The sequence below is a fragment of the Roseomonas nitratireducens genome (assembly GCF_017813355.1).
Classification (GTDB): Bacteria; Pseudomonadota; Alphaproteobacteria; order Acetobacterales; family Acetobacteraceae; genus Neoroseomonas; species Neoroseomonas nitratireducens.
Window position 1 is genome coordinate 54513 of the sequence record NZ_JAGIYZ010000007.1, and the last position, 108500, is coordinate 163012.

The window sequence follows — 108500 nt, forward strand, 5'->3', positions numbered from 1 at the left end:
GCTCGAGCTCGGCGCGCATGGTCCGCGGCGGCTGCACATCCTGCTGGTGGACGACGACCCGGCGGCGCTGCCGCCTGCATGACCCGCCGCCGCCCGCGGGGCCTGACGGAAGCCGATCGCGCGCTGTGGCGCGCCTATGCGGCCGAGGTGGCGCCGCTGCCCGGGCGCGAATTGCCGCCCGAGCCGCCTGCGCCGCCCGCCGTGCCCGTGATTGCCGCGCCCGCGCCGCCGCCGCCCGTCGCCGCGCCGCCGATGCGCTGGGCGCCGCCCGACATCGTGGTGAACGCGCCACCGGCGGGGCTCGACGATCGCCGCTGGAAGGAGTTGCGGCGCGGCCGCATCCGGCCCGAGCGCACCATCGACCTGCATGGTCGCCGCGCGCAGGAAGCGCATGGCGCGGTGCGCAGCTTCCTCGCCGATGCCTATGCCGATGGCGTGCGCTGCGTCGCGGTCATCACGGGGCGGGGGTCCTCGGCCGAAGGCGGGGTGCTGCGGCGCGAATTGCCGCATTGGCTGAACGCGCCGGACCTGCGGCGGATCCTGCTGGGGGCGGCGCATCCGCACAGCGCGAATACCGGCGCGGTGCATCTGCTGTTGCGGCGCCGGCGATGACGGCCCGTGTGCCAGGATGCGGCCGCGCGCGACGCCGCGCGGCCGGACGGATGGAAGGGGTGCGACGATGAGGATTCCCGCGCTGTGTCTTGCCGCGCTGCTGCTGCTTTCCGGCTGCAGCGCGCCCGACTACACGGCCGCCCGCGACTGGGCGCGGACGGCGAGCATCGCGGTCGACCATCCTTCCGCCGCGGCGCAGGCGACGTCGCGCGACGGCGCCGAGGCGATGCGCGACGCGCTGAGCCTGACGCTGGCCGCGATCGCGCGCATGGCCGATGACGGCGTGCTGCCCTACCCCGAGGATCCCTTCGTCGCGCTCGCCGCCCGCGCCACCGCGGCGGATGCGCGGGGCGGGGAGGCGGTCGCGTCGCTCGGCCGCACCTTGCGGCGCGCCACGCGGTCCAACTGGCGCGCGCCGCAGGTCCGCTACGCCATCCGCACCATGGACCCGGATGTGCAGGCGCTGGCCGCCGCGCTGGTCCGCGTGGCCGGCGAGGAGACCGCCTATGCCGCCCTGGTGCGGCGCATTGCGACGGACCACGCGACGATGGCCGCGCGCGCGGGCGACCTGACCGAGGATGAGATGGGGCGCAGCCTGCGCGCCGCCGAGGATTCCCTGCGGCGCGGCGTGGCCGCGATGCCGCGGGGCTGACGCGTCTTCGAGCCGGGCGGAATCGCTCGGCGATACGGAAGGCGCGTCTAGGGCAGCAGCGTCGCGCCGCGCGGCCGTGCGGCGACCATCGGGTCCGGCGGCAGGCGCAGCATGATGCGGCGCAGCCCGTCCTCGGCCTGCCGCAGGTCCCGTGCGAGGTCTTCCTGGCGCAAATGCCGCGCGCGCGCGGCGAGCATCCCATGCGTCGCGCCGATCGCGGCCAGCGCGCGGCGGTATTCCTCGCGTTCCCCGCCGGCCATGTCGGCCGACAGCGCGGCGATGAGCGCCTGCACATGCGGATCGGCGGCGCGGATGGCGACGGGCAGGCGGCGCTGTTCGTCCTGCGCGTCGGCGCCGACCGCCGGTCCGCGATTCGGCGGCGTGGCGGCGGCGGTGCGCAGCACGCCGGCGAGCGCGGTCGAGGCCGGATCGGTCGGGGCGCTGCCCTGCGCCGGGCCGAAGGCGGGCATCCCTTCCTCCTCCGCCAGGATGGCCAGCGCCTGGAGCCAGCCTGCGAGCGCGGCCTGCCGCGCCAGCACGTCCCCGGCCGCGGCGGGCGCGAGGGATGGGCGGTCGACGGCGATGCCCGCGGTGCGCGCCCAGTCGCGCAGCGCATGGTTGGGCGGCAGGCCGCAGGCGGCGACCGTCAGGCAGGCGAGCAGCGCGAAGCGGCGAAGCAATCCTCTCTCCCGAAGCAGCAGGCGCGTCAGAAGAGCATGTCGGGCAGCCAGGTGGCCAGCACCGGGAAGGCCATGACGAGGGCGAGCCCGATCACCTGCAGGATCACGAAGGGCGTGACACCGCGATAGACGTCGCCCGACCCCACGCCCTGCGGCAGCACGCCCTGGATGTAGAAGAGAGTCGGGCCGAGCGGCGGCGTCAGGAAGCTGGTCTGCAGGTTCATGGCGATCAGCACGCCGAGCCAGATCGGGTCGATGTCCATCTGCAGCAGCACCGGGCCCACGATCGGCACGACGATGATGACGATCTCCACGAAGTCGAGCGGGAAGCCGAGGATGAAGATCACGATCATCACGACCGCCAGCGCGCCCCATTTCCCGCCGGGCACCTGTTCGAGGAAGGCGCGGATCATCTCGTCCCCGCCCAGGCCGCGGAACACCAGGCTGAACAGCGTGGCGCCGATCAGCGTCGCGAAGATCATCGCCGTGACCGTCATGGTCGAATGCGACACCGCGCCGAGCATCCCGCCGCCGAAGGCGCGGCGCAGCGAGACGACGATGCCCCAGGCGAGGCCGAGCCCGAGCACCGTGGCGGACCAGGCCGCGGCGCGGTCGCCGAACGGCGCTTCCTGCCGCCCGATGCGCAGGTCGAACAGGCTGCCGAGCACCACCATGCCAAGCGCCGAGAGCGCTGCGACATAGATCGGCCAGGGGTTCTCCGGGCGGATCCGCAGCCCGGCGAGCAGCGTCGCGCCGACCGCGCCGACCGAGGCCGCCTCCGTCGGCGTCGCGACGCCCGCGAGGATCGAGCCGAGCACCGCGACAATCAGCGTGATGGGGGGGATCAGCGCGCGGGCCAGATCAGCCGCGGTTACCCCCGCGCGTTCCGCGGCCGGCATGGCGGGGCCGAGTTCCGGCCGCAGGCGGCAGATCACGACCTGATAGAGGATGTAGATGCCGGCGAGCATGAGCCCCGGGATCATCGAGCCGGCGAAGAGCTGCCCGACCGAGATCGTCTCGACCGAGAACTTCCCCTGGGCGAGCTGCGCCTGCTGGTAGGCGGCGGCCAGCACCTCCCCCAGGATGACCATGACGGTCGAGGGCGGGATGATCTGGCCGAGCGTGCCGGCCGCGCAGATGGTGCCCGTGGCGAAGGCCGGGTCGTAGCGGTGGCGCATCATGGCCGGCAGGGCGATGAGGCCCATGGTCACCACGGTCGCGCCGACGATGCCGGTGGAGGCGGCGAGCAGCGCGCCCACCAGCGTGACCGAGACGGCGAGCCCGCCGCGCAGCGTGCCGAAGAGTCGTCCCATCGCCTCCAGCAGGTCGGGGGCAATCTTCGACTTCTCGAGCATCATGCCCATGTAGACGAAGAGTGGGATGGCGATCAGCACCTCGCTCGTCATGGTGCCGAAGACGCGCTGCGCGAGCGCGCCGAACATGAAGGGATCGAAGGCGCCGAGCAGGATGCCGAGCCCGCCGAAGACGATGGCGCAGCCGGTCAGGATGAACACCACCGGCACGCCCACCATGATGAGCGTGCACAGCGCGAACAGCATGAGCAGGTCGAGCATCGGCCCGACATCGGCGAGCGCGCTCATCCTTCCGAGACCTGCTGGCGCGCCGGGAAGACGGTATCCGCCGCGCCCAGGATGACGGCGACGGCGCGCACCGCGACCGAAAGCGCCTGGATCGCGAGCAGCCCGGCCATGGCGAGGATGAGACCCTTGAGATAGGGCTGCAGCGGCAGGCCGCCGACCTGCATCGGCCCCTCGCCCATCATGAAGGACCGCGCGACGTAGCCCCAGCTGGCCCAGACCAGCAGCCAGCAGAACGGCAGCACCGCGACGAGGATGCCCGCGAGTTCCACCCAGGCGCGCGTACGTTCCGACCAGGCGGCGGAGAAGAAGTCCACGCGGACATGCGCATCGAGCAGGTAGGCGTAGCCGATCGCCAGCATGAACAGGAAGGCGTGCAGGTAGATTACGCCTTCCTGCATCCAGACGAAGGAACTGCCATAGGCGTAGCGCAGCACCACGACGGCGAACTGCACCAGCACCAGCGCGACGGCGAGCCAGCGGGCCGAGAGCCCGATTGCGCGGTTGACCGCGTCGGCGCCCTCGGCAAGGCGGAGGAGGAAGCGCAACTCAGCCCCAGTTGATCGGCAACTGCCGCGCCAGGAAGTTCGCCCCGTAGGACTGCATCATGTAGGCCGCGCTGCGGTTACGGAATTCCGCGTAGCTGTCGGCGATGCGCTTCACCAGCGGGTCCTGGTGCGCGCGGAACTCCCGCATCATGTCGCCGGCGGAGGTGCCGAGCGCGATGAGCAGGTCGCGCGGCGCTTCCCGCACGATCACGCCATGGCGGGCGACCAGGTCCGCCAGCACGCGCGGATGGTTCGAATCGTATTCGGTCGTCGTTTCCTCGTGCAGCGACATGGCGCAGTAGCGGACGATGCGCTTCAGGTCGTCCGGCAGGGCGTTCCAGCGCGCCATGTTGATGCCGATCTCCTCGGCCGAGGACGGTTCCTGCACGCCGGGGAAGTAGAAATTCTTGGCGACCTGGTGCAGGCCGAGCGGCGCGTCGCTGAAGGGGCCTAGGAACTCCGCCGCGTCGATCGTGCCCGATTGCAGCGCGGAGAAGATCTCGCCCGCCGGCAGGGTGACGACGGAGGCGCCGGCGCGGCGGAACATCTCCCCGCCCAGGCCAGCGGTGCGAAGGCGCAGGCCGCGGAAATCCTCGATCGAGCGCAGTTCCCGGCGGAACCAGCCGAGCCATTGCGGCCCGGAATCGCCAACGATGAAAGGCTTGATGCCGAAGCGGGCGTAGATCTCGTCATACATGGCGGTGCCGCCGCCGTGCATCATCCAGGCTTGGCGCTCATAGGCCGTCATGCCGAAGGGGAAGGAGCCGAAGAAGCCGATGCCGGGCGACTTCGAGATCCAGAAGGACGGCACGCCGTGATAGAGGTCCGCCGTGCCGGCCGCGACCGCGTCGAAGGCGCCCGGCGCGGGCACCACCTCGCCCGCCGCGAACAGGCGCACCGTAAGCCGCCCGCCGGACAGCTGCCCGATACGGTCCGCGCAGCGCTGCGCCGCCACACCCGGCCCTGGCAGGTTGCGCGGCCAGATGGTGATCATGCGCCATTCGATGCGGCCCTGGCTCAGCGCCGGGGTGGCGAGCGTCGCGGCCGTCGCCGCCGCCGCGCTGCCGAGGATGATGCGTCGCTGCATGCCGTCTCTCCGTTCCTGTCCTGCCTGCCTGTCGTCGTTCGCGTCGCGCGTCAGAGGATGCGCGGGAAATCCGGCCCGTCGAGCGGCGCGCCATCCGCCAGCCGGATGTGGCGCAGCGGCGGCGATCCCTTCCCGCCGCGGTCGCGGAACACGGCATCGTCGCCGACCCAGCGCGCGGAGAAGACCCGACGGCGCCGCTCGGGCGAGGTGTTCGCCGGCGCGCCATGCACCGTGCGGTAGTGGAAGGCGACGGCGTCGCCCGGCGCCATCTCCCACCCCAGAATGGTGAAGCGGTCGCGCGCGGCGTCGATGTCGGGCATTTCCTCCCGCGTGTCGCCGGCATAGAGGTCCGTGCCGTCGAAGCGCTTCGGCTTCATCAGGCGGCCCCATTGGTGGCTACCCGCGACGCATTCCAGCGTCACGTCGCGCCCCACCGGGTCGAGCGGGATCCAGAAGGAGACGCAGCGTTCCGCTTCCACGCAGTAGTACGGCCCGTCCTGGTGCCAGGGCGTGACCATGCTCGTGCCAGGTTCCTTGACCAGCACATGGTCGTGGAAGAAGCGCGCCGTAGCACCACCCATCAGGTCGCGCGCGATCGCCGCGCCGGGCCCGTCCTGGACGAAGGCGCGGAATTCCGGGATGCGCTGCCAGTTGCACAGGTCCTGGAAGAAGCGCGCGCTCCCGTCCGCGGGCTGGTAGCTGCGCTCATAGGGGCCGGGATGGGCGATCAGCGTCTCGATGCCCGCGCGCAGCGGCTCGACCCATTCGGCGAAGGCGCCGCGCAGCACGACGGCGCCGTCGCGCGCGAAGGCCTCGGTATCGGTCGCAGTCACCACGCTCATCACGGCCTCTCCTGCAAGGCGGGCGGCGCATCCTGGGGGGAGCGCCGCGCCGGTGTAAAGCCACCGGAACGATACCCGGCCGGCGGCCGCCCATTCCTCTGCCCCCGCTGCGGGCAGCCTGCCGCGGCGAGTGTCAGCCACCGATGCCGAGCGAGGGCAGCTTCATCCCCATCCGCTTCGCATGGTCGATCGCGATATCGTAGCCGGCATCGGCGTGGCGCATGACGCCGGTGCCAGGGTCGTTCCAAAGCACCCGGGCGAGCCGTCGCGCCGCGGCGTCCGTCCCATCCGCCACGATCACCATGCCGGCATGCTGGGAAAAGCCGATGCCCACGCCGCCGCCATGGTGCAGCGAGACCCAGGTCGCGCCGGATGCCGTGTTCAGCAGCGCGTTCAGCAGCGGCCAGTCGGACACCGCATCGGACCCGTCGGCCATCGCCTCCGTCTCCCGGTTCGGGGAGGCGACGGAGCCCGAATCGAGATGGTCCCGCCCGATCACGATCGGCGCCTTGAGCTCGCCCTTCGCCACCATCTCGTTGAAGGCGAGGCCGAGCCGGTGCCGGTCGCCGAGCCCGACCCAGCAGATCCGCGCCGGCAGCCCCTGATAGGCGATGCGCCTGCCCGCCATGTCGAGCCAGTTGTGCAGATGCGGATCGTCCGGGATCAGCTCCCGCACCTTCGCATCGGTGCGCGCGATGTCCTCCGGGTCCCCCGACAGCGCCGCCCAGCGGAAGGGTCCGATGCCGCGGCAGAAGAGCGGGCGGATATAGGCCGGCACGAAGCCGGGAAAGGCGAAGGCGTCGGCGACGCCCATCTCCTGCGCCATCTGGCGGATGTTGTTGCCGTAGTCGAGCACGGGGATGCCGGCGCGCCAGAAGCCGAGCATCGCCTCCACCTGCACCGCCATGGACCGCTTGGCCGCGAGCGTCGTGCCTTCCGGGTCGCGCGTGCGCCGCTCCTCCCATTCCGCCAGCGTCCAGCCGGCGGGCAGGTAGCCGTTCAGCGGGTCGTGCGCGCTCGTCTGGTCCGTCACCGCATCTGGGCGGATGCCGCGGCGGAGCATCTCGGGGAAGACCTCCGCCGCATTGCCGAGCAGCCCGACGGAGACGGCGCGCCCCTCGCGCCTGGCCGCCTCGACGATGGCGAGCGCCTCCTCGATCGTCTCGGCCTTGGTGTCGAGGTATCGCGTGCGCAGCCGCATCTCGATGCGGGACGGCTGGCACTCCACGGCGATCATCGATGCGCCGGCCATGGTCGCGGCGAGCGGCTGCGCCCCGCCCATGCCGCCGAGCCCGCCCGTCAGGATCCATCGGCCCGCAAGCGAGCCGCCATAGTGCCGGCGCCCGACCTCCGCGAAGGTCTCGTAGGTGCCCTGCACGATCCCCTGGCTGCCGATGTAGATCCACGATCCGGCCGTCATCTGGCCGTACATCATCAGCCCCTTGCGATCGAGCTCGTGGAACTTCTCCCAGGTCGCCCAGTGCGGCACCAGGTTGGAGTTGGCGATCAGCACGCGCGGTGCGTCCTCCGTGGTGCGGAAGATGCCCACGGGCTTGCCGGACTGCACCAGCAGCGTCTCGTCCGGCGACAGCCCCTTGAGCGAGGACACGATGCGGTCGAAGGCATCCCAGTCCCGCGCGGCGCGGCCGATGCCGCCATAGACGACGAGCTCCTCCGGCTTCTCCGCCACCTCCGGGTCGAGGTTGTTCATCAGCATCCGCATCGCCGCTTCCGCCCCCCAGGAGCGGCAGACCGGGATGGGTCCGCGCGGGGCGGTGACGAGGCGGGCATTGGCGATGCGGCTCATCGGCCGGTCCTCCCTTCGGTCATGGCGTCAGGCCCGGCAGCGCGAGGCCGGCGGCGGCGGCGAGCGCGCCGTCCTCGACCAGCCGCGTCGCGGCCGCGATGTCGGGTGCGAGCAGCCGGTCCGCGAGCAGCGGCGCGACCTCGGCGCGGAGGGCGCCATGCGCCGCCTCGATGGCGGCGGAGGAGCGGAGCGGGCGGCGATGCTCCAGCGCCTCGGCCGCGGCCAGCGCCTCGATGCCGATGATGGCGGCGGCGTTGCCGGCCATCTCGATCAGCCGGTACGCCGCATGCGTCGCCATCGAGACATGATCCTCCTGGTTGGCGGAGGTGGGCAGGGAATCGATGCTGGCCGGCGCGGCGCGCTGCTTGTTCTCCGAAGCGAGCGCCGCGGCCGTGACCTGCGCGATCATCAGCCCTGAATTCAGCCCCGGGTCGCGGGCGAGGAAGGCGGGCAGGCCGCTCATCACCGGATCGACCAGCAGCGCGATCCGGCGTTCGGCCAGGCTGCCGATCTCGGCCAGGGCGATGGCGACCTGGTCGGCCGCGAAGGCGACGGGCTCGGCATGGAAATTCCCGCCGGAGACGATGGCGCCATCCTCCATCACCAGGGGGTTGTCGGTCACCGCATTCGCCTCGGTCTCCAGCGTGCGCGCGGCGAAGCGCAGCAGGTCGAGCAAAGCGCCCATCACCTGCGGCTGGCAGCGCAGCGAATAGGGGTCCTGCACGCGCGGGTCGTCGGTGCGGTGGCTTTCGCGGATCTCGCTGCCGGCGAGCAGGCCGCGCAGCGCGGCCGCGACATCCGCCTGCCCGGCATGGCCGCGCAGCGCGTGGATGCGCGCATCGAAGGGGGTGTCCGATCCGCGCAGCGCATCGACGGTCATCGCCCCGGCGAGGAGGGCCGCGCGGAACACGCGCTCCGCCGCGAAAAGCCCCGCCAGCGCGAGCGCGGTCGAGACCTGCGTGCCGTTGATCAGCCCGAGCCCTTCCTTGGGCCCGAGCGTGACGGGCGCGAGGCCCGCGGCGCGCAGCGCATCGGCCGCCGGGATGCCTGGCAGCGCCTCCCCTTCGCCCAGCATCGCCGCCGTCATGTGCGCGAGCGGCGCGAGGTCGCCCGAGGCACCGACCGAGCCCTTGGCCGGGATCAGCGGCAGCACGCCTTGGGCGCGCATCGCCTCGATCAGCGCCACCACCTCCCACCGCACGCCGGAGGCGCCGCGGCCGAGGCTCGCCGCCTTCATCGCCAGGATCAGCCGCACGATGCCCGCCGGCAGCGCCGGGCCGACGCCGCAGGCATGCGACAGGATCAGGTTGCGCTGGAGCGCGGCGAGGTCGCCATCGCCGATGCGCACCGAGGCCAGCTTGCCGAAGCCGGTGTTCACGCCATAGGCGGTCTCGCCCGCCGCGATCACGCGCGCCACCGCCGCCGCGCCGCGATCGATCCCCGCACGCGCGCCCGGGTCGAGCGGGATCGCCGCGCCTTCGAGGATGGCGGCCCAGCCGGCGAGCGGCACCTCGCCCGGCACGAGAGTCCTGATCATGCGCGCACCCCCTGGTGGAAACGGGCGAAGACCGGCGAGGCCGGCATCCGCCGGACACCCTTCGAAACCACTGGCCGGATGAGGCCAAACGCTATATTGTATATACAATATGGTGCGACGAAGGGCGCCGATACGCAAGATGAATCTCACCGAACGGGGCCCGCATCCGCGGCGCGCGGCGGCCGAACGGCACATCGGCGCCGCGCCGGCACGGATCCTGGCCGCGTGAGCGACTTCGTTCTCGACGGCGAGGGCCCGCTGCACGCGCAGATCCGCCGCGCCGTCGCGCAGGCCATCCTCACCGGCCGGATTCCGCCCGGCGGGCGCATCCCGCCCGAAAGCGAGCTGATGCTGCGCTTCGATGCCTCCCGCATGACGGTGCATCGCGCGCTCGCCGCCCTTGCCGCCGAAGGCCTGGTGCGCCGCAACCGCCGCGCCGGCACCGTGGCGAGCCCCGAGGCGCGCGGCCGCGCCGTCTTCGAGATCTGGGACATCGGCGCCGAGATCCGCGCCGCCGGGCAGGCGCATCGCTTCGAGGTGCTGGAGCGCGCCGAACGCCCCGCCAAGGGCGATGCGCTCGCGGTGCAGGACGGCACGCCGCTGCTCGCACTCACCACCCGGCACATGGCCGACGAGACGCCGATTCAGGTGGAGGAACGGCTGATCAACCTGCGTGCCGCGCGCGCCGCGGCGCAAGAACCCTTCGCGGCCACGCCGCCCGGCCGCTGGCTGCTCGACCACGTCCCCTGGACCGAGGCGGAGCACGCCATCCACGCCGCCCGCGCGCCGGCGCGGATCGCGCGGCTGCTCGGCATCAAGGCCGGCGACGCCGCGCTGGTCGTCGAACGCCGCACCTGGAACGGCCGCGTGCCGGTGACCTTCGCGCGGCTGTGGCATGCCGGCGAACGGCACCGGTTGGTCGGGCGCTTTTCGGCCGGCGGGTGATCAGCGCGTCAGGCGCGCGGCCAGCATCGCCAGGCGATCCTCGGCCGCGAGGTCGGCCGCCGCTTCGATGGCGCGGTAGTCGGCAACCAGGCTGCGCCCGGCCTCTGTCAGGCTGGCACCGCCGCCGCGCGCGCCGCCGGGGCTCGCCACCACCACGGGCGTCCCGGCGATGCGGTTCAGCGCATCCACCAGGTCCCAGGCGCGGCGGTAGCTCATGCCGAGCGCGCGCCCCGCGGCGGAGATCGAGCCTTCCCGCGCGATCGCCTCGAGCAGCGCGATCTTGCCCGGCCCGATCCGCCCCTGCGGCAGGTCGATCCGCAGGCTGAGCAGCGGGCGCGTCACGCCGGCGGCCCGCCGCGATGGTCGATCGTCACGGCCTTCACCAGCGCCCACAGCGGCATGCCCTCGCGCAGCGCCAGCCGCTGCGCGCTCTCCCGCGTCACGCGCGCGAGCAGCAGGGACGGCCCGGCGGCGAGCCGCAGGAAGGCCTCGGCCGGTTCCGGCGCATCGAGGATGGCGGCGAGCGTCACGGGCAGGATGTTGCTGGTGGACAGGCCGCGCGGCTCCTCGGTCGCGACCGCGACGTCGCGCGCGCGCAGCCGCATGCGCAGCCGCGTCCCCGGCGGGCCGACATGGGCGGCGGTTCGCAGCGTGCCGCCGGCGAAGCCCAGCACCGCCACGCCCTCGGTCACGTGCTCGACCGTGCAGGGCAGCAGCACGCCGGCATCGCGCCGCGCGCTGAGCAGCGGCAGGTCGGTGCGCGCGGAGATCTCCTCCACCGCGCCATGCGCAACGACGCGCCCGGCCTCCATCAGCACGAGATGATCGGCGAGCGCGTCCACCTCATCCAGCGCGTGCGTCACGTACAGGATCGGCAGGCGCGCGGCGCCGCAGAGCCGCGCGAGGAAGGGCAGCACCTCCGCCCGGCGCGGCGCGTCCAGCGCGGCGAGCGGTTCGTCCATCAGCAGCAGCCGCGGCCGCGCGAGCAATGCGCGGCCCAATGCGACGCGCTGCCGTTCCCCGCCCGACAGCGCGCCCGGCCGTCGGTCCAGCAGCGGTGCCAGGCCGAGCAGCTCCACCACCTCCCCGAAGCCGGGCCCCTGTTCCCCAGTCGGCGCGCGGCGCAGCCCGTAGCGCAGGTTGGTCGCGACGCTCATATGCGGGAACAGCCGGGCATCCTGGAACACCACGCCGCAGCGCCGCGCCTCGGGTGGCAGGCAGATGCGCGACGCGGTGTCGAGCAGCAGCCGTTCCCCGATCGCGACGCGCCCTTCCCGCGGCCGCAGCAGGCCGGCGATGGCGGCGATGACGGTGCTCTTGCCGCAGCCCGAGGCGCCGAACAGCGCCGTGACGCCTGTCGCCGGTACGGAGAAGGCGGCGTTCAGCGCGAAGCCGCCGGTGCCGAAGCGGTGGCGGAGCGCGACCTCGATCATCCGGCGCGGCCGAGCAGCAGATGCATCCGGCGCGCGATCACCTCCGCCAGCAGCAGGCCGGCGACCGCGAGGGCGAAGGAGATCAGCGCGAGCCGCGCCGCCATCGCCTCCCCCCCCGGCGTCTGCGTCGCGGCGTAGATCGCCAGCGGCAGCGTCTGCGTCTCCCCGGGGATGTTGGAGGCGAAGGTGATGACGGCGCCGAACTCGCCGAGCCCCGCGGCGAAGGCGGTGACCGCGCCGGCCAGGATGCCGGGCGACATCAGCGGCAGCGTCACCGTCGCGAAGCGGTCCAGCGGGCCGGCGCCGAGGGTCCGCGCGGCGGCCTCGAGCCCCGGATCGACATTCTCGAGCCCCAGCCGCACCGCGCGCACGATCAACGGAAACGACATGACCGCGGTGGCGAGGGCCGCGCCTTCGGTCGTGAACACCAGCCGGATGCCGAACCATGCGTCGAGCGGCGCGCCGATCGGCCCGCGCACGCCGAACAGCATCAGCAGCGCCCAGCCCACCACCACCGGCGGGACGACGAGCGGCAGGTGCACCAGCGCGTCGAGCAGCATCCGCCCCGGGAAGCGCCCGCGCGCGAGCAGCCAGGCGACGGCGACCGCCGGCACGAGCGAGATGGCGACCGAGCGCGTTGCGACCGCGAGCGACAGGCGGATCGCATCCCACTCCTCCGGCGTCAGCATGGATGGCCGTTCAGCGTGCCAGGCCGAAGCCGAAGCGCTGCCATTCCGGCTGTGCCTCCGGCCCCGCGAGGAAGGCGAGCAGCGCGCGCGCCTGCGCGTCGCCGGCCGCGCGCCGCGTCAGCGCGAAGGGGTAGGTGACGGCAGGGTGGCTTTCCGGCGGGAAGGTGCCGAGCACCGCGACGCCGCGGCTGGCCGCCGCGTCGGTGGCGTAGACGATGCCGAGCGGTGCCTCGCCGCGCTCCACCAGCAGCAGCGCGGCGCGGACATTCTCCGCGCGGGCGAGGCGCGGGGCGATCGACTCCCACTGCCCCATCCAGCGCAGGGCGGCCTCAGCATAGCGGCCCACCGGCACATGCGCGGGATCCCCGGTTGCGAGCCGCCCGGACGGGCCGAGCAGCGCGGCGAGGTCGGTCCCGCGCGCCAGGGTCAGGGCGGCCGCGGTGCGCGCCGGGGCGACCAGCACCAGCGCATTGCCGACCGCGCTGACGCGCGTGTCCTGCACGATCAGGCCGCGCTGCTGCACGTAGTCCATCCAGGGCTCGTCGGCCGAGAGGAACAGGTCCGCCGGCGCGCCCTGCTCGATCTGCCGCGCGAGGGCGGAGGAGGCCGCGAAGGCGAAACGCGGCGGCGGATTGCCGCGCGCCTGCCACGCCTGGCCCAGGGCGCGCAGCGCGTCGGTCAGGCTCGCCGCGGCGAAGACCATCGGCCCCTGCTGCGCCTGCGCGAGGGCGGGCAGCGGCAGCGCGGCGATCGTGGCGGCAAGGCGAAGCAGTGGGCGGCGGTGCATGCGGGGCGAAGCGCTATGTTTCATGATATATAGCCCATGCGACCAAGACCGGTAAAGCGCGCCACGCCCCTGGCCAAGGGCGCGGCGCTGCGCCAAAGGGCCGGCATGTCGACCACCCCCCTGCGCCTGACCGCGCCCGATGCCGCGCTCGCCGCGCTGCTGGCGCATGTCGGCGCACCGGTTCCCGCGCGCCACCTGCTGGTGGCCGCCGCGCTGGGCCACGTGCTGGCGGAACCGCTGCGCGCCGCCGGCCCGGTACCGGCGGCGCCGGTGGCGCTGCGCGATGGCTGGGCCGTGGTCGCGGCCGAGACCGAGGGCGCCGGCCCCTATGCGCCCTTGCCGCTCATGACCACCCCCCGGCGTGTCGCGGCGGGCGATCCGCTGCCGACGCCCGCCAATGCCGTGCTGCCGCCCTTCGACCTGGTGTTGGAAGGCCCCTTCGCCCAGGCGCTTCAGGCGATCGCCCCCGGCGAGGGCGTGCGCGGCGTGGGGGAGGAGATGGGCGCCGGCCATGTGCTGCGCCACGCCGGGGAGAGGCTTGCCGCGCGCGACCTGCCGGCGCTCGCGATGCTCGGCGTCGCCGGGGTCGCGGTGCGCGCGCCGCGCTGCGCCTGGATCGCGACGGGGGATGAGATCGTCGCCGATCCCACCCGCGACACGCTCGCGCCGGTCTTCGCCGCCCTGCTCGGCGCGCTCGGCGCCGAGCTGCGCGTCCGGCCGCCGGTGCCCGACGACCCGGCCGCCATCGCCGCGGCGCTGCACGCCGCCGTGGCGGACCATGACGTGCTGCTGCTCGTCGGCGGCACGGGGGAGGGCGCGGGCGATCGCAGCGCCGCGGGGCTGGCGGATGCCGGCACGCTGGACGTGCATGGCATCGGCGCGCGCCCGGGCATGACCGCCGGCGGAGGTGCCGTCGCCTGCCGGCCCGTGCTGCTGCTGCCCGGCCGCGCCGAGGATGCGCTCGCGGCCTGGGTGCTGCTGCTGCGGCCGCTGCTGCTGGACCTGATGGGCGTCGCCGCGCCGACGCCGGCCACGGCGCGGCTGGCCCGCAGCGTCGCCTCCACCGTCGGACTCGCGGAGCTGGTGCCGCTGCGCCTCGGGCCGGACGGGGCCGAGCCGCTCGCGCTGGGCGCCCTGCCGGCCGGGGCGCTCGCGGCGGCGGACGGCATTCTCGTGGTGCCGGCCGCCTCCGAGGGCTACGAGGCGGGCGCCACGATCCCCATCTGTCCGCTGTGATCCGCATGCCCGACGCCCCGCCGCCCCGGCCCGATCCCGCCAAGCTGCTCGACCGCGTGCGCCGCGCCGCGCGGCAGGAGCAGTTCCTCGATGTGGTGAGCGCCGAGGAGGCGACGCGGCGCTTCCACGCCGCGCTCGACCTGCGGCCGCTGGCGGCGGAGGAGGTGCCGCTCGCGGCCTCCCTCGGCCGCGTCGTCGCGCGCACCGTGACGGCGGCCTGCGACGCGCCGCCCTTCGACCGGTCCTCCGTCGACGGCTTCGCCCTGCGCGCGGCGGATGCGGCGGGCGCGAGCGAGGCCGCGCCCCGCCGGCTGCGGCTGAACGCGGAGGTGCTCGCCTGTGGCGTCGCCCCGGCGGTCGAACTGCTGCCCGGCACAGCGACCGCCATCGCCACGGGCGGTATGTTGCCGCGCGGCGCCGATGCCGTCGCCATGATCGAGTGGACGGCGCTGGAGGAGGATTCCGAGGGACCGGTGCTGCTGCTGAAGCGCCCGCTCGCCCCCGGCCAGTTCATCGGCTTCGCCGGCAGCGACATCGCGCGCGGGGAAGCGCTGCTGCGCGCCGGCACGGTGGTGACGAGCCGGGAGATCGGCATGCTCGCAGCCGCCGGCCATGCGACGGTGCCCGTGGTGCGGCGGCCGCGCGTGGCGGTGATCTCGACCGGCGACGAGCTGGTGCCGCCCGGCGCGCCGCTGCCGCCCGGCGGCATAGCCGACAGCAATGCCGCGATCCTGTCTGCCGCGGTGGTGGAGAATGGCGGGGAACCCATCCCGCTCGGCATCTTCCGCGACGAGGAAGCCGCGCTGGCGGGCGCGCTGCGGGATGGCCTGGCGCGCGCCGACCTTGTCGTCATGTCTGGCGGCACGAGCAAGGGCGCGGGCGATGTCTCCCATCGCATCCTGTCGCGGCTCGAGCCGCCGGGGGTGCTGGTGCACGGTGTCGCGCTGAAGCCGGGCAAGCCGCTCTGCCTCGCGGTGTCCGGCCGCACGCCGGTGGTGGTGCTGCCCGGCTTCCCGACCAGCGCGGTCTTCACCTTCCACGAATTTGTCGTGCCCGTGCTGCGCGCCCTGGCGGGCCTGCCGGCGCGGGAGGAGACGACGGCGCCCGCGCGGCTGGCGGTGCGCACGCCGAGCGAGCTCGGCCGCACCGAATATGTGATGGTGTCGCTGGCCGAGACCGCGGATGGCCTCGCCGCCTTTCCGCTCGGCAAGGGGTCGGGGTCGGTCACCGCCTTCTCCCAGGCGGATGGGTTCTTCGCCATCCCCGCGCTGGATGCGGGGGCGGACGCCGACACGCCGGTCGGCGTGCGGCTGATCGGCGGCGCGGCGCGGCCACCCGACCTCGTGCTGATCGGCAGCCACTGCGTCGGACTCGACATCGTGCTGGATGCGCTCGCGGCCGACGGGCTGCGCGCGCGCACACTCGCCGTCGGCAGCCTCGGCGGCCTCGCCGCGGCGAAGCGCGGGGAGTGCGACCTCGCCCCGGCGCATCTGCTGGACCCGGCGTCGGGCGCCTACAACGAGACTTTCCTCGCGCCCGGGCTGCGTCTGGTGCGCGGCTGGCGCCGGCGCCAGGGCGTGGTGTTCCGCCCCGGCGATCCGCGCTTCGAGGGGCTGGAAGGCGCGGCGGCGGTGCGGCGCGCGGCGGGCGACTCATCCTGCCTGCTGGTGAACCGCAACGCCGGGTCGGGCACGCGCATCCTGCTCGACGGGCTGCTCGGCGGCGCGCGGCCGGCGGGCTATGCCAACCAGCCGAAGTCGCACAACGCGGTCGCCGCCGCTGTCGCGCAGGGGCGCGCGGATTGGGGCGTGGCGATCGAGACGGTGGCGCGTGACTACGGGCTTGGCTTCCTGGCGCTCGCCGACGAGCACTACGATTTCTTCCTCCCCGAGGCGCGGGCCGGGCGCGCGGCCGTCGAGGCGTTCCTGGCAGCGCTGGCGTCGGACACGGTGCGCGCGCGGCTCGCCGGCGCCGGCTTCGGGGCTTGATCCTTCAGCCGGCGAACATCGCGCGGCCCGGGATCGCGGCGATCAGGCTGCGCGTGTAGTCGCTGCGCGGGGCGGCGAAGACCTCGCCGATCGGGCCGGCTTCCTCGACCACGCCGTTGCGCATCACCGCGACCTCGTCGCTGAGTTGCGCGGCCACGCGCAAATCATGCGTGATGAACAGGATCGACAGGCCGAGGCGGTCCTGCAATTCCCGCAGCAGCGCGAGCACCTGCGCCTGCACGCTGACATCGAGCGCCGAGACGGGTTCGTCCGCCACCAGAACCGTGGGCTTCATGGCGAGCGCGCGGGCGATGCCGATGCGCTGGCGCTGGCCGCCGGAGAATTCGTGCGGGTAGCGGTTCACCGCCTCCGGATCGAGGCCGACCATCGCGAAGAGCTCGCGCGCATCGCGCTGGGCCTGGGCGCGCGGCGTGCCGGCGGCGATCGGCCCCTGCGCCACCTGCGCGCCGGCGCGGCGCCGCGGGTTGAGCGAGGCGTAGGGGTCCTGGAAAACCATCTGCACCAGCCGCGCCGCGTCGCGCCGCCGCGTCGGCAGGGGCGCGCCGTCGATGCGGATCTCCCCGCCTTCCGACCCCAGCAGCCCGACCACGCAGCGCGCCAGCGTGGACTTGCCCGAGCCGCTTTCGCCCACCACTGCGAGCGTCGCGCCGCGCCGGAGCGTGACCGAGACGGCATCGAGCGCGCGCACCGGCTTGCGGCGCCGGAACAGGCCGCGGGAGACGTAGGTCTTGGTCAGCCCCCGGATCTCCAGCACGGCGTCCGGGCTCAAGGCGCGCGGGACGGGCGGGGCGAGCGCTGGCACGGCGCGCAGCAGCGCGCGGGTGTATTCGTGCTGGGGCGCGGTCAGCACCTCCCGCGCCGTGCCTTCCTCCACCACGCGGCCGAGGCGCATGACGGCGACGCGGTCGGCGATTTCCGCCACCACGCCGAAATCATGGGTGATGAACATCACCGCCGTGCCGTGGCGCCGCTGCAGGTCCTTGATCAGCGCCAGCACCTGCGCCTGGGTGGTGACATCGAGCGCGGTGGTGGGCTCGTCGCAGATCAGCACCTCGGGTTCCAGCGCGAGCGCCATGGCGATCATCACGCGCTGGCGCTGGCCGCCGGAAAGTTCGTGCGGGAAGGCGCGCAGCGCGCCCTCCGGGTCGGGCAGGTTCACCTCCCGCAGCGCCGCGAGCGCGCGGCGCTCGGCTTCCCGTGCGCCGAGGCCGAGATGGACGCGCCACATCTCGCCGATCTGCCGGCCGACGGTCATGAGCGGGTTCAGCGCCGTCATGGGTTCCTGGAACACCATGGCGATGCGCCGGCCGCGGATGGCGCGCCAGGCCTCGGGCGACTTGGCGCGAAGGTCCTCGCCCGACAGCGCCATGCGGCCGCGCTCGATGGCAAGGCCCGGCGCGAGCAGACCCATGGCGGCGGAGGCGGTGACGGACTTGCCCGAGCCGCTCTCGCCGACGACGCAGAGGATCTCTCCGGCGGCGACGGAGAGCGTGACGTCCTCGATGGCGTAGGGACGGTCGGCGCCCCTGGGCAGGCGGATGGTCAGGCCCTCGACGGCCAGGCGTGTCATCGGCCGCTCGCCAGCCGCGGGTTCAGCGCGTCGTTCAGCCCCTGCCCGACCAGCGAGACGCCGAGGATGGTCAGCAGGATGGCGAGGCCGGGAATCGCCGAGACATACCATTCGGTGCGCAGCACGTTGCGCCCGAGCCCGATCAGGTTGCCCCAGGAGGGCACGTTGGGATCGGAGAGCTGGAGGAAGGCGAGCGCGCTTTCCAGCAGGATCGCCACCGCCATGACGACGGACGCATAGACGATCACGGGCGGCAGCGCGTTGGGCAGCACTTCCCGCAGGATCAGGTGCGCGTCGCCGAGCCCCTGCACGCGGCAGGCCTGCACGAAGTCGCGCGTGCGCAGCGTCATGAACTCGGCCCGCGTCAGACGTGCGACCGGCGGCCAGGAGACGATGCCGATCGCGATCGTCACCGTCTGGATCGTGCTGCCGAAGACGGCGACCAGGACGAGCAGCAGCAGGAAGTTGGGCAGCGTCTGGAAGGCTTCCGTGACGCGCATCAGCACCGTGTCCACCAGGCCGCCGTAGAAGCCCGAGAGCGAGCCGATGGCGATGCCGATGACGACGGCGATCGACGTCGCAACGAAGCCGATCAGCAGCGAGATGCGCGCACCATGGACGATCTGCGCCGCGATGTCCCGCCCCGAGGGATCCGTGCCGAGCGGGAAGCGCGGATTCTGCCCCGGCCATTGCAGCGGCCGGCCGGCGAGGCCGAGCGGGTCGCTTGGATAGAACCAAGCGGCGCCCAGGCCCATGACCAGCACCGCCAGCAGGATGACGCTGCCGATCAGCGCCGCGGGGCTGCGCAGATAGGCCTTCAGCGCGCGCATCAGGACTCCGCCGAGATGCGCGGGTCGAGCCGCGCATAGAGGATGTCCACGACGAAGTTGATGGCGATGACGAGCAGCGCCGAGACGAAGACGATGCCGAGCAGCGTGTTCAGGTCGCGCTGCACGACGCTTTCATAGGCGAGCCGCCCGAGCCCCGGCAGGGCGAAGACGCTTTCCACCACCACGGACCCACCGAGCATGGTGCCCGCCTGCAGACCGATCAGCGTGACCATCGGCAGCATGGCGTTGCGCAGCACGTGGCGCGCGACGACGCGGGTTTCCGTCAGCCCCTTGGCGCGCGCGGTCCGGACGAAGTCGAGCGACAGCACCTCCAGCATCGAGGCGCGCATGATGCGCAGGTAGATCGCCAGGAAGATCAGTCCCAGCGTCAGGGTGGGGAGCACCAGGTGCCGCGCGATGTCGAGCATGGCGGCGATGCCGGTGTAGCCCATGGTGATGTCGTAGAAGCCGCCCGCCGGCAGCCATTGCAGGTAGACGCTGAACAGCACGATCGCCATTAGCCCGAACCAGAAGGACGGCGTGGCGTAGAACACCAGCCCAAGCGTCGAGATCAGCGTGTCCGGCCAGCGGTTCACCCGCCGCGCCGCGAGCACGCCGAGCACGAGGCCGAAGAAGAAGGCGAAGGACAGCGCCGAGACCATCAGCAGGATGGTCGGCGGCAGCCGTTCCAGGATCACCGTCGCGACCGGCTTGCCGTAGATGGCCGAGAAGCCGAGGTCGAGCGTGACGAGCCGCGTGAGATACCGCCACAGCTGCGCGGCGATCCCGACATCGAGGCCGTAGAAGCGGCGCAGCTCCTCCGCCAGCGCCGCGTCGCCGCCGCCCATCTGCGCCATCAGCGCATCGACCGTATCCCCCGGGGCAAGCTGCAGCAGCAGGAACATGCCCATCAGGATCAACAGCAGGGTCGGCAGCGATGCGGCGAGCCGCCGCAGCGCAAGGCGCAGGATCCTCAAGCGGTCACGACGCCAGCCAGGTGTCGTGCCAGGTGGAGGACGCCCAGCGCGGGTTGTTGCCCGCATTGCGCAGGCGCCGGTTGAAGACCGAGACGAAGATCTGCTCGATCGGCATCCACAGCGGCAGTTCGGTCTGCACCGCGCGGACGAAGTCGGCGTACAGCGCCTTGCGCTTCACGGGATCGACCTCCGTCGCCGCGGCGTCGATGATCCCGTCGATGCGCGCATCGGTCCAGCCCCATTGGTTCGTCCAGGGTGCGCCGCGCGGGCTGCCCGAACGGTACCAGACGGTGGTGCTGACCGCGGGGTCGCTGCGGTACTGGTGCCAGCCCGAGGCCAGGTCGAAGGCGTGCTCGTTGTAGACGCTGCGCAGGAAGCCCGCGGCGTCGTTGCGCACCACCTCGACCCGGATGCCGACCTGCTGCAGCGATTGCTGGATGAAGGTGGCCCAGAGCGCGATGTCCTCCCCCCAGGGCGCGGGCAGCAGGCGGAGGGAGAAGCGCACGCCGCCGGCGCCGCGGCGATGTCCGGCCTCGTCCAGCAGGCGGTTCGCCAGGGCGGCGTCGAAGCCGTATTGCGGCATCGCCTCGGTCGGATAGTAGTCGGTCGAGACCGACGGGATCGGCCCCGTGCCCGGCTTCGCGAAGGGGCCGAGGAAGTTCTCGATGAAGAAGGGCACGTTCAGCGAGTGCGCGATGGCGCGCCGCACCCGGATATCGGCCAGGATCGGGTTGCGGAAGTTGAATTCCAGCGTGTTGGTGCGGACATTGCCCTCGTTGCCGCGCGTCGTCGCCTCGAAGCGCGGATCGCGCCCGAGGCGCTGGAGGTCGGCGATCGAGAGCGAGGAGTAGGGGCTGAACAGGATCTGCCCGGATTCCAGCTGCGCCGCTGCCGCCGCGCGATCGCCGACCACGCGCCAGACCACACGGTCGAGATAGGGCTGGTTGTTCCGCCAGTAGTTGGGGTTGCGCTCGGCGATGATGAACTGGCCGCGTTCGTACTGCACGAACTTGAACGGGCCGGTGCCGACCGGCGCGGTGTTGGCCGGGTTCTGGCGGATGTCCCCGGTCTCGAAGACATGCTTGGGGGAGATGTAGCCGAGGTCCGGCAGCGCGCGCAGCAGCAGCCCCTGCGGCATCGGGCGTTCGTATTTGAAGATCGCGGTGTGCGGGTCCGGCGTCTGCACTTCCGTCAGGAACTGCTGCAGCGTGGTCCCGTAGTTCAGGATCTTCTTCCACATCTCCATCGCCGTGAACTGCACGTCGGCGGAGGTGAAGGGCCGGCCATCATGCCAGGTGACGCCGCGGCGCAGGCGGAAGACATGCGTCAGCCCGTCTGGCGCGCTTTCCCAGGATTCGGCGAGCACGCCGACCGGATTGCCCTGCGCGTCGAGGTCGAGCAGCGCCTCCTGCATCTTGCCGCCGACGATGTAGACGCCGGTCGAGGCCTGCAGCGACGGGTTGAGGATGCGCTGCTCGGTCGCGAAATGCACCGTCAGCACGCCGCCGCGGCGCGGTGTCTCCTGAGCCTCGACCGCCGAGGCGGGGATCATGGCGGCGGCGCCGAGCAGGAAGGTCTCGCGGCGCGTGACTGCGGTCATGGTCTCTCTCCTGCGCGTAGGTTCATTCGGCTTCGAAGATCACGGCGACGCCGGTGGCGAGGCCGGGCGGGCGGGGCGTGGGCGTGGCGAGCACCATGGCGGCGCCGCCTTCCTCGGGCAGCGCGGCTGCATCGACCTGCGCAAGGCGCGCGATCTCGGCCCGCGGCGCGAAGCCGATCTCGGCGCGGCGCGGGCCGGTGGCGACGAGGTGGAAGGCGCCTTCCTGCCGCGCCGTGCCGTCGATGGCGGCGGCGAGCTTCGCCGCGGCGGCGGCGGGATCCGGCGTCGCGGCGAGCGCGCGCCGGATGCGCGTGACGCCGTTGGCGTGGCGCTGTAGCGACGGCACCCAGACCGCCTCCGGCGTATGGTGCTGGCAGGCGAAGATGCCGAGGCCGGCGGCGTAGGTGGCGGCCGGCCAGCGGAAGACGGAGAAGCGCGCCTCCATGCTCGTGCCGTCGGGCATCGGCACGGGGCGGCCGAAATGCAGCGGCCCTTGCGAATCCACGCCGCGGGCGCGCAGCGCATCGGCACCCGCCGCGGCGTCCGTCGTGGTGAAGGCGGCGCGCTCCAGCCCCTCACGCTTCGACAGGAAGTCCCGCAGCGCCTGGTTGTGCGGCTGGGGCACGAGCACGGCGAGGAGCTCGAGGTAATCCTCCCCGAACATCATCGTGTAGTTGGCGCTGCCGACATGCGCGCTGTGCGTGCCGCGCGGCGACAGCGTGAAGCCGAGCGCGCCCCATTGCGCCGCGGCGGCGTCAAGGTCGCGCACGGCGACCACCAGATGGTCGAGCCCCACCAGGGTCGGAAGCATCGCGCAGTCCTTGCGAAGGTGCTGCGCAAACTTGGCACCCTAAATGCTGCCCTGCAACATCGCTCGCGCAACGGTCAGGCCGCGGGCTCCGGATGATGGCAGGCGAGCGCGGCACCGTCTTCGCCCGCGACGAGGTCCGGCCGCTCCCTCCGGCAAAGATCGCTCGCGCGCGGGCAGCGCGGGTGGAAGGCGCATCCCGCCGGCGGGGCGAGCGGAGAGGGAAGTTCTCCCGCGATCGGCCGGAAGGTCACCGAGGTGGCGTCCAGCCGCAGCTTCGGCACGCTGTCGAGCAGGGCCCGCGCATAGGGGTGGCGGGGTGCCGCGTGGATTCGCGCGGCTGGCCCGACCTCCACGATGCGGCCGAGATACATGATGGCCACCCGGTCCGCGACATGCCGCACGACCGACAGGTCATGCGAGATGAACAGGCAGGTGAGGCCGAGCGCCTGCCGCAATTCGAGGAACAGGTTCAGGATCTGCGCCTGGATCGAGACGTCGAGCGAGGCGACGGGTTCGTCACAGACCAGCAGGTCCGGCCGCATGGCCAGCGCGCGCGCGATCGCGACCCGCTGGCGCTGCCCACCGGAGAACTGATGCGGGAAGCGCTGCGCGACCGCGGGGTCGAGGCCGACGCGCGCCAGCCATTCCGCGATGAAGGCGGGGGCACCCGCGCGCGTGACGATGCCATGGGCGATGGGGCCCTCGGCGATCGTCTCGCCGATCCGCCGCCGCGGGTTGAGCGAGGCGAAGGGGTCCTGGAAGACGGTCTGGATGCGCGTCGTCGTCTTGCGGCCGCGCGCCATCACGGGCTTGCCGTCCAGCGTCACGCGGCCGGAGGTCTGCGGCAGGATGCCGGCGACCATGCGCCCCAGCGTCGACTTGCCGCAGCCGGATTCGCCGACCAGGCCGAGTGTCTCCCCGCGCCTGATGGCGAAGGAGACATCCGTCACCGCGCGCAGCGGGCGGCGTTCCACCGGCGCGCCGAGGGCGCCGGCTATGCGGTCCCCGATGGTCAGGCGCGGGTCGAAGCGGCGCGTCAGCGCCTCCGCCACCAGGATGTCGTCGGGCCCGGTCATGCCGCGGCCTCAAGCGGGTGGTGGCAGGCGGCGCGGCGCGAGCCTTGCGCGACCTCGGGCGGCGGCGCGGCGCAGGCGGCATCCGCCCGCGGGCAGCGCGGCGCGAAGGCGCAGCCGGCGGGCAGCGCGAGCAGCGAGGGCGCCGCGCCGGGGATCTGCCGCAGCTTCTCTCCCGGCGTGGCCATCGCCGGCAGGCTGTCGAGCAGGCCGCGCGTGTAGGGATGCAGCGGCGCGCGCAGCACCGCGCCGACCGGCCCGCTTTCCACGATACGGCCGGCGTACATCACCAGCACCCGGTCGGCGAGGGAGGAGACCGTCGCGAGGTCGTGGCTGATCCAGATCAGCGCCGTGCCGCTCTCGGCGGCGAGCGCCTTCATCTTGGCCAGGATCTGCGCCTGGATGGACACGTCGAGCGCCGTCGTCGGTTCATCCGCCACGATCAGCGCCGGGCCGTGCAGCAGGGCGGTGGCGATGGCGACGCGCTGCCGCATGCCGCCCGAGAATTCGTGCGGATAGGCGGATAGCCGCCGCGCGGCCTCGGGGATGCCGACGCGCGCCAGCACGGCCGCCGCGCGGTCCAGCGCGGCGCGGTCGGAGGCCCGTTCATGCGCCTGCACCGCGAGCGCCATCTGCGCGCCGATGGTCAGCACCGGGTTGAGCGTCGCCTGCGGGTCCTGGAACACCATGGCGAGGTGCCGCCCGCGCAGGGCGCGCAGCGCCGCGGGCGGCATGCCCACCAGCTCCCGCCCCTGGAAGCGGATGGAGCCGCCGACGATGCGCCCCGGCGGATCGACCAGGCCGAGCAGCGAGAAGCCCGTGACACTCTTGCCCGAGCCGCTTTCGCCGACGAGGCCGAGGATCTCCCCTGCCGCGAGGTCGAAGGACACGCCATCCACCGCCTTCGCCACGCCGGCGCGCGTCATGAAATGCGTGCGCAGGTCGCGCACCGAGAGCAGCGGCGCGGTCACCGGCGCAGCCTCGGGTTGGTCTGGTCGCGCAGCTGGTCGCCCACCAGGTTGATGGCGACGATCAGCACGATCAGCGCGATGCCGGGATAGACGGAGATCCAGGTCCGCCCGCTCATCATGTACTGGAAGCCGTTGGCGATCAGCATGCCAAGCGAGGGTTCCGTCGGCGGCAGGCCGAGGCCGAGGAAGGACAGCGTGGCTTCCAGCGAGATCGCGTTCGCCACCTGCACCGTGCCGACGACGATCAGCGGCGGCAGCACGTTCGGGAGGATGTGGCGGAAGACGATGCGGAACGTCGAAAGCGGCGTGGCGGCCGCGGCCTCGACATAGTCCTTGCGCCGCTCGGCACTCGCCGCGCCATAGGCGGTGCGGGCGAAATACGCGTACTGCGCGGCCACCAGCGCGATGATCAGCTGCGACTTGCCCTGCCCCAGCACGGCCACCAGCACCAGGGCGAGCAGGATGGCGGGAAAGGACAATTGCAGGTCCACCACCCGCATGATCGCCGTCTCCACCCATCCGCCGGCCTGGGCGGCGAGGATGCCGAGCAGCGCGCCGACCGTCATGGCCACGGCGCCGGCGACCAGCCCCATCTGCAGCGAGATGCGCAGCCCGTACAGGATGGCGGAGAACAGGTCGCGCCCCTGCGCATCCGTGCCCAGCAGGTGCGCATAGCCGCCCGAGCCCACGAAGCCCGGCGGCCTGCGCGCATCGGCCAGTTCGAGCCCCGCTAGGTCGTAGGGGTCCTGCGGCGCGATCCAGGGTGCGGCGAGCGCGGTGCCGATGAAGGCCGCGACCACCAGCAGCGCCAGCAGCGCCACCCGGTTCTCGGCGTATTCGCGCCAGAAATCCTTCACGCCGCCGCCCCCCCGCGCCGGAGCCGCGGGTCGAGCAGCGCGTAGGAGAGGTCCACCACCAGGTTGATCGTCACGAACAGGAAGGCGACGAGGATCAGGTAGGCGACCATCACCGGCCGGTCGAGCGAGGTGATGGAATCTATGATCAGCTTGCCCACGCCGGGCCAGGAGAAGATCGTTTCCGTCACCACGGCGAAGGCCAGCGTCGAGCCGAGTTCCAGCCCGAACACCGTGACGATAGGGATTGCGATCAGCCGCAGCACGTGCCGGCGCAGGATGGTCAGGTCGGAAAGCCCGGCGGCACGCGCGAACTTCACCGTGTCGGTCAGCATGATCTCACGCGTGCCGGCGCGCGACAGGCGGATCATCATCGCCAGCTTGAACAGGCTAAGGTTGAGCGCCGGCAGCGCGATGAAGGACAGCCCTTCCAGCGTCAGGAAGGACCAGCCGATGCCGAACACCTCGACCACCGGCCCGCGATCGCCCGCCGGCAGCCAGTCGAGGTTCACCGCGAAGGTCAGGATCAGGATCAGCCCGACCCAGAAGGTGGGCACCGAGAAGCCGAGCACCGAGACCGCCATGATGGCGCGGGACAGCACGCCATCCGGCCGGTAGCCCGCATAGATGCCGAGCGGCACGCCGATCAGCGTGCCCGCGAGCACGGCGGCGATCGCCAGTTCCAGCGTCGCCGGCAGGCGCGACAGGATCAGGTCCAGCACCGGCATGCCGAACACGAAGGAGGTGCCGAAATCCCCGCGCAGCAGCCGCCCGAGGAAGGCCAGGTACTGTTCCCACAGCGGCAGGTCGAGCCCGAGGCGGCGGATCGCCTGGTCGCGGATGTCCTGGGTCGCATCCGGGCTGATCAGCACGTCGATCGGATTGCCGATGGCGTGCACGCCGGCGAAGACCAGCGCCGACATGGCCAGCATGACGAGGACGGATTGCAGCAGGCGCTGGATGACGTAGCCGAGCATCGCGCCGAGTATCGGGCAGTGGACAGGGCGCGCAAGGCATTCCAGCATCCGCGGCCAAGGAACGCTTCACGAGGAAAGGGACACCCATGCCCCGCAATGCCCGACGCCTTGCGCTCGCCACCGTCGCCGCCGGCGCGCTGCTGGCCGGCGCCGCATCGGCCCAGACGCTGACGATGGGCGTCATCGCCGGGCCGGAGAGCATCGACCCGCATTTCACCGCGACCGGCACGCATTCGGAATCGCTCAAGCACGTCTTCGACACCCTGACCCATTCGGGCGACCAGCTGCAGGTCGAACCGGGCCTTGCCGAATCCTGGCGCATCGTCGACCCGAACACATGGGAGTTCCGCCTGCGCCGCGGCGTGCGCTTCCATGACGGGTCGGACATGACGGCGGAGGATGTCGCCGCCTCGATCCGCCGGATGCAGACGCTGTCGGGCCCCAACCCGACCAGCATCTACGTCCGCCGCGTGCGGGAAGTGCGCATCGTCGATCCGCACACGGTCCAGGTCGTGACGGACGGGCCGGCGCCGACGCTGCCGAACGACTTCATCCGCCTGTTCGTGGTTTCCGCCCGCGCCACCGCGGGGCTGGCGCCGGAGACGTCGAACGAGGCCTTCAATGCCGGGCGCGCGGCGATCGGCACGGGCCCCTATCGCTTCGGCTCCTGGACGCCGCGGGAACAATTCACCGTCGAGCGCAACGACACCTATTGGGGCGCGCGCCCGGCCTGGGCGCGGGTGGTGCGGCGGGAGATCTCGAACCCCGCGGCGCGCGTCGCGCAGCTGCGCACCGGCCAGGTGGACATGATCGTGCGCGTGCCGGCGGCCGACGTGCCGACGCTCGAGCGCGACCGCAACATCGCCGTGCTGAAGACCGAGACGGTCTATGTCTTCAACCTGGCGCTCGACATGCGGGAGACGACGCCGCAGGTGACGGCGCGCGACGGCTCGCGACTGCCTGCCAACCCCTATCGCGACGCCCGGGTGCGGGAGGCGATCGACCTCGCCATCGACCGCCGCGCACTGGCCGAGGTGGCGATGGAAGGCCTGGGCACGCCGCAGGGCCAGATGGTCACGCCCGGCATCTTCGGCTTCAACCCGACGATCCAGATTCCCCGCACGGATGTCGCGCGGGCGCGGCAATTGCTGACCGAAGCCGGCTACCCGAACGGCTTCCGCATGGTGCTGAACTTCACCAACAACCGCCTGCCGGGGGACAACGGCGTGGGCACGTCGATGGCGCAGATGCTGGCGCGCATCGGGATCGAGGTGCAGGCCGCCGGCCAGCCCGCGGCCGTGATCTTCCCCGCCCGCGCGCGCGGCGAATTGTCCAACATCATGGCGGGCTGGGGCACGCTGACGGGCGAGGCGAACTACTACTACGCGGCCAACGCGCACACGAACAACCGCGAGCTCCGCCTCGGCGCCTTCAACTGGAACGGCTTCTCGAACCCCGAGATCGACCGGCTGATCCAGGCGGCGAATGTCGAGCTGGACGAAGCGAAGCGGCGCGACCTTCTGCAGCAGGTCGGCGCGCTCTTCACCGCCGAGCGCGTGGTCATCCCGATCGCCGCCGTCGGCTCCGCCTGGGCCATGCGGCGCGACCGCGTGACGCTGCGCGTGGGCCGCAGCGACGAGGAGACCTATGCCTGGGACGTGGCGCCTGTCGCCCGATGAGGATCGCGGACAGCAACTGGTCCGACATCGAGGCCTTCCTCGCGCATGACGATCGCTGCCTGCTGCCCTTCGGCAGCACGGAGCAGCATGCGCAGCTCTCGCTCTGCGTCGACGCGATCCTGGCGGAACGCGTCGCGGTGGAAGCGGCCGCGCCGCTCGGCGTGCCGGTCTATCCCGCCATGCCCTTCGGCCTCGCACCGTATTTCGCCGCCTTCCCCGGCAGCGTCAGCCTGCGGGTGGAGACGCTGCTCGCCGTCGCGCGGGACCTCATCACCTCCGTCGCGCGCGCGGGCTTCCGCCGCATCCTCATCGTCAACGGCCATGGCGGGAACGCCCCGGTCGGCGCGCTGGCGCTCGAGATGATGACGGAGGATCCCCGGCTCTCGATCCGGTTCCACAACTGGTACAACGCGCCGCGCACCTGGGCCGCGGCGATGGCGGTGGACCGGTCCGGCAGCCACGGCAACTGGATGGAGAACTTCCCCTGGACGCGGCTGGCCCACGCGCCGGCGCCGGCCGGCGCGAAGCCGCCGGTGGACATGGCGCTGATGAAGGCCTCCCCGCCCGCCGCCGTGCGCGAGATGCTCGGCGACGGCAGCTTCGGCGGCCCCTGGCAGGTCGATGACGAAGCCATGGCCCGCATCTGGGCCGAGGGCGTCGCCGAGACGCGCGCCGCGCTCGAAGGCCCCTGGCCCCGGCGCGGCTGACCCATTCACACCCAGCAGGATTCCCCAGCATGGCCGAGACCCTCGTCTTCCCCGGCACCGTCGAATGGTCCGGGGAGAATCCCGGGATATCGCTGAAGGAGGACCCGTCCGGGCCCTTCACCACCCTCGCCTCCTTCTTCCGCGTCGTGCTGTCCCCGCATGGGCGGGGACACGCGCTGGTGCTGATGCTCTCCCCGCACGTGGCCGAGGCGCCGGCGGATGCGCCCAATGTCTGCCTGACGGACAACGAGCCGCTCGCGCGCTGGCTGATCGCCGACTACGTCTCCCACTTCGGCGCCTGGCGCGGGCTGCCGGGGCTGGCGGGGCTGCAATACCGCCGGCTCGATAGCGTGCGCACCAGCGGCGACGCCATCACGACCTACAGCGAGACGGTGCGCGCGGGGGAGATGAACGTGTCGCTCACCTGGTCGGGCCTCGGCCGACCCTTCTGCTTCGCCCTGCCGCCGGAGAATTCCGCGACGGGCAAGCACCACATGCCGAGCCTCTTCGTCGGCTGCGAGACCGCGAGCGTGACGGTGAACGGGCGCATCCGCTCCGGCGCGCCGATCCCGCGCGACATCGCGGGACAGCGCATCTCGACCGCCATGCTGGCCTTCTCCGAGACCTGGATCCGCGTCTGATCCCCGCTTGATCCCCTTGGCAGCCCGCCCCGCCCCCGCGCAGAAGGGGGCGGGAGACACCGCATGAGCGAATCGACCGTACCGCGCGCCGCGCTCTGGCTGGGCCTGTCGGGCCTGATGCCGACCCTGGGCATGCTCGTCGCCATGCTCGCCTGGCCCGAGGCGCGGGAGATCGCCGCGCGCGGGGGCATCGCCTATGGCGCCGTCATCGCCAGCTTCGTCGGCGGGGCCTGGTGGGGCCTGGCGGCGGCCCGCGCGGTGCCGGAGGACCTGCCGCGCCGGCTCGTGATTTCCGTCATCCCGAGCCTGGTCGCCTGGCCGGCGGTGCTGGCGCCGCCGGTCGCGGGCCTCGTCCTTCTGGCGCTGCTGTTCGCCGTGCTGCTGCCGACCGACCGGCGCTTCCTGGCCGAAGGCCTGGCACCCGCCTGGTGGCTTGGGCTGCGGCGGCCGCTTTCGCTGGGCATGGCCGCGCTGCATGCCGCAGCGGCACTGGTCCTGGCCCTTGGGGCAACTGTCTGATCAGGGGGATTGGTGCGCTGTGGTGGAGCTGAGGGGAATCGAACCCCTGACCTCGTCATTGCGAACGACGCGCTCTCCCAACTGAGCTACAGCCCCGTCCACCGCAGGGCGCGCTGAGTGCCCCAGGCCGAGGGGGAAGTCAAGGCGCCTTGCCCGGGCCCCTGGCCCTGACTAGGTTGCGCCCGCTTCGCGGGAGGATTCATGCGCGCGCTGTTCTGGCTGCTGGATACGGCGATCAGCCTTTATGTCTGGGCGCTGATCATCGCGGCCGTGCTGTCCCTGCTGCTGAACTTCAACGTGCTCGACAGCCGCAACCGGTTCGTCTGGGCGGTGTCGGACTTCTTCTACCGGGTCACGGAGCCCGTACTGCGGCCGATCCGCCGGCGCATGCCGGACCTCGGCGGGGTCGACCTTTCGCCGCTGGTCCTCATCCTGCTGCTGTCGGCGCTGCGCATCCTGCTGGCCGAGATCCAGGTTGGGCTGCTGCGGAGCGGCGTCGGCTGGTGAGCTTCTGGCGGGCCGAGGCGGACGCCGTGCTGGTGCGGGTGCGCGTGCAGCCCAAGGCCCGCCGGCCGGGGCTAGGCGGCGTCCGGCCGGCCGGTGACGGGCCGCGGCTCGCCATCTCGGTCGCCGAGGCGCCGGAGGATGGCCGCGCCACCCGGGCGGCCTGCGAGGCCCTGGCCGAGGCTCTCGGCGTCGCGCCGTCCACCGTCGCGCTCGCCCAGGGCGCGGCCTCCCGTGAAAAGACCCTGCGCGTGGCTGGCCCGCCGGATCGCCTCGCGCCGCGCCTGGAGGCGCTCGCATGACCGCCCGCATCCTCGACGGCAAGGCGATCGCCGCCAGGCTCCGCGCGCGCCTGGCTGACCGCGTGGCCGCGCTGCCCTTCCGCCCCGGCCTGCGCGTGGTGCGCGTCGGCGACGACCCGGCCTCGGGCGTCTATGTCCGCAACAAGGACAAGGCGGCGCTGGAAGCCGGCTTCGACAGCGCGACCATCCACCTGCCGGCCGAGACGAGCGAGGCAGCGCTGCTGGCCGAGATCGCCCGGCTGAATGCCGACCCGGCCGTGGATGGCATCCTGGTGCAACTGCCCCTGCCGCCGCAGATCCGGGCCGAAGCGGCCATCGCCGCGGTCGATCCGGCGAAGGACGTGGACGGCTTCCACCCGCTGAACGCCGGGCGGCTCGCCGCCGGGCAGCCGGGGCTCGTGCCCTGCACGCCGCGCGGCGTCATGCACATCCTGGCCGAAGCTGGCGTGGAACTGCGCGGCGCGCGCGCCGTCGTGCTCGGCCGCTCGCAGATCGTCGGCCGGCCCATGGCTCAGCTGCTGCTCGGCGCCGACGCGACCGTGACCATCGCCCATTCCCGCACCCGGGACCTCCCCGGCGAATGCCGCCGGGCGGAGGTGCTGGTCGCCGCCGTCGGCCGGCCGGAAATGGTGCGCGCGGACTGGATCGCGCCGGGCGCCGTGGTGGTCGATGTCGGCATCAACCGGCTGGCCGACGGGCGGCTGGTGGGCGACGTCGCCTATGCCGAGGCCGCCGCCGTCGCCGGCGCCATCACGCCCGTGCCGGGCGGCGTCGGGCCGATGACCATCGCCTGCCTGCTCGAGAACACGCTGGATGCCGCCATCGCGCGGCGGGGGGCCGCATGATCCTCTGGCGCGTCCTGCAGGTGGTCGGCGTCGCCGGCATCCTCGCCTGCCTCATGCTGGCCTGGCAGGCGACGCCCTTCGGCGGCGATGGCTGGTCCCGCGCGCGGCTGCTCTATGCCGGGGCGGGCGCGATCCCGGCGCTGGCGCTGCTCGGCATCGCCGCGCTGGGGCAGGAGATGCGCCGCGTGCGCGCGGCGCTGGCGCGGATCGAGCAGAAGCTCGGGGACTGACGCCGCCCGCGCGAAGGATGGTTCGCGCGCGGCCGCCCCCCGCGAAGGCTCAGCCGGCGCGCATCGCGGCGGCCACCGCCTGGTCGGCCGCATCCGCGCTGTCCGAAAGCCCCGCGACCACGCCGGCCCGGTCGGCCTCGTCCCGGTTCTGGGAGAGCTTCCGCTTGCCGATCAGCGTCTCGATCCGCAGCGTGATGCCGACGATGCTCTTCAGCTGCCCGGCCACGAAGGGCTCGGGCGCGTCCGTCACCGCCCAGGGGTCGCGGCGCGGCGCCTCGTGCCGTTCGGTCAGGCGGGAGACCAGCGCATGCAGCCGCGCGGCATCCTCGATCACCTCCACCGTCCCGATCGCGTGCACCGCCACGTAGTTCCAGGTCGGCACGACGCGCCCATGCTCCCGCTTCGAGGCATAGAGCGAGGGCGAGACATAGGCCTCCGGACCCGGGAAGATCGCGCGCGCGACGCCCGCGGCGCGAAGCCCCCTCCAATGCGCGTTCGCCTTGGCGATGTGGCCGTGCAGCGTGCCGTGCGGGCCTTCGTCGACCTCCAGCATCAGCGGCAGGTGCGTCGCCTCCGGCGCGCCGCCATCGGGCGCGGCCGAGACCAGCAGCGCCAGGCGCGCCGCGCGCATGATCTCCCGCAGCACCTCGGGGCGGTCCTCGCGGAAGGCGGGCGGCGTGTACATGGCGTGATGCTCCTTTCGGGTGCAGGCTAGCCGCGCGCGGGCCGGCCACGGAACCGGCCAGGACGCCGAGGAGACATGCCATGGACGAAGACCGCTTCAACATGGAACTGCGGAAATTCCTGAAACAGGTGGGCGTCACCGCCCAGCGCGAGATCGAGCAGGTCGCGCGCGGCATGGCCGGGCCCGGCAAGGTGCTCCGGCTGCGCATGGCGCTGACCAGCCCGGATGCGCCGGGGCTGGACCACGTCGTCGAAGCCGCGATTCCCCTGGACTGAAACTGCCATGCCGAACGAACTGATCCGCCTGACCGCAACCGACGCGGTGGCGAAGCTGCGGGCGCGGGAGATCACGCCGCTCGACCTGATCGACGCCGCCGCCGCGCGCATCGCCGAGGTCGAGCCCGCGGTGAACGCCCTGCCCACCCTCTGCCTCGACCGCGCGCGCGACCACGCCAGGGCGCTGATGCGCGGCGAAAGGCGGGACGCGGAAGGCGAGGCCGGCTGGCTCGCCGGCCTGCCGGTCGCGATCAAGGACCTGAGCGACGTTGCCGGCGTCCGCACCACCTATGGCAGCCCGATCTTCGCCGACCACGTGCCCACGCGCAGCGACCCGGTCGTGGAGCGCATCGAGCGCAAGGGCGGCATCGTCATCGCGAAATCCAACACGCCCGAATTCGGCGCCGGCGGATCGACCTTCAACGAGGTGTTCGGCCGCACGCGCAACCCGTGGAACACCGCGCTGACCTGCGGCGGATCGACCGGCGGCGGCGCCGTCGCGCTGGCCACGGGCGAAGTGTGGCTCGCCCATGGATCCGACCATGGCGGATCGCTCCGCCGCCCCGCCACCTACTGCTCCGTCGTCGGGCTGCGGCCATCCCCCGGGCGCGTCACGCGCGGCACGCAGGAGGATCTCTGGTCCATGCTGTCCGTCCAGGGGCCGATGGCGCGCAACATCCCCGACCTGGCGCTGTTCCTCGACACCATGGCGGGCTGGGACCTGGACGACCCGCTGACCTGGGAGGCGCCGGCGCGGTCCTACGCCGCCGCCGTCGCGGCCGCCGAGGCCGAGAAGCCGCTACGGATCGCCTTCACCACCGATTTCGGCGGCGCCCTGCCGATGGACCGGGAGACGGCGGCGATCTGCGCGCGCGAGGTCCGGCGCTTCGAAAGCCTCGGCATCGCGGTGGAGGAAGCGCACCCGGAGATCGGCGCGCTGAACGACGCCTTCCTTGTGCTGCGCAGCCAGCACTTCGTGGTGGACCGGGAGGAACTGCTCGCGACCAAGCGCGAGCTGCTCAAGCCCGACATCGTCTGGCAGACCGAGCGCGGCCTGTCCGAGACGCCCTCCCGCCTCGCCTGGGCGGAACATGAGCGGACGCGCTTCTTCCGATCCCTCCGCGACATCTTCGCCCGCTGCGACGTGCTGGTGACGCCGGGCGCGTCCACCCCCGCCTTCGACGTGAACCTCCGCGCGCCGGAGAAGATCGGCGGGCAGGTGCTGGAAAACTACATGGGCGGGTCGCTGATCAACGCCTTCGCGACGCTGGCCGGCTGCCCGGCCGTCGCGGTGCCCTGCGGCTTCGACCAGCACGGACGGCCGGTTGGGCTGCAGGTGGTGGCACCGCCGCGGCAGGACGCCCGCGCGCTGCAGGTGGCGGCGCTGTTCGAGCGGATGACGGGGCTGGATCGGATGCTGCCGGTGGAGCCGCGTGCGGGGGTGGTGCCGCCTTACGAGTGAAAGGTCGGGGGAGGGGAACCTCCCCCGAACCCCCTCCCTTTTCTATCGTTTGGGTACCGGGAGGGGGAGTTGGGGGATCCAATGGCGGCGATCATCGCGTTCTCGGACGATCCGCGATTTTCGCCGGACGTCCGCGGGGCACCAAAGGAGGGGCCGGGCGCTGGCGTGCTCACCGACACCGCCTACGAGCGATGCCGCTGGCTCGGTATGGACTTCGGCAACAAGGGCGTCCGCTTCGATGCGGGCGATGTGAAGACCGAGTTCTGGCTTACATCACGGCAGAAGACGCTCGCCGACTTTCTTCCGGTCGTGGCCCGATGGGGCATCTCGGCAGAATTCCGGGAGGTGGTGGAAGCTTTCGAGCCTGGGCTGCACCAGTTCTTCCCGATCATCATCCGCCGGCCCAATGGCAAGCCGATCGAGCGGCTTGATGGGCGGGAAGTCGCGCCGGGCCAGTACTTCATCATGAACCCGCTGGTGCGCATCAACTCGTTGTTGCCCGAGGAATGCATCGGCAAGCAGGGACAGCGCCGCAAGACCCTGAACGAGGTGCTGCGCACCGTCGACGACCTGTGCGTCTCGCGGGCGGTGATCGCGGGCCGACACCTGTGGGTGGATGCGTACTTTGGGGGAGGTGAACTCTTCGTCTCGGACGCGTTCCTCGCCGCCGTCGAGAAGAAGGGGCTAAAGGGCTTTCGCGTGCAGAAGGTGCGCGAGGCGTAGTGCCCGCCCCCAACAGACAAAAAAGGTTGAGGGGGGGGCCAGGGGGGAGAAGTTCACTTCTCCCCCCGCCCGCCTACGCCTCCCGCACCTTGCGTTCGTAGTGCCGGTAGTACTTGTCCGTGATCTGGTCCGTCTTCACCAGCACCGCGACGTCGGTGGTGTTGAACTGCGTGTCCAGCACCGCCCCGTCGCCGACGAAGCCGCCCAGGCGGAGATAGCCCTTCACCAGCGGCGGCAGGTCCACCAGCGTGCGCTTCACGTCGATCGTCGCCGGGTCCTTGCGCAGCATCGGCACGTAGCGTTCCGGCAGGGCGCGCGGGCGGATCTCCTCCGGCGCCATGTGGTTGGCCGCGAGGTAGGTGAGCTGGTCGCCCAGCGCGTCGAGGTCCGTGCCCGGCAGCGACGCGCAGCCGAACAGGATGGCGATCTTGTGCTTGAAGACGTAGGCCGCGATGCCGCCCCACAGCAATTGCAGCGTGCCGCGGGTGCGATAGGCGGCATCGACGCAGGACCGGCCGCATTCCACCAACTCGCCCTCGAAGGCGATGATGCGGGAGATGTCGTATTCGGCGGCCGAGTACCAGCGCCCGAGCCGCGCGGCGGCGGGCCGGCGGATCAGCCGGTAGGTGCCGACGACGGATTTCGCCCCTTCGCCCTTGTCGTGGTCGACCACCAGCAGGTGGTCCGCGACGGCGTCGAAATCGTCCCGGTCGCGATGCGTCGCCGCCGTCGCGGCGTCCGGATGCGCGCCCATTTCCTCGTAGAAGACGCGGTAGCGCAGCGCCTGCACGGCATCGATCTCGGCCGCGTCTACGGCGAGGCGCACGCCGAGATTGCCGGAGCGGAGTTCGCCGAAGCCGGGGTCTGCGTCCAGGTCGCTCATGCGTCGCGCGCCTCGCGCCGGCGCGGTGCCGGGCTGGGGGTAGGGTCGGGGTCGATCTTCCGGCCGAACAGTTCCAGCCGCTGGCCGACGAGCGAGAAGCCGAGTCGGCGCGCCATGGCGCGGGCCAGGGCCTCGAACTCCTCGTCGGCGAATTCGATCACCTTGCCGGTGTCGACATCGATCAGGTGGTGGTGCTGGCCGCGATCCGCGGGGTCGTAGCGCGCGCGTCCGCCGCCGAAGTCGCGCCGTTCGAGGATGCCCTTTTCCTCGAGCAGCCGGACGGTGCGGTAGACGGTCGCGATCGAGACCTTGTTGTCGAGCGCCAGCGCGCGGCGATAGACGTCCTCGACATCCGGATGGTCCTCGGCCTCGCTCAGGACGCGCGCGATAAGGCGGCGCTGCCCTGTCATCTTCAGCCCCTGCTCGATGCAGAGCCTTTCGATGCGCGACGCGCCCTGGTCCGGCGCGTCAGGCCGAGGCTTGGTGCGGGTCTCCATGCGGCGGTCGTCGCCCCGTTGTCATGCGGCGCCCATCCCGGCGCGGCGGCGGACCATACGCCCGCCGGCCGTGCCGGGCCAATCCCCGTGGGGTGGGTCAGCCCTTGCCCTTGCCGCGCGAGCGCGGGGTGGTGCCGAGGCCGATCTTCTTCGCCAGCGAGGAACGGTGCTTGGCGTAGTCGGGTGCCACCATCGGGTAGTCCGCCGGCAGGCCCCAGCGTTCGCGGTACTGGTCGGGCGACATGTTGTAGGCGGTCTTGAGATGCCGCTTCAGCATCTTCAGCTTCTTCCCGTCCTCGAGGCAGATCAGGTAGCCCGGCGTGATGGACTTCTTGATCGGCACGGCGGGCTGCGGCCGCTCGGGCTCCGGCGCCGGGCGCGTGCCCACGCCCGAGAGCGTGCGGAACACTTCCTGGATCAGCCCCGGCAATTCGCTGGCGGGGACGGGATTGTGCGACACATGCGCCGAAACGATCTGGGCGGTGAGCCCCAGAAGTTCCGAACTCGGATTCGACTCGGCCATTCGACATGCCCCCCAAAACCATGGCAATGCGGCCTTCTAGCCACCATCCCGACAAGCCGCAATTGCGGGAGAGATAAAATAGATGAAAGCTCGGTCATTTCTTGTCGGTGGCGAAGAATTCCAGGCGGATTCAAGCCTGGACATCACGGGCGAGACTTGCCCCATGACATTCGTTCGCGTGCGCCTGGCGCTGGATCGTCTCGCCCCCGGGCAATCGCTCGAAGTCCTGCTCAAGGGCGAGGAGCCACGCCGCAACGTCCCCCGCACCGCCGCCGAGCAGGGCCATGCCGTGCTGGCGGCCGAGGAGGGGCCGGGCGGCCTGCTCCGCCTTCTCATCCGCCGGGGCGGGTGAGGTCGATCCGCAGCACCAGCGCATCCGATCCGTCGGCGTAGTAGCGCCGCCGCCGCCCGGCCTCCGCCGCGCCGAGGCCCGCATAGAGCGCGCGCGCGGATGCATTCGCCTCCGAAACCTCCAGGAAGAGGTCCGCCGCGCCGCGCCGCGCCGCCTCGGCCATCAGCGCGCGCATCAGGGCGCGGCCGAGCCCGGCGCGCCGGGCGTCGGGCCGGACCGCGATCGTCAGCACCTCCGCCTCCCCCGCCGCGGCGCGGCCTAGCGCGAAGCCGGACGGCGCATCCCCCGGCGCGGCGACCAGGCCGAAATGGCCGGGCAGGGACAGCAGCAGGCCGATCGCCTCCGCCCCCCAGCGATCCGTGGGCGCGAAGGCCTCCGCATGCAAAGCGGCGAGCAGCGGCGCGGCCTCGGCGCCGATCGGCAGGATGGCCGCGTCGCTCAGGGGGAAGTTGCCCGCGGCTGGAGCGTGACGGCCGGCGGCTCCGCATAGAGCGGCGCGGCATCCCGTGGCGGCAATCGGCCGGCCAGGCGGCTGGCGGCGATGCGCGCCACGGCCGCGGCGTCCGGCAGGCCGGGCCGGGCCTCGGCCGCGTCGCCGCGCGCGGCGAGGGCGGCGGCGACCGCCACCGCGGCGTCGCCGAGCAGGATCAGCCCCGGCGGCGCCAGGGGGAGCGCATCGACGTGATGGATCGCCGGCGGGGCGGGGATGGCCGCGCCGGGCGCGAAGGCCTCGATCACGACCCGGCCGTGGCGGTGGTCCAGCACCGCCCAGACCGCGCCGCTGCCCGGTGGCAGCGCGGCCGCCAGGGCCTCGCCCGTCGTCACGCCGACCAGCGGCAGGCCGGCCCCGCGGGCGATGCCCTCGGCCAGCGCGATGGCCGCCCGCAGCCCGGTGAAGCCTCCGGGCCCGCCCCCCACCGCCACCGCATCGAGCGCCGGCGCGGCGAGGCCCGCGCGCGCCAGCACGGAGGCCGCCATGCGGGGCAGGAGGGAAGGGTGGCCGCGCGCGGCGTCCTCGGCCTCGGCCGCCAGCACCTCCCCCTCCGCCAGCAGGGCGGCGGAGCAGCGGGCGAGCGCGCCTTCGATCGCAAGGATCCTCATGCGCGCCGATTACGCCGCTTTCGGCCGCCGGTCACGACACGCCGGCGCTTCCGTTCCACGGCCGCCGCGCCCAGGATGGCGGGACTGGGACGAAAACGAACCGAGAAAGGGAACGCCATGACCATCACCCGCCGCGCGCTGGGCGCGACCGCGCTTGCGCTGCCTGGCCTTCTCGCCGGCCGCGGCGCCGGCGCGCAGGGCGCCTTCCCGACGCGCGCCGTGCGCATCGTCGTGCCGTATACGCCCGGGGGCGTCTCCGACATCACCGCGCGGCTCATCGCCGAGCCGCTCTCCGCCACCTGGGGGCAGCCCGTGCCGGTCGAGAACCGCGCCGGCGCGGATGGCGTGATCGGCACCGAGGTCGTCGCGCGCAGCCCGGCGGATGGCTACACGCTGGGCCTGGTCTCGGTCGGGCATCCGGTGAACGCGGCCTTCTACCGGCTGCCCTTCGACACGATGCGTGACTTCACCTTCGTGACGCAGACCACTGCCACGCCACTGGTGCTCTGCGCGCCACGCGCCTTCGCGCCGAACACGCCGGCCGAGTTGGTGGACCACGCGAAGCGCAACCCGGGCGTCACCTTCGCCGGCACCGGCGGCGTGGTGCGGCTCGCCCCCGTGCTGTTCGCGCAGCGCGCCGGCATCCAGCTGGAATACGTGCCCTATCGGGGATCGACCCAGGCGCATCCGGACCTGATCGCGAACCGCGTGAACATCATGTTCGACACGGTTCCCGCCGCGCTGCCGCACATCCAGTCCGGCGCGCTGAAGGCCCTGGCGACCACCGGCGCGCGGCGCAGCCCGCAGCTGCCCGACGTCCCGACCATGGCCGAGGCGCTGCTCCCGGGCTTCGAGGCCTCGACCTGGGGCATGGTGATCGCGCCGGCGAACCTGCCGCGGCCGGTGCTGGCGAAGCTCAACACCGACATCCACGCGGCGCTGCGCAACCCGACCGTGGTCGACCGCCACCGCACGCTCGGCGCCGAGATCGTGATGAACGATCCCGACACGATGCGCGCCTTCGTGCAGGCGGAGATGGAGAAATGGGGCACGGCGGCGCGCGCCGCCGGCATCCAGCCGCAGTGACGCGGCGGGGCGGGGCGGCGTGCCCCGCCCGCTCCGGTCAGAGATGCTTGGCGAAGAAGGCGAGGGTGCGTTCCTGCGCCAGCCGGTAGTCGGCTTCCACATAGGACCCGCGCTCGTCGCAGCCGAAGCCGTGGCCGCCGCCATAGACCAGCACCTCGACGCCCGGCTGGGCGGCGCGGATGGCGGCGACGTCGGTCATGGGGATGGAGGCGTCGGCCTCCCCGAAATGCAGCTGGACGGGGCAGCGCGCCACTTCGTCCTTGGCCGCGGCGATGCCGCCGCCATACCAGCCGCAGGACGCGGAGAAGGCGCTGGTGCGGGTCGCGGCATGCCAGGCGACGGTGCCGCCCCAGCAATAGCCGACGATGCCGCGCTTCGCCCCGCGCGGCAGGGCCGCGGCAGCGGCCAGCACGTCGAGCACGGTCAGCCCCGCGTCGATCTTGCCGCGCAGCTCGCGCCCCTGGGCGACGTCGGCGGCCTCGTAGCCGAGCTCGATGCCCGGGCCGACGCGGTCGAACAGGGCGGGCGCGATCACGGCATAGCCCTCGGCCGCGAAGCGGTCGCACACGGCGCGCATGTGGCGGTTCACGCCGAAGATCTCCTGCACCACGACAAGGGCGCGGGCGGCATTCTGCGGCCCGGCGCGATAGGCGGTCAGGCGGTGGCCGTCGGCGGCGGTCAGCGAGATGGTCGGCATGGCGTTTCCCCGGATGCGGTGGCGCGGTATCCTCGCCCCATGGCCGAGATCGTCAACCTGAACAAGGCCCGCAAGGCGAAGGCGCGGACGGAGGACGCCGCGGCGGCCGCCGCGAACCGGGCGAAGCACGGCCGCACCAAGGCCGAGAAGGCCAACGACGCCCGCGCCGAGGCGCGGCGCAAGGCATTGCTCGACGGCGCGAAGCGCGAGGAATGACCGGCACCGTCCACCACATTCTGGCGGGCTTCCCGCCTTCCGTCTCGCCTTCCTCCCACGCGGTGGAAGCGGATGGCTTCGTCTTCCTGACGGGGCAGTTCCCGCGCGACCTCGACGACCCCGAGGCGCCGCTGCCGGACGGGATCGCCGCGCAGACGACGCGGACCATGGGCAATCTCGCGCGCGCGCTCGGCGCGTTGGGGCTCGGGCTCGGCGACCTGATTTCCGTCCGGGTCTATCTCAGCGCCTTCGCGCGCGACTATGCGGCGATGAACGAGGCCTACGCCGAGGCCCTGCCGCCAGGCGGGCGGCCGGTGCGCACCTGCATCGGCGTGACCGGGCTGGTGCGCGGCGCGTTGATCGAGGTGGAGGCGGTGGCTAGGCGGCCGGCGCGCGGTCAGTAGAAGCGCGGGATCAGCCCCTTCGCCCGCGCCTCGCGCTCCAACCCTTCCCGGAAGTCGGGGTGCGCGAGGCCGATCAGCGCCTTCGCCCGCTCCGCCACCGAGCGGCCCTTCAGGTTCGCGATGCCGTATTCGGTGACGACGTACATCATGTCCGACCGCGGCGTCGTCACCACGTTCCCGGGTGTCAGTTCCAGCACGATGCGGCTCTTGCGGATGCCCTTCCGCTCATAGGTGGAGGACAGGCAGACGAAGGATTTCCCGCCCTTCGAGGCATAGGCGCCGCGCACGAACTGCAGCTGCCCGCCGGTGCCGCTGATGTGGCGGTGGCCGTCGCTCTCGGACGCCGCCTGGCCCTGCAGGTCGATCTGCGTCGTGTTGTTGATGGCGACCACGCGGTCGTTGCGCATGATGACGTCGGGCAGGTTCGTCGCTTCCACCGGCAGGCAGTGGAAGTCGGGGTTGCCGTCGATCGTGTCGTACAGCGCGCGGGAGCCGAGGGCGAAGGAATAGGCCGACTTGCCCGGATGCAGCTGCTTGCGCGCATTCGTCACGCGCCCGGCGCGGTAGAGCTCGGCCAGGCCGTCGGTCAGCATTTCCGTATGGATGCCGAGGTCCTTCTGGCCGGAATCGAGCAGCTGGGAGCACACCGCGTTCGGCATGCCGCCGATGCCGATCTGCAGGCAGGCGCCGTCCTCGATCTCGCTCGCGATCAGCCGGCCGACGGCGCGGTCCACCTCGGTCGGCGCGGTGCTCGGCAATTCCGCGACCGGCGCCCCGTCGCCCTCGATGATGAAGTCGACTTCCCCGGCATGGACGCCGTTCTGCTCGCCATGGCCCAGCGGGATGTTCGGGTTGGTCTCTACGATCACGACGCGCGCGCGCTCGATCACGGCGCGATGCCAGAGATTCGCGTTGCCGAAGTTGAAGAAGCCGTCCTTGTCGGCCGGCCGCGTCTTCAGGATGACGATGTCGATCGGATCGATGAAGCGACGGTAGTAGTCGGGAATCTCGCCGAGATTGACCGGGATGTAGTGGCTGATCCCCGCATCGTGCTTCTTCCGATCGTATCCCGAGAAATGCAGGCTGAACCACTGGAAGTGCTCGCCCGTCGGGTCGGCTTCCAGCACCGCGCGCGGGCGGACCGAAAGGCAGTTGCGGATGCCGACCCTGCTCAGTTCGGCCGAGCGGGCCGCGAGCGCGGCGTCGAAGACATCCGGCTGCGCGGTGATGGCGCCGTAGTCGAGCCAGTCGCCGGACTTCACCAGGGCGGCGGCTTCGGCGGCCGTGATTCGGCGCGGCGTCTTGCCGCCGGGATTGACCTTCATCTCGCGCTCCCTGTCGTTCCTGCCCGGCCTTCTGGGCGGCCGGGTCGCTCCTGCGGAAACTGGCAGGAATCCGCAGGCTGCGCCAAGTGGCACGGCAGCGCCGCCGCGCCATGCCCGCGCAAAGAAAAACCGGCCCGGGGAAGCCCCCGGACCGGCTGCATGCCGTCAGACCATCGGTGCCGGCGCGCGAGGCGGCCCCGGGGGGCCGCCGCCGCGTCAGTGCACGTCGGCCCAGACCTTCCGCTTCACGGCATAGGCGAGGCCGCCGAGGATCGTCAGGAACAGGATCACCTTCACGCCCATGGCGCGGCGCTGCTCGAGCTCCGGCTCGGCGGCCCAGGCGAGGAAGGTGGTGACGTCGCGCGCCATCTGCTCGACCGTCGCGGGCGTGCCGTCGGCATACTCGACCTGGTCGGGGTTGAGCGGCGCGGCCATGGCGATCTGGTGGCCCGGGAAGTACCGGTTGTAGTTCATGCCATCCATCATGGTCACGCCGGCCGGCGGGTCCTGGTAGCCGGTCAGCAGGGCGAAGACGTAGTCCGCGCCGCCGAGCCGCGCCTTGGTGATGACCGAAAGGTCGACCGGATAGGCGCCGTTGTTCGCCGCGCGCGCCGCCTGCTGGTTCGGGAAGGGGCGGCGGAAGCGGTCGGACGGGCGCCCCGGGCGCTCGAACATCTGGCCTTCGTCGTTCGGGCCGTCCACCACCGTGAACTGCGCCGCGATCGCCGCGACCTGCTGTTCCGTCAGGCCCAGTTCGCGCAGGTTGCGGTACGACAGCAGCCGCATGGAATGGCAGGCGGAGCAGACTTCCTTGTAGACCTGGAAGCCGCGCTGGGCGCTGGCGCGGTCATAGGTCCCGAAGATCCCGTCGAAGGAAAAGCGGGTGTCGGGGATCGCGATCGCTTCCCCCGCCGCGCGGGCGGGGGTGGGGGCGATGGCGAGCAGGCCGCCGAGGATGGCGAAGGCCTTCAGCGTGGAACGAAGCATGGTCAGGCCTTCTCCATCGGCTTCGCCGCGGCGCCGGCGGGCAGCGGGCCGCCGCCGAGGACGGCGCGCGCGATGCTCTCGGGCAGCGGCAGCGGACGCTCAAGGCGCCCGAGCAGCGGCAGGATCACGAGGAAGTACGCGAAGTAGTAGGCGGTCGCGAGCCGGCTGATCGTGACGTACGGCTCCTCCGCCGGCATGGCGCCGCAGTACATCAGGACGAAGAAGCAGACCGTCCACAGCAGGAAGGAGATGCGCGCGATCGGGCGGAAGCGCATCGAGCGGACCGGGCTGCTGTCGAGCCAGGGCAGCACGAACAGCACCGCGATCGAGCCGAACATCAGCAGCACGCCGCCGAGCTTGTCCGGCACCGCGCGCAGGATCGCGTAGAAGGGCAGGAAGTACCATTCCGGCACGATGTGCGCGGGCGTCACCAGCGGGTCGGCCGGGATGTAGTTGTCCGGGTGGCCGAGCATGTTCGGGACGAAGAACACGAGGCAGGCGAAGACGATGAAGTAGATCACCAGCCCGAAGCTGTCCTTCGCCGTGTAGTACGGGTGGAAGGGCAGCGTGTCCTGCGGGCCCTTGGGCTCGACGCCGAGCGGGTTGTTCGAGCCGGTGATGTGCAGCGCCACCACGTGCAGGAACACCACGCCGACGATCACGAAGGGCATCAGGTAGTGCAGGCTGAAGAAGCGGTTGAGCGTCGGGTTGTCGACGCTGAAGCCGCCCCACAGCAGGGCGACGATCCAGTCGCCGACCAGCGGGAATGCCGAGAACAGGTTGGTGATGACGGTGGCGCCCCAGAAGGACATCTGGCCCCATGGCAGCACGTAGCCCATGAAGGCGGTGGCCATCATCAGCAGGAAGATGACGACGCCGAGCATCCACAGCAGTTCCCGCGGCGCCTTGTACGATCCGTAGTACATGCCGCGCCAGATATGGATGAACACCACGATGAAGAACATCGAGGCGCCGTTCATGTGCACGTAGCGGATGAGCCAGCCGAAGTTCACGTCGCGCATGATCCGCTCGACGCTGTCGAAGGCGTAGGCGGTGTGCGGCGTGTAGTGCATCGCCAGGAAGATGCCGGTCGCGATCATGATCATCAGGTTGACCATCGCGAGCGCGCCGAAATTCCAGAAGTAGTTGAAATTCCGGGGAGTCGGGAAGGTCCCGTACTCCTTCTGCATCATCGTGAAGATCGGCATGCGCTGGTCGATCCAGCGCACCACCGGGTTCTTGAAATCGCTGTTGTGAAGACCGATCGCCATATCCGCGCTCCTCAACCGATCCTGATCTTGGTGTCGGACGTGAAGGCGTATTGCGGAACTTCAAGGTTCCGCGGCGCGGGCCCCTTCCGGATGCGGCCGGCCGTGTCGTAGTGGCTGCCGTGGCAGGGGCAGAACCATCCGCCGTAGTCGCCGCGGGCGTCGGTCGGCTTCTGGCCGAGCGGCACGCAGCCCAGATGCGTGCAGACGCCGAGCACGACGAGCCACTGGTCCTTCTGGACGCGGGCCTGGTCGGGCGCGGGGTCGGGCAGCTGGGAGACCGGCACCTCGCGCGCCGAGGTGATCTCGGCCGCCGAGCGATGGCGGACGAAGACCGGCTTGCCGCGCCACATCACCGTGACGGCCTGGCCCTCGACGATCGGGGCGAGGTCGACCTCGGTGCTCGCGAGCGCGAGCACGTCGCGCGCCGGCTGCATCGAGGCGATGAACGGCCACGCCACCGCGCCGACGCCCACCGCGGCGAAGGACGCCGTCACAAGGTTGAGAAAATCACGCCGCGGCGTACCGTCGGTCGCGGCAGCCCCGCCACTGTCAGCCATGCCTACCATCCCTTCCGCCGGCGCGCCTCGGGCGGCGTCGGCTGCATCGTCTCGACCCGGGGTGCCGCGAATGGCACCCGCCACGCTTGCGGGGGCGCGCACTGTCTCGCGCGCTGCCCACCCCGCGCGGCGGCCCTTATAAGGGTGGCTTGCGCGGGGTGTCCATGCCACCCGGCCCGACACTTAGGGAGCGTTACATGAATGAAGTGAAAACCGCCGGCCACATGGCCACCGCGCCGGCGGACCACCCCCTCGCCGGCCAGGCCCGCGCCTGGTTCGAAAGCCTGCGCGACCGCATCTGCGCCGCCTTCGAGGCGATCGAGGACGAGCTCGCCGCCGGCCCGCATGCCGGCGACCCGCCCGGGCGCTTCGAGCGCACCGCCTGGACCCGGCCCGAGGGCGGGGGCGGCGTCATGTCCGTCATGCGCGGGCGGGTGTTCGAGAAGGTGGGCGTGAACGTCTCGACCGTCTTCGGCGAGTTCTCCCCCGATTTCCGCAAGCAGATCCCGGGGGCGGACCAGGATCCGCGCTTCCTGGCGACCGGCATCTCCCTCGTCTCCCACATGCAGAACCCGCGCGTGCCGGCGGTGCACATGAACACCCGCTTCATCGTCACGACCCGGGCCTGGTTCGGCGGCGGCGGCGACCTGACGCCGATGTTTCCCGACAGCGCCGAGGCGAAGGAGGATGCGATCGGCTTCCACGCCGCCTACAAGGCCGCCTGCGACCGCGCCGACCCGGGCTACTACCCGCGCTTCAAGCAGTGGTGCGACGAATACTTCTTCCTGCCCCACCGCAACGAGCCCCGCGGCCTGGGCGGCATCTTCTACGACTGGCTCGGCGACCGCACGCCCGGCCACGGGCAGGAAGCCGACTTCGCCTTCACCAAGGATGTCGGCCTCGCCTTCCTGGAAGGCTACCTGCCCATCGTCCGCCGCCGCATGCACGAGGCCTGGACGCCGGAGGAACGCCGCGCGCAGCTGATCCGCCGCGGCCGTTACGTGGAGTTCAACCTGATCCATGACCGCGGCACGCTGTTCGGGCTCAAGACCGGGGGCAATGTCGAGGCGATCCTGATGTCCCTGCCCCCCGCCGCCGCCTGGCCGTGACACCGGCGCGTTTCGGCACGTAACCGGCCCGGCCTTCACACTTCCCCGGACGCCTTCCAGGCACCATCTTGCGCCGCAAGGACAGGGTGGCGGGGGCAGGCGATGCTCGAGATCAACGTCAACGGGCGCATCCACCGGGTTGAGGTCGAAGGCGACACGCCGCTGCTGTGGGTGCTGCGGGAACAGCTCGGCCTGACCGGGACCAAGTACGGCTGCGGCGTCGCGCAATGCGGCGCCTGCACCGTGCTGGTGGACGGGGAGGCGACGCGATCCTGCTCGATGACCGTCGAGGTCGCCGCGGCGCACCGGATCACCACCATCGAGGCGATCGAGGAGCATCCGGTCGGCCGCCGCGTCGTCGAGGCCTGGGTCGCCCACCAGGCGCCGCAATGCGGCTATTGCCAGTCCGGCCAGGTGATGGCGGCGACCGCGCTGCTCTCCGCCACGCCGAAGCCGACGCCCGAGCAGGTGCGGGAGGCGATGACGAACATCTGCCGCTGCGGCACCTACAACGCCGTCGCCGCCGCCATCGGCGCCGCGGCCGAGGCCGGCTGAGGGAGGCGGCGATGCGCATCGAGGACATGCTGCCCGAGGGCCGCCCCGTGAACCTCTCCCGCCGCGGGATGTTTGCCGCGGCCGGGGCGGGGCTCTTTCTCGGCCTCGCCCTGCCGGCACGACGGCCGGCGGCGCAGGGTTCCGCCGCGGCCGCGCTGCGGCACGCGACCAAGGTCGGCGTCTATCTCCGCATCGCGCCCGACGGCGTGGTGCACCTGCAGAACCCCTTCGTCGAGGGCGGGCAGGGGATCGATTCCGCCATCGCGCAGATCGTCGCCGAGGAGCTCGACGCCGACCCGGCGCGCTTCAGCGTTACCTGCGCGCCGGCGGGCGAGGATTTCCGCGTCATGCAGGGCGGCAACGCCCGCTTCACGGGCGGGTCCTTCTCCGTCCGCTCATCCTTCGCGCATTTCCGCACGCTCGGCGCCACCGCCCGTGCGATGCTGGTCGAGGCCGCGTCCGCGCGCCTGGCCGTGCCGGCCGGGACGCTGGCGACCGAGCCGGGCCGCGTCGTCCACGCCGCCACGGGTCGCGCGCTGGCCTATGGCGAACTGGCCGAGGCGGCCGCCGCGCTCGCCCCGCCGGCCAACGTGCCGCTGAAGGATCCCGCCGGCTTCCGCCTGATCGGCCGGCCGCAGCCGCGGCTCGATGTCCGCGCCAGGTCCACCGGCAAGGTCACCTACGCGATCGACGTGAAGGTCGATGGCATGCTGCTCGCCGCCGTGGTCCACGCGCCGCGCGCCGGCGCCCAGCCTGCCGCGGTGACGAACGAGGCCGCGCTGCGCGCCCTGCCCGGCGTGCATTCCGTCCATCGCCTGCCCGGCGCCGTGGCCGTCGTCGCCGACAGCTGGTGGCGCGCGAAGAAGGCCGCCGACCAGGCGCAGATCGCGTGGGCGGCGCTGCAGGGCCCCGTGATGGCCGAGGATTTCTCCCCTGCGGCCATGCTCGACCGCCTGAAGGCCGCCGCCGGCACGCCGGGCAATACGGCGGAGGAAGCGGGCGACCTCCGCGCCGCGCTCGCCGGCGCGGCGCGCGTGATCGAGGCCGAGTACGACGCGCCCTACCTCGCCCATGCTCAGATGGAACCGGCCTCCGCCACCGCGCGCTTCAACGCGGATGGCTCGCTCGATGTCTGGGTGCCGAACCAGGCGCCGGATTTCTTCCGCGCCAGCGCCGCGCGCGCCGCGCAGCTCGAACCCGAGAAGGTGCGCATCCACTCCCCGCCGCTCGGCGGCTTCTTCGGCCGGCACTTCGCCTATGGGCCGGCGAACGCGCATCCGCAGGCGATCCTGCTCGCCAAGGCAACGGGACGTCCGGTGAAGGTGATCTGGAGCCGGGAGGAGGAATTCGCCCGCGACGCCTATCGCCCACTCTCCTTCGCCACCTTCCGCGCCGGGCTCGACGCGGCCGGGGAGATCGTCGCCTTCCAGGCGGCGGGCTATGGCGAAGGTCCGATCGCGCGGCATTTCGGCGCCGCGCGGCTCGGCAACCCGCCGGTCGACGGCTCGGTGATGGAGGGGCTGACCGGCAAGCCCTATCGCTTCGCGGCCAAGCGCGTGGAATTCGTGCCGGTGCCCCATCCGCCGGGGGTCAATCTCGGCTTCTGGCGCTCCGTCGGGCATTCGATGAACGACTTCTTCTTCGAATCCTTCCTCGACGAGATCGCCGCCGCGGCGAACCGCGATCCCTTCGCGCTGCGCATGGGGCTGCTTGCGCATTCCGAGCGGCACTGCGCCCTGCTGCAGGCCGCGGCGGACCTGTCCGGCGGCTGGCGGCGCGGGCCATTCACCGCCGCCGACGGCACGCGCCGCGCGCGCGGCGTCGCCATGGCATCGCCCTTCGGATCGGAGGTCGCGACCATTGCCGAGGTCTCGGTGCATGAGGGTGAGGTCGTCGTGCACGACCTCTGGGTCGCGATCGACCCGGGGCGCGCCGTGAACCCGCGCACGATCGAGGAGCAGGTGCAGTCGGCCGCGGCGATCGGGCTTTCCTCGGCACTCATGGAAGCGATCGGCTTCGAGCGCGGCGAGGTGACGACGCGCAACTTCGACACCTACCAGGTGCTGCGGCGGGACCGGATGCCGCGCGTGCACACGCGCATCGTCGAGAGCGACGCGCCGATGGGCGGCGTGGGCGAGCCCGGCACGCCGGGCGTGCCGCCGGCGGTGGCGAACGCGGTATTCGCGCTGACGGGGCAGCGGCTGCGGAGCATGCCGTTCGACCGGACGCGGTTGTCGGGGGCTTGAAGGTCGGGGGAGGGGAACCTCCCCCGAGCCCCCTCCCTTTTCTGTCCGTTGGGGGCTGACCCCGGAAGACAAAGAAGGTTGGGGGGTGCGGGGGGAAGTTCCCTTCCCCCCGCCCTTTCTCCATAACGCCTGCATGACCCCCTTCGGCGCCCGCCTGCGAGCGCTGCGCGAGCAGCGCGGCGTGACGCTGAAAGACCTCGCCGCCGCGCTCCAGGTCTCGGCGGCCTATCTCTCCGCGCTGGAGCATGGCCGCCGCGGCCGGCCTTCCGCGGGCCTCGTCCACCAGGTGAACGAGTTCTTCGGCCTGATCTGGGACGATGCGGAGGAGCTCGCGCGCCTCGCCCGGCAATCCCATCCGCGCGTCGTGCTGGACACGGCGGGCCTCGCGCCGGAGGCGACCGAGCTCGCCAACCGGCTGGCGCGCGAGATCCGGCAATTGAGGCCGGAGGACATCACCGCGCTCGCTGCCGTGCTCGACCGGGCGGTGCGCTGATGCAGGCGGTCTCGGCCGGGTTGCTGGCGGGGTTCGTCGGCTTCGCTTCCTCCTTCGCCGTGGTGCTGCAGGGGCTCGCGGCGGTGGGCGCCTCCCCGGCCCAGGCGGCCTCTGGGCTCATGGCGCTGTCGATCGCGATGGGCCTCGCGGGTATCGTGCTGTCGCTGAGGCTGCGGCTGCCGGTCAGCGTCGCCTGGTCGACGCCGGGGGCGGCGCTGCTCGCGGCCACGGCCGCGCCGGCGGGCGGCTTCGCCGAGGCGGTCGGCGCCTTCCTGCTCTGCGGCGCGCTGCTCACCATCGCCGGGCTGTGGAAGCCGCTCGGGCGCGCGGTCGCGGCGATCCCGGCACCGCTCGCGAATGCCATGCTGGCGGGTATCCTGTTCACGCTCTGTCTCGCCCCGGTGCGCGCGGTGGCGGAACAGCCCGTCGCAGGCATCGCCATCATCCTCGCCTGGGCGGTGATGGCCCGTGTCAACCGGCTGCTCGCCGTGCCGGCGGCGGTCGCCGTCGCGGTCGGCGTCATCGCGGCATCGGCGCCGATGCCGATGGAAGGATGGGTGCCGCGGCCGGAACTCGTGGTGCCGGACCTGTCCTTCGCGGCCGTGACGGGCATCGCGCTGCCCTTGTTCATCGTCACCATGGCGTCGCAGAACATCCCGGGGCTCGCGGTGCTCTCGGCCAATGGCTACCGGCCGGAAGCGGGGCCGCTGTTCGCGACGACGGGCGCCTTCAGCCTGCTGTCCGCGCCCTTCGGCGCGCATGCGGTGAACCTCGCCGCGATCACGGCGGCGCTGTGCGCGGGGGATGGCGCGGGGCCCGATCCGGCGCGGCGCTGGGTGGCGGCGGTGGTGGCGGGCTGCGTCTACGTGCTGTTCGGGCTGCTGGCCGGGGCGGTGACGGTCTTCGTCGCGGCGGCGCCGCCGGTGCTGATCCAGGCGGTGGCGGGACTTGCCTTGCTCGCACCCTTCGGCGGCGCGATGCTCGGCGCGGTGCATGCGCCGCAAGGGCGGGAAGCGGCGCTGGTCTGCTTCGTGGTCACGGCCTCCGGCGTCGCCTTCCTCGGCATCGGCGGGGCCTTCTGGGGATTGCTCGCGGGGGGTGGGATGATGCTGCTGGCGCGGTGGCGGGCGTGATGGCGGCGTGGCTGCCATGGGCGGCGATGGGCGCGATCCTGGCAGGCGTGGCGGCGACGCAGTTCGCGATCGGGCGGCTGTGGATCTGCGCCTGCGGCTATGTCTCGCTGTGGCATGGCGATGTCTGGTCGTCGGGCAATTCGCAGCACCTGACGGATTGGTACACGCTGTCGCACCTCGCGCACGGCTTCGTCTTCTATGCCCTGCTGCGCTGGCTGCGCCCCGGCTGGTCGGTGGCGTGGCGCGCGGTGGCGGCGCTGGTGATGGAAGGGGCGTGGGAGGTGGTGGAGAACACCTCCCTCATCATCGATCGGTATCGGGAGGTGACGGCCTCGCTCGACTACTACGGCGACAGCATCGTCAATTCCTTCGGCGACGGCGTCGCGATGCTGGCCGGCTTCTTCCTGGCCGCGCGGCTGCCGGTCCTGGCCTCGGTCCTGCTCGTGATCGGGATGGAGGCGCTCGCGGGCTGGATGATCCGCGACAACCTGCTGCTCAACGTGGTGATGCTGCTCTGGCCGCTCGAGGCGGTGCGGGAGTGGCAGATGCAGGGTGCGCCGCCCGGCGCGAGGTGAACCGGGCGGCGCTGAAGGTCAGGCCCGCCAGGGCTGGCGGCGCCAGAGATCCGCATACTGCCCCTGGACGCGCCGCATGCGCGCTTCCCAGGTGGCGCCGGGCTCATAGTTGGGCTCGATGAACTGCGCCTCGAAGGTCGCGCGCGTCGCGGGATCCTCCGCCGCTTCCTTCGCGGCCTCGCGCAGGCGCTCGAGGATGCCGGCCGGCGTGCCGGCGGGCACGACGATGCCGCGTTCGGAATACATCTCGATCTCGAGGCCCATGCTGCGGAAGGTCGGCGTCTCCGGCGCGAAGCGGCTGCGCGCCGCCCCGCCATGGGCGATGTAGCGCATGCCCTGCGGCGCCGGCGCGTATTCGCCGATGGAAACGGTGTTCGCGGCCACCTGCCCGCCCATCAGCGCCGTGCGCTGCTGCGGCGCGCCGTTGAAGTGCACCAGCGTGAAGCGCGCGCCGGTCGCCTGTTCCAGCATCACCATCAGCAGGTGGTCGTCGGTGCCGATGCCGGAGGTGGAGATCGTCAGCTCCTCCGGCCGTTCGCGCCCCATGCGCACCAGGTCGGCGAGGTCGCGGATCGGCCCGTCCGCCTTCACCATCAGCCCGGTCGGGTCGGTCATGATGTTGCCGACGAAGGCGAAGGAATCGAGCGTGTACTGCGCCCGCCGCTCCACTGGCACGGTGACGAAGGAGGGCATGTTGGTCAGCCCGATCACATGCCCGTCGGGGCGCGAGCGGGAGACGTAGGTCAGCGCGATCTCGGAGGACGCGCCCGGCCGGTTCACCACCGTGACGGGCTGGCCGAGCCGCGGTTCCAGGTGGCGGGCAAACAGCCGCGCCACGATGTCCGTCCCGCCGCCGGCGGCGAAGCCGACGACGAACTCGATCGGCCGGTCCGGCCGCCAGGGCGCCGCGATCGCCGGGGCGGCGAAGGGCGTGGCGAGAAGGGCGCCGAGGGCGGTGCGGCGGGTCAGCATGGTCATGCGGGTCTCCCGAAGAACGTGGCCGCAGATGTGCCCGTTCGGGTCCCGCCGTGCAGGAGTCTTTGTGCGTCGAGGCGCGTGAAGCGGCAAAGATCTCGACAGGTTTCGGCGTGATTTCGTGAAGGATTTACAGCGCCGCGACCCACTTCATCACGTGTCGGCCGGCGAGCACCGTCTCCCCGCGCTGGTTCAGCACCTCGATCCGGCTGTCGCTGCGGCGTGCCGCGGCATCGAGCGCTTCGACCACGTAGCGCGCCGTCAGCGTGTCGCCGATGAAAGCGGGCCTGAGGAAGCGCACGCGGTCATAGCCGAGCGAGGCCGGCGTGCCGTCCGTCCCCGCCGCGATGCTCCGCTGCGCGACCATCGAGGCGCAGGTGGAGCAAAGCCCGAGGATCAGCGCCCCATGCGCGATGCGCGCGCCGAAGGCCGTACCGCGCGCATACGCCTCGTCCATGTGCAGCGGATCGAAATCGCCGGTGATGGCCGCGCAGAGCGCGATGTCCATGTCCGTGACCGTGCGCGCGAAGGACACCGCATCCCCGACCTCGAGCCCGAAGCGCATCGGCGGTTTCCTTCCCGTGCGGAGAGGATAGGCTGCGCGCGACGGGGGAAGGAAGCCATCATGCTGCGCGTGTTCCTGGCGCATACGCCGGAGATGTTCGAGGGCTACTACGGCGCGCGCGCCCTCGCCGCGCTGGAGCGACATGCGGAAGTGGTGCGCAACCCGGGCACCGCCGTGCTGTCCGGCTCGGCCCTCGCGGACGCCGCCCGAGGCTGCCAGGCCATCGTCGCGGACCGCGCCACGCCCGGCACGGCCGAGACCTTCGCCGCGGCGCCGGACCTCGTCGCCTTCCTGCGCGTCGCGGTCGACATCAGCACCATCGACGTCGCGGCGGCGAGCGCGGCCGGGGTGCTCGTCACGCGCGCGACGCCGGGCTTCGTGGACAGCGTCACAGAACTCGCCCTCGGATTCATGGTCGATCTTGCCCGCGACGTATCGGGCCATGTGCAGGCCTATCGGCGCGGGGAGGAACCGGTCGGGCGGATGGGCCTGCAGCTCTCGGCAGCCACCCTCGGCATCGTAGGCTTCGGGCGGATCGGGCGGCGGCTGGCGGAGGTCGCGCTCGCGCTCGGGATGCGCGTGCTGGTCGCCGATCCCTTCGCGACGATGGAGGACCCGCGCATCGCGCGGCTGCCGATGGATGCGCTGCTGGCGGAGTCCGACATCGTCGTCTGCCTCGCCATCTCCGACGCCGCGACGCGGAACCTCTTCGACGCGGCGGCCTTCGCGCGGATGAAGCGCGGCGCGCGCTTCATCAACCTCTCGCGCGGGGAGCTGGTGGAGGAGCAGGCGCTCGCCGTCGCGCTCGATGCCGGGCATCTCTCCGGCGCGGCGATGGATGTCGGGCGTGCGCAGGACCAGCGGCCTTCCGCCTTTCTCGCGCGCCGGCCGGACGTGATCGCCACGCCCCATGTCGGCGGCATGACGCCGGAGGCGATGGAGCACCAGGCGATGGACACGGTGCACCAGGTCGCCGCCCTCGCCCGAGGCGAGATGCCGGCGGGCGCGGTGAACGCGGCGGCGGCGCACCGGCTCGCGCGCATCGGCGTGCGCGCAGCATGATCGGCGTCGGGATCATCGGGCTCGGCATGGCGCTGAAGCCGCATGCGCTGGCGCTGCGGGACCTCGCGGCGGCGGGGCGCGTGCGCGTGCTGGGCGGTGCGGCGCGCTCGGCCGAACGCCGCGCCGCCTTCGCCGCCACCTGGGGCTGGCCGATCTTCGAGAGCGCCGAGGCGCTGCTCGCCGCGCCGGGCCTCGACCTGGCGCTGATCCTGACGCCGCCCGCGACGCATCTGCCGCTGGGAGAGGCGGCGCTGGCCGCCGGCCATCACATCCTGGTCGAGAAGCCGGTCGAATGGGACGGGGAGCGGGCGGGGGCGCTGGACGCTGCCGTGCGCGCGGCGGGCCGGGTCGGCGCCGTGGTGTTCCAGCACCGCTTCCGCCCGGCCGCGCTGCGGCTGAAGCAGGCGGTCGCGGATGGCGCGCTGGGCGACCTCCTGTCATGTTCCGCCAGCATCCGCTGGTGGCGCGACGATGCGTATTTCGCAACGCCCGGACGCGGCACCAAGGCGCGCGACGGTGGCGGCGTGCTGCTGACCCAGGCGATCCACACGCTCGACCTGCTGCTGCATCTCGCCGGCCCCGTGGCCGGGGTGCGCGGCATCGCGCGCACATCGCCGCTGCGGGCGATCGACACGGAGGACATGGCCGTGGCCGCGCTGCGCTTCGGCAATGGCGCGATCGGCGCGGTGGATGCCACGACCGTCGCCCGCCCCGGCTTCCCCGAACGCATCGAAATCGCGGGCACAAGGGGTAGCGCGGTGCTGGCCGCCGAGCGGCTCGACCTGCACGTCGCCGGTCGCGCGCCGGAGGTGATTGACCATGGCAGCGCGGGCGGCGGCGGCGCCGACCCCATGGCCTTCGACCATGGCCCGCACCGCGCGATGATCACCGAGGTGCTGGACGCGATCGAAGCGGGCCGCGCGCCGTCGAACGGCATCGCGACGGGCCTGCCCGTGCAGCGCCTGATCGAGGCCTGGTTGCGCGCGAGCGCGAGCGGGCGGGAGGAATCGCCGTGAGCATCGGCAGCGCGACGCGGCTCTTTGGCATCCTCGGCGACCCGGTCGCCGTCGTGCGCAGCCCCGCCTGGTGGAACGCGCTCTTCGCGCGGATCGGCCGCGATGCCGCCTTCGTCCCGCTGCAGGTGAGCGCGGCCGACCTGCCGCGCGCCTGGGCCGGGCTGACGGCGATCGGCAATGTCGACGGGCTGGTGCTGACCATGCCGCACAAGCAGGCGGTGCTGCCGCTGCTCGACGCCGTCGGGCCGTCGGCGCGGCTGACCGGTGCCGTGAACACGGCCCGCCGCCTGCCGGACGGGCGCTGGGAAGGCGACATGTTCGACGGGGAGGGCTTCGTCGCCGGCCTGCGCGCGCGCGGCATCGCGCCGGAAGGCCGGCGCGTGCTGCAGAAGGGCTGCGGCGGGGCAGGGCGCGCCATCGCCTTCGCCCTGGCGCGCGCGGGCGTCGCGTCGCTGGCGCTGGAGGATGCGGTGCCGGGCCGCGCCGCCGCGCTTGCCGCGGAGGTGGCCGCGGCCTTTCCCGCGGTCGCGACCGCGGGCGCGCCCGACCTGCTGGTCAACGCGACGCCGCTCGGCCTGGCACCGGGCGATCCGCCGCCCTTCGACCTCGCGGCGCTGTCGCCGGCGGTCGCGGTGGCGGATGTGATCCCGAACCCGGAGGTCACGCCGCTGATCGCCGCGGCCCGCGCGGCGGGCTGCGCCACGGCCACCGGGCGCGACATGTTCGAAGGCCAGGCGATCCTGGCCGCGGCCTATTTCGGCATCGCCGCCTGAGGGCGGCGGAACAGCCCTCGCACCCGGTCGGCCACCGCCGGGATCGACCAAAGCAGCGCGATGAGCGTCAGCGCCGCCAGCACCGCGCAGATCGGCCGGGTGAAGAAAGGCGTGAGGTCCCCGTCCGAGATGACGAGGCCGCGCCGCAGCGACTTGTCCATCAGGTCCCCCAGCACGAGGCCGAGGACGAAGGGGGCCGCGTGGTAGCCGAAGCGGCGCAGGAAGAAGATCGCGACGCCAACGCCGATCATGGTCCAGACGTCGAACAGCCGCTGCGCGATGGCGAAGGACCCCACGGTGCACAGCACGAAGACGCAGGGCATGATGATGGTGCGCGGGACCGTCAGCACCTTGAGCAGCGGGCGGACCAGGAACAGGCCGAAGAACAGCATGGCGATGGTGGCGTAGACGTTCATCGCCACCACCTCGTAGACGAAGGTGGGGTTCTCGATCATCAGCATCGGACCGGGCCGGACGCCGTGGATGATCATGGCGGCGAGCAGCACCGCCGCCGGGGCGGAGCCCGGGATGGCGAGTGCCAGCGCCGGGATGATGCCGCCGGGGATCGAGGCGTTGTCGCCCGTCTCGGCCGCGATCAGCCCTTCGACGCTGCCCTTGCCGAACTTCTCCTTCTCCTTCGATGCGCGCTTCGCGGCGGCGTAGGAGGACCAGGCGGCCATGTCCTCCCCCACCCCGGGCAGGATGCCGATGTACACGCCGATCACGCCGGACCGCAGGATGGTGCGCCAGTAGCGCACCACGTCGCCGAAGCGCGGCAGGATGCTGTCGACCGCGTGGACCTTGGGGCGGGAGAAGCGTTCGCTCATCACCGTCAGCACTTCCGCCGCGCCGAAGGCGCCGACCAGCGTCGGGATCAGCGACAGCCCGCCGGCGAGGTCGGTGCTGCCATAGGCGAAGCGTTCATGCGCGTGGATGCCGTCCTGGCCGATCTGCGAGACGAACAGGCCGAGGATGCCCATGATCCAGCCCTTCAGCGGATCCGTGCCGGTGATCGAGCCGGACATCATCACGCCGAACAGGCAGAGCCAGAAGAATTCGTAGGACTGGAAGGTCAGCGCGACCTCGCCCAGCGCCGGCGTCAGGATGGCCAGGCAGACGATGCCGAAAAGCGAGCCGACGACCGAGCCCGTGGTCGCCACGCCCATCGCGCGCCCCGCCTGGCCCTGGCGCGCCAGCTGGTAGCCGTCCAGGCAGGCCGCCGCGTTCGCCGCCGTGCCGGGGATGTTCAGCAGGATCGCGCTGCGCGACCCGCCATAGATCGTGCCGACATAGGCGCAGATCAGGATCAGGATCGCGTCGTTCGGCGGGAGCTTGATCGTCAGCGTCGTCAGCAGGCTGATCGCGAGCGTGGCGGACAGCCCCGGCATGCAGCCGACCAGGATGCCGAGCAGCGTCGCGCCGAAGGTGTAGGCGATGTGCCGCGGCTGGAGGAAGGAGGCGAGCGCGCCGCCGAGGAGTTCGAGGCCTTCGAACATCGCGTCAGGGCAGTCGCACCAGGAAGACCTCCTGGAACACCAGCGTGACAAGCGCCGCGGCCACCGCCGCGATCAGCGCCGCCTGCGCCGCGCCGCGAGCGAGCGTGCCCGCGGCGCGCCGGTCCGGCCATTCGAACAGCAGGATGGCGAGGAACAGGAAGACGAAGGCCGCCGCCCAGAAGGGCAGGCCGCTCCCGACGAGCCCGCCCGCGAAGCCGAGGCAGAGCAGCAGCGACAGCGCGATCCGCCAGGGCTCGTCCGTGCCGTGCGTCGGTTCTGGCGGCGGTTCCTCGAGGCCGAGCAGGTCCTGCTCGACCGGCATCTCGCTCGGCGGGGCGCGCCGCGCGGCCAGCACCACCCCGAACAGCGCCAGCACGATGCCGAGCAGCCCCGGCACCAGGCCGGGGACCGTCCAGGGGTTGATGTGCTGCTGCTCGAGCCGGTCCATCCGCCAGGATTCAAAGACGATCGCCGCGCCGAGCACCGTCCAGAACAGGCCGAACAGGCGGTCGGCGGACAGCATTACAGCCGCTGGATCCCGACCGTGTCAGGGGAGACGCGCGCCGATCCGCCGTCGAAGTAGAGCCAGGCGGTCTGGCGCACCATGATCCAGGCGGCGTCGAAGGCGGCCTGGCCGTGCAGCGGGCCGAACACCGCCGCGCGCGCCGCGGCGTAGTCCTTCAGCCGCTGGCTGTCCTTCACCCGCGTCTCCCACACCTGGGTCATGGCGGCGATCACGTTGTCCGGCACGCCCTTCGGCGCCCAGATGCCGAAATAGTTGAGCGGCGTCGGGATGTTCGGCAGCCAGCGCTTGATCGAGGGAATTTCCCCGAAGCCCTGCAGCGTGATCGGCGTGTCCGCCTGCACCGCGAGCGGGATCAGCCGGCGGCCGCGGATCATCTCCGCCATCTCGACCAGCAGCTGCGCGACGACCGGCGTCTCCCCCGCCACGGCGGCCAGCACGGCGGGGTTGCCGCCATCGTAGGGCGCGTTGCGGTAGTTGACGTTGGGGGCGGCGGCGCGGATCGCCTCCATCATGTTGCGCCCGGCCGAGGACTGGCCGGCGGTGGCGACGGCGATGTCGCGCCGCGCCTGCAGCGCCTGCAGCAGCTGGCCGAAGTCGCGATAGCCCGAGCCCGGATTGGCCGCGACGGTGTTGACGTTGGCGACGGTAAAGAACAGGTGCCAGTCTGCCAGCGCGGTGTCGAGCAGCCCGAGCACCTTGTAGCAGCCGAGATCGACCGCCGCGCCGGCGGCCCAGGTGTAGCCGTCCTTCGCCGCCTGCATCGCGTTGCGCGTGCCGATGGAGCCCGAGGCGCCGGGCTGGTTCACCACGACGAAGCGCTGGCCGAAGGCTTCCTCGAGCTCGGTCGCCACGATGCGCGCCATCTGGTCGGTCGATCCGCCGGCTGCCCAGGGGACGATGACGGTCACCGGCCGGTCGGGCCGCCAGGCGGCCTGCGCGCGCAGCGTCGCGGGGGCGGCGATGCCGGCGGCGCCGGCGGCGAGGAGATGCCTGCGGAGCATGTCTTGTCCTTCCCTCCTGTGACGCGCCGCCTTGCATGAGGCGGCCTCTCGGTCCGGTAACCCGTCAGTTACCGCGGATGGTGCGACCCTCCTTGCGGACCCGTCAAGCGCATCAGCCGAATTCCGGCCCGGCGACGGCGGCGAGCAGCGACGGATCGCCCGGCGTGTCCGCGCCGAGCGCCATGCGCGTGAAGGGGCGCTGCATCGCGCCGCCATGCGCGGTGAACCATACGGCGAGCGCGATCCGCGCATCCGGAATGTCGATCACCGGCACCCCGGGGAGCGCGGCGCGCGCCGCGGCCACCAGCGCCAGCGCCGTGGCGTCGTCGCGCGCCACGACGGGGCCGATCTGCGGCCCGCGCGCGCCGTCGCGCGCCAGCGCGTAGCCGCGCCCATCGACGGCGATGAGGGCTTTCGCGCGCGCGGCGAAGTCCTGCAGCAGGGCCGGCCGCGGTGCACCGAAGGCCGCGGTGTCGAGGGCCATCAGTGCGGGCCAGTCGGCCTCCGTCACGGGGCGCACGCCATCGCCTGCGGGAAGCGCATCCGGCAGCGCCCAGCGGGAGAAGCCCCAGAGGTCGCGGAAGCCGAGCCGGGCATAGACGTCCCGTCCCGCCGGCGTCGCGTCGAGCGCGATGCAGCGCGTGCCGCGCAGCGCCTCGACCGCCCAGCGCATCATCGCCGTGGCGAGCCCGCGCCGCCGCAATTCCGGCCGCACCAGCACCATCGAGATCCAGGCGAGGTCGGCGCCGTAGCGGATCACCGCCGCCGTCGCGCCGAGCGTCGCATCGTCATGATCGAGCGCGCGGCCTTCGCCTTCGCGCAGGAACAGCGCCCAGTCGGCCGCGACCTGGTTCCAGCCGACCAGGGCGGACAGCGCGGCGGCGCGCGGCAGGTCGGCCTCGGTCAGCGGGCGCGGGGCCGGATCGTCGGACATGGCCGAAGCGTTCCCGCCCCGCCCGCGCCGCGTCAAGCGGCGCGCTTGACGCGGCGCGGCCGGCGCGCCTCCGATGCTGCGATGTCCGTGCGGATCCTGCTTCTCGGCTGCGGCGCCTTCGGGCGGGTGCATCTGCGCGCGCTGGCGCGGCTCGGCGCCGCGGCGGAGGTCCGCGCCTTCGACCCCGATGCGGCGATGCGCGGCGCCGTCGCGTCCGAATTCGCGGATCTGCGCTTTGCGGAGAGCGTCGAGGCCGGCCTCGCCTGGTGCGACGCGGCGATCATCGCCACGCCGGTGCCGACCCATGCCGCGCTGGCCGAGGCCGTGCTGCGCGCGGATCGCCACCTGTTCCTCGAGAAGCCGGCGGTCGAGACGGCGCGCGAGGCCGAGGCGCTCGCGCGGCTGGCCGGCACGCGCGGGCGCATCGCCCAGGTCGGTTTGTATTTCCGTTTCCATCCGAAGGCGCTCGCCTTGCGCGCCCTGGTCGCGGAAGGCGCCTTCGGGCCGCTGCACTACCTCGCGGCGCGGTTCTCGGGCCTCAAGCGCGCGCGGGGCGATTCGGGCGCGCTGCTCAACGACGCGGTGCATTTCGCCGACCTGCTGCCCTGGATCGCCGGCGCGCCGGTCACGCAGGTCTTCGCGCAGCTGGCCGATCCGCTGGGGCGGGGGCGGGAGGATCTCGCGCTGGTCCAGCTGCGCTTCGCCGATGGCGCGATCGGCCTGATCGAGGCCGGCTGCGTCCTGCCCGGCCGCTGGCCCGATGCCGTGGTGCCCGGCGCCGAGACGCGCAAGGAAGTGATCGTCGCGGGCCGCGACGCGCTGGCCGAGGTGGATTTCGCCGCCGAGACCTTCGCCCTGCGCCGCGGCCGCCACGCGCCCGGCCCCGGCGGCGCCTGGTTGCCGGGGCACGCGGCGCGGGACGCGTCGGAGCCACCCGCCGCCGACCCGGTGGCGGTCGTCGCGGCGGAACTCGCGGCCTTCATCGACGCGGTCGCGACGCGCCGCGCGCCGGAGGCCGGTCTTGCCTCGGGCGCGGTCGCCCCCGCCCGCATCCTGGACGCGGCGCGGCGTTCCGCGCAGGAAGGGCGCATGGTTGAGCTGGAGGAGATCGCCTGATGCGCATCAGCCTGTGCAACGAAGTGGTGCGCGAGCTCGACTTCCCCGCGCAATGCGCGCTGGCGGCGGCACTCGGCTATGACGGGCTGGAGGTCGCGCCTTTCACGCTGGATGCCGAGGCGCCGCACCTGCTGCCCGCGTCGCGACGGGTGGAACTGCGCCGCGCGGCGGCCGAGGCGGGGACCGCCATCACCTCCCTGCACTGGCTGCTCGTCGCGCCCGCGGGGTTGTCCATCACCAGCGCGGATCCCGCGCTGCGGGCCCGCACGCTCGACGTGATGGAACGCCTGGTCGGCCTCGCCGCCGATCTCGGCGCGACGCTGCTTGTGCACGGCTCCCCCGGCGCGCGACATGTCGCGGCGGAAGGCGACGCGGCGCGGGCGGAGGAATCGATGGCGCGCGCCGGCGAGTTCGCGGCGACGCATGGCCTGACCTATTGCCTGGAACCGCTCGATTCCGGCCAGACCAACTGGTGCACCAATGTCGCGGAGGCGGCCGCGATCGTGCGCCGCATCGGCAATCCCGCGCTGCGCACCATGCTCGACACCTGTTCCGCCGGGAATGGCGAGAGCGATGCCGTCGTCGCCTTGCTGGAACACTGGGTGCCGACCGGCCTGATCGCGCATGTGCATTTCAACGACCGCAACCGGCGTTCGCCCGGCCAGGGCGACGATCGCTTCGGGCCGATCCTCGCCGCGCTGCGCCGCACGGGCTATGCCGGCTTCGCCGCCGTGGAACCTTTCGACTACGTCCCGGACGGGCCGACCAGCGCCGCGCGCGCCATCGGCTATCTCCGCGCGCTCGAGGAGACGATCGCATGACCGCGCCCCGCTTCCGCCTGCTCGAGGTCGAGCGCTACGAATGGCCCTTCCGCCTGCGCATGCCCTTCCGCTTCGGCGTCATCACCGTCACGCATGGGCGGCAGGCGGTGGTGCGGGCGCGCATCGGCCTCGAGGGCGGCGGGGAGGCCTGGGGGATCGCGGCGGAGACGCTCGCCGCGAAGTGGTTCGACAAGGATCCGCGCTGGTCGGATGCGCAGAACGAGGAGCAGCTGCGGCGCGCGCTCGACCTCGCCTGCGTCGCGACCCTGACCGGCGGCGCCGACACCGCCTTCGCGCACTTCGCCAACGCCTATGCCGACCATGTCGCGGCCTGCGGGAGGGAGGATCTGAACCCGCTCGTCGCCTCCTATGGCCGCGCACTGCTCGACCGCGCGATGCTGGACGCGCTGCTGAAGGCGCGGGGCATGTCCTTCGCCAATGGCATGCGCGCGAACATCGGCGGCATGGCGCCGCATGCCGTCATTCCGGATCTCGCGGGCTTAGATTTCGGCCGGATGCTGGGCTCGCTCACGCCCTCCCGCCGGATGCATGCGCGGCACACGGTGGGGCTGGTCGATCCGATCACGGCGGCGGACCAGGCGACGCGCGTCGATGACGGCCTGCCGGAGACGGTGGAGGAGGTCGCCGCCACCTATCGCCACGCCTGGTGGAAGCTGAAGGTCGGAGGCAATGTCGCGGCGGATGTGGACCGGCTCTGCCGCATCGCCTCGGTGCTCGACCGGCTGCACGGCTACCACGTCTCGCTCGACGGCAACGAGCAGTACGAGGACGCGGAGGGCGTGCTCGCCCTGTGGCGCGCCATGCAGGCGGAACCGCGGCTGGCGCGGCTGAATGCCTCGATCGCCTTCATCGAGCAGCCGGTGAAGCGCGCGAAGGCGCTGGATGGCGCCATGGGCGCGCTGGCGGCCGAACGCCCGGTGATCGTGGATGAGAGCGACGGCCCGCTCGACGCCTTCGTGCAGGCGAAGGCGCTGGGCTATGCCGGCATATCGTCCAAGGCGTGCAAGGGGGTGTGGCGGTCGCTGGTCAACCTCGCCCGCTGCCGCGCCTGGAACGCGGCGGAGCCCGAGCCGCGCTACTTCATGAGTGCGGAGGACCTGACGACGCTGGCCGGCGCCTGCGTGCAGCAGGACCTCGCGCTGGTGGGCACCATGGGCCTCGTGCATGTGGAGCGGAACGGGCACCATTTCGTCGACGGCTTCTCCGGCCGCCCGAAGGCGGAAGCGGTGCGCTTCCTGGAAGCGCATCCCGACCTCTATGCCGACACCCCGCGTGGGCCGCGGCTGGCGATCCGGGAGGGGATGCTGGAACTCGGCTCCGTGCTCGACGCCGTGGGCCTCGGCGCGGCCATCGAGCCCGACACGGCGGCGATGGAGCCCATGCGCAAGCCGGACTGGCCGCCCGCCTGACGCCGGCATCATGATTGCAGGCCCGCACCGGCCCCTATGGAGGATCCGCCATGCGTCGCCTGTTCCTGCCGCTGATCGCGGCATTCGCCTGCCTGATCGCCGCGCAGCCAGCCTCGGCGCAGTCCTGGCCTACGCGGCCGATCCGCGTCGTCGTCGTCTTCCCGCCGGGCGGGTCGTCCGACATCGTCGCGCGGGTGCTGGCCGATGCGCTGACCGCGCGGCTGAACCAGCGCGTGGTGGTGGACAACCGGCCCGGCGCCGGCGGCACGCTCGGCGCGGCGCATGTCGCGCAGCAGCCGGCCGATGGCTACACGCTGATGCTGTCCAACACCGCGCCGATCACTTCGTCCCCGCCGATCTATCCGACGGCGGGCTACGACCCGGTCGGCGGCTTCACGCACATCGCCTATATCGGGGCGACGCCGCTCGTCGTCGTCGCGAACCGGAACATCGTCCCCGCCACCGACCTGCGCGGGCTGATCGACTGGGCGCGGGCGCAGCGCACGCCGCCGGGCTTCGGTTCCTCCGGCGCGGGATCGGTCGCGCACATCGCCGGCGCGATGTTCGAGCGGCAGACCGGCGTCGCGCTGACGCATGTGCCCTATCGCGGCAGCGCGCCGATGCAGGCGGACCTGCTCGGCGGCACCATTCCCATTGCCTTCGACACCCTGCCGCAGAACCTCGACCATATCCGCGAGGGCCGGCTGCGCGCCTTCGCCGTGACGGCGCGCGCGCGGGAACCGATGGCGCCCGAGGTGCCGACCGTGGCCGAGGCTGGCCTGTCCGACCTGCTGGTGGAAAACTGGCTCGGCCTGTCCGGCCCGGCGGGCCTGCCCGCGCCCGTCGTGGCGCGGCTGCATGAGGAGACGCTTGCCGCCATGGCGACACCGGAGATGCGCCGGCGCCTCGACGAGCACGGCATCCGGCATCGCGCCATGAGCCAGCCGGACTTCGCCGCCTTCGTCGCGCAGGATGTGCGGGAGATCGGCGGGCTGGTGCGATCCCTCGGCATCAGCGTGCAGTGATCCGGGCGGTCTTCTTCGGCGCGCCCGGCGCGGGCGCCTTCAACACCGCGGGCGTGGCGGGGCTTGCGCGCGCGGCGCAGCGGCTCGGCGTGGCGGTCGAGACGGTCTGGGCGCCCGACCCCGCGAAACGCACGGAGGCGCTGCGCGCCGCTGCGACCGGCGCGGCGCTCGTCATCGCGCATGGTGGGCAGGGGGAAACGCCGGTCGCCGCCGTCGCGCCCGACTTTCCGGCCACGCGCTTCGCCGTCACGCAGGGCCGCATCGCCGGGCCGAACATCGCCTGCTTCGAGGTGCTGCAGGAACACTCGGCCTTCCTCGCCGGCGCGCTTGCCGGCTGGTGGTCCCGCGGGCGGCCGGTGGCGCATCTGTCGGGCGAACCCGTCCCGCCCGGGCTGCGCGGCCGTGCCGCCTTCGCCGCCGGGCTGGCGCGCGCCGCGCCGGGCACGCCCTTCCTCACCGGCTTCTGCGGCAACCAGCACGATCCGGCGCTGGCCGAGCGCTGGACGGAAGCCCAATGCAGCGCCGGGGCCGTGGTGCAGTTCGCCATGCTGGATGGCGGGCGGCCCGGCGCCATGGCCGCGCTGCGCCGGCATGGCGCGCGCGCGATCGGCAATGTTCGGGACTGGACGGTCGAGGACCCGCTGTTCCTCGCCAGCGCCGTCGCGGACAATGGCTGGTGCATCGAGGCCGCGCTTGCCGCGCATCTTGCAGACGCCTTCCACGATTCGCGCGTGGGCATCGAGGTGCCGGCCGCCGTTCGCCTGGTGCTCGCGCGCGACGTGCCGGTGGATCTCGCCGAGCGGGTCGAGCACCTGGCCGCGGACCTCGCCGCGGGGCGGATCGAGGTGCCGGAACAGTATGGCGGACCGGACTTCGCGCCCTGAGTGGCTCCGCCTATCCTGGCCCGCAGACCAGGGAGGAGCCTTCACCATGACCGACGACCCGCGCTGGCAGCCGAGCCTGCGTTACCCCGACCCTTCCATCGTCGCGCTCGACCCGTCCTTCCGGAAATACCACCTGCCGCTGTCGGCGGTGGAACGACTGTACCACGGCACGCGCTGGGGCGAGGGGCCGGTCTGGCTCGGCGATGCGCGCTGCCTGCTGTGGTCCGACATCCCCAACAACCGCGTGCTGAAATGGGACGAGGAGACGGGCGCCGTCTCCGCCTGGCGCAAGCCGTCCAACAACGCGAACGGCCATACGCGCGACCGGCAGGGGCGCATCGTCGCCTGCGAGCATGGCGGGCGGCGCGTGGTGCGCTTCGAATACGACGGGTCGATCACCGTCATCGCCAGCCACTTCCAGGGCAAGCGGCTGAACAGCCCGAACGACGTGGTGGTGAAGTCCGACGGCTCGATCTGGTTCACCGACCCGCCCTTCGGCATCCTCGGCTTCTACGAAGGCGAGAAGCACACCCCGGAACTGCCGCATACCAACGTCTACCGGGTGGACGGGCAGACGGGCGAGATCACCTGCGTCGCCGACGACGTCAACCATCCGAACGGCCTCGCCTTCAGCCCGGACGAGGGCATCCTGTATGTCGTCGAGAGCCGGTCCGACCCGCGCAACATCCTCGCCTACGATGTCGACGGCGCGCGGCTGAGGAACCGCCGCACCTTCATCGCCGGCCAGGCGGGGGAGACGCCGGACGGCTTCCGCGTCGATGTCGACGGCAACCTCTGGTGCGGCTGGGGCATGTCGGCCGCGCTCGACGGCGTTCGCGTGTTCAACGCGGCCGGCGCGCCGATCGGCCACATCCACCTGCCGGAGCGCTGCGCCAACCTTTGCTTCGGCGGGCGCCACCGCAACCGGCTGTTCATGGCCGCGGCGCAGTCGCTGTTCAGCCTCTACGTCAACACGCAGGGCGTGGCCGGGGGCTAGCCCTCGATCGCCACGCTCACGCGCCGCACCGCATCCTCGTCCACCTCCACGCCGAGGCCGGGGCCATCGGGCACGATGGTCTCGCCGGCCTCGATGCGGATCGGCGTGGAAAGAATCTCGACGCCCATGACGAAGGTGGAGGTGTAGAATTCCGCGCCCAGCGCGATGTTGGGCGTGGCGGAGACCAGGTGCAGCCCGGCGGCGATGGCGAGCCCGGCCTCGAACATCGTCCCGCCATAGGCGGTGATGCCGGCGGCTTCCGCGATGGCCGCGACCTCCCGCGCGCGGTGGATGCCGCCGCTCTTCATGATCTTGATGCTCACCAGGTCGGCGAAGCGGTCGCGCACCAGCTCCACCGCCTCGGCCGGGTCGAAGACGCTTTCGTCGGCCATGACCGGGGTGTCGAGCGCGCGGGTGATCTCCGCCATCGCCGCGCGCTGGTGGCGCTTGACCGGCTGCTCGATGAAGGTCGGCTTGAAGGCCTCGATGTCGCGCAGCAGGCGGATCGCGTCCCAGGGATCGAGGCCCTGGTTGTAGTCCACGCGGATGTCGGCGGTCGCCGGCAGCGCGGCCTTCAGCCGCTCCATCCGGCGCAGGTCCTCGGCATGGCTGGTGAAGCCCGTCTTGACCTTGAAGATGTTGACGCCGTGGTTCGCGATGACGTCGCGCGCGAAGTCGAGGTCTTCCTCGAAATCGGGATTGGCGATGGAGACCGACAGCGGGATGCGCTCGCGGTGCCGCCCGCCGATCAGCGTGGAGACCGGCGCGCCGAGCCGCTTGCCGGCGATGTCCAGCAGCGCCATCTCGACCGCCGCCTTGGCGTCGCCATGGCCGGTCACCGCCTTGTCCATGGCGCGCAGCAGCGTCGTCACGCGCATCGGGTCGGCGCCGATCAGCACCGGCTTGAGGTAGCGGGAGATGGCCGCCGCACTCGCCTCCGCCGTGCCGGTGAACACCGCCCAGGGTGCGGCTTCCCCCCAGCCGGCGATGCCGCCATCCGTGCCGATGCGGATGATGACGCCGGGCATGCTGCGCTCGATGTCGCCCACGCCGTGGCGCCGCTTCATGCGCAGCGGCCAGGCGACCAGGTGGACGGTGACGTCGGTGATGCGGAGATCGCCCATGCGCGCGGGTCCTTCGGCTTTCGGCAAGCCTAGGCCGGGGCGCGCGCGTGGCAAGCCGGCACGCGCACCGTCAGGGCCAGCAGGCGGAAGGACAGGCTCTTGCCGTGCCCGTCCAGGTTCAGCGACCCGTTCACGCCGCCTTCCAGCACGTCGTCGATGACGAAGTTGAAGGCGTGGATCAGCGGCAGGTCGAAGCGCGTGCAGCGCGTCGCGCCGCGATGGCGGAACAGCTCCAGCACCCGCGCCTCGGTCACCTGCTCGGCGAGCAGCGGATACAGCGCCGGGTCGTAGGGCATGAGGGAGAGGTTCCCGCGATTGCCCTTGTCCCCCGCGCGGGAATGCGCGACCGCGTGCAGCGGCACTTCGATCAGTTCCACAGCCGTGCCTCCCGCACCGTCACCTCCGTTGGCACCATCTCACGCGGCAGGAGGAAGGATCGCGTCAGGATGCGCGGCGTGACGCGCCAGCGCGCGCCGGATGTCCCCGCCGTGCCGCAGCAGAGCATCGCCAGCGCTTCCCGCGCCGCCTGGTCGGCGTCGTCGCGGCTTGCGCTTTCGACCGCGAGGCGGATGCGGATGTCGGGCGGCTCGGGCCCGTCATAGGACCGCCACAGCGCGCCGGCGTCGGAATCATGCACGGCGGAGACGCCGATCAGGTCGGCGCGCGCCCGGCGCGCGAGGCCGCGGCGCCTGACGCGTTCCAGCAGCACGTCCGCGGTCGCGCGGGCACGGGCCAGCGCGTTCGGCCCGGCGACGGAGACCTCGCCCTCCCCCAGCCAGGACCCTTCGTAGCAGGCGGTCACCTTCAGCCGGTCGGGCCGCGCATGGCCGCGCACGCCGGCCATGGCGACGCGATCCTGGTCGAGCTGTTCGAGCGTCACGCCGGTGATGTCCATGACGACATCGGGCGTCATGTAGGCGGCAGGGTCGTGCAGCTCGTACAGCAGCTGCTCCTTCACGCTGCGCAGGTCGACGAGCCCGCCCGTCTCCGCGGCCTTGGTCACCACGAAGGCGCCGTCGCGCGGCACCTCGGCGATCGGGAAGCCGATATTCGCGGGGTCGGGGATGTCCTTGAAGCCCGGGTCCCAGAAGACGCCGCCCGTCACCTGGCTGCCGCATTCCAGCAGGTGCCCCACCGCCGCGCCGCGCGCGAGGTTCGCCCAGTCATCCTCCGCCCAGCCGAAATGGTGCATCAGCGGCGCGATGGCGAGCGAGGGGTCGGAGGTGCGCCCGGCGACCACCACCTGCGCGCCCTGCGCCAGCGCCTGCGCCAGCGGTGCCGCGCCGATATAGGCGTTGGCCGAGACGAGCGTCCATGCGGACATGTCGAGCCCCGCATCCGCCTCATGCACCGGCAGCGTGGCGAGGTCGACGCTCGCGCTGACATCGTCGCCCGTGACGACGCCAATGCGCAGCGCCGGCAGGCCGAGCCGGCGCGCGAGCCGCGCGACGCAGCGCGCCGCCGCCATCGGATTGGCCGCGCCGAAATTGCCGAGGATCGGGATGCCCGCCTTCGCGCAATCCGCCAGGATGGGTTCGAGCAGCCGTTCGAGCATCGGCTCGTAGCCGGCCTCCGGGTCGCGCCGCTTCTCGATCTGCGCCAGCGCGATCGTGCGCTCGGCCAGGCATTCGAAGAACATCGCCGCGGGCAGGCCGCGATCGACCAGCGTGCGCACCACCGGGATCGGCGCATCCACCCGGTCGCCGGAAAAGCCTGCGCCGTTGCCGACGAGGAAAAGGTCGCTCATGCGCAGCATTCCCGGATCGCGTCCGCCAGCAGCGGCAGGTCGTCGTCGTCGAGCGCGATAGGGTTCACCGCCAGCATGCCGCGCCGGATGCGCGACGCATCCAGGTGCACGGCGGGGTCGCGCGCCCTGAGCGCCGCATCGGCCCGCGCGGCCGCGGCGGCATCGGCGAAGCGAAGCTCGAACAGCGGCAGGCCCGGCTTCGCGCCATCCGGCACCAGCGCGCCGCGCGGCGAGGCACCTTCCAACGCCTTCAGCCGCGCCGTCCAGCGCGCACTGCGCGCGGCCGGGTCCTCGGCGGCGAAGCGGCGGAGTGCGACGATCAGCCCGACGATCTCCTCCTTCCCCGTCTTCGCCGTCCGCCCGATGCCGTGATGCGGCAGGAAGCGCAGCTGGTTCAGGGGCGCGAATTCGGCGGGTGCCACGAACTGCGCTTCCGGCAGGTCGAGGTCGAGCACCTGCACCAGCGCGCTGCTGACGAGGTCACGCCGCCCGGCGAGGATGCCCGAGGCCTGCGGCCCGCCGATCGCCTTGCCGCCCGAAAAGCAGACCAGGTCCGCGCCCTCGGCGATGAATCGCCGCAGGTTGTCGGCCGGCGGCAGTTGCGCGGCGGCATCGACCAGCACGGGAATGCCGCGCGCATGGGCGATGCGGACAACCACGGGCAGCGTCGGTTCCGCCTGCTCGCCCGCCAGGTGGAAGATCGCGGCGGTGCGGTCGGTGATCGCCTCGGCCAGTTCGCCGGCACTCGCGTCACGCACGCCGGGGCCGGAGAAGCGGTCGGGGATGCCCACCTCGACGATGCGCCCGCCGGCGGCGCGCAGCGCGCGGTCGTACATGTTGCGCTGGCTGCGGATGACGAGGAACTCGTCGGGCATGCCCGCGGTGTCGGGCAGCCGGTTCATGCGCGCGGGATCCAGCCGCGCCATGCAGGCGGCCGCGCCGAGCATCAGCGCGGCGGCCGCGCCGGCGGTGACGATGCCGGATTCGGCCCCCGTCGCTTCCGATATCGCGCGCGAGGCCGCGGCCTGGAGGTGGTGCATCTCGACGCAGGCGCGCGCGGCATCGGCCATCGCCGCGACCACCTCCGGCGCCATCAGGCCGCCGGACAGGCGCGTGTTGGTGCCGTAGCCGTTGATGATGCGCGGAACGCCGAGCGCCGCGAGGATGTCGCCCGCCGCCATGGAGCCTCCCTGGATCGGAGCGCCATCCTGCGTCGGGCCGGCCGCCATGGCGAGATGCCAGGCGGGGCCGGCTGGGCGGCCGCGCGCTGAACAGTGATCGCGCAAGGCTGCATCCCTTGCGCGGCTTGCGTCAGTCGGGCTGCCGGCCGGGGCGCCCGCGACGGTCGGGTTCATCCCGCGCGCTTGCGGAGGTCCTGCTCGCGGCCGCCGAAGCCCCCGCCGCGGAGGCCGTCGGGCCGTCCGACGACCGGCCGGCAATCCGATCGGCGGTGGCCAGAATCTGCGTTCCGATGTTCGCGAAGGCGCCCAGCAGGTTGCTGCGGAAGGCGATGGTCGCGCTTCCGACCATGATTACGACGCCGGCGGCGAGCAGCGCGTACTCCGATGCCACGAGACCCCGCCGGTCGCGGAGCAGACCGTGCTTCCCTTTCCTGGCGGGCGTGCAGTCTCGTCGGGATCGTAACGATAGCGTGAGCATAGTTAACGACTATGAACACGCCTCGCGGAACGTCAGGGAGCGAAATGTCATCTTTTGTCGCCACAGCAACAATTGCTCGTCAGGGTTGTTCCGGCGTCTTGCCCCCACCACCCAGGCGACCCTGTGTGCGCCGCAACGCGTCCTGCCACAGCCCATAGCGCCGGCTTGCCGCAACCGTTCCCGTGCCCGGAAGAAACCTTCGTTCCAGGCGCCAATGGGTCGCGCCGCCCTCGCCCGGGGGCGGCAGCAGCCCCGCCTGCACCCCTGCGAGCCAGGCCGCACCCAGCGCCGTCGTCTCCCGCAGCGTCGGCCGATCCACCGGCGCAGCCAGCACATCGGCCAGCGCCTGCATCGTCCAGTCGGAAGCGACCATGCCGCCATCGACGCGCAGCACCGTCTCCCCGGACGGGGTCCAGTCGGCGCGCATCGCCTCGATCAGGTCGCGCGTCTGGAAGGCGACGCTCTCGAGCGCCGCGCGGCACAGTTCCGCCCGCCCCGTGCCGCGCGTCATGCCGAAGATCGCCGCCCGCGCATCGGCATCCCAATGCGGCGCGCCGAGGCCGGTGAAGGCCGGCACCAGGATCACTTCCTGCGCCGGGTCGGCCTGCGCGGCGAGCGCCCCGGCTTCCGCCGCGTGGCGGATGATGCCGAGCCCGTCGCGCAGCCACTGCACCGCCGCGCCGGCGACGAAGATCGCCCCTTCCAGCGCATAGGTGCGTCGCCCGCCCAGCTGGTAGGCGATCGTGGTCAGCAGCCGCGCGCGCGACGCGACCGGCGCGTCGCCCGTGTTCAGCAGCGCGAAGCAGCCCGTGCCGTAGGTGGACTTCACCATCCCCGGCAGGAAGCAGCCCTGGCCGACCGTCGCCGCCTGCTGGTCCCCCGCCACGCCGCGCAGCGGCACGGCGGCGCCGAGCAGCGCTGCGTCCATTTCCCCATATTCGGCGGCGCAGTCGCGCACCTCGGGCAGGATCGCCTCGGGGATGCGGAACAGGCGCAGCAGGTCCTCGTCCCAGCAGCCGCGGCGGATGTCGAACAGCATGGTGCGGGACGCGTTGGTCGCATCCGTCGCATGCACGCGCCCGCCGGTCAGGCGCCAGACCAGGAAGGAATCGACCGTGCCGAAGGCGAGGTCCCCGCGCTCCGCCGCCGCGCGCGCGCCCGGCACGTTCTCCAGCATCCAGGCGAGCTTCGTCGCCGAGAAATACGGGTCCGCCAGCAGGCCGCTGCGGCCGGTGAGCAGCGGTTCCATCCCCTCCGCCCGCAGCCTGGCGCAATGGTCCGCCGTGCGGCGGTCCTGCCAGACGATGGCGCGGTGCAGGCAGCGGCCCGTGGCGCGGTCCCACAGCAGCGTCGTCTCGCGCTGGTTGGTGATGCCGATGCCGGCGACACGCCGCGCATCGCCGCCGGCGCCGGCCAGCGCCTGCCGCAGCGTCGCGAGCGTGCCGGCCCAGATGTCCTCGGGCTCGTGTTCCACCCAGCCGGGAGCGGGGAAGTGCTGCGGCAATTCCTCCTGCGCCGTCGCGAGCGGCGCGAGCGCCGCGTCGAAGGCGATGGTGCGCGTGCTGGTGGTGCCCTGGTCGAGGGCGAGCAGCAGGTCCTGGGTCATGGCGCGGCGTGTCCTCCGTCGCGCAGGATAGCCGCAGGCGGGGCTGCGGAAACCCTTGCGCGCCAGCCGCGGACGGGGCCGGATAGGCGCAACCGCTGGAGGAACCGCCATGCGCCGCGCCATCGCCCCTGCCATCGCCCTGCTCGCCGGCGCCCTCGGCGCCGCCGCCATGGCCCAGCCCCGCGCCTATGCGCCCGGGCCGCAGAACATCTCCCTCCCGCCAGACTGGCAGCAGCGCTTCATCCGCTACACCACGGTGGACAAGCCGGACCGACGGATCATCCGCAACATCTACATCAACCCCGAAGCCTATGCCGCGCTGCGGCCGGGCGAGCCCATCCCCTATGGCGCGCTCGTCATCATGGCCGACCAGCGCGCGCGGCTCGATGGCGCGGGGCAGCCGCTGCTCGACGGCAACGGGCGACTGATCCCGGAACCGGCCTTCATCGCCGTCGCCGCGCAGCAGAAGGAACGCGGCTGGGGCGAAGGCTATGGGCCCGACCTGCGCAACGGCGAATGGGAATATGCCCGCTTCAACCCGGCCAGCGGCGAACGGATCGACGGCCCGCTGAACGCCTGCTTCACCTGCCACCTGCAGGCGCGCGCGCAGCAGGACTTCACCTTCACCACCTGGGACTACGCAAACCGCACCCGCTGAGGAGTCCGACATGACCGCACCGCTGCTGATCCGCGACGCCGCCTGGGCCGTGGTGTGGGACGCGCCGGCGCGCCGCCACGCCTATGCGCGCGGCATGGACGTGCTGGTCGAATCAGGCCGCGTCGCCGCGATCGCGCGGCATGATCCCGACGCCCCCATCCCCGCGGGTGCCGAGGTGGTGGACGGGCGACGCATGCTGGTCATGCCGGGCCTGGTGAACATCCACACCCATCCGACGACCGAGCCCGCCAGCCGCGGCGTGCGCGAGGACCACGGCGTGCCCGAACAGCAGATGACCGGCCTGTTCGAACGCCTCCAGGCCTTCCGCATCGACCAGGCGGGCCAGGCCGCCGCCATGCGCCTCGCCTATGCCGAGCTGATGTCGGCCGGGGTGACGAGCGTGGTCGATCTCTCGCCGCCCTTCCCCGAATGGCTCGGCATCATGCGGGAAAGCGGGCTGCGCGTCTGGGCCGGGCCCGGCTTCGCCGCGGCGCGCTGGGGCATGTCGGCGCCGCAGACCGTGACCTGGATGTGGAACCGCGAAGGCGCCCGCACCCAGTTCGACGAGGCCAAGCGCGTGATGAAGGACGCCGAGGCCGACAATTCCGGCCGGCTGCACGGCATCGTCTTCCCCGCCCAGATCGACACGGTCGAGGAGGACATGCTGCGCGAAAGCATTGCATACGCCGGGGAAACCGGCCGCCCCTTCACCACCCACATCGCCCAGGCGGTGGTGGAGGTGCGGGAGATGATCCGCCGCCATGGCGTGACCCCCATCCAATGGGCGGCGTCGATCGGTCTGCTGACGCCGCGGTCCATCCTCGGCCACGCCATCTTCGTCGACGAGCACGCCTCGATCGGCTGGCACACGGCGAAGGATATCGGGCTGGCCGCCGACCATGGCGCGACGGTGGCGCATTGCCCGACGCCCTTCGCGCGCTATGGCGAGCACCTGAAGCACTTCGGCAAGTACCGCGCGCGCGGCGTGAACATGGGCTTCGGCACGGATTGCGCGCCGCACAACCTGATCGAGGAGATGCGCCTGGCCATCCTGCTCGCACGCAACGCGGTGCGCGACGTGGCGGCGGCGGACACCGGCAGCGTGTTCCACGCGGCGACGGCGGGCGGCGCCGATGCGCTCGGGCGGCCTGATCTCGGGCGGCTGGAAAAGGGCGCGGCGGCGGACGTGGTGCTGGTGGACCTCGCCCATCCGCTGATGTCCCCGCCGCGCGACCCGCTTCGCGCGCTGGTGTTCCACGCGGCGGACCGCGCGGTGCGGCGCGTCATCGTGGGCGGGGAGACGGTCTTCGCCGATGGCCGGCCGACGCGGCTCGACGTGGCGGAGGCTGCGGGAATCCTCGCCGAAAGCCAGGCGCGGATGCTCCGGGACGCGACGGGGCGGGACTATCGCGGGCGGAGCGGGGACGAGATCGCGCCGCTGACGCTGCCGTTGCATTGAGCGGGGGAGGGGAACCTCCCCCGGGCCTCCTCCCTTTTCTGTCTGCTTGGGACTGACGGCGGAGGTCAGTTTCCAACAGACAAGGAAGGTTGAGGGGGGCACGGGGGGAGAAGTTCCCTTCTCCCCCCGCCCTTCCGCGCCACGCCCTGCCGTGCTGGATTGCCGCCCTCTTCCCCGAGGACCGTCCCGACATGCCCATCGGCTTCCGCATCGCCCCCGTCACCGAGCGCGTCGATCCCGCGCTGATCGCCCGCGCGGCCAAGCTGCCCGCCGCCAATATCGGCGACGTCATGAGCCGCATGCAGACCATGCGCGGCGGCTTCCGCCCCTATGGCGGGAAGAAGGTGATCGCCGGCCCCGCCTTCACCGTGCGCGCCCGCGCCGGCGACAACCTGCTGCTGCACCGCGCCTGCGACATGGCCGCGCCCGGCGACATCATCGTGGGCGACGGCGCCGGCGACCTGTCCATCGCGCTGATGGGCGAACTGATGATCGGCCACGCCCTGACGCGCGGCGTGCAGGGCATCGTGCTCGACGGCGCGGTGCGCGACGTCGATGCGCTGGCCGGCCTCGACATCGGCGTCTGGGCCTGCGGCGCCACGCCGTCGGGCCCCTACAAGGACGGGCCGGGGGAAATCGGCCACCCGATCTCCTGCGGCGGCCAGGTGGTGATGCCCGGCGACCTCATCGTCGCGGATGCGGACGGCGTCGTGGTGGTCCCGCGCGCCGAGGCCGCCGCCGTGATCGCCCTGGCCGAGGCGCACAACGCCAAGGAGCAGAAGGCGCAGGCGGCGATCGACGCGCGCACCTATGACCGCGCCTGGGTGGTGGAAAGCCTGCGCGCCAAGGGCTGCGACGGCGCCTGATGCCGCGCGGCCGCGGATTCGGCCTTTGAACCGGGCCTCGTCGCGCCGGCGGGCGCCCCGCCAGGCCGCCCGCGCAGGCGTCCCGGGCGACCGGGCGTGATGCGGCGGATGCTCGCCTGGGCCGCCGCCGCGCTCGTCATCCTGCTCCTCGGCGGGGCGCTGGCGCTGCGCACGCCGGATGCCGATCGCGCCGCGCTGGAAGCGGCCCATGCCGGCCCTCCCTCCCGCTTCCTCGACGTGCTGGGCGTCCGCGTGCATCTGCGCGACACCGGCCCGCGGGACGGGCCGGCGGTGCTGCTGCTGCACGGCTTCGGCGCCAGCCTGCACACCTGGGAAGGCTGGGCGGCGGGGCTGGGGGACCGGTTCCGCGTCATCCGGCTGGACCTGCCGGGCTTCGCGCTGACCGGGCCGGACCCCGGCGGCGACTACACCGATGCCCGGTCGGTCGCGCTGCTCGCTGCGCTGCTCGATGCGCTCGGGGTGGAGCGCGCGACGGTGATCGGCAATTCGCTCGGCGGGCGGCTCGCCTGGCGCTTCGCGCTCGCCCATCCCGCGCGCGTCGCGCGACTGGTGCTGGTCGCGCCGGACGGCTTCGCCGAGCCCGGCCGGGCCTATGGGGAGAAGGAAGGCGCGCCGGCCCTGATGCGCCTGCTGCCCTACACGCTGCCGCGGGGGATGCTGCGGGACACGCTCGCCGCCGCCTATGGCGATCCGGCCCGGCTGACGGAGGCCGAGGCCGCGCGCGCCCACGACCTGATGCGCGCCCCCGGCGTGCGCCGGGCCATGGTCGCGCGCATGGACCAGCGGGTCATCGACGATCCGCGCCCGCTGCTGCCCGGCCTCGCCATGCCCGTGATGCTTCTGTGGGGAGAAAAGGACCGCGTCATCCCCGCCGCCCACGCGCGGGACTGGCTCGCGCTCCTGCCGCGCGCCGCGCATGTGGAACTGCCCGGCCTCGGGCATGTGCCGCAGGAGGAAGCGCCGGAGGTGTCACTGCCGCCGGTGCGCGCCTTCCTCGAGGTACCATGAAAAAACCCCCTCCCGCGCGGGGCGGGAGGGGGCCTGTGTCAGCGCCGCGCGCGGCGGTGGGTCAGGCGGTCTGCTGGATCGCCGAGAGCATCCAGCGGCCGGCCGGAGCCTCGCGCACGAAGGTCCAGATCTCGGTCGCCGTCTGGCGCTCGGTGGTGCTGCCCTCGACCACCGCGTTGGTCGCGTTGTCGAAGGTGGCGTCGAGCAGCGAGAAGCGCATCGCGACGGTGGCGTATTCCTGGCCTTCCTCGGCCCAGGCCTCGGACAGGTCGCCCTGCTCGAGCCGCACGTCGCGCGTCTCGTTGCGCCAGTTGCGGGCCTCGAGGTCGCGCATGTCCTGCGCGAAGTAGGAGACCATCTCCGGCGTCGCGATCGCGCGCAGCGCGGCGAGGTCGCGCTTCGACCAGGCGGCGTTGATCTCGACCAGCGTCTGCTCGAAGGCCTTGTAGTCGGTCGGGCCGATCGAGACCGGCGCGCGCGCCGGCGCGGCGGCCTTCAGCCCGCCGCCGAGGCCGCCCTGCGCCCGCGGCTCGGGCTGGGCCTGGAAGGCGTAGCCCTGCTGCGGGCCGGCGGCGACCGCCGGGCGGCGGCCGCGCACCAGGCGCACCACGAAGAAGATGGCGAGGCCGATCAGCGCGACCTGCAGCAGCATGCCGAGGATGGCACCGAAGCCCGCGCCGCCGGCGAACAGCCCGTAGCCGAGCAGGCCGCCGATCAGCCCGCCCATCAGCAGCGCGCCGCCGAAGGAGCCGAAGAAGCCGCGGTTCTGCGTCGCGGCGGCGCCGGCCATGCCCGGGCGCGCGGCGGTCGCCGCATTGGCCGGGGTGCCGGGCTGGGTCGCCGTACGGTCGAAGCGCTGCGCCGTGCCGGGCGCGGTCTGCGTCGGCGGGGGCGCGGAATAGGTCTGGCTGCCGCGGCTGCCCGAGGAGTTGCGCCCGCCGGGCCGCGCCTCGGCGAAGGCGGGCAGCAGGACGAAGGCCAGGGTCGCCATCGCGGCGAGGAGGAAGGCGGGGCGGCGCATCGGGTCGGACGTCTCCGGCAGGTTGCTTGGATGTCATATACGCTACCGGACGAGAAATTTCGATGGGGTGAAGCGCACACGCTTCCTTCACCCTCGGCGGTCCATTGTCGTTCCACGCCCGGGGCCATCCCCGTGGCGCCTCCGCAGGATGCAGGGGATGCCGCCGCTGGAACACTCGACCGCCGAAGCTGCGGCCGCGCCGCCCGGACCAGGTCCGGACGCGATCCGCCGCGCCATGCGCGGCCCGGCCGGCCGCGCCGCGCTGATCATGCCCGCCCCGCCCGAACCGGGCCGTCGCCGCGTTGCCCTCGCGCTGCTGGAAGATGCCGGCCGCGGGCGCGGCGGCACCGTGCTGCAGGCCGCCGACGGCACCCTGCTGCTGACCGATTCCCTGGGCCCCGACGCCGACCGCGCCGCGGCGGCGATCGAACGCCTGTTCGGCCAGAAGCCCGAACGGCTGGACCCCGCCGCGGACATCGCGCGCCTGCTCGCCCTGCCGGCACCCGCCCCGGCCTCGCAGCCGCCTTCCCAGCCGGCCGCCTCGGGCATCGAACGGCTGGCCGACGAGGCGCCGCTGCCCTCGCTGCTGCGCCGGGACGGCATCATGATGCTCGCCCCGGGGCGTAAGCGGCGCCTCGCGCTGCTGCGCCTGCGGCTGCCGCGCCATGCGCTGGCGGCGAGCCTCGGGCCGTCCGGCGCCGATCCCGACCTGCTCCGCCACGCGCGGGACCGGCTGCGTGCCCGCATTCTCGCCGCGCTGGCCGACCCCGCGCAGCGCGACGCCCTGCTCGGCGGCGCGCCGCCGGTGCCCCTGCTGCTCGACCTGCCGGCGCGGATGCTGCCCGACGCGCCCGCGGTCAGCGACGATGAGCCCGCCGCGGCCCCCGCCCTGATCGCCGCCCTGACGGCGGGGGAGGCGATGGTCGACGACCTGCCCGCCCGCCACGCCGCGCTGCGGCGCCTGGGCTGGGGCCTCGCGGTGCGGGGCCTGGACGCCGCCGCGCTCTCCCTGCTCGCGCCCGAGGCGCTGCCCGCCGACATCCTGCTGCTGCGCTGGTCGCCGGCGCTGGCCGGCCGCACGGCGACGGCCGCGCTGCGCCGCGTCGATCCCGAGCGGGTCGTGCTGACCGGCGTCGACGGCGAACAGGCCCTGGAATGGGCGCTCGCGCTCGGCATCGGGCGTTTCACGGGGCCCTGGATCGCGACGTTGCAGGCCGCGACGCGCATGGCCGCCTGCCCGCACGCCGCCGCCTGCACACGCGTGCAATGCGCCGCGCGCGGCGCCGCCGCCACGCCGGAAGGCCGCGCCGGCTGCGCCGCGCCCGCGCTGCTCGCCGCCCTCCTGCCGCCGGAGGCCGCGTCGTGACGCTCGCCGAAGCCAATGTCATTTCCGCGCTCGGCACGCCCAACGGCATGGCCGGCGCGGCCACCCTCGCCGCGCTGGTGCGCGAAACCGTGGCTGCCGGCGTCGAGCGGCGCGTGCTGCTGTTCCGCCCCTCCGGCCTTGCGCCCGCGCGCCGGCGCTCGCCGCAGATGGCGATGCTGCGCGAGGCCTGGGGCGGGCTGCGCCGCACCTCCCGCACCCGGCTGTTCGAACTGCCGCGCGGGACGATGGTCGCGCTGGAAGCACCGCCCGGCCACCATCTGACCGAGACGCATGGCGTGCTCGCCGACATGCTGGAGCCGGCGGAGGCCGGCGCCGCGCTCGCGCTGCTGCGCCTGCCCGACCAGGCGGCCGCCGTGCTGGCCGCGATCGAGGAAGCGCTCGGCCTCGCGGCCGCCGTGCGCGCGGCGACACCCCGGGCCGGGCGCGCGCCGGACGGGGACGACATCGCCGCGACGGAACGCGCCATCGCCTCGGCCGACATCAGTTCGTTCCTCCGCCGTCGCAGGGTCTGCCGCCTGACCTCGGGCGGCGGCGCGCCGGAACCCTTGTGGGAGGACCGGCGCCTCGCGCTGCGCGACGCGCGGGATGCGCTGCTGCCCGGGCGCGACCTCGACCTTGCCCCCGCGCTCGCGCGGCGGCTGCGGCGCGCGCTGGAACGCCGGATGCTCGCCGGCCTCGCGCATGCCGAGGAGTTGCGCGACATCGGCGCGCTGAGCATGCCGCTGCTGATCGAATCCGTGACCTCCGGCGAATTCCTGAGGCTGGACGCGATGTGGCCGGCGGCGCTGCGCGGCCGGCTGACCATCGCCTTCGGCGCGGAGGATGTCGCCGCCGACCCGGCGGGCTTCGCCTTCGCGCGGGATTACCTCGCCACGCGCGGCCACAAGGCGATGCTGGAAGCGGCCGGACCGGCCGCGCTGATGGCGATGCCGGCCTCCCGCACGGGAATCGGGGCGGTGCGGCTGCGCTGGTCGGAAGCCCTGCCGCCGCTCGGTTCCCCCGCCGCCGAGGCGCTGCGCGCCGCCTTTCCGGCGGATCGCGACGCGGTCGTGCTGTCCGGCGTCGACCGCCCCGCCGCCATCGCCTGGGGGTGGGAGATGGGCATCACGCTGTTCCAGGGCCGCCTGGTGGAGACCCGCCGGCCGATGGCATGACTTGGCGCGCGGGGCGGGCGGCCCGATATGGGCCGGATGGATACGCCAGCGCTGCTCGTCGAAGGGCTCAGCAAGACCTACCGGCCGGGCGACAAGCCGGCCGTGGACGGGCTGACCTTCACCCTGCCCATGGGGCAGACCTGGGGGCTGCTCGGCGGCAACGGGGCGGGCAAGTCCACGACCATCGCCATGCTGCTCGGCCTGCTGGTGCCCTCGGCGGGGCGCGTCATCGCGCTGGGCCACGACATGGCGACCGACCGCTTCGCGGCGCTGGCGCGCATGAACTTCTCATCCCCCTACATCGCGCTGCCGCACCGGCTGACGGTGGAGGAGAACCTGCGGGTCTACGCGCATCTTTACGGCGTGCCGGACATGAAGCGGCGCATCGCGGAGTTGGTGGAGGAATTCGCGCTCGGCGACTTCGCGAAGCGTCCCGCGGGCCAGCTTTCTGCCGGGCAGAAGACGCGCGTCGCGCTGGCCAAGGCGCTGGTCAACCGCCCGGCGCTGCTGCTGCTGGACGAGCCGACCGCGAGCCTCGACCCCGATACCGGCGACTGGGTGCGCACCACGCTGGAGCGGTACCGGGAGGCGACCGGCGCGGCGATGCTGCTGGCCAGCCACAACATGGGCGAGGTCGAGCGGCTGTGCGGCAACGTGCTGATGCTCAAGGGCGGGCGGGTGGTGGATGCGGGCAGTCCCGCGGCGCTGCTTCAGAAATACGGGCGCGACGACCTTGAGGAGGTGTTCCTCGACATCGCGCGCGGACGAGAGAGGGCTGTTGCATGACCGGCTCGGCGACGCGTCGCGTCTGGGGCCTGATGTACCGGCACCTGGCGCTCTACCGCCGGTCCTGGCCGCGGCTGCTGGAACTCATGTACTGGCCCGTGCTGCAGATGGTGGTGTGGGGGTTCGTCACCGCCTATCTCGCGGGCGTGCAGCAGAACACGGCGACGATCGCGGCCGGCGTGCTGCTCGGCGGCGTGCTGCTGTGGGAGGTGACGCTGCGCAGCCAGATGGGCTTCGCCATCTCCTTCCTCGAGGAAGTGTGGTCGCGCAACCTCGGGCATCTGTTCGTCTCGCCGCTCAAGCCCTCCGAGATGGTGGCCGGGCTCGCGGCGATGAGCGTGCTGCGGACGCTCGCCGGGGTGGGGCCGGCGATGCTGCTCGCCTTCCTGCTCTATGGCTTCGGCATCTGGACGGTCGGGCCGGTGCTGGTGCTGTTCGTCGCCGCGCTGATGGCGATGGGCTGGGCGGTGGCGCTGGCGGTCACGGCCCTGATCCTGCGCCATGGCGCGGGGGCGGAAGCGCTGGCCTGGGGCGTGATGTTCGGCCTCGCCCCCTTCGCCGCGGTGTTCTACCCGGTGGCGGTGCTGCCGGGCTGGCTGCAGCCGGTCGCGCTGGCCATTCCCGCGACGCATGTGTTCGAGGGGATGCGCGCGGCGCTGACGGATGGGCGCATCGCCTGGGACCACCTGGCCTGGGCGGTGGCGCTGGACGGGCTGTGGCTGGCGGCCGCGGCGTGGATCTTCCTCGCCCAGTTCCACCAGGCGCGGGTGCGCGGGGCCTTGCTCAACATCGGGGAGTGAGGGGCAGGACCAGCCGGCGTTCCGTCACGCGCCGCCCCCATTGTTCCGCCGCGACCTCCCGGTCCAGCACGAAGCCGGCTTCGGCGTAGAGACGCGCCGCGGCGTCGAGCCCATCGAGCGTCCAGAGATGGATCTCCGGCGCGCCCGCGCGCCGCGCCTGCGCGATCGCCTCCGCCAGCCATCGCCGGCCGAGACCCTGCCCGCGCAGCGCCGGGTCGAGGATGAACCAGCGCAGATGCGCGCTGGCCGGGTCCTCCCCGGCATCGAGGGCGATCGAGCCCAGCACGCGGCCATCGGCGACTGCGCAGCGGAACAGGTCGCGCGCGGGGTCGAGCCTTTGCAGGAATTCGCCGAGTTCGCGGGCGACCTTCGCCTCGAAGAAGGCGCCGAAGCCGTGGCTCTCGGCATAGGTCCGCGCGTGCAGCGCCGCGATGCCGCCGATGGCCCCCGGCGTCCAACGGTCGTGGATGACGATGTCCATGCAAGGCCCCCCACGGCCGAGTCTCGCGCCAAACGTCCGGTTCCCAAAGGCCCCTCTCGCCCCCGCCGCGCCGCCGGGCTATGCCCTGTCGCGTGACCCCGACCCGCTTCTTCCTGATCCGCCATGCGCTGGTGGAGCCTTCCGCCCGCGCCGTGCTCTACGGCTCCATGGATGTCGCGCTCTGCGACCTCGCGCTGCGGGAGGAAGCGGCGTCCTATCGCTGGCTCGCGCGGCGCCTGCCGCAGCCGGCGCGATGGTTCGTCACGAACCTCTCCCGCACGCGCGCGACCGCCGCGGCGATCTTCGCGGCGGGTTATCCCGAGAGCGAGATCGCGGCGGAACCCGACCTGGCCGAGCAGCATCTGGGCGAATGGCAGGGCATCCCGCATGAGGCGCTGCCCGCGCTGCTGACGCATCCCGCCCATCCCTTCTGGCCGCATGCGGGGGAGGAGCATCCGCCCGGCGGCGAATCCTTCCGCCAGGTGCAGGCGCGCGTCGCCGCGGTGCTGGAACGCATCGCCACGCTGCTCGAGGGGCAGGACGTGGTGATCGTCGCGCATGGCGGCTCGATCCGCGCCGCGCTGGCGCATGCGATGGGCCTCACCCCCGACCAGGCGCTGGTGTTCAGCGTGAAGAACCTGTCGCTGACGCGCATCGAGAAGCATGGGCGGGACTGGCGCGTGGCGGCGGTGAACGAGGAGCCCTGGACGCCCCCGGCCGAGGATCGTTGACGGTTCGGCACGAACCGGGCGCAGCGAAACCTTTGTGTTGCCAGAATTGAACGGTTAGAAGGGCGCTCCATCAAAGGCTTGGAGGGTCCGCTTCATGCGTCGTCTCGCCTTCATCGCCCTCTCCGCCCTCGCGCTGCTGACCGGCGGGCATGAGGCTCGCGCGCAGGCCGAGGAGCAGAACCTCGTCGACCGCGCGACGCTGTCGCTGCAGGAGGTCTTCGACATCGGGGACCTGAGCGCGGATGCGCGGTCGCTGCTTGGCCGTTCCCGCGCCGCCATGATCTGCCCGCGCGTCATCCGCGGCGGCTTCGTCGTGGCGGGGCAGGGCGGGGATTGCGTGCTGGTCGCGCGCGACGGCAGCGGATCCTGGTCCTCGCCGGCCTTCTACACCATGGGCGGCGGAAGCATCGGCTTCCAGGTCGGCATCCAGGACGCGCAGGTCGTCATGCTGATCATGAACGACAAGGCGCTGGATGCCGTGCTGGACAGCCAGTTCCGCTTCGGCGCGGATGCGGGTGTCGCGCTCGGCACGCTCGGCCGCGGCATCGCCGGCTCCACGACGGCGGCGGTGGGGGCGGACATCGTCACCATCGCGCGGGCGCGCGGCCTGTTCGCCGGCGTATCGCTCGACGGCAACTTCCTGTCGGCCCGCAGCGCTTCGATGCGCGCCTATTTCGGGCGCGACGTCTCGCCGCGGCAGGTCGTGGTGGGGATGGAGGCGCACAACCCGGCCGCGGACCCGCTGCGCGCCGCGCTGATGCGCATGTCCCAGGCGCAGTCCGGCGCCGCGGCGCCGCAGCCGCAGGGGTCCGGCGCGCCGCCGGCGGTGATCACCCCGGCGCCGGGCGGCACGGGCGGGCGCGTGCAGACGGAAAGCCTGCCTTCGCCGCCGCGCAGCGGCACGCGCTGACCCCGGCGCGCGCCGGGTTCGCGCGCCGTCCAGCCTCCGCTACACTGGGGGGGTGACCGACCCGCTCCCCTTCTGGCGCGCCAAGACGCTCGACGCGATGACGCGCGCGGAATGGGAAAGCCTGTGCGACGGCTGCGGCCGTTGCTGCCTGCACAAGCTGCGCGACGAGGAGACCGAGCGCGTCCACTTCACCGAGGTGGCGTGCCGGCTGCTCGACCTCGAGAGCTGCCGCTGCAAGGACTACGCGAACCGCAAGCGCCGCGTGCCGGATTGCGTGAAGCTGACGCCGGCGCGCGTCGCCGCCGCCGACTGGCTGCCGCCGACCTGCGCCTATCGCCTGGTGGCGGAAGGTCGCGACCTGCCCTGGTGGCATCCGCTCGTCTCCGGCCGGGCCGAGACGGTGCACGAGGCCGGCGTGTCGGTGCGCGGCCGCGCGGTGGCGGAACGCGCGGCGGGCGATTTCGAGGACCACGTCGTGTCCTGGCCCGGCCGCTGGCCGGCCGGGGCGCGCACACAGACCAGCATGACCAAGCGGAGGAAATCCGGATGAAGAACGCGATCTATGGCGGCGTGAACGCCGCGGTGCTGACGGCGATGGGACCGGACCTCGCGCCCGACCTCGACCGCATGACGTCGCATGCCAGGTGGCTGCTGGCGAACGGGTGCAACGGCCTCGGCGTGCTCGGCACGACGGGGGAGGCGAATTCCTTCGGCCTGCACGAGCGCAAGGCGATCCTGGAAGGGCTGGTCGCGCGCGGCATTCCCGCGGCGAAGCTGATGCCGGGGACGGGCTGCGCCAGCCTGACGGACAGCGTGGAGCTGACGAAGCATGCGCGCGACGCCGGCTGCCCCGGCGTGCTGATGCTGCCGCCCTTCTACTACAAGGGTCCGTCGGATGACGGGCTGTTCGCCTATTTCAGCGAGGTGGTGCAGCGCGTCGGCGGCGGCGTCGCGATCTACCTCTATCACTTCCCGCAGCAATCGGCGGTGCCCTTCAGCCTCGACCTGATCGGGCGGCTGCTGAAGGCCTTCCCGGGCGTCATCAAGGGCGTGAAGGATTCGTCGGGCGACTACGCCAACATGCAGGCGATGGTGCGGGAATTCGCCAAGGACGGGTTCGAGGTCTATTCCGGCAGCGACGAGTTCCTGCAGCAGATCCTCGCCGAGGGCGGCGCGGGCTGCATCACCGCCGCGTCCAACGCGAACAGCCATTGGGGCGGCATCGTCTACGCCAAGCGCACGGGGCCCGAGGCCGATGCCGCGCAGGCCACGCTGACGGCGACGCGCCGGGCCGCGACCTCGGTGCCGCTGATCCCCGGGCTGCGCGAGATCATCGCGCGCAGCACGGGCGATGCCGGCTGGCGCGTGATCCGCCCGCCGCATCTGCCGCTGACGGCCGAGCAGGCCGAGAAGGCCTGGGCGGCCTGGGGTGCCGCCGGCGCGCTGCCGCTGCCGGGGATGGCGACGGCGAAGGCGGCCGAATAGCCATGACCGAGCCGCTGCGCTGCCGCCCGCCCGCGATCGCCACCGTGCAGGTGGACGACGCCAATGTCCGCGTCACCCGGTGGGATTTCCCGCCGGGCTCGGAGACCGGCTGGCACCGCCATGGCATGGCCTATGTCGTCGTGCCGGTGAGCGACGGGAAGATGCTTCTGGAACTGCCGGGCGGGCAGACGGCGACGGCCGAGATCAAGGCGGGCGTCGCCTATGCCCGCGCCGCCGGCATCGAGCACAACGTCGTCAATGCCGGCGACACGGCCTTCGCCTTCGTCGAGACGGAGCTCAAGCACCTGATCGGGTGACCCGGCGGGGCAGCGTGACGAGCGCGAGCCCCGCGAAGACCAGCGACGCGGCCGGGATGGTGAGCCAGCCCGGCCTTTCGCCGAACAGCGCCCAGCCCCAGGCGATGCCCGTCAGCGTCACGATGTAGCCGGTCTGGGACGTGACGACGCCGCCATGCGCGGCGAGCGAGCGGAAGTAGACGAGGAAGGCCAGCGCCGTGACCGCGCCCTGCGCGAGCGAGACGGGCAGCCCCACCGCCGGCGGCACGGCCAGGTGCCCCATCAGCGCCGCGAAGATCGTCGCCTGCACGGCCCCCGCCGCCAGCGTGCCGGTGGCCAGCGCCAGCGGCGGCGCGCCTTTCGGTGCGAGCCGCACCGCGAGCAGGTTGGACGCCGCGTAGCAGACCGGCGTCAGCGCGGCGAGCAGCGCCCAGGGCAGCAGCGCAGGGTCGGGCAGCGCGGCGCCGGGGCTCATCGCCAGCAGGACGCCCGCCAGCCCGAGCGCGGTGCCGAGCAGGCGACGCCGCGTCATCCTCTCCATTCCCATCGCCGCGGCGCCGAGCACGGTCAGCATCGGCGACAGCGGCACGAGCAGCGCGAAGAATCCGGCGGGGACGTGCTGCAGGCTCGTGAAGCCGACCAGGTTCGCGAGCGCGAGGCCGGTGAGCCCCGACACCGCGTAGTGCAGCAGATGCGCGCGGGACAGCGGCAGCGCGATGCCGCGCAGCCGGCAGATGGCCAGCAGGATCGCGGCGCTGACCGCGGCCGCGACCGCCGCGATCAGCATCGGCGGCCAGCCGATCGCGCCCAGATGCTTCACGAAGGCCGGCGTCGCACCCCAGATCGCGCCGAGCAGGAGCAACGGCGGCAGCGGTCGGAGCGCATCGGGCATGATGCAGAGAGGTCGCGTGCGCCGCGCATCTGTCAAGCGGTTGAAGCGTTCACCTGTGCTGCGCCATGGTGCGCCCATGCTGCTTCCCGAGTCGGAAACCATCGCGCTGCGTCCCGGGGTTCTCGGTCCGCCCGTCGACTGCCCGGTGCGCTGGCATCGTTCGTCGCGCGCGCGCCGCGTCAGCCTGCGCATCGACCCCCGCGCGGGGGAGGTGGTGGTGACGCTGCCGATGCGCGCCGGCCGGCGTGCCGGCATGGCGCTGCTGACGACGCATGCCGCCTGGGTGATGCAGCGGCTCGCGGCGCTGGCGCCGGCGGTCGATCTCGCGCCCGGCGCCGAAGTGCTGCTCGGCGGCCGCCCGCACGTGATCCGCCACGACCCGGCGGCGCGCGGCGGCGCCTTCCTGGATGGCGCGACGATCGTCGTCTCCGGCCGGGTGGAGTTCCTCGCCCGGCGGGTGAAGGATTTCCTCCGCGACGAGGCCAAGCGCCGGATCACCGCGCTGGCGGAAGGGCATGCGGCGGCGCTCGGCGTGCGCATCCGCGCCATCCGGCTGAAGGACACACAGAGCCGCTGGGGATCCTGCGCGCCGGACGGCACGCTCGCCTTTTCCTGGCGGCTCGTCATGTCGCCCGACTGGGTGCTGGACTACGTCGTGGCGCATGAGGTCGCGCATCTGCGCGAGCTGAACCACTCCGCGCGCTTCTGGGCCCATGTCGAGGGCCTGACCCCGCACCGGGAAGCCGCGCAGGAATGGCTGCGGGCGAACGGGCCGACCCTGCTGCGCGTCGGCTGAATCCGGCCTATATCCCGCCGCGACCAAGCGGAGGGACGCATGAAGGCCATCGGTTTCCTGAAATGCCATCCGGCCGACCACCCGGAGGCGCTGCTCGACCTCGACATCCCGGCCCCCTCGGCGCCGGAGGGGCACGACATGCTCGTCGAGGTGCGCGCCGTCTCGGTGAACCCGGTCGACACCAAGCGCCGGCGGTCGGAGGAACCGAAGGACGGGCCGCGCGTCCTCGGCTTCGACGCCGCCGGCACCGTGCGCGCGGTCGGCCCCGCCTGCACCCTGTTCCGCCCGGGCGATGAGGTGTTCTACGCCGGCGTCGTCAACCGCGCGGGCAGCAATGCCGAGTTCCAGCTGGTGGACGAGCGGATCGTCGGGCACAAGCCGCGCAGCCTGTCCTTCGCCGAGGCCGCGTCCCTGCCGCTGACGACGATCACCGCCTGGGAAGGCCTGCACGACCGGCTCGGCGTGCATGAGGGCGCCGGGGCGGGGGAGGCGCTGCTGGTCATCGGCGGCGCTGGTGGCGTGGGCTCGATGGTGATCCAGGTGGCGCGCCAGCGCACGGCGCTGACCGTCGTCGCCACCGCCTCCCGCCCCGAGACGGCGCAATGGTGCCGCGACCTCGGCGCGCATCACGTGGTCGACCACAAGGGCGACATCGCGGCCCAGCTCAAGGCGCTCGGGGTGAAGCCGCGCTACGTCTTCTCGACCAACACCACGGCGCGGAACTGGGACCAGATCGTCGCCTGCGTCGCCCCGCAGGGCGCGATCGTGCTGATCGAGAGCCAGGCTCCGATCGATGCGCGGCAGCTGATGCCGAAATCGGTCTCCCTGCATTGGGAACTGATGTTCACGCGCCCGATGTTCGGCACGCCGGACATGATCGAGCAGCACCGGCTGCTCGATGCCGTCGCCGACCTGGTCGACCATGGCCGCATCCGCCACACCATGACGCGCAACCTCGGCCGGATGGATGCGGCGAGGCTGCGGGAGGCGCATGGGCTGGTGGAAAGCGGCACCATGATCGGCAAGGTGGTGCTTGAAGGCTTCTAGGCGCGCGCTGCCGGCGGCCGCAGTCGCGCTCGCCGGCTGCGACGCGGCGGCGCTCGCGGACCGGCTGACGCCGCGGCTGGGCTATGCGCAGCGGGTGGACCTGGCCTACGGCCCGCTGCCGCGCCACCGGCTCGACCTGTATCTGCCGGACGGGATGCGCGCGGACTCGCCGCTGCTCGTCTTCCTGCATGGCGGCGGCTGGCGCAGCGGGTCGAAGGACCTTTACCGCTTCGTGGGCGAAGCCTTCGCGACGCGCGGCTTCGCCACCGCCATCCCCAACTACCGCCTGTATCCGGAGGTCGCCTTCCCGGGCTTCGTCGAGGATGCGGCGCGCGCCATGGCCTGGCTGGCCGTCGCGCCCGGCCTGCCCGCGGGGCCGCGCGTGGCGGTCGGGCATTCGGCGGGCGCGCATATCGCGATGATGCTCGCGCTTGACGCGCGCTGGCTCCAGGCGGCGGGCGCGCCGCTGCCGGCCGGAGCGGTCGGCCTGGCGGGGCCCTACGACATCATGCCGCTGCGGCGCGGCGGGCGGCTCGCCGCGGTGTTCGGCGGGGAGAACCGGCCGGAGACGCAGCCCATCGCCTTCGCCGACCGGCCCGGCCCGCCGATGCTGCTGCTGCACGGCATGGCGGACGCGACCGTGGCGCCGGAGCAGAGCGAGCGGCTGGCCGCGCGGCGCCGGGCCGCGGGCTTCCCGGTGCGGCTCGTCACCTATGGGGATGTCGGGCATGTCGACATCCTCGGCTCGCTCGCCGCGCCGCTGCGGGGCATCGCGCCGCCGGTGCTGCGCGACATCGCGGATTTCGTCACCGAGCTGCAGGGGAGACCGACATGAACCACGGCATATCGCGCCGCGGAGGGGCATGACCCATGCCGCAGGGTGTCGCTTCGCTCCGGCGCATCGTGCTGGGCTTCTGGGCGGCGTCGGTCGCGACCGTCGCTGGCGCCGTGTGGCTTTCGAGCGCGACGGGGGACTGGATGTGGCTGGCGCGGTCCGGCGCGATCCTGACCGCGCTCGGCCTCGTGTTGGCGAGCCGAAAGATCCTGATCGCACGCAACGACCTGCTGGCCCTGCTGCATGACATGGAGCGGGCGGACGGGGCGGAGCGCACCGCGCGCCTGGCCTCCTTCAAGCAGCTGCAGAAGGACATCGACCGCCAGGTGCTGGAGAAGGCGGGCTTCGCGCTGCTGATCCTGGGGACCTTGATCTGGGGCTTCGGGGACCTGGTGGGGAAGCTCTGATCAGTCGACCGCGACGCCGGCCGCGCGCGCCGTCCGCACCATGAACGCCCGCGCCGCCTGCATGTCGTCCAGCGTGCCGAAGGCATTGGTGTAGGCGCCGCGATAGCCGCGGCCTTCCAGCAGCGCGAACATGGCGCCGAAGTCGAAATCGCCCTGGCCCGGCACCAGGTGTTCCTCGAAGCCGTTGCGCCAGCAATCGGCGAGGCGGACTTCCTTCACCCTCTCCAGCGGCACGTCGGCGACGAAGCCTTCGACGCCCGGCGGCAGCAGATGCGCGTGGTTGGCGGTGAAGGACAGCGCGAAGGACGGCGAGTGGATGGCGTCGTAGTAGAAGCGCCATTCCTCCATCGTGTGTGCGAGGTAGTGGACCTCGGCATTGTCCGGCTCGCGGTTCAGGTTCTCGAGCAGCAGCAGCGCGCCATGCCGTTCCGCGTGGCGGACCATGCGCTGCAGACGGTCGCGCCCGGCCTCCATGCGCATCGGCACGTCGGCGGTGAAGTGGTAGCCGGCATGGACGACGATCCATTCCGCCTCGAGCCGCGGTGCGACCTCGATATAGGCCTGCAGGTAGGCGTCCACCGCTTCCGACAGGAAGGGCGAGTATTCGGCGACGTTGACGGCCGAGAGCGTGTGCAGCGCGATCGCGACGCCGTTCGCCTTCGCCCGCGCGCGGATGTTGCGGCAGCGCGCGTCGTCGAACAGCGTCACCGCGTTGGGTCCGGTGTCGAGCTGGATGTCGATGTGCCGCACCGCGTTGCGCGCGGCCCAGTCGATCGCGTCCTCCAGCCGCAGCTTGCGGCCGACATCCACGCCGATCCGGTCGATCAGTGCCATCGCATCCTCCCTCTCCTGCGTCATGGTTTACAGGGGTCGGGGCGGGTGGCAACGTTTCCGCGTCCAAGAACGAAGAACCAGCGCGACCGCCAAAGGCGGCGCGGTCCAACAAGGGTGGGAGGAAGCCGGATGTTCCTGATCGACAGGCGACAGATGCTGGCGCTCGCGGCCTGGTCCGCGGCGGCGACGAAGGCGTGGGCGCAGTCGCCGCTGACGACGGCGGAACATGCCCTGTACGACGCCGCGCGGCGCGAGGGCGAGATCACCTGGTATTCCGGCCAGTACAGCGCCGATGCGTCGGAAGCGGCGGGCCGCGCCTTCACCGCGCGCTATCCGGGCGTGCGCTGCAACGTGGTGCGCAGCACCTCCCAGGTCGCCTTCCAGCGGCTGTCGCAGGACCAGCGCGCCGGCGTCGCGCAATGCGACGTCTTCTCCTCGACCAATGGCGGGCACTACATCCAGCTCAAGCGGCAGAACCGGCTGATGCAGTTCCGCCCCGCGAGCGCGGACGGGCTGCTGCCAATGCTGCGCCAGGCCGATCCCGACAACTACTTCCAGTCCTCCTTCCTCGGCATCTACCTGATGGCGCACAACACGCGCCTGGTGAGCGAGGCGGACGCGCCGCAATCCTGGACCGACATCCTGGATCCGAAATGGCGCGACAAGCTGGCGGTCGGGCATCCGGGCTTCTCGGGCGCGATCGGGCTCTGGGCGCTGCAGATGCGCACCATGTTCGGGCCCGACTACCTCCGGCGGTTCGAGCGCAACAAGCCGCAGGTCGGCCGTTCGTCGATCGACCCGGTCACCATGATGAACGCGGGCGAACGCGGGGTTGGCGTCGCGGTGCCCTCGGCGTCCACGCTGTTCGCCATGTCGCGCGGCAATCCGCTGAAGCTGATCTATCCGACGGAAGGCGTGATCGCGGCACTCTCGCCCTCGGCCATCATCCGCAACGCGCCGCATCCGAACGCGGCGAAGCTGTTCATGGAATTCACCTGCGGCCCGGCGCTGTCGATCGCGGTGCGGGAATTGTTCAACGAGAGCATCCGCCCCGACGTGCAGCCGCCCGAGGGCTCCCGCCCGCTCGACCAGGTGCGCATGCTCGCCCCGTCGCTCGAGGAGGCGGAGCGCGGCGTGCCCGAGGTGCGGGAACAGTGGCGCGAGATCTTCGGCGTCTGACGCCGGCGCGATGAGCGCCGCGCTCCGCCCCTCCCGGCTCCGCCTGCTGGAGCCGGTGATGCTGCTCTGGCTCGCGCTGATCGCGGCGCTGCTCGTGCTCGTCGCCGGGCCGTTGCTGAAGATGGTCCTCGTCTCCTTCGAGATGCAGGAAACCGGCGAGTTCACCTTCCAGAACTACCTGACGGCCTATGGGCGGCAGCGCTACCTGGATGCGCTGCGCAATTCCCTGCTGCTCGGCGCGCTGGCGGCGGCGATGTCGGTCGTCATCGCCGTGCCGATGGCCTGGGCCGTGTCGCGCACCGACATGCCGGGCAAGGGCTTCACCTGGGCGATGGTGCTCGCCGCCTTCGTCATGCCGCCCTATCTCGGCGCGATCGGCTGGATCCTGCTGGCGGGGCCGAATTCGGGCTGGATCAACGTGACCTGGCGGGCGCTGACCGGTGCGACCGAGCCGCTGGTGAACGTCTACACCTTCACCGGCATGGCCTTCGTCATCGCGCTGCATTCCTTCCCGCTGGTCTTCATCTTCGTGAAATCGGCGCTCGACCTGATCTCCTCGGAGATGGAGGACGCGGCCAACATCCTCGGCGGCGGCACCTGGACGACGATGCGCCGCGTGACGCTGCCGCTGGTCTGGCCGTCGATCCTGGGTGGCTTCATCCTCATCTTCCTCGAGACCATCGCGCTGTTCGGTACGCCGGCCATCATCGGCATTCCCGCGCGCATCAACGTCGTGACGACGCAGCTCTGGCAGTTCTTCGAGGACCCGGTGCGCGTCGAGGTCGCGGCCGCCTATGCCATCCCGCTGCTGCTCATCACCGTCGGCCTGATCGCGGTGCAGAAGTTGATGCTCGCCCGCAAGGGCTTCGTCTCCCAGACCGGCAAGGGGGGCGAGCGGCGGGAGGTGAAGCTCGGCCCCTGGCGCTGGGTGCTGTTCGGCTGGTGCCTGACGGTCGGGCTGCTCGCGGTGGTCAAGCCGCTGCTGGTGCTGCTGCAGGCCTCCTTCGCCAAGGCCTGGGGCCGGGGCTTCTCGCTCGACAACCTGACGCTGCGGAACTACCGCTTCATCCTGTTCGAGCACGACATGGCGCCGCAATCGGTCTGGAACACGGTGTGGTTCTCGGCCGCTTCGGCGACCATCGCCGTGATCCTCGCGCTGCTGGTCGCCTACATCGTCATCCGGCGGCTGATGCGCTTCGCGGATGCGCTCGGCTTCCTGGCGATGGCGCCCTTCGTGATCCCGGGCATCGTCATGGCGATCGGCTTCTACGCCGCCTATGCGGGGCCGCCGCTCAGCCTCTACGGCTCGGGTCTGCTCATCATCCTCGCCTTCGCGGCGCGCTTCCTGCCGATCGCCTACGCTTCCTCCCAGGCGGCGATGCGGGCGGTGCATCCGGAGATGGAGGAAGCCGCACGCATCCTCGGCTCCGGCCGGCTGCACGCGATCCGCAAGGTCACGGCGCCGCTGCTCAAGACCTCGCTGCTCGGCGGCTGGCTGGTGGTATTCATCGTCGCCTCGCGCGAGTTGTCGGCCGCCATCTTCCTGGTCGGGCCACGCACGCGGACCATGTCCGTGCTGCTGTACGACCTGACGGAGCAGGGGAACTTCGAGGTCGTGGCCGCCTTCGGCGGCGTGCTGCTGGTCATCACCATGGTCATCGTCGGCATCGGCATGAAGCTGGTCGGCCGCGACTTCATGCTGCGGAGGGAATAGCGTGCCGCGCCTCACGCTCACCGGCCTCACCAAGGCCTATGGCAGGCTGACGGTCGTCGACCGCGTGGACCTGACGCTGGAGGAAGGCGAGTTCGTCTCCCTCCTCGGTCCCTCCGGCTGCGGCAAGACGACGACGCTGCGCATGATCGCGGGCTTCGTCGACCCGACCGGCGGGACCATCTCCGTCGACGGCGCGGTGCTGTCCGCGCCCGGCGCGGTCGTGCCGCCGGAACGGCGCGGCATGTCCATGATCTTCCAGTCCTACGCCATCTGGCCGAACATGACGGTGGAGGAGAACGTCGCCTTCGGCCTGAAGCTCCGCCGCCTGCCGGGGGATGAGGTGAAGCGACGGGTGCGGGAGATGCTGGCGGTCGTGAAGCTGGACCAGCTGGCGCATCGCTACCCCGCGGAACTCTCCGGCGGGCAGCAGCAGCGCGTCGCCCTCGCCCGCGCCATCGTGGTCAAGCCCTCCGTCCTGCTGCTGGACGAGCCGCTGTCGAACCTCGACGCCAACCTGCGGGAGGAGATGCGCTTCGAGATCCGCCGCCTGCACGACGAGTTCCGCATCACCACCGTCTACGTCACCCACGACCAGGCGGAGGCGATGGCGACCTCGGACCGCATCGCGGTGATGAACCAGGGCCGGATCGAGCAGGTGGACGCGCCGCACCTGCTCTACACGAAGCCGCGGACGCGCTTCGTCGCCGGCTTCGTGGGCCGCACCAACCTGCTGGAGGCGCGGGTCGAGGGTGGGCGGCTGATGCTCGAGGCGCTGGACCTTGGCCCCGCGGCGGCGGTGGCGCCCGTCGCGGCGGATGGGCCGGTGCTCATCTCGCTCCGTCCACAGGCGATGACAATCCATGAAGCGGCACCTGATGGGCCGGCGACGCTGGTGCTGCCCGCGACCATCGCCGAGCGCACCTATCTGGGCGAGTCCTGGGACTATGTGGTCGCCCCCGAAGGCACCGGGCTGCGGCTGCGCGTGGCGGCGCCGCCGCTCGAAGCCCATGATTCGGGCCGGCCCGTGTGGCTGGCGCTCGACCCGCGGCAGGTGGCCATCGTCGCCTGACCTCACGATTCCGTGAACTGATTGCGGGGCGCGATCAATCATCAATTCATGCAATGCGTATAAATACGGACCGCCCGCGAGGCGGAGGTGTATATGCAGGTTGACGATCTTTCCGCGGCGACGCGCCATTCCGAGGCGGCCTTCGCCTCTCTCCGGCATTTCTCGCTGCCGCCGACGCCGCAGAACTACGCCGTCTGGTACGAGTTCCACGCCGAGCGCAACGCGGAGCTGCGGCGGCTGATCTCGATCGCGCTGTCGAACCGGCGCGTCGTGGATTCCTACATGATGGCGGAGCTCTACGACCTGTTCTTCGCCGACACGCCCGAACGCCAGGCGGCGCGCGAAGCGGGCGCCACGCTGCGGGAAGCCGCGGGCCGGATCCGCGAGGCCGGCGACGATGCCGCCCGCTACGGGGATACGCTGAACGAGGTCGCCGGCGCGATCCCGGGCGACGGGAAGGGGCTCGCGGCGCTGGTCACGCGCCTGAGCGCCGAGACCATGGCGCTCTCCGCACGCTCGAAGCGCCTCGGTGACGAGTTGCAGGCATCCGGCGCCCGGATCACGGAACTCGAATCGAAGCTGGCGGCGGCGCAGCGTGCTTCCCAGACCGATGCGCTGACCACCCTGCCGAATCGCCGCGCCTTCGACTCCATGATCGTCGAGCACGCGGGCCAGGCGATGAACAGCGGGAATGACCTCTCGCTGCTCATGATCGACATCGACCACTTCAAGCGGGTCAACGACACCTGGGGCCATGCGGTGGGCGACGCGGTGATCCGCCTCGTCGCGACCACCCTGGCGCAGCACGGACCCAACCATGGCCGCCCCGCGCGCTACGGCGGGGAGGAATTCGCGATGCTGCTGCCCTCGACGCCGATCGGCGACGCGGTGGGGCACGCGGAGAAGCTGCGCGGCGCCCTTGCCGGCCGGCGCATCAGCCTGCGCGGCAAGAACGAATCGATCGGCAACGTCACCGTCTCGATCGGCGCCGCGCGCTACGAGCCCGGCGAGCCCGTCGCGGCCTGGATCGACCGCGCGGATGCCGCGCTGTACCGCGCCAAGCAGCAGGGGCGGAACCGCGTCGTCACGCTCGAGGCCGCCGAGGCGGGCTGACGCCCGCTACAGCGACAGCCCCCGCGCCTGCAGCGCCTTGAGGAAGTTCGGCTCCGGGTTCGGCAGCGGCGGCAGGTCCCACGACCCCGTGCCGATCGGGCGGATGTCCCGGTCCACCGGCACCTCGACCAGGTAGGGACGGTTCGCCTTGATGGCCGTCTGGATCGCGTCCTCGACCTCGCCCACATGCGTGACGCGGTGGGAGGCGACGCCGTAGGACTTCGCCATCAGCGCGAAGTCCGGGCTGTAGAGCTCCCCGCTGCGCTGCACCTCGAAGGCGGTGGCGAGTTCCCGCCCGCCGAACATCCCGTGCTGGATGTCGCGGATCGAACAGAAGCCGTTGTTGTTCCACACCACCCAGACCACGGGGATGTCGTATTCCACCGCGGTGGCCAGCGCGTGCGGCGTCATCAGGAAGGACCCGTCGCCCACCACCGCGACACATGGCCGCTCGGGTGCCGCGAGCTTCGCGCCGAGGATGCCGGAGGTCGCGAAGCCCATCGCCGCGAAGCCCCAGGAATGGATCAGGTGGCGCGGCCGCAGCGTGTCCATCAGCTGGATGATCCAGTTGTGGTGCACGCCGACATCCGATGCGACGACCGCATCCTCCGGGATGGCGCGCGACAGGGCGCGCATCAGCCGCTCGGGGCGCAGCGGCATCTGGTCCGATTCGGCCAGCCCGCCCTGGTATTCGCGCCACACGGCGCGGCCCTTGCGCAGCCGGGCGAGCCAGGACTCCGTGATCTGCCGCGCGCCGCCGATTCGTGCCTTCGCGGCCTCGATCAGGAATTCGAGGCTCGCCTTCGCATCGCCCAGGATGCCGTATTCCGCCGGGTAGTTGCGGCCGATCTCGCTCGGGTCGATGTCGATCTGGATCAGGCGGGACGGCGGGATGGACAGCGTGTAGCCGTCCAGCCAGGCGCTCGTCGCCCGATCGTCGAAGGAGAAGCCGATGGCGAGGATGACGTCGGCGTTGCGCGTCGCGTCATTCGCCGCATAGGCGCCGTTGCGCCCCGTCGCGCCGAAGGCGAGGTCATGCCGGTCCGGGATGGCACCCTTGCCGTTCGGGCTCGTCACGACGGGAATGCGCGTGAGCTCCGCGAAACCCACCAGCGCGTCGCAGGCCTGGCCGATCAGCACGCCCTGGCCTGCGATGATGACCGGGCGTTCGGCCGACAGCAGCAGGTCGAGCGCGGCGGAAAGTTCCGCCGGGTTGCCGGGCGCGCCGTTCATCACGCGGTTCGGTGTGTCCGACGGCGTGTACGGCGTCTCCTCGACGAAGACATTCAGCGGCACGTCGAGGTTGACCGGCCCCGGCCGCCCGGCCGTCAGCTGGTCCCAGGCCTGCGACACCGCGAGCGGCACCATGTCGGCGCGCGTCGGCTGGAAGGACCGCTTCACATAGGGGCGGATGACGGAGGGGAAGTCGCCCTGGAAATGCCGCCCCGTCTCCTGGAACGGGCCGCGGTTGAACTGCCCCGTCGGCACGTTGCCGGTGATGGCGAGGAAGGCCGAGGAATCCATCATCGCCGCGGCGAGCGCGACGACCATGTTGGCCGAGCCCGGCCCGCAGGAGGTGAAGGTGGCCACCGGTTCCCCGCGCACCTTGTAGTAGGCGTCGGCCATGTGGCCGGCGGTCTGCTCATGGTGGGTCGAGATGGTGCGGATGCGGTTCTGCGCCTTGAAGGCCGCATCCATGAAGCCGGTGATGCCGTGCCCGCACAGGCCGAACAGGTAGGGCACCTTCTTGCGCACCAGGTGGTCGACGATGATGTCGGCGCCGTTCATCAGCGCCGCCTTGCTGCTGCCGTCCATGGACGTCTCCCTTGATGATCGGTGTCAGGCGGCCGCCATGGAGGGGCTGCCGAGCATTCTCGAGATGCGCGCCGCCGTGGCCTTCACGCGCGGCACGAGTTCCGCCACCCGCGCCGCATCCATGCGGGAGGCGGGCGCCGAGATGGCGAGCGCCGCGGTCGGCCGGCCCGAACGGTCGGTGATCGGCGCGGCGAGGCAGCGCAGCCCCGGCTCGATCTCCTCCTCGTCGCGCGCGATGCCGTCGAGCCGCACGCGATGCAGCGCGGCGCGCAACCCCTCGGCCGTCGTGATGGTGGCGGGCGTGAAGCGCGGCAGGCCATGCGCCGCGATCACGCCGTCCACCTCCGCATCCGGCAGGTGCGCGAGCAGCACCTTGCCGAGCGCGCTCGCATGCGCCGGGCTGCGCTTGCCGACGGCGGAATGCATCCGCACCGCATGCGTGCCCTCGACGATCTGCACGGTGACGACGACGCCCTCGTGCAGGATGCCGACATGGACCGTCTCGCCGGTCGCCTCGGCCAGGTCCTGCAGGGGCGGCAGCGCCTGCCAGCGCAATTGCTCGTGCCGCATCGCGGCGGTGCCCAGCGCGTGCAGCCGCAGCCCCAGGCCGTAGCGGCCGGTCGCGGACTCCTTCGCCAGGTAGCCGAACTGCTCGAGCGTGTGCAGCACGCGGAAGATGGTCGCCTTGTTGTGCCCGAGACGGGCGGCGAGGTCCGACAGCGTCCAGCTCTCGCGCTCGGCGAAGCAGTCCAGCACCTCGAGCCCGCGATGCAGCGAAGCCAGCAGATAGGGGTCCTTGCCCCCCCGCGCGCCCGCCAATTCGCTCTCCTCCGCCATGCCGCGCCCCGATCCGCCAGACGAAACCATCCGGGGAGAAGCATAGCCTTGACGACAGAAAGCGAAAAGGGTTTCGCTAGGCGCAACAACCGGGGCCCGGTCGGGCCTCAACGGGAGGACACCGAGAATGACCCGCCTGCTCGCCGCCGCCGCGGCGTTGCTGCTCGCCTGGGCTGCGCCCACGCGCGCGCAGGAATTCCCCGCGCGGCAGATCACCATGATCGTCGTCTTCGCCCCCGGCGGGGCGACCGACGTGCTCGCCCGCATCGTCGCCGAGCACATGACGCGCACCCTCGGCCGCAGCGTGGTGGTGGAGAACGTCTCCGGCGCCGGCGGCACCATTGGCGGGGCCCGCGGCGCCCAGGCGGCGCCGGACGGCTACACGCTGACGGTCGGCAGCCTCGGCAGCCATTCCGCGGCGCCGTCCATCTACCGCTCCATCGCCTACGACCCGCGCGAGCTGCAGCCGATCGGGCTGATCGCCGGCACGCCGCTGTTCTTCGTGGTGCGCAACGGCCATCCCGCCCAGACCATGGAGCAGTTCATCGCCATGGCGCGGGCGAATCCCGGCACGGTCACGAACGCCCATGCCGGCATCGGATCCACGAACCACCTCGCCTGCGCGCTGTTCCAGCACCTGGCGCGGGTGGACCTGAACAACATTCCCTATCGTGGCGAAGGCCCGGCGCTGAACGACGTGGTGGCGCAGACGGTGGACAGCGCCTGCCTGCTCGCCCCCGCCGCGGTGCCGCAGATCACCTCGGGCACGATGCGCGGCCTGCTGACGGCGGCCGCCACGCGCAACGCGAACGCACCGAACGTGCCTTCCGCGGTCGAGGCGGGCGTGCCGGACTACATCTTCCAGGGCTGGAACGCCGTCTTCGCGCCGCGGGGGACGCCGGCGCCGGTCGTCGCGCGCCTCGATGCCGCGCTGCGCGCCGCGGTCAACGACCCGGCCATCCGCGCGCGGATCGAGCAGCTGGGCTCCATCCCGGCCGCGCCGGAGGCACAGGGTCCGGAGGCGCTCGCGAGGCTCGTGCGCAGCGAGGTGGACCGCTGGGCGACCGTGGTCCGGGCGGCGGGCATCCCGCAGCAGTAGGCGAAGCGTTCGGGGGAGCGTGACCCCCGCCCGGCGCCTCTACGTGACCCGAACTGCAAGGCACGCGTTCGACGCGTGAGGTGGGCGCGGCATCGCGCGGCGCGATGTCCGCCCTGGCGTGATCCGATGAGCGGGATCGCGCGCGCCTTCCGATCGCATGGCGCCGCCGCGGCGGCCATGCTGCGCGCGACCGGCGACGATCAGCGCCGCACTGCCACATCCGTTGCGGCGCGCCTCATCGCGCCGCCGCCGCCTCGTCAAGCGCGCCTTCAAGCGTGGAATCCCGCCCGATGCCGCCGAGCAGGTCCGCGATGCCGTCGCGCCGCAGCAGGTCGCGCACGCCGCCATGTGCCCCGGTGGCAAGCAGGCGAATGCCCTGCGCGGCGAGTGTCGCGTGCAGCTTGTGCAGCATCCCGACCGCCGGCAGGTCCATGTGCGGGGAGGCCGACAGGTCGCACACCACGAGCCGGATGCCGCCCGGCGGCTGCGTGGCCAGCCGCGCGAGCACCGCCTCCATCACGTTATCCGCGTTCACGTAGAGCAGCGATCCGTCTGGACGGAAGGCGAGCACGCCCGGGATCGGCTCGTTCTCCGGGTGGCGCGCCACGTCGCTGTAGCGCGAGGTGCCGGGCACGCGGCCGAGGAAGGCGACATGCGGCCGGCTCGCCCGCACCAGCATCATCAGCACCGAGGCGAGCGCCGCCAGCAGGATTCCCTGCAGGATGCCGAGCAGCAGCACGCCAATCAGCGCGACGGCTGCGGCCGCAAAGTCCACGCGGCTGACGCGCCACAGCCGCGCCAGTGCCCGCACATCGATCAGCCCCGCGACCGCCGTCAGCACCACCGCGGCCAGCGTCGCCTTCGGCAGGTTCGCGAGTAGCCCCGTGAGGAACAGCAGGCAGAAGGCGAGCGTGGCCGAGGCGAAGACGAGCGCCAGCGGCGTCCGCGACCCCGCCTTCTCCGCGACCGCCGATTGCGACAGCCCGCCCGCGACCGGATACCCGTGACCGAGGCCCGCCATCAGGTTCGCCGCCCCGATGCCGAGGAATTCCTGCCGCGGGTTCAGCGCGTAGCCGTGCTTCTCCGCGAAGCTGCGCGCCGCCGACACGCCTTCGATGTAGGCCAGCAGCAGGCAGCCGGCGGCCAGCGGCACGATTCCCTCGACATCCGAGAGCCGGAGCGATGGCAGGCCGATCTCCGGAAGGCCCGCCGGGATGGATCCCGTGATCACCACGCCATGCCCGGCGAGGCCGAACAGGCTCGCCGCCAGGATCGACAGCACGACCACGCCGAGCGCGACCGGCCGCCCCGGCAGCGCCCGGCCGCCCGCGACCAGCAGCGCGAGTCCCGTCAGGCCCACGAACAGCGTCGTCGGATGGAGACCGGGCAATTGCCCGGCCAGCTTCGTCAGTCGCTCGATCACGTTCTGCCCGCCGCCCGCGACGCCGAACAGCGAGGGCAGCTGCGTCACCGCGATGGTGATGCCCGCCCCCGCCTTGAAGCCGATGAGGATGCTGTCGCTGATCAGCTTCACCAGCACGCTCAGCCGCAGCGCCCATGAGATCACGCACAGCAGGGCGATGGTGAAGGCGGCGAGGCTTGCGATCTCGGCGTAGCGCGCGGCGTCCCCGCCCGCCATCACGCCGACATTCGCGGCGACCATGAGCGAGATCGCCGATGTCGGCCCGATGGCGAGATGGCGGGAGGAGCCCAGCAACGCGTAGCCCAGGCCGCCCAGCATGTAGCCATAGACGCCCACCTGCGGCGGCAGCCCGGCGAGCGTCGCATAGGCGAGCGCCACCGGCAGCGCATAGGCCGCGAGGGTGACGCCGGCGACGAGGTCTCCCCGCAGCCAGGCTCCCGAATAGCCTCGCAGCCATCCGAGCGGCGGCAGCAAGGCCGTGGCGGCGGATGCGGCAGGCCGCGACGTGCTCATTCCTGGCCTCCTGTGCGCATGGCCGTTGCGGCGCTGGCGCGGATCCCGATGCGGCCGGTGCGCGGCGCGCGGACCATCGCCGCGGGGCCGCGCTCGGCCTGGTCGGCATGTGCGGTGGCGACATCCGCCATCGCTGCTGCGAAGCCCTTGCGGGCGGCCGGGCCGCCGGCGCCGCGATGCGCGCGCGCCGGCACCATCGCGGCGTGGTGGGCACTTACCCTGGCGCCGGTCAGGGAGGCTCCGTTCGCTCGTGCCCGCGCCGTCAGCCGCGCGGCGGCGGCGCGACCTGTTCCTCCGCGAGTTCCCGCTGCAGGAAGACGTTCAGGAAGGTGCGGATCGCGGCGACCGCGGCGAGCTTTCCGATCTGGTCCCAGTCGGGCGAGATTGCGGTCCCGACGATGTCGGCCGCGAGCTGGAACTCCAGCGCGAGCGACAGGCCGCGCGCGAGGCCCATCCGGACATTGCCCGTCTCCCTGCCGAAGGCATGGCCCGTCAGCCGCGCCAGCGCCAGCAGCATCGCGACCAGGATGATGGCCACGCTGACCGCCTCGATGCCCAGCTTGAGCCATGACGCCGCGGCGCTGACCGCCGCCTCGAGTCCTTCCGGCGGTTCGCCGACACGCATCAATGGTGCTCCTGCAAGATCGCGCCGCCGCGCCGCGCGAAGGCCGCGCGACCGGCAGAGTGGTTTCAGCCTCGCCCGACAGGCGGGTCCCCGGGTCGGCGCCGAGTCCCCGTCGCGACCGCGTATGCCGGCGCGTCACCCTGCGCGGACCGGCCGGATCCGCCGCGCGACGAGGCTCGTCGCGCCGTCCGGCGCGGCCTTCGCCGCGTGGTCGTCGCCGCCGAAGATCCGCTCCACCTCGGCGAGGCGCCGCGCGGCCTCGGGCGGCAGGTCGCCCGCCGCCTCGACCACCGCGCGCAGCGCGGCCAGCGCCTCAGCGCGGAGGCCCGGGTCATCGGGCAGCAGCCCGGGCAAGGTCTCGATCGCCCGCGCCTCGTCGATCATCAGCATGAAGAATTGCTGGCGGATGGTGCGCTTGAACTCGGCGAGCGGCAGCGCGTCCCGCCGCATCGCGGCGCGGATGCGGCGGATGATGGCGAAGGATCGCTCATCCGCATTGGCCGTCGGCAGCCGCACCCAGATCAGGGCGCGCAGCAGCGCCTCGTGCAGCCCGCCCTCGGCCATGGCGGCGCGCAGCCGCTCGCCCGCCAGCGCCACGAAGCGCTCATGGTCCGGGCTCTGGCCGGGCCGCGCGCGCGGCGGCGCCGTCTCCGTGGCGATGCCGGTCAGCGCCTGCACGGCGGGGGAGGCATAGACCTCGCGGAAGACGCGCTCGCTCAGCGCGTCGCGCTGGCGGCCATAGGCCTCGAGCATGCGCGTGACCGCCTCTGAGACCTGGCGCTCGGCGAGCCGGCCAGGATTGTCCTCGGGCACCGGCTTGCGGTTGCCGCGCGCCATCTCCGCCGCCCAGCGCACCCAGGCCATGGCCGGGTTGCGGTCCGAGAACAGGGTGTAGGACAGGCGCGCGGGATGCAGCTGTTCCAACGCCATGGTGACCGGCGGGGCGGCGAGCGCGCGCACCACCGGCTGGGCGAACTGGCGATACAGCGCAAGGTTCGCCTCCGAGACGCGGCGCGCCGCGGCGAAGCGCTTCTCGTCCTCGGGATCCGTGCCGCCATGCTGCGCGAGGTCCTCGAAACGGCGCGTCTGGAAGTTCACCAGCCAATCGCCGCCGGCGAGCTCGGCCCGCGCCTGTTCCTTCGCCGGCCGCAGCACCGCCTCGTAGAGCCCGGGCGGCAGCACGTCGATCATGTCCATGTTCGACGCGAACTCGTTGTGCTCCTTCCGCGCCACACCGCCCGAGACGAAGATGCCGAGATGGCCGATGCTGCCATGCACCGAATAGACGATGGTCTGTCCGTGCGTGCGCAGGTCGTTCTCGTCGCCATACAGGTCCGTGATCCAGGACAGCGCCTGGGCCGGCGGCGTGATGTCGTCGCCTTCCGAGCAGAAGACGATGATCGGCGACTGGATCGCGCGCATGTCCACGCGCGTGCCGTCGGAGAAGGTCAGCTCGCCCGTCGCCAGCCGGTTGCCGACGAAGAGCTGGTCGACGATGAACTGCATCTCGGCGGCGTTCAGGCGGACATGCCCGCCCCACCATTTCTCGAAGCCGAGGTAGCGCTCCGCGGCGCGATCGATATCGGCCCAGACCTCGTACTGCTTGGTCCAGTAGGTGTTGGCGGGATTGCCGCTCTCGAAGTTCGACACCAGCCAGGCGCCGTCGAACTTGCCGCCGCCGAGGTCGCCCGTCATGGCGGTGAGCCAGGATCCGCCGAGCAGCCCGCCGAGGTAGCGCATCGGCGCGCGGCCCTCGGTGCCCGCCCAGGTCGAGACCGGGGATCCCGCGACCATCAGCGGCCCGAAGGCCTCCGGGCGGATCGCGGCGGCCATCAACAGCGCCCAGCCGGCCTGGCAATTGCCGATGGCGACGGGCTTGCCCTCGGCGTCCCGGTGCCGGCGCCCGGCCTCCTCGGCGAAGGCGATGATGGCGCGGACCACGTCCTCGATGGTCTGGCCGGGCTCGGGTTCGGGTCGGAAGCCCACGAAATAGCAGGGATGGCCGGCCGCGATGGCGACGCCGATCTCGCTGTCCGCCTTGAAGCCGCCGATGCCCGGCCCGTGGCCGGCGCGCGGGTCGATGACGATGAAGGGGCGGTTCAGCGGGTCGGTGGGCGGTGCGCCCTCGGGCGGCGTGACGCGCGCCATCCAGTAGTTCACCGGTCGCGGCAGGTCGCGTCCGTCCATCACCAGCTCGAAGCCGAAGGTGAGGACGTTGCGCATCGGATCGTCCTCGCGCTCGAGGAAGGCGTTGCCGCGCTCGCGCAGCACGTCGAGGAAGAGGACGGAGCGCTGCCAGGCGTCGAGCCCGTAGGCAGCCCAGGGAAACGGCGTGAGGTCGGCAGGCATCTTCATACTCCTCGGGCGTGGCACCGGCCGGGCGGCGACGATCGGAGAGCGGACCGATCGCCTGATCATACGGCGCACCATCGAACCCATGGGTGGCAGGGACGCGGACACTCCGGTCGCCGCGGGGGCGGCGGCACAGGATAGGCCAATGTGACACGGCCGCGGCGATCGCCGCCTTGATCTCGATCGGTGCGGACCGTGGGCGGAACAGGATAGATGGTGCGTCCCGCCTGTTCCGCAGCAGGATCGGCTTGCGCAGACCGTCGATCATGGCGGCGATGCGGCTGCGCCGCGCGCGGCGTGGTCGCCAAGGACGGGGGGTGGTGGCGCGGATCGCCCGCATCGCGGCCTAGGCCTCTCGAATGTTCCGCGCGCGAAAGCCCTTCAGTCCGTTCTCCTCGACCGCGGCGAGGAACCCGTCCGAGGCAAGGAGCTCACCGCCGCCGACCTGAGCATCCAACCACAGGTGCCGGCCCGCGATCACCGCGCGCGACACATCAGGGCACCACGATCCGCATCGGCCGCGGGGCGGGGCCGATCTCCAGCGGCAATGCGCCGGCGGCATCGCCATCCGCCTGCGCCGGCACGCCGATCCCGGCAAGCCGCACCGTCCCGGCGCGGATCAGGTCCACCCCGCGCAGCCGCGGCAGCATGCCGAGGGGCAACGCGGCGCCATAGCGCATCGCCGCCAGCACGCCGGCGTCGCGGAACAGCGCGACATGGAAGCCTTCCTCATGCGGGTCGGCGCCGGGGGCGAGCAGGAAGCGCCCGGCATAGAGCCGGCCCTTAGTGACGATCGCGCTCGCCGCTTCCTCCCGCCGCCCGTCCAGCTCCGCGCAGAGCGTGGTGAAGCGGTAGCGCGGCATCTCGCGGATCGTCTGCAGCACATAGGCGCCCTTGCCGATGGCGCGCTTCAGCCCGCCCGGCAGGTGGTGCACCACCGCGGCGTCGAAGCCGGCGCCGAGCATCTGCACGAACAGCACCTCCCGCCCGTCGCCGTAGCGGGCGAGGCCGGGATGCAGCAGCGAGGTGCGGCCCATCGCCAGCACCTCCGCCGCGCGGGCGGGCGCGCGGGGGAGGCCGAGTTCGAGCGCGAGCACGTTCGCCGTGCCGAGCGGCAGCACGCCGAGCGCGCTGTCCGACCCCGAGATTCCCGCCGCCACTTCCGCGATCGTGCCGTCGCCGCCCGCCGCGACGATGATGCGCACGCCCTCGCGCGCGGCATCGCGTGCGAGCACTGTCGCATGGCCCCGATGCGTCGTCTCCGCCACCTCCGGCCGCATGCCAAGGCCGCGCATCAGGTCGAGCGCGGCGAGCAGCCGGCGGCGACGGCGTGCGCCGGCAGCGGGGTTGAAGACGATCATCATGCGTCTGGGCATGGGGCATGGCTTCTGGCAGCGCGGTGGTGACGATTCGGGGACGCTTTCGCGACCTTGGAATGACATGCGTGTCCGCAACGCCCTGGAGAGCATGCTTCATCCAAGATTCACGCGCGGCCGCCGATCCGCGCGCTATCGCCCCGCGCATCTGCAGCACGCCGTCGAATCGCGCGGGACGCGCCCGCGCACCCGCCGGCGCACGGAGACCGAGCCGGATGCACGAGACCGCCCCGCGCCGCCGCTACCGCAGCATCTTCCTCTCCGATGTCCATCTCGGCACCAAGGGATGCCGCAGCGACTTCCTGGTGGACTTCCTCAGCCGGGTGGAATGCGAGCGCCTTTACCTGGTGGGCGACATCATCGATGGCTGGCGGCTGCGCCGGTCCTGGTACTGGGACGCCGACCATGACGAGGCGATCCGCCTGGTGCTGCGCATGGCGCGCCACGGCACCGAGGTGATCTACATCCCCGGCAACCACGACGAGATCTTCCGCGACTGGCTCGGCCTGGAAGTGGCCGGCGTGAAGCTGGTGCGCGAGGCGGAGCACACCGCCGCCGACGGGCGCCGCTTCCTCGTCATCCATGGCGACGAGTTCGACGGCGTGATCCGCTACGCGAAGCTGCTCGCCCATCTCGGCGACTGGGCCTATGACTGGGCGCTGACGCTGAACCGCTGGTTCAACGCGGCACGCCGGCGGCTCGGCTATCCCTACTGGTCGCTCTCCCAATGGCTGAAGCGCCAGGTGAAGGAGGCGGTCAAGGCGATCGACCGCTTCGAGACCGCGCTCGCCACCGAGGCGAAGCGCCGCGGCCTGGACGGCGTGATTTGCGGGCATATCCACCATGCCGAGATGCGCACCGTATCGGGCGTGCTCTACATGAATGACGGGGACTGGGTGGAATCCTGCACCGCGCTGGTCGAGCACGCCGATGGGCGGTTCGAACTGGTGGACTGGGCGCGGGAGAACCGCCTGTCCTTTGCCCGCGCGCCGCGCCGCGCGCCCGCCGCGCTGCCGGCCGCCTGAGGGCCCGATGGACGATGCCGGCGCGGCCCTCGCCGCCGACTGCATCGGTGCGCGGAGCGCGCCCTTGCGCATCCTGATCGTCTCGGACGCCTGGCATCCGCAGGTCAACGGCGTGGTGCGCACGCTGTCCATCGTGGTGGATCAGCTGCGCGCCGGCGGCGACACGGTGGAGGTGATCGGGCCCGACCGGTTCCTGAACGTGCCGATGCCCGGCTATGCCGAGATCCGCATGGCCATCGCGCCGGGACGGAAGCTCGCGAAGCTGGTCGACGCCTTCGCGCCGGAAGCCGTGCACATCGCGACCGAGGGTCCGCTCGGCTGGGCGATGCGCGCGCTGTGCCGCAAGCGCGGATGGCCCTTCACCACCGCCTTCCACACGCGCTTCCCCGAATACCTGCATGCGCGCACGCGCATCCCCGTCGCCTGGTCCTGGGCGGTGATGCGGCGCTTCCACGAGGCCGGCGCCGGCACCTTCGCGGCGACGCAGTCATTGCGGGAGGATCTGACGTCGCGCGGCTTCACCAAGGTGCGGGCCTGGACGCGCGGCGTCGATCTCGCGCGCTTCCGGCCCGAGCCGCGCGACCCGTGGGAGGGGCTGCCGCGGCCGATCTTCCTTTATGCCGGGCGGGTGGCGATCGAGAAGAACATCGCGGCCTTCCTCGCGCTCGACCTGCCGGGCAGCAAGGTGGTGGTCGGCGATGGGCCGGCCCGGGCGGGGTTGATGCAGCGCTTCCCCGGCGCGCACTTCACCGGGTATCGCGACAATGGCGCGCTGGCGCGGTCCTATGCCGGTGCCGACGTGTTCGTCTTCCCGTCGCGGACCGACACCTTCGGGCTGGTGCTACTGGAAGCGCTGGCCGCCGGCACGCCGGTCGCGGCCTTCCCCGTGACCGGGCCGCTCGACGTGGTGACGGACCGGCGCGTCGGCGCGCTGGACGAGGACCTGCGCGCGGCGTGCCTTCGCGCGCTCGACTGCGACCGCGCGGCCTGCCGCGCGCATGCGGAGGGCTGGTCGTGGGAGGCCTGCGCGGCGCAGTTCAGGGCGACGCTGGTGCCGATCGGGTAGGCGGGGAGAAGTTCTCTCCGCCCTATTCCCCGATCGCCCCCGAGATCCAGGCCTTCAGCGCGCCCTTCGGCATCGCGCCGACCTTCGTCTCGACCGGCTTGCCGTCCTTGAACAGGATCATCGTCGGGATCCCGCGCACCGCGTATTCGGTCGGCGTCATCGGGTTGTCGTCGATGTTCACCTTCGCGATCGTCAGCTTGCCGGCGTATTCGGCGGCGATCTCATCGAGGATCGGCGCCACCATCCGGCAAGGGCCGCACCATTCGGCCCAGAAATCCACGAGCACGGGGCCCGGCGAGTCCAGCACGTCCTGCTTGAAGGTGTCGTCCGAAACCGGCTTGGTCAGGTCGCCCATGGGGGGTCTCCATCTGGGGGGACGGGGGCGCATGGCCCCCGCAGTTGTAACAGAGATCGGGTCTCGCGCGCCCCGGGTCAAGCGTACGGGGCGGGGGCGCCCGCCGCCGGGCTGCGGAAGATCATGCCCTTGATGCGTTCACGCAGCGACTGGAACACCACGTAGAGCATCGGGATCATGAAGATGCCGACGGAGGACGCCGCCAGCATCCCCCAGAAGACCGGCGTGCCGACCGCGCGGCGGCTGATCTCCGACGCACCTTCGGCCACCACCAGCGGATAGAGGCCGAGGATGAAGGCGAAGGACGTCATCATCACCGCGCGGAACCGCAGCTTGGCGCCCAGCGCCGCGGCCTCCTGGATCGACTTGCCGTGGTGCTCCCGCTGCTCCTTGGCGAATTCGATGATCAGGATGCCGTTCTTCGCGGCGAGCGCGATCAGCACCACGATGCCGACCTGGGCATAGAGGTCGAGCGCGAGGCCCGACGGCCCGATCGAGATCATGGCGCCGAGCACGCCGACCGACACCGACAGCAGCACCGGGACCGGGATGGTCCAGGATTCGTACAGCCCGACCAGGAACAGGAAGGCGAAGAGCACCGCGAGCGCGAGGATCATCCCGGTCTGCCCCGCCGCCGCCTTCTCCTGGAAGGCGGTGCCGGTCCATTCGAAGGCATAGCCGGGCGGCAGGGTCGCGGCCGCGACGCGTTCCATCGCCGCGAGCCCGTCGCCCGAGGATCGGCCGGGCGCGGGCTCGCCGTTGATCGTCAGGCTGCGGACGTTGTTGTAGCGGATGATCGCCTGCGGCCCGAACTCGATCCGCGCATCGGCCAGCGCGCGCAGCGGGATCATCTCCCCGTCCCGGTTGCGCACATGCACGCGCCAGATGTCGGGGATGCCGGCGCGGTCCGCCTCCTCGGCCTGCAGGCTGACCTTCCAGGTGCGGCCGAACAGGTTGAAGTCGTTGACATAGGCCCCGCCCATCGCGGCCGAGAGCGCCTGGAAGATGTCGTTGAGCGAGACGCCGAGCACCTGCGCCCGGTCGCGGTCGATCTCGAGGAAGACCGAGGGCGTGGCCGCGGCGAAGGTCGAGAAGACACGCGTCAGGTTCGGCTCCTGGTTCGCGGCGAGCACCAGGGCGCGCATCACCGCCGCCATTTCCGGCACCGGCCGCCCTTCCAGGTTCTGCAACTGGAACTCGAAGCCGCCCGCGGTGCCCAGGCCGACGATCGGCGGCAGGTTGAAGGGAATGATCCGCGCAGGAACCTCGTTGGTGCGCGCGACCGTCGCGCGGATCAGCGCGTTGACGTCCGTCCCCGGCGCGGTGCGCTCCGCGAAGGGCTTGAGCGTGACGATGATGATGGCGGTGTTCGACTGGGCGAGGCCGTTCAGCATCGAGTAGCCGCTGATCGCCATGACGTCCTGCACACCGGGCAGGTCGCGGATGGCGGCCTCGACCTGGGCGGTCACACCGCGGGTGCGGTTGAGCGAGGCGCCATCGGGCAGCACCACCTCGGCGAAGAAGGCGCCCTGGTCCTCCTGCGGCAGGAAGCCCGTCGGCGTGCGGGACCCGACGCCGACGATGCCGGCGAGGAAGGCCGC

Annotated in this window: 114 protein-coding genes and 1 tRNA gene (2 of these 115 cut by a window edge); 60 read left to right on the forward strand and 55 right to left on the reverse strand. The window is 72.3% G+C overall.

Translation table 11 applies throughout. The annotated features are described in order from the left end of the window. The 3 genes from J5Y09_RS08970 to J5Y09_RS08980 form a co-directional block, all read left to right on the forward strand. Positions 1–82, forward strand: the final stretch of a protein-coding gene (locus J5Y09_RS08970; RefSeq protein WP_209351418.1) for a LutC/YkgG family protein. 614 nt of this gene lie to the left of the window's left edge; 82 of the gene's 696 nt are visible here — the last part of the coding sequence; the start codon falls outside the window, past its left edge; it ends in the stop codon at positions 80–82. Next, the gene (locus J5Y09_RS08975; protein ID WP_209351419.1) at positions 79–612 is read left to right on the forward strand and encodes a Smr/MutS family protein; all 534 of its coding nucleotides are present in this window, start codon (positions 79–81) and stop codon (positions 610–612) included. Before J5Y09_RS08970 ends, J5Y09_RS08975 begins: the two co-directional genes overlap by 4 nt. A 67-nt stretch (positions 613–679) precedes the next feature. Beyond that, complete coding sequence (locus J5Y09_RS08980) at positions 680–1264, forward strand: hypothetical protein (protein WP_209351420.1); 585 nt, start codon at positions 680–682, stop codon at positions 1262–1264. A gap of 47 nt (positions 1265–1311) precedes the next feature. Here the strand turns inward: J5Y09_RS08980 and J5Y09_RS08985 are convergent, their stop codons facing one another. The 7 genes from J5Y09_RS08985 to hutH all read right to left on the reverse strand — a co-directional run bounded on the left by J5Y09_RS08985 (position 1312) and on the right by hutH (position 9363). Beyond that, entirely contained in the window at positions 1312–1944 is a 633-nt protein-coding gene (locus J5Y09_RS08985) for a hypothetical protein (RefSeq protein ID WP_209351421.1), read from the reverse strand. Between the two features lie 26 nt (positions 1945–1970). Continuing rightward, positions 1971–3545 (reverse strand): TRAP transporter large permease, encoded by a 1575-nt coding sequence (locus J5Y09_RS08990; protein WP_209351422.1) that lies wholly within the window; start codon positions 3543–3545, stop codon positions 1971–1973. Further along, on the reverse strand, positions 3542–4090 hold the full coding sequence (locus J5Y09_RS08995; protein WP_209351423.1) for a TRAP transporter small permease subunit: 549 nt from the start codon (positions 4088–4090) through the stop codon (positions 3542–3544). Before J5Y09_RS08995 ends, J5Y09_RS08990 begins: the two co-directional genes overlap by 4 nt. Before the next feature lies 1 nt (position 4091). Continuing rightward, the gene (locus tag J5Y09_RS09000; protein WP_209351424.1) at positions 4092–5177 is read right to left on the reverse strand and encodes a TRAP transporter substrate-binding protein; all 1086 of its coding nucleotides are present in this window, start codon (positions 5175–5177) and stop codon (positions 4092–4094) included. Positions 5178–5227: 50 nt separating this feature from the next. Then, complete coding sequence (locus J5Y09_RS09005) at positions 5228–6019, reverse strand: phytanoyl-CoA dioxygenase family protein (protein WP_209351425.1); 792 nt, start codon at positions 6017–6019, stop codon at positions 5228–5230. 133 nt (positions 6020–6152) lie between these two features. Next, positions 6153–7826, reverse strand: coding sequence for a urocanate hydratase (hutU, locus tag J5Y09_RS09010; protein WP_209351426.1), 1674 nt, complete (start codon positions 7824–7826; stop codon positions 6153–6155). 19 nt (positions 7827–7845) lie between these two features. Further along, positions 7846–9363, reverse strand: coding sequence for a histidine ammonia-lyase (gene hutH / locus J5Y09_RS09015; protein ID WP_209351427.1), 1518 nt, complete (start codon positions 9361–9363; stop codon positions 7846–7848). A 225-nt stretch (positions 9364–9588) separates the two neighbouring features. Between hutH and hutC the strand changes: the two genes are divergently transcribed. Beyond that, the gene (gene hutC / locus J5Y09_RS09020) at positions 9589–10308 is read left to right on the forward strand and encodes a histidine utilization transcriptional repressor HutC (RefSeq protein WP_209351428.1); all 720 of its coding nucleotides are present in this window, start codon (positions 9589–9591) and stop codon (positions 10306–10308) included. Here hutC and J5Y09_RS09025 read toward each other — a convergent pair whose 3' ends face one another. From J5Y09_RS09025 to modA, 4 genes are read right to left on the reverse strand one after another with little or no spacing between them, the layout of a single operon-like run. After that, positions 10309–10650: a winged helix-turn-helix domain-containing protein gene (locus J5Y09_RS09025; protein WP_209351429.1), complete on the reverse strand. Its 342-nt coding sequence runs from the start codon at positions 10648–10650 to the stop codon at positions 10309–10311. Beyond that, the gene (gene modC, locus J5Y09_RS09030) at positions 10647–11741 is read right to left on the reverse strand and encodes a molybdenum ABC transporter ATP-binding protein (protein WP_209351430.1); all 1095 of its coding nucleotides are present in this window, start codon (positions 11739–11741) and stop codon (positions 10647–10649) included. The genes J5Y09_RS09025 and modC overlap by 4 nt, the downstream gene beginning before the upstream one ends. Next, positions 11738–12430, reverse strand: coding sequence for a molybdate ABC transporter permease subunit (gene modB / locus J5Y09_RS09035; protein ID WP_209351431.1), 693 nt, complete (start codon positions 12428–12430; stop codon positions 11738–11740). The genes modC and modB overlap by 4 nt, the downstream gene beginning before the upstream one ends. A gap of 10 nt (positions 12431–12440) precedes the next feature. After that, a complete protein-coding gene (gene modA, locus J5Y09_RS09040; protein ID WP_209351432.1) occupies positions 12441–13217 on the reverse strand; it encodes a molybdate ABC transporter substrate-binding protein in 777 nt (258 codons plus the stop codon). A 105-nt stretch (positions 13218–13322) separates the two neighbouring features. On the opposite strand from modA, the gene J5Y09_RS09045 reads away from it, so the two are divergent. Beyond that, complete coding sequence (locus J5Y09_RS09045; protein WP_209351433.1) at positions 13323–14453, forward strand: molybdopterin-binding protein; 1131 nt, start codon at positions 13323–13325, stop codon at positions 14451–14453. 5 nt (positions 14454–14458) lie between these two features. Further along, a complete protein-coding gene (locus J5Y09_RS09050; RefSeq protein WP_209351434.1) occupies positions 14459–16441 on the forward strand; it encodes a molybdopterin biosynthesis protein in 1983 nt (660 codons plus the stop codon). A gap of 4 nt (positions 16442–16445) precedes the next feature. On the opposite strand, the gene J5Y09_RS09055 is transcribed toward J5Y09_RS09050, so the two are convergent. From J5Y09_RS09055 to J5Y09_RS09095, 9 genes are all read right to left on the reverse strand, one after another. Further along, on the reverse strand, positions 16446–18032 hold the full coding sequence (locus J5Y09_RS09055) for an ABC transporter ATP-binding protein (RefSeq protein ID WP_209351435.1): 1587 nt from the start codon (positions 18030–18032) through the stop codon (positions 16446–16448). Then, positions 18029–18862 carry an ABC transporter permease gene (locus tag J5Y09_RS09060; RefSeq protein ID WP_209351436.1) on the reverse strand — a complete coding sequence of 278 codons (834 nt, stop codon included), beginning with the start codon at positions 18860–18862 and terminating at the stop codon, positions 18029–18031. The genes J5Y09_RS09055 and J5Y09_RS09060 overlap by 4 nt, the downstream gene beginning before the upstream one ends. Next, on the reverse strand, positions 18862–19839 hold the full coding sequence (locus J5Y09_RS09065; protein WP_209351437.1) for an ABC transporter permease: 978 nt from the start codon (positions 19837–19839) through the stop codon (positions 18862–18864). Before J5Y09_RS09065 ends, J5Y09_RS09060 begins: the two co-directional genes overlap by 1 nt. A 4-nt stretch (positions 19840–19843) precedes the next feature. Continuing rightward, complete coding sequence (locus J5Y09_RS09070) at positions 19844–21439, reverse strand: ABC transporter substrate-binding protein (RefSeq protein WP_209351438.1); 1596 nt, start codon at positions 21437–21439, stop codon at positions 19844–19846. Between the two features lie 22 nt (positions 21440–21461). Beyond that, positions 21462–22250, reverse strand: a complete 789-nt coding sequence (locus J5Y09_RS09075) for a VOC family protein (RefSeq protein ID WP_209351439.1) — start codon at positions 22248–22250, stop codon at positions 21462–21464. 74 nt (positions 22251–22324) lie between these two features. After that, positions 22325–23326, reverse strand: a complete 1002-nt coding sequence (locus J5Y09_RS09080; RefSeq protein WP_209351440.1) for an ABC transporter ATP-binding protein — start codon at positions 23324–23326, stop codon at positions 22325–22327. Further along, positions 23323–24294, reverse strand: a complete 972-nt coding sequence (locus tag J5Y09_RS09085; RefSeq protein WP_342451443.1) for an ABC transporter ATP-binding protein — start codon at positions 24292–24294, stop codon at positions 23323–23325. The genes J5Y09_RS09080 and J5Y09_RS09085 overlap by 4 nt, the downstream gene beginning before the upstream one ends. Next, complete coding sequence (locus J5Y09_RS24745; RefSeq protein WP_209351441.1) at positions 24291–25151, reverse strand: ABC transporter permease; 861 nt, start codon at positions 25149–25151, stop codon at positions 24291–24293. Before J5Y09_RS24745 ends, J5Y09_RS09085 begins: the two co-directional genes overlap by 4 nt. Then, entirely contained in the window at positions 25148–26125 is a 978-nt protein-coding gene (locus J5Y09_RS09095; RefSeq protein WP_209351442.1) for an ABC transporter permease, read from the reverse strand. Before J5Y09_RS09095 ends, J5Y09_RS24745 begins: the two co-directional genes overlap by 4 nt. An 86-nt stretch (positions 26126–26211) precedes the next feature. Here J5Y09_RS09095 and J5Y09_RS09100 point away from each other — a divergent pair, with 86 nt between their 5' ends. From J5Y09_RS09100 to J5Y09_RS09115, 4 genes are all read left to right on the forward strand, one after another. After that, entirely contained in the window at positions 26212–27804 is a 1593-nt protein-coding gene (locus tag J5Y09_RS09100; RefSeq protein ID WP_209351443.1) for an ABC transporter substrate-binding protein, read from the forward strand. Continuing rightward, entirely contained in the window at positions 27801–28511 is a 711-nt protein-coding gene (locus J5Y09_RS09105; RefSeq protein WP_209351444.1) for a creatininase family protein, read from the forward strand. Before J5Y09_RS09100 ends, J5Y09_RS09105 begins: the two co-directional genes overlap by 4 nt. Positions 28512–28540: 29 nt before the next feature. Continuing rightward, entirely contained in the window at positions 28541–29152 is a 612-nt protein-coding gene (locus J5Y09_RS09110; RefSeq protein WP_209351445.1) for a hypothetical protein, read from the forward strand. A 63-nt stretch (positions 29153–29215) separates the two neighbouring features. Continuing rightward, positions 29216–29671 carry a DUF3429 domain-containing protein gene (locus J5Y09_RS09115; protein ID WP_209351446.1) on the forward strand — a complete coding sequence of 152 codons (456 nt, stop codon included), beginning with the start codon at positions 29216–29218 and terminating at the stop codon, positions 29669–29671. A gap of 20 nt (positions 29672–29691) precedes the next feature. Here the strand turns inward: J5Y09_RS09115 and J5Y09_RS09120 are convergent. After that, positions 29692–29767: transfer RNA gene (locus J5Y09_RS09120), tRNA-Ala, on the reverse strand. A gap of 105 nt (positions 29768–29872) precedes the next feature. Here J5Y09_RS09120 and J5Y09_RS09125 point away from each other — a divergent pair. Genes J5Y09_RS09125 through J5Y09_RS09140 form a run of 4 tightly spaced genes read left to right on the forward strand, consistent with a single transcriptional unit; the run spans position 29873 to position 31552 of the window. Next, positions 29873–30178 carry a YggT family protein gene (locus J5Y09_RS09125; protein WP_209351447.1) on the forward strand — a complete coding sequence of 102 codons (306 nt, stop codon included), beginning with the start codon at positions 29873–29875 and terminating at the stop codon, positions 30176–30178. After that, positions 30175–30477, forward strand: coding sequence for a DUF167 domain-containing protein (locus J5Y09_RS09130; protein ID WP_342451444.1), 303 nt, complete (start codon positions 30175–30177; stop codon positions 30475–30477). The genes J5Y09_RS09125 and J5Y09_RS09130 overlap by 4 nt, the downstream gene beginning before the upstream one ends. Continuing rightward, a complete protein-coding gene (gene folD, locus J5Y09_RS09135) occupies positions 30474–31322 on the forward strand; it encodes a bifunctional methylenetetrahydrofolate dehydrogenase/methenyltetrahydrofolate cyclohydrolase FolD (RefSeq protein ID WP_209351448.1) in 849 nt (282 codons plus the stop codon). Before J5Y09_RS09130 ends, folD begins: the two co-directional genes overlap by 4 nt. Then, the gene (locus tag J5Y09_RS09140) at positions 31319–31552 is read left to right on the forward strand and encodes a hypothetical protein (RefSeq protein WP_209351449.1); all 234 of its coding nucleotides are present in this window, start codon (positions 31319–31321) and stop codon (positions 31550–31552) included. Before folD ends, J5Y09_RS09140 begins: the two co-directional genes overlap by 4 nt. 49 nt (positions 31553–31601) lie before the next feature. On the opposite strand, the gene J5Y09_RS09145 is transcribed toward J5Y09_RS09140, so the two are convergent. Continuing rightward, positions 31602–32237, reverse strand: coding sequence for an FMN-binding negative transcriptional regulator (locus J5Y09_RS09145; protein WP_209351450.1), 636 nt, complete (start codon positions 32235–32237; stop codon positions 31602–31604). Positions 32238–32317: 80 nt separating this feature from the next. Here J5Y09_RS09145 and J5Y09_RS09150 point away from each other — a divergent pair, with 80 nt between their 5' ends. The 3 genes from J5Y09_RS09150 to J5Y09_RS09160 all read left to right on the forward strand — a co-directional run bounded on the left by J5Y09_RS09150 (position 32318) and on the right by J5Y09_RS09160 (position 34697). After that, complete coding sequence (locus tag J5Y09_RS09150) at positions 32318–32512, forward strand: DUF6494 family protein (RefSeq protein WP_209351451.1); 195 nt, start codon at positions 32318–32320, stop codon at positions 32510–32512. Between the two features lie 7 nt (positions 32513–32519). After that, on the forward strand, positions 32520–33974 hold the full coding sequence (locus J5Y09_RS09155; protein WP_209351452.1) for an amidase: 1455 nt from the start codon (positions 32520–32522) through the stop codon (positions 33972–33974). 81 nt (positions 33975–34055) lie between these two features. Continuing rightward, on the forward strand, positions 34056–34697 hold the full coding sequence (locus J5Y09_RS09160; RefSeq protein WP_209351453.1) for an imm11 family protein: 642 nt from the start codon (positions 34056–34058) through the stop codon (positions 34695–34697). A 73-nt stretch (positions 34698–34770) separates the two neighbouring features. On the opposite strand, the gene J5Y09_RS09165 is transcribed toward J5Y09_RS09160, so the two are convergent. The 3 genes from J5Y09_RS09165 to J5Y09_RS09175 form a co-directional block, all read right to left on the reverse strand. Then, positions 34771–35580: a GNAT family N-acetyltransferase gene (locus J5Y09_RS09165; RefSeq protein WP_209351454.1), complete on the reverse strand. Its 810-nt coding sequence runs from the start codon at positions 35578–35580 to the stop codon at positions 34771–34773. Further along, positions 35577–36077: a Fur family transcriptional regulator gene (locus J5Y09_RS09170; RefSeq protein ID WP_209351455.1), complete on the reverse strand. Its 501-nt coding sequence runs from the start codon at positions 36075–36077 to the stop codon at positions 35577–35579. Before J5Y09_RS09170 ends, J5Y09_RS09165 begins: the two co-directional genes overlap by 4 nt. Before the next feature lie 97 nt (positions 36078–36174). Continuing rightward, positions 36175–36600 carry a Ros/MucR family transcriptional regulator gene (locus tag J5Y09_RS09175; RefSeq protein WP_198376955.1) on the reverse strand — a complete coding sequence of 142 codons (426 nt, stop codon included), beginning with the start codon at positions 36598–36600 and terminating at the stop codon, positions 36175–36177. Positions 36601–36763: 163 nt separating this feature from the next. On the opposite strand from J5Y09_RS09175, the gene J5Y09_RS09180 reads away from it, so the two are divergent. After that, complete coding sequence (locus J5Y09_RS09180; RefSeq protein WP_408904053.1) at positions 36764–36952, forward strand: sulfurtransferase TusA family protein; 189 nt, start codon at positions 36764–36766, stop codon at positions 36950–36952. On the opposite strand, the gene J5Y09_RS09185 is transcribed toward J5Y09_RS09180, so the two are convergent. Further along, a complete protein-coding gene (locus J5Y09_RS09185; RefSeq protein ID WP_245216974.1) occupies positions 36933–37337 on the reverse strand; it encodes a GNAT family N-acetyltransferase in 405 nt (134 codons plus the stop codon). The two genes, J5Y09_RS09180 and J5Y09_RS09185, sit on opposite strands and share 20 nt — an antisense overlap. Positions 37338–37390: 53 nt before the next feature. Further along, a complete protein-coding gene (tsaB, locus tag J5Y09_RS09190; RefSeq protein WP_209351457.1) occupies positions 37391–38053 on the reverse strand; it encodes a tRNA (adenosine(37)-N6)-threonylcarbamoyltransferase complex dimerization subunit type 1 TsaB in 663 nt (220 codons plus the stop codon). A gap of 117 nt (positions 38054–38170) precedes the next feature. On the opposite strand from tsaB, the gene J5Y09_RS09195 reads away from it, so the two are divergent. After that, positions 38171–39139, forward strand: a complete 969-nt coding sequence (locus J5Y09_RS09195; protein ID WP_209351458.1) for a tripartite tricarboxylate transporter substrate binding protein — start codon at positions 38171–38173, stop codon at positions 39137–39139. A 37-nt stretch (positions 39140–39176) separates the two neighbouring features. Here J5Y09_RS09195 and J5Y09_RS09200 read toward each other — a convergent pair whose 3' ends face one another. Continuing rightward, a complete protein-coding gene (locus tag J5Y09_RS09200; RefSeq protein WP_209351459.1) occupies positions 39177–39836 on the reverse strand; it encodes a dienelactone hydrolase family protein in 660 nt (219 codons plus the stop codon). A gap of 39 nt (positions 39837–39875) precedes the next feature. Between J5Y09_RS09200 and J5Y09_RS09205 the strand changes: the two genes are divergently transcribed. Continuing rightward, positions 39876–40052, forward strand: coding sequence for a DUF4169 family protein (locus J5Y09_RS09205; protein ID WP_209351460.1), 177 nt, complete (start codon positions 39876–39878; stop codon positions 40050–40052). Continuing rightward, positions 40049–40456 (forward strand): RidA family protein, encoded by a 408-nt coding sequence (locus J5Y09_RS09210; RefSeq protein ID WP_209351461.1) that lies wholly within the window; start codon positions 40049–40051, stop codon positions 40454–40456. The genes J5Y09_RS09205 and J5Y09_RS09210 overlap by 4 nt, the downstream gene beginning before the upstream one ends. Here the strand turns inward: J5Y09_RS09210 and J5Y09_RS09215 are convergent. From J5Y09_RS09215 to petA, 4 genes are all read right to left on the reverse strand, one after another. Then, positions 40450–41781 (reverse strand): acetyl-CoA hydrolase/transferase family protein, encoded by a 1332-nt coding sequence (locus J5Y09_RS09215; protein ID WP_209351462.1) that lies wholly within the window; start codon positions 41779–41781, stop codon positions 40450–40452. The genes J5Y09_RS09210 and J5Y09_RS09215 overlap by 7 nt on opposite strands. A gap of 216 nt (positions 41782–41997) precedes the next feature. Next, complete coding sequence (locus J5Y09_RS09220; RefSeq protein ID WP_209351463.1) at positions 41998–42768, reverse strand: cytochrome c1; 771 nt, start codon at positions 42766–42768, stop codon at positions 41998–42000. Positions 42769–42770: 2 nt separating this feature from the next. Next, positions 42771–44039, reverse strand: coding sequence for a cytochrome b (locus tag J5Y09_RS09225; protein ID WP_209351464.1), 1269 nt, complete (start codon positions 44037–44039; stop codon positions 42771–42773). An 11-nt stretch (positions 44040–44050) separates the two neighbouring features. Beyond that, positions 44051–44596: a ubiquinol-cytochrome c reductase iron-sulfur subunit gene (gene petA, locus J5Y09_RS09230; RefSeq protein ID WP_209351465.1), complete on the reverse strand. Its 546-nt coding sequence runs from the start codon at positions 44594–44596 to the stop codon at positions 44051–44053. 197 nt (positions 44597–44793) lie between these two features. Between petA and hemF the strand changes: the two genes are divergently transcribed. The 6 genes from hemF (at position 44794) to J5Y09_RS09260 (ending at position 50707) form a co-directional block, all read left to right on the forward strand. Next, complete coding sequence (gene hemF, locus J5Y09_RS09235; RefSeq protein WP_209351466.1) at positions 44794–45705, forward strand: oxygen-dependent coproporphyrinogen oxidase; 912 nt, start codon at positions 44794–44796, stop codon at positions 45703–45705. A gap of 102 nt (positions 45706–45807) precedes the next feature. Beyond that, positions 45808–46260 carry a (2Fe-2S)-binding protein gene (locus J5Y09_RS09240; protein ID WP_209351467.1) on the forward strand — a complete coding sequence of 151 codons (453 nt, stop codon included), beginning with the start codon at positions 45808–45810 and terminating at the stop codon, positions 46258–46260. An 11-nt stretch (positions 46261–46271) separates the two neighbouring features. Further along, entirely contained in the window at positions 46272–48506 is a 2235-nt protein-coding gene (locus J5Y09_RS09245; RefSeq protein WP_209351468.1) for a xanthine dehydrogenase family protein molybdopterin-binding subunit, read from the forward strand. Positions 48507–48639: 133 nt separating this feature from the next. Then, entirely contained in the window at positions 48640–48999 is a 360-nt protein-coding gene (locus J5Y09_RS09250; protein ID WP_209351469.1) for a helix-turn-helix domain-containing protein, read from the forward strand. After that, positions 48999–50132, forward strand: a complete 1134-nt coding sequence (locus J5Y09_RS09255) for a benzoate/H(+) symporter BenE family transporter (protein ID WP_209351470.1) — start codon at positions 48999–49001, stop codon at positions 50130–50132. Before J5Y09_RS09250 ends, J5Y09_RS09255 begins: the two co-directional genes overlap by 1 nt. Further along, the gene (locus tag J5Y09_RS09260) at positions 50120–50707 is read left to right on the forward strand and encodes a DUF2585 family protein (RefSeq protein WP_342451446.1); all 588 of its coding nucleotides are present in this window, start codon (positions 50120–50122) and stop codon (positions 50705–50707) included. The genes J5Y09_RS09255 and J5Y09_RS09260 overlap by 13 nt, the downstream gene beginning before the upstream one ends. Before the next feature lie 18 nt (positions 50708–50725). Here J5Y09_RS09260 and J5Y09_RS09265 read toward each other — a convergent pair whose 3' ends face one another. Next, positions 50726–51685, reverse strand: coding sequence for a tripartite tricarboxylate transporter substrate binding protein (locus J5Y09_RS09265; protein ID WP_209351471.1), 960 nt, complete (start codon positions 51683–51685; stop codon positions 50726–50728). Positions 51686–51812: 127 nt separating this feature from the next. Then, positions 51813–52247: a MaoC family dehydratase gene (locus J5Y09_RS09270; protein WP_209351472.1), complete on the reverse strand. Its 435-nt coding sequence runs from the start codon at positions 52245–52247 to the stop codon at positions 51813–51815. 60 nt (positions 52248–52307) lie between these two features. Between J5Y09_RS09270 and J5Y09_RS09275 the strand changes: the two genes are divergently transcribed. The 3 genes from J5Y09_RS09275 to J5Y09_RS09285 are packed head-to-tail and all read left to right on the forward strand — an operon-like array spanning position 52308 to position 55098. Beyond that, complete coding sequence (locus tag J5Y09_RS09275; RefSeq protein WP_209351473.1) at positions 52308–53309, forward strand: NAD(P)-dependent oxidoreductase; 1002 nt, start codon at positions 52308–52310, stop codon at positions 53307–53309. Further along, on the forward strand, positions 53306–54325 hold the full coding sequence (locus J5Y09_RS09280) for a Gfo/Idh/MocA family protein (RefSeq protein WP_209351474.1): 1020 nt from the start codon (positions 53306–53308) through the stop codon (positions 54323–54325). Before J5Y09_RS09275 ends, J5Y09_RS09280 begins: the two co-directional genes overlap by 4 nt. Next, complete coding sequence (locus tag J5Y09_RS09285; RefSeq protein WP_209351475.1) at positions 54322–55098, forward strand: shikimate dehydrogenase family protein; 777 nt, start codon at positions 54322–54324, stop codon at positions 55096–55098. The genes J5Y09_RS09280 and J5Y09_RS09285 overlap by 4 nt, the downstream gene beginning before the upstream one ends. Here the strand turns inward: J5Y09_RS09285 and J5Y09_RS09290 are convergent. The 4 genes from J5Y09_RS09290 to J5Y09_RS09305 form a co-directional block, all read right to left on the reverse strand. Beyond that, the gene (locus J5Y09_RS09290) at positions 55077–56594 is read right to left on the reverse strand and encodes a tripartite tricarboxylate transporter permease (RefSeq protein ID WP_209351476.1); all 1518 of its coding nucleotides are present in this window, start codon (positions 56592–56594) and stop codon (positions 55077–55079) included. The two genes, J5Y09_RS09285 and J5Y09_RS09290, sit on opposite strands and share 22 nt — an antisense overlap. Positions 56595–56598: 4 nt before the next feature. Next, entirely contained in the window at positions 56599–57117 is a 519-nt protein-coding gene (locus J5Y09_RS09295) for a tripartite tricarboxylate transporter TctB family protein (protein ID WP_209351477.1), read from the reverse strand. Beyond that, a complete protein-coding gene (locus tag J5Y09_RS09300) occupies positions 57117–58121 on the reverse strand; it encodes a tripartite tricarboxylate transporter substrate binding protein (protein WP_209351478.1) in 1005 nt (334 codons plus the stop codon). Before J5Y09_RS09300 ends, J5Y09_RS09295 begins: the two co-directional genes overlap by 1 nt. Before the next feature lie 112 nt (positions 58122–58233). Beyond that, positions 58234–59055, reverse strand: coding sequence for a GNAT family N-acetyltransferase (locus J5Y09_RS09305; RefSeq protein ID WP_209351479.1), 822 nt, complete (start codon positions 59053–59055; stop codon positions 58234–58236). Between the two features lie 81 nt (positions 59056–59136). Here J5Y09_RS09305 and J5Y09_RS09310 point away from each other — a divergent pair, with 81 nt between their 5' ends. The 6 genes from J5Y09_RS09310 to J5Y09_RS09335 are packed head-to-tail and all read left to right on the forward strand — an operon-like array spanning position 59137 to position 65328. Further along, positions 59137–60171: a Gfo/Idh/MocA family protein gene (locus J5Y09_RS09310; protein ID WP_209351480.1), complete on the forward strand. Its 1035-nt coding sequence runs from the start codon at positions 59137–59139 to the stop codon at positions 60169–60171. After that, positions 60171–60992 carry a sugar phosphate isomerase/epimerase family protein gene (locus tag J5Y09_RS09315; RefSeq protein ID WP_209351481.1) on the forward strand — a complete coding sequence of 274 codons (822 nt, stop codon included), beginning with the start codon at positions 60171–60173 and terminating at the stop codon, positions 60990–60992. The genes J5Y09_RS09310 and J5Y09_RS09315 overlap by 1 nt, the downstream gene beginning before the upstream one ends. After that, the gene (locus tag J5Y09_RS09320) at positions 60989–62422 is read left to right on the forward strand and encodes an enolase-like domain-containing protein (protein ID WP_209351482.1); all 1434 of its coding nucleotides are present in this window, start codon (positions 60989–60991) and stop codon (positions 62420–62422) included. Before J5Y09_RS09315 ends, J5Y09_RS09320 begins: the two co-directional genes overlap by 4 nt. Before the next feature lie 50 nt (positions 62423–62472). After that, positions 62473–63447 carry a Bug family tripartite tricarboxylate transporter substrate binding protein gene (locus tag J5Y09_RS09325; RefSeq protein WP_209351483.1) on the forward strand — a complete coding sequence of 325 codons (975 nt, stop codon included), beginning with the start codon at positions 62473–62475 and terminating at the stop codon, positions 63445–63447. Further along, positions 63444–64331 (forward strand): BMP family ABC transporter substrate-binding protein, encoded by an 888-nt coding sequence (locus J5Y09_RS09330; protein WP_209351484.1) that lies wholly within the window; start codon positions 63444–63446, stop codon positions 64329–64331. The genes J5Y09_RS09325 and J5Y09_RS09330 overlap by 4 nt, the downstream gene beginning before the upstream one ends. A 46-nt stretch (positions 64332–64377) precedes the next feature. After that, positions 64378–65328, forward strand: coding sequence for an SMP-30/gluconolactonase/LRE family protein (locus J5Y09_RS09335; RefSeq protein WP_245216975.1), 951 nt, complete (start codon positions 64378–64380; stop codon positions 65326–65328). Here the strand turns inward: J5Y09_RS09335 and J5Y09_RS09340 are convergent. From J5Y09_RS09340 to glpK, 5 genes are all read right to left on the reverse strand, one after another. Beyond that, positions 65325–66452, reverse strand: coding sequence for an enolase C-terminal domain-like protein (locus tag J5Y09_RS09340; RefSeq protein ID WP_209351486.1), 1128 nt, complete (start codon positions 66450–66452; stop codon positions 65325–65327). The two genes, J5Y09_RS09335 and J5Y09_RS09340, sit on opposite strands and share 4 nt — an antisense overlap. A gap of 29 nt (positions 66453–66481) precedes the next feature. After that, complete coding sequence (locus tag J5Y09_RS09345; RefSeq protein WP_342451447.1) at positions 66482–66829, reverse strand: AtuA-related protein; 348 nt, start codon at positions 66827–66829, stop codon at positions 66482–66484. After that, positions 66820–68199: an acyclic terpene utilization AtuA family protein gene (locus tag J5Y09_RS09350; RefSeq protein ID WP_209351487.1), complete on the reverse strand. Its 1380-nt coding sequence runs from the start codon at positions 68197–68199 to the stop codon at positions 66820–66822. Before J5Y09_RS09350 ends, J5Y09_RS09345 begins: the two co-directional genes overlap by 10 nt. Beyond that, positions 68196–69380: a hypothetical protein gene (locus J5Y09_RS09355; RefSeq protein ID WP_209351488.1), complete on the reverse strand. Its 1185-nt coding sequence runs from the start codon at positions 69378–69380 to the stop codon at positions 68196–68198. Before J5Y09_RS09355 ends, J5Y09_RS09350 begins: the two co-directional genes overlap by 4 nt. 557 nt (positions 69381–69937) lie before the next feature. Then, a complete protein-coding gene (glpK, locus tag J5Y09_RS09360) occupies positions 69938–71464 on the reverse strand; it encodes a glycerol kinase GlpK (protein ID WP_209351489.1) in 1527 nt (508 codons plus the stop codon). 109 nt (positions 71465–71573) lie between these two features. Here glpK and J5Y09_RS09365 point away from each other — a divergent pair, with 109 nt between their 5' ends. The 4 genes from J5Y09_RS09365 (at position 71574) to J5Y09_RS09380 (ending at position 75476) form a co-directional block, all read left to right on the forward strand. Continuing rightward, positions 71574–72122, forward strand: a complete 549-nt coding sequence (locus tag J5Y09_RS09365; RefSeq protein WP_209351490.1) for a cytochrome P460 family protein — start codon at positions 71574–71576, stop codon at positions 72120–72122. Between the two features lie 10 nt (positions 72123–72132). Next, positions 72133–73581, forward strand: coding sequence for an amidohydrolase family protein (locus J5Y09_RS09370; protein ID WP_209351491.1), 1449 nt, complete (start codon positions 72133–72135; stop codon positions 73579–73581). 191 nt (positions 73582–73772) lie between these two features. Continuing rightward, a complete protein-coding gene (locus J5Y09_RS09375) occupies positions 73773–74447 on the forward strand; it encodes an RraA family protein (RefSeq protein WP_209351492.1) in 675 nt (224 codons plus the stop codon). Positions 74448–74555: 108 nt separating this feature from the next. Further along, positions 74556–75476 (forward strand): alpha/beta fold hydrolase, encoded by a 921-nt coding sequence (locus J5Y09_RS09380; RefSeq protein WP_209351493.1) that lies wholly within the window; start codon positions 74556–74558, stop codon positions 75474–75476. A 61-nt stretch (positions 75477–75537) separates the two neighbouring features. On the opposite strand, the gene J5Y09_RS09385 is transcribed toward J5Y09_RS09380, so the two are convergent. Continuing rightward, on the reverse strand, positions 75538–76497 hold the full coding sequence (locus J5Y09_RS09385; protein WP_209351494.1) for a TIM44-like domain-containing protein: 960 nt from the start codon (positions 76495–76497) through the stop codon (positions 75538–75540). Between the two features lie 157 nt (positions 76498–76654). Here J5Y09_RS09385 and J5Y09_RS09390 point away from each other — a divergent pair, with 157 nt between their 5' ends. Genes J5Y09_RS09390 through J5Y09_RS09405 form a run of 4 tightly spaced genes read left to right on the forward strand, consistent with a single transcriptional unit; the run spans position 76655 to position 80624 of the window. Further along, the gene (locus J5Y09_RS09390) at positions 76655–77863 is read left to right on the forward strand and encodes a hypothetical protein (RefSeq protein WP_209351495.1); all 1209 of its coding nucleotides are present in this window, start codon (positions 76655–76657) and stop codon (positions 77861–77863) included. Next, on the forward strand, positions 77860–79038 hold the full coding sequence (locus tag J5Y09_RS09395) for a hypothetical protein (RefSeq protein ID WP_209351496.1): 1179 nt from the start codon (positions 77860–77862) through the stop codon (positions 79036–79038). Before J5Y09_RS09390 ends, J5Y09_RS09395 begins: the two co-directional genes overlap by 4 nt. A 36-nt stretch (positions 79039–79074) precedes the next feature. Then, complete coding sequence (locus tag J5Y09_RS09400) at positions 79075–79824, forward strand: ABC transporter ATP-binding protein (protein WP_209351497.1); 750 nt, start codon at positions 79075–79077, stop codon at positions 79822–79824. Continuing rightward, the gene (locus J5Y09_RS09405; RefSeq protein ID WP_209351498.1) at positions 79821–80624 is read left to right on the forward strand and encodes an ABC transporter permease; all 804 of its coding nucleotides are present in this window, start codon (positions 79821–79823) and stop codon (positions 80622–80624) included. Before J5Y09_RS09400 ends, J5Y09_RS09405 begins: the two co-directional genes overlap by 4 nt. Here the strand turns inward: J5Y09_RS09405 and J5Y09_RS09410 are convergent. After that, complete coding sequence (locus J5Y09_RS09410) at positions 80608–81105, reverse strand: GNAT family N-acetyltransferase (protein WP_209351499.1); 498 nt, start codon at positions 81103–81105, stop codon at positions 80608–80610. The genes J5Y09_RS09405 and J5Y09_RS09410 overlap by 17 nt on opposite strands. 92 nt (positions 81106–81197) lie before the next feature. On the opposite strand from J5Y09_RS09410, the gene J5Y09_RS09415 reads away from it, so the two are divergent. From J5Y09_RS09415 to J5Y09_RS09435, 5 genes are all read left to right on the forward strand, one after another. Then, on the forward strand, positions 81198–81836 hold the full coding sequence (locus J5Y09_RS09415) for a histidine phosphatase family protein (RefSeq protein ID WP_209351500.1): 639 nt from the start codon (positions 81198–81200) through the stop codon (positions 81834–81836). 94 nt (positions 81837–81930) lie between these two features. Next, positions 81931–82746, forward strand: a complete 816-nt coding sequence (locus J5Y09_RS09420; RefSeq protein WP_209351501.1) for a lipid-binding SYLF domain-containing protein — start codon at positions 81931–81933, stop codon at positions 82744–82746. Positions 82747–82798: 52 nt separating this feature from the next. Beyond that, a complete protein-coding gene (locus J5Y09_RS09425) occupies positions 82799–83296 on the forward strand; it encodes a YcgN family cysteine cluster protein (protein ID WP_209351502.1) in 498 nt (165 codons plus the stop codon). Further along, positions 83293–84231, forward strand: coding sequence for a dihydrodipicolinate synthase family protein (locus J5Y09_RS09430; protein ID WP_209351503.1), 939 nt, complete (start codon positions 83293–83295; stop codon positions 84229–84231). Before J5Y09_RS09425 ends, J5Y09_RS09430 begins: the two co-directional genes overlap by 4 nt. Before the next feature lie 2 nt (positions 84232–84233). Further along, complete coding sequence (locus tag J5Y09_RS09435) at positions 84234–84548, forward strand: cupin domain-containing protein (protein WP_209351504.1); 315 nt, start codon at positions 84234–84236, stop codon at positions 84546–84548. Here J5Y09_RS09435 and J5Y09_RS09440 read toward each other — a convergent pair. Further along, positions 84529–85419 (reverse strand): DMT family transporter, encoded by an 891-nt coding sequence (locus tag J5Y09_RS09440; protein ID WP_209351505.1) that lies wholly within the window; start codon positions 85417–85419, stop codon positions 84529–84531. The genes J5Y09_RS09435 and J5Y09_RS09440 overlap by 20 nt on opposite strands. A gap of 76 nt (positions 85420–85495) precedes the next feature. On the opposite strand from J5Y09_RS09440, the gene J5Y09_RS09445 reads away from it, so the two are divergent. From J5Y09_RS09445 to J5Y09_RS09460, 4 genes are read left to right on the forward strand one after another with little or no spacing between them, the layout of a single operon-like run. Continuing rightward, positions 85496–86215 (forward strand): M48 family metallopeptidase, encoded by a 720-nt coding sequence (locus J5Y09_RS09445; protein WP_209351506.1) that lies wholly within the window; start codon positions 85496–85498, stop codon positions 86213–86215. A 39-nt stretch (positions 86216–86254) separates the two neighbouring features. After that, a complete protein-coding gene (locus J5Y09_RS09450; RefSeq protein ID WP_209351507.1) occupies positions 86255–87262 on the forward strand; it encodes a zinc-binding alcohol dehydrogenase family protein in 1008 nt (335 codons plus the stop codon). Next, positions 87249–88097, forward strand: a complete 849-nt coding sequence (locus J5Y09_RS09455; protein WP_209351508.1) for an alpha/beta hydrolase — start codon at positions 87249–87251, stop codon at positions 88095–88097. Before J5Y09_RS09450 ends, J5Y09_RS09455 begins: the two co-directional genes overlap by 14 nt. A gap of 35 nt (positions 88098–88132) precedes the next feature. Beyond that, positions 88133–88504, forward strand: a complete 372-nt coding sequence (locus J5Y09_RS09460) for a hypothetical protein (RefSeq protein ID WP_209351509.1) — start codon at positions 88133–88135, stop codon at positions 88502–88504. Here J5Y09_RS09460 and J5Y09_RS09465 read toward each other — a convergent pair whose 3' ends face one another. Further along, the gene (locus J5Y09_RS09465; RefSeq protein WP_209351510.1) at positions 88505–89338 is read right to left on the reverse strand and encodes a sugar phosphate isomerase/epimerase family protein; all 834 of its coding nucleotides are present in this window, start codon (positions 89336–89338) and stop codon (positions 88505–88507) included. 129 nt (positions 89339–89467) lie between these two features. On the opposite strand from J5Y09_RS09465, the gene J5Y09_RS09470 reads away from it, so the two are divergent. From J5Y09_RS09470 to J5Y09_RS09485, 4 genes are all read left to right on the forward strand, one after another. Next, positions 89468–90517, forward strand: coding sequence for an ABC transporter substrate-binding protein (locus J5Y09_RS09470; protein ID WP_209351511.1), 1050 nt, complete (start codon positions 89468–89470; stop codon positions 90515–90517). A gap of 10 nt (positions 90518–90527) precedes the next feature. Beyond that, positions 90528–92231, forward strand: a complete 1704-nt coding sequence (locus J5Y09_RS09475; RefSeq protein WP_209351512.1) for an ABC transporter permease — start codon at positions 90528–90530, stop codon at positions 92229–92231. A gap of 1 nt (position 92232) precedes the next feature. Further along, positions 92233–93300, forward strand: a complete 1068-nt coding sequence (locus J5Y09_RS09480; protein WP_209351513.1) for an ABC transporter ATP-binding protein — start codon at positions 92233–92235, stop codon at positions 93298–93300. 93 nt (positions 93301–93393) lie between these two features. Continuing rightward, positions 93394–94413 (forward strand): GGDEF domain-containing protein, encoded by a 1020-nt coding sequence (locus J5Y09_RS09485; protein ID WP_209351514.1) that lies wholly within the window; start codon positions 93394–93396, stop codon positions 94411–94413. 6 nt (positions 94414–94419) lie between these two features. Here the strand turns inward: J5Y09_RS09485 and J5Y09_RS09490 are convergent, their stop codons facing one another. Both J5Y09_RS09490 and J5Y09_RS09495 read right to left on the reverse strand, forming a co-directional pair. After that, positions 94420–96228 carry a thiamine pyrophosphate-binding protein gene (locus J5Y09_RS09490; protein WP_209351515.1) on the reverse strand — a complete coding sequence of 603 codons (1809 nt, stop codon included), beginning with the start codon at positions 96226–96228 and terminating at the stop codon, positions 94420–94422. A 24-nt stretch (positions 96229–96252) separates the two neighbouring features. After that, the gene (locus J5Y09_RS09495; RefSeq protein WP_209351516.1) at positions 96253–97065 is read right to left on the reverse strand and encodes an IclR family transcriptional regulator; all 813 of its coding nucleotides are present in this window, start codon (positions 97063–97065) and stop codon (positions 96253–96255) included. A 127-nt stretch (positions 97066–97192) separates the two neighbouring features. Here J5Y09_RS09495 and J5Y09_RS09500 point away from each other — a divergent pair, with 127 nt between their 5' ends. Further along, positions 97193–98164, forward strand: a complete 972-nt coding sequence (locus tag J5Y09_RS09500) for a Bug family tripartite tricarboxylate transporter substrate binding protein (protein ID WP_209351517.1) — start codon at positions 97193–97195, stop codon at positions 98162–98164. A 235-nt stretch (positions 98165–98399) separates the two neighbouring features. Here the strand turns inward: J5Y09_RS09500 and J5Y09_RS09505 are convergent, their stop codons facing one another. From J5Y09_RS09505 to J5Y09_RS09520, 4 genes are all read right to left on the reverse strand, one after another. Then, complete coding sequence (locus tag J5Y09_RS09505) at positions 98400–100100, reverse strand: SulP family inorganic anion transporter (RefSeq protein ID WP_209351518.1); 1701 nt, start codon at positions 100098–100100, stop codon at positions 98400–98402. A gap of 262 nt (positions 100101–100362) precedes the next feature. Continuing rightward, positions 100363–100725 carry a DUF1622 domain-containing protein gene (locus J5Y09_RS09510; protein WP_209351519.1) on the reverse strand — a complete coding sequence of 121 codons (363 nt, stop codon included), beginning with the start codon at positions 100723–100725 and terminating at the stop codon, positions 100363–100365. 135 nt (positions 100726–100860) lie between these two features. Beyond that, on the reverse strand, positions 100861–103074 hold the full coding sequence (locus J5Y09_RS09515) for a DUF3141 domain-containing protein (protein ID WP_209351520.1): 2214 nt from the start codon (positions 103072–103074) through the stop codon (positions 100861–100863). Positions 103075–103571: 497 nt separating this feature from the next. Then, a complete protein-coding gene (locus J5Y09_RS09520; RefSeq protein WP_245216976.1) occupies positions 103572–104453 on the reverse strand; it encodes a diacylglycerol/lipid kinase family protein in 882 nt (293 codons plus the stop codon). 215 nt (positions 104454–104668) lie between these two features. On the opposite strand from J5Y09_RS09520, the gene J5Y09_RS09525 reads away from it, so the two are divergent. Continuing rightward, the gene (locus tag J5Y09_RS09525; protein WP_209351521.1) at positions 104669–105478 is read left to right on the forward strand and encodes a UDP-2,3-diacylglucosamine diphosphatase; all 810 of its coding nucleotides are present in this window, start codon (positions 104669–104671) and stop codon (positions 105476–105478) included. 7 nt (positions 105479–105485) lie between these two features. Then, positions 105486–106544, forward strand: a complete 1059-nt coding sequence (locus tag J5Y09_RS09530) for a glycosyltransferase family 4 protein (protein WP_245216977.1) — start codon at positions 105486–105488, stop codon at positions 106542–106544. A 22-nt stretch (positions 106545–106566) separates the two neighbouring features. Here the strand turns inward: J5Y09_RS09530 and trxA are convergent, their stop codons facing one another. Together trxA and J5Y09_RS09540 are read right to left on the reverse strand one after the other, a co-directional pair. Further along, on the reverse strand, positions 106567–106899 hold the full coding sequence (gene trxA / locus J5Y09_RS09535; protein WP_209351522.1) for a thioredoxin TrxA: 333 nt from the start codon (positions 106897–106899) through the stop codon (positions 106567–106569). A 77-nt stretch (positions 106900–106976) separates the two neighbouring features. After that, positions 106977–108500: the 3' portion of an efflux RND transporter permease subunit gene (locus tag J5Y09_RS09540; protein ID WP_209351523.1), read on the reverse strand. Its footprint extends 1629 nt past the window's final position; the window shows 1524 of its 3153 coding nt (coding positions 1630–3153); its start codon lies off the right edge, out of view; it ends in the stop codon at positions 106977–106979.

Excerpts from the sequence above, each read along its gene's own strand:
- J5Y09_RS09365 (WP_209351490.1), top strand. The coding sequence starts at position 71,574 with ATGCGCCGCGCCATCGCCCCTGCCATCGCCCTGCTCGCCGGCGCCCTC.
- J5Y09_RS09520 (WP_245216976.1), bottom strand. The coding sequence starts at position 104,453 with ATGCCCAGACGCATGATGATCGTCTTCAACCCCGCTGCCGGCGCACGC.
- J5Y09_RS09470 (WP_209351511.1), top strand. The coding sequence starts at position 89,468 with ATGTTCCTGATCGACAGGCGACAGATGCTGGCGCTCGCGGCCTGGTCC.
- J5Y09_RS09150 (WP_209351451.1), top strand. The coding sequence starts at position 32,318 with ATGGACGAAGACCGCTTCAACATGGAACTGCGGAAATTCCTGAAACAG.
- J5Y09_RS09420 (WP_209351501.1), top strand. The coding sequence starts at position 81,931 with ATGCGTCGTCTCGCCTTCATCGCCCTCTCCGCCCTCGCGCTGCTGACC.
- J5Y09_RS09205 (WP_209351460.1), top strand. The coding sequence starts at position 39,876 with ATGGCCGAGATCGTCAACCTGAACAAGGCCCGCAAGGCGAAGGCGCGG.
- modB (WP_209351431.1), bottom strand. The coding sequence starts at position 12,430 with ATGCTGACGCCGGAGGAGTGGGATGCGATCCGCCTGTCGCTCGCGGTC.
- J5Y09_RS09045 (WP_209351433.1), top strand. The coding sequence starts at position 13,323 with ATGTCGACCACCCCCCTGCGCCTGACCGCGCCCGATGCCGCGCTCGCC.
- J5Y09_RS09325 (WP_209351483.1), top strand. The coding sequence starts at position 62,473 with ATGCGTCGCCTGTTCCTGCCGCTGATCGCGGCATTCGCCTGCCTGATC.
- J5Y09_RS09140 (WP_209351449.1), top strand. The coding sequence starts at position 31,319 with ATGATCCTCTGGCGCGTCCTGCAGGTGGTCGGCGTCGCCGGCATCCTC.
- J5Y09_RS09200 (WP_209351459.1), bottom strand. The coding sequence starts at position 39,836 with ATGCCGACCATCTCGCTGACCGCCGCCGACGGCCACCGCCTGACCGCC.
- J5Y09_RS09515 (WP_209351520.1), bottom strand. The coding sequence starts at position 103,074 with ATGCCTGCCGACCTCACGCCGTTTCCCTGGGCTGCCTACGGGCTCGAC.
- J5Y09_RS09125 (WP_209351447.1), top strand. The coding sequence starts at position 29,873 with ATGCGCGCGCTGTTCTGGCTGCTGGATACGGCGATCAGCCTTTATGTC.
- J5Y09_RS09220 (WP_209351463.1), bottom strand. The coding sequence starts at position 42,768 with ATGCTTCGTTCCACGCTGAAGGCCTTCGCCATCCTCGGCGGCCTGCTC.
- J5Y09_RS09335 (WP_245216975.1), top strand. The coding sequence starts at position 64,378 with ATGACCGACGACCCGCGCTGGCAGCCGAGCCTGCGTTACCCCGACCCT.
- trxA (WP_209351522.1), bottom strand. The coding sequence starts at position 106,899 with ATGGGCGACCTGACCAAGCCGGTTTCGGACGACACCTTCAAGCAGGAC.
- hutU (WP_209351426.1), bottom strand. The coding sequence starts at position 7,826 with ATGAGCCGCATCGCCAATGCCCGCCTCGTCACCGCCCCGCGCGGACCC.
- J5Y09_RS09300 (WP_209351478.1), bottom strand. The coding sequence starts at position 58,121 with ATGCTCCGCAGGCATCTCCTCGCCGCCGGCGCCGCCGGCATCGCCGCC.
- J5Y09_RS09340 (WP_209351486.1), bottom strand. The coding sequence starts at position 66,452 with ATGGGCGATCTCCGCATCACCGACGTCACCGTCCACCTGGTCGCCTGG.
- J5Y09_RS09485 (WP_209351514.1), top strand. The coding sequence starts at position 93,394 with ATGCAGGTTGACGATCTTTCCGCGGCGACGCGCCATTCCGAGGCGGCC.
- J5Y09_RS09505 (WP_209351518.1), bottom strand. The coding sequence starts at position 100,100 with ATGAGCACGTCGCGGCCTGCCGCATCCGCCGCCACGGCCTTGCTGCCG.
- J5Y09_RS09170 (WP_209351455.1), bottom strand. The coding sequence starts at position 36,077 with ATGGAGACCCGCACCAAGCCTCGGCCTGACGCGCCGGACCAGGGCGCG.
- J5Y09_RS09145 (WP_209351450.1), bottom strand. The coding sequence starts at position 32,237 with ATGTACACGCCGCCCGCCTTCCGCGAGGACCGCCCCGAGGTGCTGCGG.
- J5Y09_RS09005 (WP_209351425.1), bottom strand. The coding sequence starts at position 6,019 with ATGAGCGTGGTGACTGCGACCGATACCGAGGCCTTCGCGCGCGACGGC.
- J5Y09_RS09510 (WP_209351519.1), bottom strand. The coding sequence starts at position 100,725 with ATGCGTGTCGGCGAACCGCCGGAAGGACTCGAGGCGGCGGTCAGCGCC.
- J5Y09_RS09490 (WP_209351515.1), bottom strand. The coding sequence starts at position 96,228 with ATGGACGGCAGCAGCAAGGCGGCGCTGATGAACGGCGCCGACATCATC.
- J5Y09_RS09310 (WP_209351480.1), top strand. The coding sequence starts at position 59,137 with ATGTCCGTGCGGATCCTGCTTCTCGGCTGCGGCGCCTTCGGGCGGGTG.
- J5Y09_RS09495 (WP_209351516.1), bottom strand. The coding sequence starts at position 97,065 with ATGGCGGAGGAGAGCGAATTGGCGGGCGCGCGGGGGGGCAAGGACCCC.
- J5Y09_RS09305 (WP_209351479.1), bottom strand. The coding sequence starts at position 59,055 with ATGTCCGACGATCCGGCCCCGCGCCCGCTGACCGAGGCCGACCTGCCG.
- J5Y09_RS09390 (WP_209351495.1), top strand. The coding sequence starts at position 76,655 with ATGCCGCCGCTGGAACACTCGACCGCCGAAGCTGCGGCCGCGCCGCCC.
- J5Y09_RS09175 (WP_198376955.1), bottom strand. The coding sequence starts at position 36,600 with ATGGCCGAGTCGAATCCGAGTTCGGAACTTCTGGGGCTCACCGCCCAG.
- J5Y09_RS09080 (WP_209351440.1), bottom strand. The coding sequence starts at position 23,326 with ATGACCGGGCCCGACGACATCCTGGTGGCGGAGGCGCTGACGCGCCGC.
- J5Y09_RS09105 (WP_209351444.1), top strand. The coding sequence starts at position 27,801 with ATGAGGATCGCGGACAGCAACTGGTCCGACATCGAGGCCTTCCTCGCG.
- J5Y09_RS09440 (WP_209351505.1), bottom strand. The coding sequence starts at position 85,419 with ATGCCCGATGCGCTCCGACCGCTGCCGCCGTTGCTCCTGCTCGGCGCG.
- folD (WP_209351448.1), top strand. The coding sequence starts at position 30,474 with ATGACCGCCCGCATCCTCGACGGCAAGGCGATCGCCGCCAGGCTCCGC.
- J5Y09_RS09075 (WP_209351439.1), bottom strand. The coding sequence starts at position 22,250 with ATGCTTCCGACCCTGGTGGGGCTCGACCATCTGGTGGTCGCCGTGCGC.
- J5Y09_RS09250 (WP_209351469.1), top strand. The coding sequence starts at position 48,640 with ATGACCCCCTTCGGCGCCCGCCTGCGAGCGCTGCGCGAGCAGCGCGGC.
- J5Y09_RS09155 (WP_209351452.1), top strand. The coding sequence starts at position 32,520 with ATGCCGAACGAACTGATCCGCCTGACCGCAACCGACGCGGTGGCGAAG.
- J5Y09_RS09280 (WP_209351474.1), top strand. The coding sequence starts at position 53,306 with ATGATCGGCGTCGGGATCATCGGGCTCGGCATGGCGCTGAAGCCGCAT.
- petA (WP_209351465.1), bottom strand. The coding sequence starts at position 44,596 with ATGGCTGACAGTGGCGGGGCTGCCGCGACCGACGGTACGCCGCGGCGT.
- modC (WP_209351430.1), bottom strand. The coding sequence starts at position 11,741 with ATGATCGAGGTCGCGCTCCGCCACCGCTTCGGCACCGGCGGCTTCGCG.
- J5Y09_RS09530 (WP_245216977.1), top strand. The coding sequence starts at position 105,486 with ATGGACGATGCCGGCGCGGCCCTCGCCGCCGACTGCATCGGTGCGCGG.
- J5Y09_RS09460 (WP_209351509.1), top strand. The coding sequence starts at position 88,133 with ATGCCGCAGGGTGTCGCTTCGCTCCGGCGCATCGTGCTGGGCTTCTGG.
- tsaB (WP_209351457.1), bottom strand. The coding sequence starts at position 38,053 with ATGAGGATCCTTGCGATCGAAGGCGCGCTCGCCCGCTGCTCCGCCGCC.
- J5Y09_RS09380 (WP_209351493.1), top strand. The coding sequence starts at position 74,556 with ATGCTCGCCTGGGCCGCCGCCGCGCTCGTCATCCTGCTCCTCGGCGGG.
- J5Y09_RS09210 (WP_209351461.1), top strand. The coding sequence starts at position 40,049 with ATGACCGGCACCGTCCACCACATTCTGGCGGGCTTCCCGCCTTCCGTC.
- J5Y09_RS09195 (WP_209351458.1), top strand. The coding sequence starts at position 38,171 with ATGACCATCACCCGCCGCGCGCTGGGCGCGACCGCGCTTGCGCTGCCT.
- J5Y09_RS09410 (WP_209351499.1), bottom strand. The coding sequence starts at position 81,105 with ATGGACATCGTCATCCACGACCGTTGGACGCCGGGGGCCATCGGCGGC.
- J5Y09_RS09100 (WP_209351443.1), top strand. The coding sequence starts at position 26,212 with ATGCCCCGCAATGCCCGACGCCTTGCGCTCGCCACCGTCGCCGCCGGC.
- J5Y09_RS09290 (WP_209351476.1), bottom strand. The coding sequence starts at position 56,594 with ATGTTCGAAGGCCTCGAACTCCTCGGCGGCGCGCTCGCCTCCTTCCTC.
- J5Y09_RS09465 (WP_209351510.1), bottom strand. The coding sequence starts at position 89,338 with ATGGCACTGATCGACCGGATCGGCGTGGATGTCGGCCGCAAGCTGCGG.
- J5Y09_RS09060 (WP_209351436.1), bottom strand. The coding sequence starts at position 18,862 with ATGCGCGCGCTGAAGGCCTATCTGCGCAGCCCCGCGGCGCTGATCGGC.
- modA (WP_209351432.1), bottom strand. The coding sequence starts at position 13,217 with ATGCACCGCCGCCCACTGCTTCGCCTTGCCGCCACGATCGCCGCGCTG.
- J5Y09_RS09095 (WP_209351442.1), bottom strand. The coding sequence starts at position 26,125 with ATGCTCGGCTACGTCATCCAGCGCCTGCTGCAATCCGTCCTCGTCATG.
- J5Y09_RS09435 (WP_209351504.1), top strand. The coding sequence starts at position 84,234 with ATGACCGAGCCGCTGCGCTGCCGCCCGCCCGCGATCGCCACCGTGCAG.
- J5Y09_RS09215 (WP_209351462.1), bottom strand. The coding sequence starts at position 41,781 with ATGAAGGTCAATCCCGGCGGCAAGACGCCGCGCCGAATCACGGCCGCC.
- J5Y09_RS09370 (WP_209351491.1), top strand. The coding sequence starts at position 72,133 with ATGACCGCACCGCTGCTGATCCGCGACGCCGCCTGGGCCGTGGTGTGG.
- J5Y09_RS09275 (WP_209351473.1), top strand. The coding sequence starts at position 52,308 with ATGCTGCGCGTGTTCCTGGCGCATACGCCGGAGATGTTCGAGGGCTAC.
- glpK (WP_209351489.1), bottom strand. The coding sequence starts at position 71,464 with ATGACCCAGGACCTGCTGCTCGCCCTCGACCAGGGCACCACCAGCACG.
- J5Y09_RS09525 (WP_209351521.1), top strand. The coding sequence starts at position 104,669 with ATGCACGAGACCGCCCCGCGCCGCCGCTACCGCAGCATCTTCCTCTCC.
- J5Y09_RS09055 (WP_209351435.1), bottom strand. The coding sequence starts at position 18,032 with ATGACACGCCTGGCCGTCGAGGGCCTGACCATCCGCCTGCCCAGGGGC.
- J5Y09_RS09500 (WP_209351517.1), top strand. The coding sequence starts at position 97,193 with ATGACCCGCCTGCTCGCCGCCGCCGCGGCGTTGCTGCTCGCCTGGGCT.
- J5Y09_RS08980 (WP_209351420.1), top strand. The coding sequence starts at position 680 with ATGAGGATTCCCGCGCTGTGTCTTGCCGCGCTGCTGCTGCTTTCCGGC.
- J5Y09_RS09110 (WP_209351445.1), top strand. The coding sequence starts at position 28,541 with ATGGCCGAGACCCTCGTCTTCCCCGGCACCGTCGAATGGTCCGGGGAG.
- J5Y09_RS09320 (WP_209351482.1), top strand. The coding sequence starts at position 60,989 with ATGACCGCGCCCCGCTTCCGCCTGCTCGAGGTCGAGCGCTACGAATGG.
- J5Y09_RS09000 (WP_209351424.1), bottom strand. The coding sequence starts at position 5,177 with ATGCAGCGACGCATCATCCTCGGCAGCGCGGCGGCGGCGACGGCCGCG.
- J5Y09_RS09270 (WP_209351472.1), bottom strand. The coding sequence starts at position 52,247 with ATGCGCTTCGGGCTCGAGGTCGGGGATGCGGTGTCCTTCGCGCGCACG.
- J5Y09_RS09115 (WP_209351446.1), top strand. The coding sequence starts at position 29,216 with ATGAGCGAATCGACCGTACCGCGCGCCGCGCTCTGGCTGGGCCTGTCG.
- J5Y09_RS09350 (WP_209351487.1), bottom strand. The coding sequence starts at position 68,199 with ATGAGCGACCTTTTCCTCGTCGGCAACGGCGCAGGCTTTTCCGGCGAC.
- J5Y09_RS09180 (WP_408904053.1), top strand. The coding sequence starts at position 36,764 with ATGACATTCGTTCGCGTGCGCCTGGCGCTGGATCGTCTCGCCCCCGGG.
- hutH (WP_209351427.1), bottom strand. The coding sequence starts at position 9,363 with ATGATCAGGACTCTCGTGCCGGGCGAGGTGCCGCTCGCCGGCTGGGCC.
- J5Y09_RS09445 (WP_209351506.1), top strand. The coding sequence starts at position 85,496 with ATGCTGCTTCCCGAGTCGGAAACCATCGCGCTGCGTCCCGGGGTTCTC.
- J5Y09_RS08990 (WP_209351422.1), bottom strand. The coding sequence starts at position 3,545 with ATGAGCGCGCTCGCCGATGTCGGGCCGATGCTCGACCTGCTCATGCTG.
- J5Y09_RS09450 (WP_209351507.1), top strand. The coding sequence starts at position 86,255 with ATGAAGGCCATCGGTTTCCTGAAATGCCATCCGGCCGACCACCCGGAG.
- J5Y09_RS09160 (WP_209351453.1), top strand. The coding sequence starts at position 34,056 with ATGGCGGCGATCATCGCGTTCTCGGACGATCCGCGATTTTCGCCGGAC.
- J5Y09_RS09050 (WP_209351434.1), top strand. The coding sequence starts at position 14,459 with ATGCCCGACGCCCCGCCGCCCCGGCCCGATCCCGCCAAGCTGCTCGAC.
- J5Y09_RS09295 (WP_209351477.1), bottom strand. The coding sequence starts at position 57,117 with ATGCTGTCCGCCGACCGCCTGTTCGGCCTGTTCTGGACGGTGCTCGGC.
- J5Y09_RS09225 (WP_209351464.1), bottom strand. The coding sequence starts at position 44,039 with ATGGCGATCGGTCTTCACAACAGCGATTTCAAGAACCCGGTGGTGCGC.
- J5Y09_RS09165 (WP_209351454.1), bottom strand. The coding sequence starts at position 35,580 with ATGAGCGACCTGGACGCAGACCCCGGCTTCGGCGAACTCCGCTCCGGC.
- J5Y09_RS09375 (WP_209351492.1), top strand. The coding sequence starts at position 73,773 with ATGCCCATCGGCTTCCGCATCGCCCCCGTCACCGAGCGCGTCGATCCC.
- J5Y09_RS09385 (WP_209351494.1), bottom strand. The coding sequence starts at position 76,497 with ATGCGCCGCCCCGCCTTCCTCCTCGCCGCGATGGCGACCCTGGCCTTC.
- J5Y09_RS09475 (WP_209351512.1), top strand. The coding sequence starts at position 90,528 with ATGAGCGCCGCGCTCCGCCCCTCCCGGCTCCGCCTGCTGGAGCCGGTG.
- J5Y09_RS09430 (WP_209351503.1), top strand. The coding sequence starts at position 83,293 with ATGAAGAACGCGATCTATGGCGGCGTGAACGCCGCGGTGCTGACGGCG.
- J5Y09_RS09240 (WP_209351467.1), top strand. The coding sequence starts at position 45,808 with ATGCTCGAGATCAACGTCAACGGGCGCATCCACCGGGTTGAGGTCGAA.
- hemF (WP_209351466.1), top strand. The coding sequence starts at position 44,794 with ATGAATGAAGTGAAAACCGCCGGCCACATGGCCACCGCGCCGGCGGAC.
- J5Y09_RS09405 (WP_209351498.1), top strand. The coding sequence starts at position 79,821 with ATGACCGGCTCGGCGACGCGTCGCGTCTGGGGCCTGATGTACCGGCAC.
- J5Y09_RS09070 (WP_209351438.1), bottom strand. The coding sequence starts at position 21,439 with ATGACCGCAGTCACGCGCCGCGAGACCTTCCTGCTCGGCGCCGCCGCC.
- J5Y09_RS09265 (WP_209351471.1), bottom strand. The coding sequence starts at position 51,685 with ATGACCATGCTGACCCGCCGCACCGCCCTCGGCGCCCTTCTCGCCACG.
- J5Y09_RS09400 (WP_209351497.1), top strand. The coding sequence starts at position 79,075 with ATGGATACGCCAGCGCTGCTCGTCGAAGGGCTCAGCAAGACCTACCGG.
- J5Y09_RS09355 (WP_209351488.1), bottom strand. The coding sequence starts at position 69,380 with ATGGCGGCGGGCGACATCCTCGCGGCGCTCGGCGTTCCGCGCATCATC.
- J5Y09_RS09315 (WP_209351481.1), top strand. The coding sequence starts at position 60,171 with ATGCGCATCAGCCTGTGCAACGAAGTGGTGCGCGAGCTCGACTTCCCC.
- J5Y09_RS09255 (WP_209351470.1), top strand. The coding sequence starts at position 48,999 with ATGCAGGCGGTCTCGGCCGGGTTGCTGGCGGGGTTCGTCGGCTTCGCT.
- J5Y09_RS09245 (WP_209351468.1), top strand. The coding sequence starts at position 46,272 with ATGCGCATCGAGGACATGCTGCCCGAGGGCCGCCCCGTGAACCTCTCC.
- J5Y09_RS08975 (WP_209351419.1), top strand. The coding sequence starts at position 79 with ATGACCCGCCGCCGCCCGCGGGGCCTGACGGAAGCCGATCGCGCGCTG.